At 61.1% G+C, this 113,514-nt stretch carries 102 protein-coding genes, 2 tRNA genes and 1 pseudogene (2 of these 105 cut by a window edge); 53 read left to right on the forward strand and 52 right to left on the reverse strand.

Translation table 11 applies throughout. The annotated features are described in order from the left end of the window. The 7 genes from CAF63_RS08005 to CAF63_RS08035 form a co-directional block, all read right to left on the reverse strand. Positions 1 to 58: transfer RNA gene (locus CAF63_RS08005), tRNA-Thr, on the reverse strand (it extends 18 nt beyond the left edge of the window). A gap of 76 nt (positions 59 to 134) precedes the next feature. Further along, positions 135 to 950, reverse strand: a complete 816-nt coding sequence (locus CAF63_RS08010; protein ID WP_085684094.1) for an FkbM family methyltransferase — start codon at positions 948 to 950, stop codon at positions 135 to 137. A 344-nt stretch (positions 951 to 1,294) separates the two neighbouring features. Further along, on the reverse strand, positions 1,295 to 2,530 hold the full coding sequence (locus CAF63_RS08015) for a methyltransferase (protein ID WP_085684092.1): 1,236 nt from the start codon (positions 2,528 to 2,530) through the stop codon (positions 1,295 to 1,297). Further along, positions 2,511 to 3,200: an ABC transporter permease gene (locus CAF63_RS08020; RefSeq protein WP_007952568.1), complete on the reverse strand. Its 690-nt coding sequence runs from the start codon at positions 3,198 to 3,200 to the stop codon at positions 2,511 to 2,513. Before CAF63_RS08020 ends, CAF63_RS08015 begins: the two co-directional genes overlap by 20 nt. After that, a complete protein-coding gene (locus tag CAF63_RS08025; protein ID WP_085684090.1) occupies positions 3,197 to 3,892 on the reverse strand; it encodes an ABC transporter permease in 696 nt (231 codons plus the stop codon). The genes CAF63_RS08020 and CAF63_RS08025 overlap by 4 nt, the downstream gene beginning before the upstream one ends. Before the next feature lie 78 nt (positions 3,893 to 3,970). Beyond that, positions 3,971 to 4,717: an ABC transporter substrate-binding protein gene (locus CAF63_RS08030; protein ID WP_085684088.1), complete on the reverse strand. Its 747-nt coding sequence runs from the start codon at positions 4,715 to 4,717 to the stop codon at positions 3,971 to 3,973. Between the two features lie 13 nt (positions 4,718 to 4,730). Continuing rightward, positions 4,731 to 5,504: an ABC transporter ATP-binding protein gene (locus tag CAF63_RS08035; RefSeq protein ID WP_007897462.1), complete on the reverse strand. Its 774-nt coding sequence runs from the start codon at positions 5,502 to 5,504 to the stop codon at positions 4,731 to 4,733. 552 nt (positions 5,505 to 6,056) lie between these two features. On the opposite strand from CAF63_RS08035, the gene gabP reads away from it, so the two are divergent. Continuing rightward, on the forward strand, positions 6,057 to 7,448 hold the full coding sequence (gabP, locus tag CAF63_RS08040) for a GABA permease (protein WP_085684086.1): 1,392 nt from the start codon (positions 6,057 to 6,059) through the stop codon (positions 7,446 to 7,448). A gap of 69 nt (positions 7,449 to 7,517) precedes the next feature. Here the strand turns inward: gabP and CAF63_RS08045 are convergent, their stop codons facing one another. The 4 genes from CAF63_RS08045 to CAF63_RS08060 all read right to left on the reverse strand — a co-directional run bounded on the left by CAF63_RS08045 (position 7,518) and on the right by CAF63_RS08060 (position 10,510). Then, a complete protein-coding gene (locus tag CAF63_RS08045; protein ID WP_085684083.1) occupies positions 7,518 to 7,970 on the reverse strand; it encodes a hypothetical protein in 453 nt (150 codons plus the stop codon). Positions 7,971 to 7,976: 6 nt separating this feature from the next. After that, positions 7,977 to 8,390 carry a hypothetical protein gene (locus tag CAF63_RS08050; protein WP_085684081.1) on the reverse strand — a complete coding sequence of 138 codons (414 nt, stop codon included), beginning with the start codon at positions 8,388 to 8,390 and terminating at the stop codon, positions 7,977 to 7,979. A gap of 20 nt (positions 8,391 to 8,410) precedes the next feature. Continuing rightward, positions 8,411 to 9,382, reverse strand: a complete 972-nt coding sequence (locus CAF63_RS08055; protein ID WP_085684079.1) for an alpha/beta fold hydrolase — start codon at positions 9,380 to 9,382, stop codon at positions 8,411 to 8,413. 69 nt (positions 9,383 to 9,451) lie between these two features. Next, entirely contained in the window at positions 9,452 to 10,510 is a 1,059-nt protein-coding gene (locus CAF63_RS08060; RefSeq protein ID WP_085684077.1) for a YhcG family protein, read from the reverse strand. A gap of 260 nt (positions 10,511 to 10,770) precedes the next feature. Between CAF63_RS08060 and CAF63_RS08065 the strand changes: the two genes are divergently transcribed. After that, a complete protein-coding gene (locus CAF63_RS08065; RefSeq protein WP_085684075.1) occupies positions 10,771 to 11,220 on the forward strand; it encodes a hypothetical protein in 450 nt (149 codons plus the stop codon). 5 nt (positions 11,221 to 11,225) lie between these two features. Here the strand turns inward: CAF63_RS08065 and CAF63_RS08070 are convergent, their stop codons facing one another. The 5 genes from CAF63_RS08070 to CAF63_RS08090 form a co-directional block, all read right to left on the reverse strand. Further along, positions 11,226 to 11,555, reverse strand: a complete 330-nt coding sequence (locus CAF63_RS08070; RefSeq protein ID WP_085684073.1) for a hypothetical protein — start codon at positions 11,553 to 11,555, stop codon at positions 11,226 to 11,228. A 136-nt stretch (positions 11,556 to 11,691) separates the two neighbouring features. Further along, positions 11,692 to 11,767 (reverse strand) — tRNA-Phe (locus tag CAF63_RS08075). Positions 11,768 to 11,858: 91 nt separating this feature from the next. Continuing rightward, positions 11,859 to 12,131 (reverse strand): oxidative damage protection protein, encoded by a 273-nt coding sequence (locus CAF63_RS08080; protein WP_007952551.1) that lies wholly within the window; start codon positions 12,129 to 12,131, stop codon positions 11,859 to 11,861. Then, entirely contained in the window at positions 12,128 to 13,195 is a 1,068-nt protein-coding gene (gene mutY / locus CAF63_RS08085) for an A/G-specific adenine glycosylase (protein ID WP_085684071.1), read from the reverse strand. The genes CAF63_RS08080 and mutY overlap by 4 nt, the downstream gene beginning before the upstream one ends. Further along, positions 13,192 to 15,417 carry an AsmA family protein gene (locus CAF63_RS08090; RefSeq protein ID WP_085684069.1) on the reverse strand — a complete coding sequence of 742 codons (2,226 nt, stop codon included), beginning with the start codon at positions 15,415 to 15,417 and terminating at the stop codon, positions 13,192 to 13,194. The genes mutY and CAF63_RS08090 overlap by 4 nt, the downstream gene beginning before the upstream one ends. Before the next feature lie 352 nt (positions 15,418 to 15,769). Here CAF63_RS08090 and CAF63_RS08095 point away from each other — a divergent pair, with 352 nt between their 5' ends. From CAF63_RS08095 to CAF63_RS08125, 7 genes are all read left to right on the forward strand, one after another. Then, entirely contained in the window at positions 15,770 to 17,434 is a 1,665-nt protein-coding gene (locus CAF63_RS08095; RefSeq protein WP_085684067.1) for an OFA family MFS transporter, read from the forward strand. 316 nt (positions 17,435 to 17,750) lie between these two features. Then, the gene (gene hisB / locus CAF63_RS08100; RefSeq protein WP_039764670.1) at positions 17,751 to 18,344 is read left to right on the forward strand and encodes an imidazoleglycerol-phosphate dehydratase HisB; all 594 of its coding nucleotides are present in this window, start codon (positions 17,751 to 17,753) and stop codon (positions 18,342 to 18,344) included. Continuing rightward, positions 18,344 to 18,982 carry an imidazole glycerol phosphate synthase subunit HisH gene (gene hisH / locus CAF63_RS08105; protein ID WP_007952546.1) on the forward strand — a complete coding sequence of 213 codons (639 nt, stop codon included), beginning with the start codon at positions 18,344 to 18,346 and terminating at the stop codon, positions 18,980 to 18,982. Before hisB ends, hisH begins: the two co-directional genes overlap by 1 nt. Next, positions 18,983 to 19,243: a DUF2164 domain-containing protein gene (locus CAF63_RS08110; RefSeq protein ID WP_085684065.1), complete on the forward strand. Its 261-nt coding sequence runs from the start codon at positions 18,983 to 18,985 to the stop codon at positions 19,241 to 19,243. Positions 19,244 to 19,285: 42 nt separating this feature from the next. Continuing rightward, positions 19,286 to 20,023: a 1-(5-phosphoribosyl)-5-[(5-phosphoribosylamino)methylideneamino]imidazole-4-carboxamide isomerase gene (hisA, locus tag CAF63_RS08115; RefSeq protein WP_003220753.1), complete on the forward strand. Its 738-nt coding sequence runs from the start codon at positions 19,286 to 19,288 to the stop codon at positions 20,021 to 20,023. A gap of 9 nt (positions 20,024 to 20,032) precedes the next feature. Further along, the gene (gene hisF / locus CAF63_RS08120; RefSeq protein ID WP_007897430.1) at positions 20,033 to 20,803 is read left to right on the forward strand and encodes an imidazole glycerol phosphate synthase subunit HisF; all 771 of its coding nucleotides are present in this window, start codon (positions 20,033 to 20,035) and stop codon (positions 20,801 to 20,803) included. 76 nt (positions 20,804 to 20,879) lie between these two features. Then, the gene (locus CAF63_RS08125; protein WP_085684064.1) at positions 20,880 to 21,635 is read left to right on the forward strand and encodes an ABC transporter substrate-binding protein; all 756 of its coding nucleotides are present in this window, start codon (positions 20,880 to 20,882) and stop codon (positions 21,633 to 21,635) included. Here the strand turns inward: CAF63_RS08125 and CAF63_RS08130 are convergent. The 5 genes from CAF63_RS08130 to gpmI all read right to left on the reverse strand — a co-directional run bounded on the left by CAF63_RS08130 (position 21,616) and on the right by gpmI (position 28,313). Then, the gene (locus CAF63_RS08130; protein WP_085684062.1) at positions 21,616 to 23,004 is read right to left on the reverse strand and encodes a Vps62-related protein; all 1,389 of its coding nucleotides are present in this window, start codon (positions 23,002 to 23,004) and stop codon (positions 21,616 to 21,618) included. The two genes, CAF63_RS08125 and CAF63_RS08130, sit on opposite strands and share 20 nt — an antisense overlap. A 112-nt stretch (positions 23,005 to 23,116) precedes the next feature. After that, positions 23,117 to 23,893, reverse strand: coding sequence for a divergent polysaccharide deacetylase family protein (locus tag CAF63_RS08135; protein ID WP_085684060.1), 777 nt, complete (start codon positions 23,891 to 23,893; stop codon positions 23,117 to 23,119). A gap of 2 nt (positions 23,894 to 23,895) precedes the next feature. After that, the gene (locus CAF63_RS08140) at positions 23,896 to 25,215 is read right to left on the reverse strand and encodes a S41 family peptidase (RefSeq protein ID WP_085684058.1); all 1,320 of its coding nucleotides are present in this window, start codon (positions 25,213 to 25,215) and stop codon (positions 23,896 to 23,898) included. Positions 25,216 to 25,248: 33 nt separating this feature from the next. Then, a complete protein-coding gene (locus tag CAF63_RS08145) occupies positions 25,249 to 26,535 on the reverse strand; it encodes a murein hydrolase activator EnvC (protein ID WP_085684056.1) in 1,287 nt (428 codons plus the stop codon). 251 nt (positions 26,536 to 26,786) lie between these two features. Further along, the gene (gene gpmI / locus CAF63_RS08150) at positions 26,787 to 28,313 is read right to left on the reverse strand and encodes a 2,3-bisphosphoglycerate-independent phosphoglycerate mutase (protein WP_085684054.1); all 1,527 of its coding nucleotides are present in this window, start codon (positions 28,311 to 28,313) and stop codon (positions 26,787 to 26,789) included. A gap of 152 nt (positions 28,314 to 28,465) precedes the next feature. On the opposite strand from gpmI, the gene CAF63_RS08155 reads away from it, so the two are divergent. The 3 genes from CAF63_RS08155 to secB are packed head-to-tail and all read left to right on the forward strand — an operon-like array spanning position 28,466 to position 29,674. Beyond that, positions 28,466 to 28,879 (forward strand): rhodanese-like domain-containing protein, encoded by a 414-nt coding sequence (locus CAF63_RS08155; RefSeq protein ID WP_007952524.1) that lies wholly within the window; start codon positions 28,466 to 28,468, stop codon positions 28,877 to 28,879. A 1-nt stretch (position 28,880) separates the two neighbouring features. Next, positions 28,881 to 29,135 (forward strand): glutaredoxin 3, encoded by a 255-nt coding sequence (gene grxC, locus CAF63_RS08160; protein WP_085684052.1) that lies wholly within the window; start codon positions 28,881 to 28,883, stop codon positions 29,133 to 29,135. 53 nt (positions 29,136 to 29,188) lie between these two features. After that, positions 29,189 to 29,674, forward strand: a complete 486-nt coding sequence (gene secB / locus CAF63_RS08165; protein WP_007909233.1) for a protein-export chaperone SecB — start codon at positions 29,189 to 29,191, stop codon at positions 29,672 to 29,674. 131 nt (positions 29,675 to 29,805) lie between these two features. On the opposite strand, the gene CAF63_RS08170 is transcribed toward secB, so the two are convergent. After that, positions 29,806 to 30,261, reverse strand: coding sequence for a tRNA (cytidine(34)-2'-O)-methyltransferase (locus CAF63_RS08170; RefSeq protein WP_065257698.1), 456 nt, complete (start codon positions 30,259 to 30,261; stop codon positions 29,806 to 29,808). On the opposite strand from CAF63_RS08170, the gene CAF63_RS08175 reads away from it, so the two are divergent. Next, on the forward strand, positions 30,260 to 30,700 hold the full coding sequence (locus CAF63_RS08175) for a hypothetical protein (protein WP_085684050.1): 441 nt from the start codon (positions 30,260 to 30,262) through the stop codon (positions 30,698 to 30,700). The two genes, CAF63_RS08170 and CAF63_RS08175, sit on opposite strands and share 2 nt — an antisense overlap. Before the next feature lie 410 nt (positions 30,701 to 31,110). Here CAF63_RS08175 and ntrC read toward each other — a convergent pair whose 3' ends face one another. From ntrC to glnA, 5 genes are all read right to left on the reverse strand, one after another. After that, on the reverse strand, positions 31,111 to 32,547 hold the full coding sequence (gene ntrC, locus CAF63_RS08180; RefSeq protein WP_007952518.1) for a nitrogen regulation protein NR(I): 1,437 nt from the start codon (positions 32,545 to 32,547) through the stop codon (positions 31,111 to 31,113). Further along, a complete protein-coding gene (gene glnL, locus CAF63_RS08185) occupies positions 32,544 to 33,629 on the reverse strand; it encodes a nitrogen regulation protein NR(II) (protein WP_085684048.1) in 1,086 nt (361 codons plus the stop codon). Before glnL ends, ntrC begins: the two co-directional genes overlap by 4 nt. A 230-nt stretch (positions 33,630 to 33,859) precedes the next feature. Next, positions 33,860 to 34,483 carry a DUF4124 domain-containing protein gene (locus CAF63_RS08190; protein ID WP_085684046.1) on the reverse strand — a complete coding sequence of 208 codons (624 nt, stop codon included), beginning with the start codon at positions 34,481 to 34,483 and terminating at the stop codon, positions 33,860 to 33,862. Beyond that, a complete protein-coding gene (locus CAF63_RS08195) occupies positions 34,480 to 34,989 on the reverse strand; it encodes a DUF4124 domain-containing protein (protein ID WP_085684044.1) in 510 nt (169 codons plus the stop codon). Before CAF63_RS08195 ends, CAF63_RS08190 begins: the two co-directional genes overlap by 4 nt. A gap of 285 nt (positions 34,990 to 35,274) precedes the next feature. Continuing rightward, positions 35,275 to 36,681, reverse strand: a complete 1,407-nt coding sequence (gene glnA, locus CAF63_RS08200; protein ID WP_085684042.1) for a glutamate--ammonia ligase — start codon at positions 36,679 to 36,681, stop codon at positions 35,275 to 35,277. A gap of 327 nt (positions 36,682 to 37,008) precedes the next feature. On the opposite strand from glnA, the gene thiI reads away from it, so the two are divergent. Together thiI and typA are read left to right on the forward strand one after the other, a co-directional pair. Beyond that, a complete protein-coding gene (gene thiI, locus CAF63_RS08210; protein ID WP_085684040.1) occupies positions 37,009 to 38,463 on the forward strand; it encodes a tRNA uracil 4-sulfurtransferase ThiI in 1,455 nt (484 codons plus the stop codon). Positions 38,464 to 38,602: 139 nt separating this feature from the next. Further along, positions 38,603 to 40,423, forward strand: a complete 1,821-nt coding sequence (gene typA, locus CAF63_RS08215) for a translational GTPase TypA (RefSeq protein ID WP_085684038.1) — start codon at positions 38,603 to 38,605, stop codon at positions 40,421 to 40,423. Positions 40,424 to 40,639: 216 nt separating this feature from the next. On the opposite strand, the gene CAF63_RS08220 is transcribed toward typA, so the two are convergent. After that, positions 40,640 to 41,077, reverse strand: coding sequence for a YkgJ family cysteine cluster protein (locus tag CAF63_RS08220; protein WP_007961740.1), 438 nt, complete (start codon positions 41,075 to 41,077; stop codon positions 40,640 to 40,642). A gap of 258 nt (positions 41,078 to 41,335) precedes the next feature. Here CAF63_RS08220 and CAF63_RS08225 point away from each other — a divergent pair, with 258 nt between their 5' ends. The 5 genes from CAF63_RS08225 to CAF63_RS08245 all read left to right on the forward strand — a co-directional run bounded on the left by CAF63_RS08225 (position 41,336) and on the right by CAF63_RS08245 (position 50,652). Then, a complete protein-coding gene (locus tag CAF63_RS08225) occupies positions 41,336 to 43,786 on the forward strand; it encodes a glycogen/starch/alpha-glucan phosphorylase (RefSeq protein WP_085684036.1) in 2,451 nt (816 codons plus the stop codon). 102 nt (positions 43,787 to 43,888) lie between these two features. Continuing rightward, complete coding sequence (locus tag CAF63_RS08230) at positions 43,889 to 47,479, forward strand: DUF2339 domain-containing protein (protein ID WP_085684034.1); 3,591 nt, start codon at positions 43,889 to 43,891, stop codon at positions 47,477 to 47,479. Then, positions 47,476 to 48,840 (forward strand): DUF3999 domain-containing protein, encoded by a 1,365-nt coding sequence (locus CAF63_RS08235; protein WP_085684032.1) that lies wholly within the window; start codon positions 47,476 to 47,478, stop codon positions 48,838 to 48,840. Before CAF63_RS08230 ends, CAF63_RS08235 begins: the two co-directional genes overlap by 4 nt. 195 nt (positions 48,841 to 49,035) lie before the next feature. Further along, positions 49,036 to 50,046, forward strand: coding sequence for a class 1 fructose-bisphosphatase (locus tag CAF63_RS08240; protein ID WP_065261556.1), 1,011 nt, complete (start codon positions 49,036 to 49,038; stop codon positions 50,044 to 50,046). A 3-nt stretch (positions 50,047 to 50,049) separates the two neighbouring features. After that, positions 50,050 to 50,652: a DUF924 family protein gene (locus CAF63_RS08245; protein WP_085684030.1), complete on the forward strand. Its 603-nt coding sequence runs from the start codon at positions 50,050 to 50,052 to the stop codon at positions 50,650 to 50,652. Between the two features lie 149 nt (positions 50,653 to 50,801). Here CAF63_RS08245 and CAF63_RS08250 read toward each other — a convergent pair whose 3' ends face one another. Continuing rightward, complete coding sequence (locus CAF63_RS08250) at positions 50,802 to 52,694, reverse strand: methyl-accepting chemotaxis protein (protein WP_218191760.1); 1,893 nt, start codon at positions 52,692 to 52,694, stop codon at positions 50,802 to 50,804. A gap of 282 nt (positions 52,695 to 52,976) precedes the next feature. Between CAF63_RS08250 and CAF63_RS08255 the strand changes: the two genes are divergently transcribed. Both CAF63_RS08255 and CAF63_RS08260 read left to right on the forward strand, forming a co-directional pair. Then, the gene (locus CAF63_RS08255; RefSeq protein ID WP_007952486.1) at positions 52,977 to 53,231 is read left to right on the forward strand and encodes a hypothetical protein; all 255 of its coding nucleotides are present in this window, start codon (positions 52,977 to 52,979) and stop codon (positions 53,229 to 53,231) included. A 30-nt stretch (positions 53,232 to 53,261) separates the two neighbouring features. After that, on the forward strand, positions 53,262 to 53,831 hold the full coding sequence (locus CAF63_RS08260) for a lipocalin family protein (RefSeq protein ID WP_085684026.1): 570 nt from the start codon (positions 53,262 to 53,264) through the stop codon (positions 53,829 to 53,831). Positions 53,832 to 54,004: 173 nt separating this feature from the next. Here CAF63_RS08260 and CAF63_RS08265 read toward each other — a convergent pair whose 3' ends face one another. Then, the gene (locus CAF63_RS08265; protein ID WP_085684024.1) at positions 54,005 to 55,369 is read right to left on the reverse strand and encodes a formimidoylglutamate deiminase; all 1,365 of its coding nucleotides are present in this window, start codon (positions 55,367 to 55,369) and stop codon (positions 54,005 to 54,007) included. A gap of 146 nt (positions 55,370 to 55,515) precedes the next feature. On the opposite strand from CAF63_RS08265, the gene hutC reads away from it, so the two are divergent. The 20 genes from hutC (at position 55,516) to CAF63_RS08365 (ending at position 80,122) form a co-directional block, all read left to right on the forward strand. Beyond that, positions 55,516 to 56,226 (forward strand): histidine utilization repressor, encoded by a 711-nt coding sequence (gene hutC / locus CAF63_RS08270; protein WP_170844914.1) that lies wholly within the window; start codon positions 55,516 to 55,518, stop codon positions 56,224 to 56,226. Next, complete coding sequence (locus CAF63_RS08275) at positions 56,223 to 56,792, forward strand: HutD family protein (protein ID WP_085684022.1); 570 nt, start codon at positions 56,223 to 56,225, stop codon at positions 56,790 to 56,792. The genes hutC and CAF63_RS08275 overlap by 4 nt, the downstream gene beginning before the upstream one ends. A 544-nt stretch (positions 56,793 to 57,336) precedes the next feature. After that, on the forward strand, positions 57,337 to 59,019 hold the full coding sequence (gene hutU / locus CAF63_RS08280) for a urocanate hydratase (protein ID WP_085684020.1): 1,683 nt from the start codon (positions 57,337 to 57,339) through the stop codon (positions 59,017 to 59,019). A 144-nt stretch (positions 59,020 to 59,163) separates the two neighbouring features. Next, positions 59,164 to 60,636: a cytosine permease gene (locus CAF63_RS08285; protein ID WP_085684018.1), complete on the forward strand. Its 1,473-nt coding sequence runs from the start codon at positions 59,164 to 59,166 to the stop codon at positions 60,634 to 60,636. 70 nt (positions 60,637 to 60,706) lie between these two features. Beyond that, a complete protein-coding gene (locus CAF63_RS08290) occupies positions 60,707 to 61,675 on the forward strand; it encodes an ABC transporter substrate-binding protein (RefSeq protein ID WP_085684016.1) in 969 nt (322 codons plus the stop codon). An 84-nt stretch (positions 61,676 to 61,759) separates the two neighbouring features. Further along, positions 61,760 to 62,611, forward strand: a complete 852-nt coding sequence (locus CAF63_RS08295) for a proline/glycine betaine ABC transporter permease (RefSeq protein WP_007952475.1) — start codon at positions 61,760 to 61,762, stop codon at positions 62,609 to 62,611. Beyond that, positions 62,608 to 63,438, forward strand: coding sequence for a glycine betaine/L-proline ABC transporter ATP-binding protein (locus CAF63_RS08300; RefSeq protein WP_085684013.1), 831 nt, complete (start codon positions 62,608 to 62,610; stop codon positions 63,436 to 63,438). The genes CAF63_RS08295 and CAF63_RS08300 overlap by 4 nt, the downstream gene beginning before the upstream one ends. Before the next feature lie 176 nt (positions 63,439 to 63,614). Next, on the forward strand, positions 63,615 to 65,138 hold the full coding sequence (hutH, locus tag CAF63_RS08305) for a histidine ammonia-lyase (RefSeq protein WP_085684011.1): 1,524 nt from the start codon (positions 63,615 to 63,617) through the stop codon (positions 65,136 to 65,138). A gap of 116 nt (positions 65,139 to 65,254) precedes the next feature. Then, positions 65,255 to 66,787, forward strand: coding sequence for a histidine ammonia-lyase (gene hutH / locus CAF63_RS08310; protein ID WP_085684009.1), 1,533 nt, complete (start codon positions 65,255 to 65,257; stop codon positions 66,785 to 66,787). A gap of 100 nt (positions 66,788 to 66,887) precedes the next feature. Further along, the gene (hutI, locus tag CAF63_RS08315) at positions 66,888 to 68,093 is read left to right on the forward strand and encodes an imidazolonepropionase (protein WP_085684008.1); all 1,206 of its coding nucleotides are present in this window, start codon (positions 66,888 to 66,890) and stop codon (positions 68,091 to 68,093) included. Between the two features lie 10 nt (positions 68,094 to 68,103). Beyond that, positions 68,104 to 68,907, forward strand: coding sequence for an N-formylglutamate deformylase (gene hutG / locus CAF63_RS08320; protein WP_085684007.1), 804 nt, complete (start codon positions 68,104 to 68,106; stop codon positions 68,905 to 68,907). Positions 68,908 to 69,178: 271 nt separating this feature from the next. Then, positions 69,179 to 70,126, forward strand: a complete 948-nt coding sequence (locus CAF63_RS08325) for a choline ABC transporter substrate-binding protein (RefSeq protein WP_085684006.1) — start codon at positions 69,179 to 69,181, stop codon at positions 70,124 to 70,126. Continuing rightward, positions 70,126 to 71,043, forward strand: a complete 918-nt coding sequence (locus CAF63_RS08330; RefSeq protein WP_085684005.1) for an alpha/beta hydrolase — start codon at positions 70,126 to 70,128, stop codon at positions 71,041 to 71,043. Before CAF63_RS08325 ends, CAF63_RS08330 begins: the two co-directional genes overlap by 1 nt. A gap of 104 nt (positions 71,044 to 71,147) precedes the next feature. Next, a complete protein-coding gene (gene pip, locus CAF63_RS08335) occupies positions 71,148 to 72,119 on the forward strand; it encodes a prolyl aminopeptidase (protein WP_007952436.1) in 972 nt (323 codons plus the stop codon). Beyond that, positions 72,116 to 72,553 carry a D-aminoacyl-tRNA deacylase gene (dtd, locus tag CAF63_RS08340; RefSeq protein WP_064592873.1) on the forward strand — a complete coding sequence of 146 codons (438 nt, stop codon included), beginning with the start codon at positions 72,116 to 72,118 and terminating at the stop codon, positions 72,551 to 72,553. The genes pip and dtd overlap by 4 nt, the downstream gene beginning before the upstream one ends. Positions 72,554 to 72,874: 321 nt before the next feature. Continuing rightward, a complete protein-coding gene (locus tag CAF63_RS08345) occupies positions 72,875 to 74,689 on the forward strand; it encodes a glucan biosynthesis protein G (protein ID WP_085684400.1) in 1,815 nt (604 codons plus the stop codon). After that, entirely contained in the window at positions 74,682 to 77,252 is a 2,571-nt protein-coding gene (gene mdoH, locus CAF63_RS08350) for a glucans biosynthesis glucosyltransferase MdoH (protein WP_085684004.1), read from the forward strand. The genes CAF63_RS08345 and mdoH overlap by 8 nt, the downstream gene beginning before the upstream one ends. 246 nt (positions 77,253 to 77,498) lie before the next feature. Further along, complete coding sequence (locus CAF63_RS08355) at positions 77,499 to 78,296, forward strand: transporter substrate-binding domain-containing protein (RefSeq protein WP_039772466.1); 798 nt, start codon at positions 77,499 to 77,501, stop codon at positions 78,294 to 78,296. A 139-nt stretch (positions 78,297 to 78,435) separates the two neighbouring features. Beyond that, positions 78,436 to 79,395 (forward strand): amino acid ABC transporter permease, encoded by a 960-nt coding sequence (locus CAF63_RS08360; RefSeq protein WP_085684003.1) that lies wholly within the window; start codon positions 78,436 to 78,438, stop codon positions 79,393 to 79,395. Further along, positions 79,388 to 80,122 carry an amino acid ABC transporter ATP-binding protein gene (locus CAF63_RS08365; protein WP_085684002.1) on the forward strand — a complete coding sequence of 245 codons (735 nt, stop codon included), beginning with the start codon at positions 79,388 to 79,390 and terminating at the stop codon, positions 80,120 to 80,122. Before CAF63_RS08360 ends, CAF63_RS08365 begins: the two co-directional genes overlap by 8 nt. A gap of 129 nt (positions 80,123 to 80,251) precedes the next feature. Here the strand turns inward: CAF63_RS08365 and CAF63_RS29190 are convergent, their stop codons facing one another. From CAF63_RS29190 to ubiE, 11 genes and pseudogenes are all read right to left on the reverse strand, one after another. Further along, entirely contained in the window at positions 80,252 to 81,124 is an 873-nt protein-coding gene (locus CAF63_RS29190; RefSeq protein ID WP_371807397.1) for a methyl-accepting chemotaxis protein, read from the reverse strand. Next, positions 81,107 to 82,168: pseudogene (locus CAF63_RS29195) on the reverse strand (methyl-accepting chemotaxis protein); the annotation flags it as partial. The pseudogene CAF63_RS29195 and the gene CAF63_RS29190, both read right to left, overlap by 18 nt. A 106-nt stretch (positions 82,169 to 82,274) precedes the next feature. Continuing rightward, entirely contained in the window at positions 82,275 to 82,982 is a 708-nt protein-coding gene (locus CAF63_RS08375) for a 16S rRNA (uracil(1498)-N(3))-methyltransferase (protein WP_085684000.1), read from the reverse strand. Further along, entirely contained in the window at positions 82,979 to 83,767 is a 789-nt protein-coding gene (gene tatC / locus CAF63_RS08380; RefSeq protein ID WP_007952425.1) for a twin-arginine translocase subunit TatC, read from the reverse strand. Before tatC ends, CAF63_RS08375 begins: the two co-directional genes overlap by 4 nt. After that, on the reverse strand, positions 83,764 to 84,210 hold the full coding sequence (gene tatB / locus CAF63_RS08385; protein ID WP_085683999.1) for a Sec-independent protein translocase protein TatB: 447 nt from the start codon (positions 84,208 to 84,210) through the stop codon (positions 83,764 to 83,766). Before tatB ends, tatC begins: the two co-directional genes overlap by 4 nt. Positions 84,211 to 84,220: 10 nt before the next feature. Continuing rightward, positions 84,221 to 84,499, reverse strand: coding sequence for a twin-arginine translocase TatA/TatE family subunit (locus tag CAF63_RS08390; RefSeq protein ID WP_085683998.1), 279 nt, complete (start codon positions 84,497 to 84,499; stop codon positions 84,221 to 84,223). Between the two features lie 25 nt (positions 84,500 to 84,524). Beyond that, complete coding sequence (locus CAF63_RS08395; protein ID WP_007952422.1) at positions 84,525 to 84,857, reverse strand: phosphoribosyl-ATP diphosphatase; 333 nt, start codon at positions 84,855 to 84,857, stop codon at positions 84,525 to 84,527. Further along, positions 84,850 to 85,251, reverse strand: a complete 402-nt coding sequence (gene hisI / locus CAF63_RS08400; protein WP_007909357.1) for a phosphoribosyl-AMP cyclohydrolase — start codon at positions 85,249 to 85,251, stop codon at positions 84,850 to 84,852. The genes CAF63_RS08395 and hisI overlap by 8 nt, the downstream gene beginning before the upstream one ends. Before the next feature lie 80 nt (positions 85,252 to 85,331). Next, a complete protein-coding gene (ubiB, locus tag CAF63_RS08405; protein WP_085683997.1) occupies positions 85,332 to 86,936 on the reverse strand; it encodes a ubiquinone biosynthesis regulatory protein kinase UbiB in 1,605 nt (534 codons plus the stop codon). Next, positions 86,933 to 87,556 (reverse strand): SCP2 domain-containing protein, encoded by a 624-nt coding sequence (locus tag CAF63_RS08410; RefSeq protein WP_039772453.1) that lies wholly within the window; start codon positions 87,554 to 87,556, stop codon positions 86,933 to 86,935. The genes ubiB and CAF63_RS08410 overlap by 4 nt, the downstream gene beginning before the upstream one ends. Further along, positions 87,556 to 88,326, reverse strand: coding sequence for a bifunctional demethylmenaquinone methyltransferase/2-methoxy-6-polyprenyl-1,4-benzoquinol methylase UbiE (gene ubiE / locus CAF63_RS08415; protein WP_007952418.1), 771 nt, complete (start codon positions 88,324 to 88,326; stop codon positions 87,556 to 87,558). The genes CAF63_RS08410 and ubiE overlap by 1 nt, the downstream gene beginning before the upstream one ends. Positions 88,327 to 88,491: 165 nt before the next feature. Here ubiE and CAF63_RS08420 point away from each other — a divergent pair, with 165 nt between their 5' ends. From CAF63_RS08420 to CAF63_RS08430, 3 genes are all read left to right on the forward strand, one after another. After that, positions 88,492 to 88,767: a polyhydroxyalkanoic acid system family protein gene (locus CAF63_RS08420; RefSeq protein ID WP_007952417.1), complete on the forward strand. Its 276-nt coding sequence runs from the start codon at positions 88,492 to 88,494 to the stop codon at positions 88,765 to 88,767. 248 nt (positions 88,768 to 89,015) lie between these two features. Continuing rightward, positions 89,016 to 89,438, forward strand: a complete 423-nt coding sequence (locus CAF63_RS08425; protein WP_007952416.1) for a phasin family protein — start codon at positions 89,016 to 89,018, stop codon at positions 89,436 to 89,438. 10 nt (positions 89,439 to 89,448) lie between these two features. Beyond that, the gene (locus tag CAF63_RS08430; protein ID WP_085683996.1) at positions 89,449 to 90,324 is read left to right on the forward strand and encodes a phasin family protein; all 876 of its coding nucleotides are present in this window, start codon (positions 89,449 to 89,451) and stop codon (positions 90,322 to 90,324) included. Positions 90,325 to 90,383: 59 nt separating this feature from the next. Here the strand turns inward: CAF63_RS08430 and CAF63_RS08435 are convergent, their stop codons facing one another. From CAF63_RS08435 to CAF63_RS08485, 10 genes are all read right to left on the reverse strand, one after another. Further along, positions 90,384 to 91,004: a TetR/AcrR family transcriptional regulator gene (locus tag CAF63_RS08435; protein WP_085683995.1), complete on the reverse strand. Its 621-nt coding sequence runs from the start codon at positions 91,002 to 91,004 to the stop codon at positions 90,384 to 90,386. 28 nt (positions 91,005 to 91,032) lie between these two features. Then, positions 91,033 to 92,715, reverse strand: coding sequence for a class II poly(R)-hydroxyalkanoic acid synthase (gene phaC, locus CAF63_RS08440; protein WP_085683994.1), 1,683 nt, complete (start codon positions 92,713 to 92,715; stop codon positions 91,033 to 91,035). 151 nt (positions 92,716 to 92,866) lie between these two features. Next, positions 92,867 to 93,721, reverse strand: coding sequence for a poly(3-hydroxyalkanoate) depolymerase (gene phaZ / locus CAF63_RS08445; protein WP_007952412.1), 855 nt, complete (start codon positions 93,719 to 93,721; stop codon positions 92,867 to 92,869). A gap of 154 nt (positions 93,722 to 93,875) precedes the next feature. Further along, on the reverse strand, positions 93,876 to 95,555 hold the full coding sequence (phaC, locus tag CAF63_RS08450; RefSeq protein WP_085683993.1) for a class II poly(R)-hydroxyalkanoic acid synthase: 1,680 nt from the start codon (positions 95,553 to 95,555) through the stop codon (positions 93,876 to 93,878). Between the two features lie 258 nt (positions 95,556 to 95,813). Beyond that, positions 95,814 to 96,191 (reverse strand): gamma-butyrobetaine hydroxylase-like domain-containing protein, encoded by a 378-nt coding sequence (locus CAF63_RS08455; protein WP_085683992.1) that lies wholly within the window; start codon positions 96,189 to 96,191, stop codon positions 95,814 to 95,816. A gap of 153 nt (positions 96,192 to 96,344) precedes the next feature. Continuing rightward, on the reverse strand, positions 96,345 to 97,682 hold the full coding sequence (gene hslU, locus CAF63_RS08460) for an ATP-dependent protease ATPase subunit HslU (RefSeq protein WP_085683991.1): 1,338 nt from the start codon (positions 97,680 to 97,682) through the stop codon (positions 96,345 to 96,347). A gap of 48 nt (positions 97,683 to 97,730) precedes the next feature. Continuing rightward, the gene (gene hslV / locus CAF63_RS08465) at positions 97,731 to 98,267 is read right to left on the reverse strand and encodes an ATP-dependent protease subunit HslV (protein WP_085683990.1); all 537 of its coding nucleotides are present in this window, start codon (positions 98,265 to 98,267) and stop codon (positions 97,731 to 97,733) included. A gap of 258 nt (positions 98,268 to 98,525) precedes the next feature. Then, positions 98,526 to 99,242, reverse strand: a complete 717-nt coding sequence (locus CAF63_RS08475) for an SPOR domain-containing protein (RefSeq protein ID WP_039772438.1) — start codon at positions 99,240 to 99,242, stop codon at positions 98,526 to 98,528. A gap of 1 nt (position 99,243) precedes the next feature. Further along, positions 99,244 to 100,980 carry an arginine--tRNA ligase gene (gene argS, locus CAF63_RS08480; protein ID WP_085683988.1) on the reverse strand — a complete coding sequence of 579 codons (1,737 nt, stop codon included), beginning with the start codon at positions 100,978 to 100,980 and terminating at the stop codon, positions 99,244 to 99,246. A gap of 210 nt (positions 100,981 to 101,190) precedes the next feature. Continuing rightward, positions 101,191 to 103,410, reverse strand: a complete 2,220-nt coding sequence (locus tag CAF63_RS08485; RefSeq protein WP_085683987.1) for a primosomal protein N' — start codon at positions 103,408 to 103,410, stop codon at positions 101,191 to 101,193. Between the two features lie 286 nt (positions 103,411 to 103,696). Here CAF63_RS08485 and rpmE point away from each other — a divergent pair, with 286 nt between their 5' ends. From rpmE to CAF63_RS08500, 3 genes are all read left to right on the forward strand, one after another. Then, on the forward strand, positions 103,697 to 103,915 hold the full coding sequence (rpmE, locus tag CAF63_RS08490) for a 50S ribosomal protein L31 (RefSeq protein ID WP_007952398.1): 219 nt from the start codon (positions 103,697 to 103,699) through the stop codon (positions 103,913 to 103,915). A 41-nt stretch (positions 103,916 to 103,956) separates the two neighbouring features. Further along, on the forward strand, positions 103,957 to 104,739 hold the full coding sequence (locus CAF63_RS08495; protein WP_085683986.1) for a thermonuclease family protein: 783 nt from the start codon (positions 103,957 to 103,959) through the stop codon (positions 104,737 to 104,739). Positions 104,740 to 104,923: 184 nt separating this feature from the next. After that, a complete protein-coding gene (locus CAF63_RS08500) occupies positions 104,924 to 106,192 on the forward strand; it encodes a malic enzyme-like NAD(P)-binding protein (protein WP_007952395.1) in 1,269 nt (422 codons plus the stop codon). Between the two features lie 264 nt (positions 106,193 to 106,456). Here the strand turns inward: CAF63_RS08500 and CAF63_RS08505 are convergent, their stop codons facing one another. Further along, positions 106,457 to 108,901, reverse strand: a complete 2,445-nt coding sequence (locus tag CAF63_RS08505; protein ID WP_371807398.1) for a penicillin-binding protein 1A — start codon at positions 108,899 to 108,901, stop codon at positions 106,457 to 106,459. Positions 108,902 to 109,120: 219 nt separating this feature from the next. On the opposite strand from CAF63_RS08505, the gene CAF63_RS08510 reads away from it, so the two are divergent. The 5 genes in view from CAF63_RS08510 to pilQ are tightly spaced (at most 14 nt apart) and all read left to right on the forward strand, a layout consistent with a single transcriptional unit that may run on beyond the window. After that, positions 109,121 to 110,185, forward strand: a complete 1,065-nt coding sequence (locus CAF63_RS08510; protein ID WP_085683984.1) for a pilus assembly protein PilM — start codon at positions 109,121 to 109,123, stop codon at positions 110,183 to 110,185. Continuing rightward, a complete protein-coding gene (locus CAF63_RS08515; RefSeq protein WP_085683983.1) occupies positions 110,185 to 110,751 on the forward strand; it encodes a PilN domain-containing protein in 567 nt (188 codons plus the stop codon). Before CAF63_RS08510 ends, CAF63_RS08515 begins: the two co-directional genes overlap by 1 nt. Next, positions 110,748 to 111,371: a type 4a pilus biogenesis protein PilO gene (gene pilO, locus CAF63_RS08520; RefSeq protein ID WP_085683982.1), complete on the forward strand. Its 624-nt coding sequence runs from the start codon at positions 110,748 to 110,750 to the stop codon at positions 111,369 to 111,371. The genes CAF63_RS08515 and pilO overlap by 4 nt, the downstream gene beginning before the upstream one ends. Continuing rightward, a complete protein-coding gene (locus tag CAF63_RS08525; RefSeq protein WP_085683981.1) occupies positions 111,368 to 111,892 on the forward strand; it encodes a pilus assembly protein PilP in 525 nt (174 codons plus the stop codon). Before pilO ends, CAF63_RS08525 begins: the two co-directional genes overlap by 4 nt. Positions 111,893 to 111,906: 14 nt before the next feature. Next, on the forward strand, positions 111,907 to 113,514 hold the 5' portion of the coding sequence (pilQ, locus tag CAF63_RS08530) for a type IV pilus secretin PilQ (protein ID WP_085683980.1). It continues 471 nt past the right edge of the window; 1,608 of the gene's 2,079 nt are visible here — the first part of the coding sequence; it begins with the start codon at positions 111,907 to 111,909; the stop codon falls past the right edge of the window.

Consider the following 113,514-nt stretch of genomic DNA (forward strand, 5'->3'; position numbering starts at 1 on the left):
TCGAACCCGGGACCTACTGATTACAAGTCAGTTGCTCTACCATCTGAGCTATACCGGCGTGTGGGCGACGATTATAGCGACTCGGGTGCTTCTGTAAACCCCTGAATTCAGACTATTTTTGCGCCCTCTGTGATTCACGCCCGGCGCAGGACGTTGCGCAGTTTTTGTACAGCGCGCCAGGCGCGGCTGTTTTGCATCGCGCGCAGTTCGGCTTCGGCTTGTTCGGCGCGTTGCAGGGCGGTTTCCAGTGCAGGGTTTACCGGGTGGGCGAGGTTGTGGCCTTTGCACAGCTGGAAATTGTCGAGATTGCACGGTGGCAGGTCGAACGCGGGTTTGAGGTTGATGTGTTCGTTGGCGAGGAAGAAGCTGTTGAGGCCGTCGAACAGGACGTTGGTGTAGCCGGCGTCGGTCACCAGGTGTTCCCAGGTGTGGTCGCGCTCCCATGGGGTTTCGATGAGGATGATCCAAGGGCGGAAGCGGCTGAAGTCCATGCCGCGCAGGACGGTTTCTTCGTGGCCTTCGACGTCGATTTTCAGGAAGTGGATCGGCCGCTCGGCGGCGTGTTCTTCGCAGATCGAGGTCAGTGTGCGTGCGTTGACAGTGAAGCTTTGCACGTCCATGCCGAGGTTTTTGCGTTCTTGCGCAACGACCGGGTCAGCGGTGGACAGGCCGGTGTCGGCAATGCCGTAGAAAGTCAGTTCGCCCGGCTGGTCGCTGGCCACGCATTGCAGCGTGGTGTCGCGGGAGCGATGCTGGCAGAGTGCGTCGTAGTAGTTCTGCATTGGCTCGACGTTGATGCCTTGCCAGCCGCGATCATAAAAGGCCTTGGTGACCGAGTCGTGGATCGGGTCATTGGCGCCGACGTCGATATAAAAACCGTTTTCAAAATACTGCAGGGCGCGCCAGAGGCGTACGTCCTCGAAATTCTGTGCGTAAGAAATGAACGTCACGGTCGCTTCCTGTCGGTCAGATTTTTCTTGTTCGGGCGTGCGCTACCTGCACGGCGTAGGTCTGTATAGCAAGGGCGGATGGCAGGCGCAATTACCCGCTGCCGGCGTCCGCGATTCGGCGGTTATGTCCTTTTGGTCGAGCGCTTATGCACAACAGGCTTTGAAGAGGACGGGCTTAGAGGGGATTTTGTGGACGGGTTCTCATTTGAATCGCAAATCCCTGTTTTGCCGGTTTTTTATTTATGTGAACAAAAAATGACCAGTGCTGTTAGTGGCCTGAAACAGCCGTGGATATTGGATCCACGATAAATCCATCAACAGAGTTATCCACAGGCTGTGAAAGATTAAACGCGTTCGGCCAGCAACAGGAAATTGCGCGGAGTGAGCGGCGCCTCGCAGAAGGTGCCCAGACGTACGATGTATCCCTGTTCGGTGAGGAAAAGTGCCCGATCCAGATTCAGCCAAAGCTCCAGCGGCCGTCGGAACAGTCCACGCAGCAGTTCCAGGTTGCGAACTTCGGCCAATCGCTGCCAACCGGCAGCTTCGAGCGCTACCCAATCTGGCGAGCCGATTGTGGATAACTCTTTCAACGCTGCCAGATCGCGGCAGTAATCAGCGAACGGTTTGTCCAGCCAGGCGCTCGGCAGGGACGGCGTCGGCAGGTATTCGTCGACGCCACGCACTTGCCGTTGCAACAGATCGAAAGCCAGTCGGCGAGCCATGGAGGTGTCACGCTGACGTCGGACACGTGCACCGGCGGTGACGGTTTCGCTCATCGGCAGGGACAGATCTTCCAGCGAGAGCTGTAGGGCGGAGCGTGATCCTGCGGAGGACAACGCCTGATATTCAGTGCGACTGATCCGGTTGTAGCAGCACGGTGCAATCGCCAATTGCCGACAGCCAGCGGCGCTGGCCAGTTGCATCAGCCGCACATGCAGATCACCGCAAGCATGCAGGGCGACAGGCGTGTGTTCTGCATTCAGCGATAAAGCGGTGTTCGCCGCGAGCACATCCTGCTCGACATGCAGCGCATGCAGGTGATGACGCTGACTCAACGCCTGACCGCTGACAACCAGCGCCGGGTCGTATTCCAGACAGGTGAGTTGCTGGCCAGCGCCGAGCAGACGCCGTCCCAAATGGCCTTTGCCGGAACACCAATCCAGCCAGTGCTTCGGTTGCGAGGCAAACGACAAGCGGCTGGCGAAGGCTTCAATCTGCTGCCATTTGCGCCCCGGCACATCGACATTAAGACGATGCCCGGCCGCTTCCAGCGAATGTGCAGGCAGCTCACCGACCGAACTCAACTCAAGCGACAATGCCGCCAATGAAGCGAACGGCTCCGGCGCATCCAGGAGTTCGGCAGGTTGGTTGTGGGCGTTTTCTGCATCTTCCAGCGACCGCCCGCGTAGCCACGAGGCCAGTTCCGGGTAAGACGCTTCCCAGGGCAGGTGCAGATGAGTGAAAGGGCGGGGCTTCCACAGCGCCTGATGCGCTGTGAGAAATGTATCCAGTGCCGTGAAACGGGCGAGCAGATCCTCGCCCGTCAGCACGTAAGAAGATTCAGCGTCCCTGGCACGCATCGACGCGCAGCCAGCGTTCAAGCAGCTTGAAGCCGCGAACCAGCACGTAGGCCATCACCAGATAGAACACACCGGCAGCGAAGAAGATCTCCACCGGCAGGTAAGTGCGGGCAATGATCGTGCGCGCCATGCCGGTCAGTTCCAGCAAGGTCACGGTGCTGGCCAGGGCGCTGGCCTTGAGCATCAGGATCACTTCGTTGCTGTAGGCCGGCAGGCCGATGCGCGCGGCACGCGGCAGGATGATGTAGAACAGCGCTTTGGGCCGGGACATGCCCAGCGCCCGCGCCGCTTCGATCTCGCCCGGTGGAATCGCCTGGATCGCGCCGCGCAGGATCTCGGCGATGTACGCCGCCGTGTGCAGGGTCATGGTCGCAGTGGCGCACCAGAACGGATCGCGCAGGTACGGCCACATCGAGCTGTTACGCACCGCATCGAACTGTGCCAGGCCGTAGTAGACCAGGAACAGTTGAACCAGCAACGGCGTGCCACGGAAAAAGAAGATGTAGGCGTAGGGCAAAGCGCGCACGTACCACAGCTTCGAAGAACGGGCGATACCCAGCGGAATCGCCAGCAGCAAACCGGCGATCACGGCGATGGCCACCAGTTCCAGGGTCAGCGTCGCGCCTTGAGCCAGTTTCGGCAGCCATTTGATGATGACTTCCCAATTCATTGAGCGCTCCTCGCGAAGCCGCGTGCGGCGCGTTTTTCCAGCAGGTGCATGCCGATCATCGCCAGCACGGTCAGGCACAGGTACATGAGCGCCGCCACCATATAGAAGGTGAATGGCTGCTTGGACACGGTCACGCCGATCTGCGCGTGGCGCATGATTTCTTCCAGGCCAATGACCGACACCAGCGCGGTGTCCTTCATCAGGATCATGAACAGGTTGCCCAGGCCGGGCAGGGCGATGCGCCACATCTGCGGCATGATCAGTTTGGTGAAGATCCGCCATTTCGACAGGCCCAGGGCCACGCCTGCCTCACGGTGACCTTTGGGAATGGCGAGGATCGCGCCACGAAACACCTCTGTGGCGTAGGCGCCGAAGCACAGGCCCAGCGCAATGACGCCGGCGGCAAAGGCGCTGAGCTCCAGTTCGGGATTGCCGAGGAGCTCACCGAGCGCGCGCATGGCGTTGACCGTACCGAAGTAGATCAACAGCACCCAGAGCAATTCCGGGACACCGCGCACCAGGGTCGAATAGGTTCCGCCAAGCCATTGCAGCGGCTTGTACGGGGAAGTCTTGGCCAAGGCGCCGAGCAGACCGAGCACCAGCCCCAGGCACAGGGCCGAGAGTGCCAGTTTGACGGTCATCAGCGCGCCGGCGAAGAGCGCCGGGCCGAATCCGTGGAGGTCGATAATCATGGATTTCTTTTCAAATCGCGGCAGGCAAGGCCGGGGATCGGCGCCGCCATGTGGCGGTGCCGATCCGGCAGGTCAGGATCAGTAGATGCTGAACGGGAAGTACTTGTCGTTGATCTTCTTGTAGGTACCGTCGGCGACGATTTCCTTCAGTGCGGCGTTCAGCTTCTCGCGGATCGGGTCGCCTTTACGTACAGCGATACCGATCTTGTCGCTTTCTTCCACCGGGTCGCCTTTGAATTCGTAGGCTTTGCCAGCGTCGCTTTTCAGCCACTCGTAGTTGACGTATTTGTCGGCGAGGATGCCGTCCAGACGACCGGAAGTCAGGTCGAGGTAGGCGTTTTCCTGGGTGTCGTAGAGTTTCACTTCGACGCCCGGCATGTTGTCTTCCATGTACGTACCGGCGAGGGTCGCGCGTTGGGCACCGATCACTTTGCCTTTCAGGGAGTCCTTGTCGGTCTTGAACTCTTTATCCTTCGGCGCGATGAATTGCAGCTTGTTGGAGTAGTACGGGTCGGTGAAGTCCACCGCTTGCTTGCGCTCGTCGGTGATCGACATCGAGGAGATCAGGAAGTCGAACTTCTTGGCGTTCAGGGCCGGGATGATGCCGTCCCAGTCCGAGGTCACTACGGAGCATTCAACTTTCATCTTGGCGCACAGAGCGTCGCCGATGTCCTTGTCGAAGCCGACGACGTTGCCGCTGGCGTCTTTGTTGTTGAACGGCGGGTAGGCCGCTTCGATGCCCATCTTCAGGGTCTCGGCCATGGCACCGGCGCTGAACGCGAGGGTGACGGCGGCGGCCAGGAAGACCTTTTTGTAGTTCTGCATGCGGGTAGCTCCGTTAGCGGTTGCTGGACATGAATTGTTTGCAGCGCGCCGAAAGCGGGTTTTCGAACACCTGCTGTGGCGATCCTTGCTCTTCTACCAGGCCCTGGTGGAGGAACACCACTTCGCTGGAGACCTGACGGGCAAAGCCCATTTCATGAGTCACGAGCAGCATGGTGCGGCCTTCTTCGGCCAATGCGCGGATGACATTAAGTACTTCCTGGACCATTTCCGGGTCAAGGGCGGAGGTGGGCTCGTCGAACAGGATCACCTTGGGCTGCATCGCCAGCGTGCGGGCAATCGCCGCGCGCTGTTGCTGGCCGCCGGACAGTTGCGCCGGGTAGGCGTGGCGCTTGTCGGCGATGCCGACCTTGGCCAGCAGCGCTTCGGCCACTTCGATGGCTTCGGCCTTGCTCTGGCCGAGCACGCGACGCGGGGCTTCGATGATGTTGTCGAGCACGCTCATGTGCGGCCACAGATTAAAGTTTTGAAACACAAAACCAATCTCGGAGCGCAGGCGGTTGATCTGTTTACCGTCGGCGGCAACCAGTTCCCCATTCTTGGCGGCCTTGAGCTTGAGCTCTTCCCCGGCCACCAGGATCTGGCCCTGATGCGGGTTTTCCAACAGGTTGATGCAACGCAGGAACGTGGACTTGCCGGAACCGGAGGAACCCAGGATCGAGATCACATCGCCGTCGCGGGCGGTCAGCGAGATGCCTTTGAGCACCTCAAGCTGTCCGTAGCGTTTGTGCAAGTTGCGGATTTCAAGCGCGGGCGTGGCCTCAGCCATGTGCGTTCCTCATATATGTTGCGCTCCTGCTGTTGGTTGGCCTTCCTGGCGAGGCGGCCAAGCTAGCATAGCGTTTCAATGGCAGCCAACAGCGCTACGGGCGGTAAACGGATGGCCTGTGGCAGGTTGTCGCATCGGCGCAGCAGACTGTCGCCCCATCAACAACCGAACGGGTGTTTGAACGTTGATTCCCGTGGGTGTCGCGTAAAAAAAGGCGCGATGTTGCCACCTTTGGCGGGGTGTTGGAAGCGCTATCCGGCCGATCGTTCCTCATTCGCCCTTTTATTGTGCATCCCGCACTTTTTCAGTGTGTTTCTGGTGCGCTGATTAGTTTGAAAAGTGGGTCGCAGGGTAACGCTTTGGCGAAAGGCCATTATTCTCAAGGACTTGCGATGACTGTCCGGTCGCGCTAGAAACCGCAGGCCAGAAGAGTTTGAAACATTTTGGCGCAATTATTGCGTGCAGAATCTGGAACGCCCCGTTGGATTCTTTTTACGAGAAGGAACGCCAGACGGGCCGGACGCAATCGCTTTCCTCGCAAAGGTAGTTTCAATGAGCAGTACCCAAAGCTCCAATGGCCTCGAACAGGGGCTCAAACCGCGTCATGTGACCATGCTGTCGATCGCCGGGGTGATCGGTGCAGGTCTGTTCGTCGGCTCCGGCCACGCCATCGCCGCTGCCGGCCCTGCTGTTCTGCTGGCTTACGCCGCTGCTGGCGCGCTGGTTGTGCTGGTGATGCGCATGCTCGGCGAAATGGCTGTTGCCTCGCCTGATACCGGCTCGTTCTCGACTTACGCCGACCGTGCCATCGGGCATTGGGCCGGTTTCACCATCGGCTGGTTGTACTGGTGGTTCTGGGTCCTGGTGATTCCGCTGGAAGCCAACGCCGCTGCAACCATCCTGCACGCGTGGTTCCCGGGTGTGGAAATCTGGGTCTTCGCGCTGATCATCACCATGCTGCTGACCGTGACCAACCTGTTCAGCGTGAAAAACTACGGTGAGTTCGAATTCTGGTTCGCCCTGCTCAAAGTCGTGGCGATCATCGGTTTCATCATCCTCGGCGTTGCGGCCATTTTCGGCTTCCTGCCGAACAGCCAGGTCAGCGGCGTTTCGCACATCTTCGACACCCAAGGCTTCCTGCCGAACGGCATGGGCGCGGTACTGGGCGCGATCCTGACCACCATGTTCTCCTTCATGGGCACCGAAATCGTGACCATCGCGGCCGCGGAATCGAAGAACCCTGGCAAACAGATCTCCAAGGCCACCAACTCGGTGATCTGGCGGATCGGCCTGTTCTACCTCGTATCGATCTTCATCGTTGTGGCCCTGGTGCCATGGAACGACCCGGTTCTGGCCAGCCTCGGCTCCTACCAGACCGTGCTTGAGCGCATGGGCATCCCGAATGCCAAGATGATCGTCGACATCGTGGTTCTGGTGGCAGTGACCAGTTGCCTGAACTCGGCGCTGTACACCTCTTCGCGCATGCTGTTCTCCCTCGGCAAGCGTGGCGATGCTCCGGCCATGTCGACCCGCACCAACAAGAGCGGCACGCCTTACTGGGCGGTGATGCTGTCCACCGGCGCAGCGTTCCTGTGCACTTTCGCCAACTACGTGGCCCCGGCTGCGGTGTTCGAGTTCCTGCTGGCCAGCTCCGGCGCGATCGCACTGCTGGTTTACCTGGTGATCGCGATTTCGCAACTGCGCATGCGTAAACAACGCATGGCTCGCGGCGAGAAAATCGTTTTCAGCATGTGGCTGTTCCCGGGTCTGACCTACGCGGTGATCGTATTCATCGTGGCGGCCCTGACCATCATGCTGTTCCAGGACGCCCACCGCGTGGAAATCCTCGCGACCGGCTTGCTCAGCCTGTTGGTGGTCGCTGCCGGTCTGCTGGTGGCCCGCCGCCGCAATCTGGAAAAACGTGGCGCAGCGGTTCTGAACTGATCCGCAACGCATAACAAAAACGGCCGCTGTCAGTGATGACAAGCGGCCGTTTTTGTTACTGCGGGCGGTTTATTCGCTCTTCTCTTCCTGCGCTTCCACCGACTGACCGTAGGTGTCCAGCGCAATCCCGAAATCGCTGATGAACTCCGGCTCGCTCAACCATGCCTGGGCAGTTTCGCGATCCATTCCATCGGCCCACATGCGGTAGTCGATCAGCATGTCGGCGGCCAGGTGAGTGGCGGCCATGCCTTCGTTCTCGGCGTTCTCCATGTCCAGCAGATCAGGATGATCGACGATGATGAACGCCAGCTCGCGGAGCAGCGTCAGCAGCATTTCGTTGCGGCTGACGGCTTCGGCGTCGCGCATCTTGCTGAACATTGCCAGGGTGTATTCCGGGATCGGCTCGCCGATTTCACCCAGGTCATCGTCCAGCGCGACGGGTTTTCTGCCGTGGATATTGATCTGCTTGGCTTTGGCCTTGGCGCGTTTGGCGCGTTTCTGTTGCTTGTTCAGGGATGCCATGGGAACTCAGTTTTTCTGTTGGGTTTGTGCGGCGATTGCTTCGGACGCGGCCACATAGTCTTTCTGGAAGTCCGGCGATTCGATCCACGCCAGAGCGCCGGCCTCGTCGGTCTCGGTGGACCACTGGCGGTACTCGATCAGCGCGGCGAGGATGAAATCCATCGCGCCTTCTTCGCCTTCCTGCTCGTACACCAACTCCAGCAGCGGGTCTTCAAGGAACGCAGTGCACATGGCCTGCTGGCTGATTTTTTCGGCGTCGATCATTTTCTTGAACAGTTCTGTCAGGTCCACCGACTCGAAATCGATGCGGTCGTCGTTCGGGTCCAGCTCGACCGGTGCTTCCGCACGTTTGGTACGGTTCTGCTTGGCCTTGGTCTTGGCCCGGGCGGCGCGTTTTTGCTGCTTGTTGGCGGAAGCCATGGTGTGTGTTCCGTGGTGCGTTAAAGGGCTTGGCTGCGTGGGATTTTGCGCCCCGGTGTGTCGGAGGCCAGTTCGCCGGTCTGCAGCCAGGTCAGAGCGATGGGCCATAGTGTGGCTTGGTATGCGCTGCGAAAAAAGGCGAAATGTCCGACTTGCTGCTCACCGATGTCTTGCGGCTCGATTCGCAGGTGGGTCTTTTGCGCGTTGTGGAAGTAAGCGAGCAAGCGTTCGATGGCGGGAATCGTGCCGTAGGGATCGTCACTGATGCTGATTGCCAGGGCTTTGGCCCGGACATTGGCGAAGGGCAGGTCCGCCATGGTTCTACCGCTCGGGCGCCGCTCATAACGCGCGGCAGGCGTGCTCCAGTCGCGAACCACGCCGGCGGGCGTGTCTTCAAGCCAGCCAAGCCGTTTGCCCGGAAAGTAGCCACACAACAGCGTGACCAGCGGCATCAGCAGGTGCCATTTGCCGAACATCCGCCAGCGGTGCTCGGGCGCGTAATCGCGCCAGTAAGCGAATTGCGCACCGACCGTCACCAGTCGTCGGATTATCTTCCCGGACGCCCCCAGACCTGCTGCGCAGCCGCCGAAGCTGTGCCCGACCACATCGATCGGCTGCCCGGGAAACTCCCGCTGCGCACGTTTGAGCATCGCCTCGAAATCCAGCGCGCCCCAATCCGTCCACGAGGCCTGCAAATGCCTCATCGACTTTGGCCGCGACTCGCCAATACCCCGGTAGTCGTAAATGATCACGTCGAACCCATTGGCGAACAGATACGCCGCGAAGCGAGAGTAGTGGCGGCAGCGTACGGACGTGGCGGCGTTGATGATAACCACCGGGCGCTGTGGATCCGGCGAAGCGTGGCGCCAGGTGAAACCGCCGAGCAGATAGCCGTCGGCGGCAGGCTCGTGGAAGGGTTTGTCCTGAACATCGCTTGCGAGCGCGGTTCTGTTCCGAGCCTCTTCCAGTGCGTGCCTCTCTTGAAAACCCATGGCTCTCGACCTTCGCGGAGTAGCTGCCAACGATAGTCCCCGCCGGCTCGGTGAACAATCCGTCGGCGGTCAATCAGCTGTCTGATCGCTCAAGCGTTCTTCCAGCAGCGTGTGTTCGCGGTTCAACTCCGCTCGCAACTCCTCTTCGCTCGGTAGCACCAGTTTGTAGCTGCTGGCAAACAGTTGTTCATTGCCCTTGAGGATCGTGTAGCGCGCCACCGATTCATTTTGCTGTGCGCAGAGGATGATCCCCACCGTTGGCCCGTCGCCTTCGCTGCGTTTGAGGTCATCGTACATACGGATGTACATATTCATCTGGCCCACGTCCCGGGCGCTGAGTTTGCCGCGCTTCAGATCCAGGATGACGAAGCATTTGAGCAGGTAGTTGTAGAACACCAGGTCAATGTAAAAATCATCGTCGCCAGCGCTGATGCGTTGCTGGCGACCGACAAAAGCGAAGCCCTTGCCCAGTTCTAGGAGAAATCCCTGGAGCTGGTCGATCAAGGCTTGCTCCAGTTCGGATTCCTGAAGCTTGCCCGGTGAGGGTAGACCGAGAAACTCCAGCAGGACGGGGTCTCTGATGAATTCCCGGGGATTGCTTTTCATCGCGGCAATGTTGGTCGCCGCCTCTGCATAGACGTCGGTTTTGTCTCGGCTCATCAACAGGCGTTCGTAGTAGAGCGTGTTGATCTGGCGATCCAGTGCACGGCTTGACCAGTTTTGTGCAGCGGCTTCGTTCATGTACCACTGCCGGGCCGGTTCGCTTTCTATCCCCAAAAGTTTGCGGTAGTGCGTCCAGCTCAATTCGTGACGCAGTGCGTCACGAATTGGAAATGCCTGATAAAACAAGCGCATGTAGCGAAGGTTGGAAGAATCAAAGCCTTTCCCAAAGTCCGCAGTGAGTTCCTTTGCCAACGTAGCCAGAAGCTGTTTTCCGTACCCCGCACGCCGGGCACCCTGTTGCTCGAACTCGACAATGTGTCGCCCGATCTGCCAGCAGGTCTGGACCTGAATCGTGTCGACCGTTCGCAGCACTTTCTGCCGCGCCTCGCGTATCAGTTCGCCCAGGTCGCCCAGTAGCGAATCAATTTTTGGATCTTGCGTGTCAGCAGGTTTTAGTTGGCTCATCAGGTCTTCCGGCTCAGAGGGAACAGAAGCAAGAGCATGCCAATTGCCTTGGCCTGGGGATGCCGGCCGCATCTGATGCCACTGAAGGAAGAGTGGGCGGGTTTTGCGAGATCAGGCTGACGAAGTCCGCGAACGAGCAGTACGGCGTGTAGTCCTTTTCGTATCAACCGCAACTCCCAATCGTTCTAAAACCCACCCCGCAAGACAAAATCTAAAAAGAGGTAACGATTGGGTTCCGCGAGAGCCCGGGAGTCGTCCTCATGAAACGCGTTCTTTCATTTGTGCTGCCCGTTGCCGCTGCGGCAGTGCTGCTGTTTCCGATCATGGCGCAGGCTGCAAGCCTGGATCCGGTCGACAGTTCCGCTGTGCAGGCTCAGCAGCAAGAGCAAAACGGCGTTCGCTATCTGGCCGGCGGGATTGGCGAAGATGAGTCGAAAGCCATTCAGCAATCCGCGGGCTACAACCTGCACATGACGTTCGCGGTCGGCATGCAAAACCAATACACCGCCGACGTCGACGTGATGATTCAGAAAGCCCCCGGCCAGACCGTGCTGACGCTGAATCAGACCGGGCCATTGGTCTACGTGCAGTTGCCGCCCGGCAAATACACGGTCGTCGCGACCCGCAATGGTGAAATACGCCGGGATGCGGCCGAAATAGGCGGCGGTGCTGCGCGCAATCTGGTTTTTCACTGGAATGACAACAGCTAGTAGCGTTACCGGTCGCGCCGGGATGGCGTGACCGTTGCCGTGCGGCCCAGCCAGATCAATACCCATGCTGCGCCCGACAGGAAGAGGGCGAGGAGGCAATGCGTGGCGATGGCAAACCAGAAGTTGGCCGGTTGTGTGGTCAACGAATACACGGCGAAGTGTTTGCCGCGTGCCATGTTGCCGATGCGTCCCTGAATCAGACCGTCCACGGTTTCATAGGCGATCAGGCCGATACACAGGATCAGCACCAGGCCGAGAGCGATCATCAGCCAGTTGGTGCGTTTTACAGGGGGGGCGGGATGGGGCAGGGGGACGCGGGTTCTTTTCTGGTTCATCGCGGGGATGACCCTCTTCCATAAGGGTTGAGCAACGTATCGCGAATTCCGGCCTGCAAGAAGGGCTGAATCGGGTCGTCATCAAATCGCAGGCATAAAAAAACCCTGAATCTTGCGATTCAGGGTTTTCGGTATTTGGTGCCCAGAGACGGAATCGAACCGCCGACACGGGGATTTTCAATCCCCTGCTCTACCGACTGAGCTATCTGGGCAACGGGGCGCATTAAAAGGGTTTTTCGGATTTACGTCAACGACTTTTTTAAAATTTCTTAAATTAATTCCGTCGCTTACGAAATCCGGGGGTTATTCGGCTGGCGGAACGTAGCCTTCGGCCTGAGCGTATTCCTCGCCGGAGAAGTACTTGTCCATTTCGCCCTGGAGAAATTTGCGGTCTTCGGCGTTCATCATGTTCAGGCGTTTTTCGTTGATCAGCAGGGTCTGGTGTTTCTGCCAGTCAGCCCAGGCCTTGGCCGAGACGTGTTCGAAGATGTCCTGGCCCTTGGCGCCCGGGTACGGTGGGCGCTCCAGACCTTCGAGTTGTTCTTTGTACTTGCGGCACATTACGGTGCGGGTCATGTCGACTCTCCTGCATTCAAGACGGCGGCCGCGCGTTCGAGCAAGGTCTTGACCGGGGCGGCGAGGCCCAGGCGCGGCGGGGTGGCGAGGTTATACCAGAGCCAGTCGGCCTCGGCCATGTGACCGCCGGCTTCCTGCACCTGAACCAGCCAGGGTTCGATGGACAGCTGAAAGTGGCTGAAGGTGTGGACAAGGCTCGGCAGCGCCTGCTGCTCGCCCAGTTCCAGCGAGTGCTGCGCGGCGAGGTGTTGCAGGTCCTCGAGGTCATCAAGTTCCGGCAGGCTCCACAAACCACCCCACAATCCGCTGGACGGTCGACGATAAAGTAGAATTGCGCCGTCCTCGTTGGCCAGCAGCGGCATCAGTGTGCGTTTCTGTGGGATGGTCTTGCGCGGCTTGGGGATCGGGTAACGCGTCTCCAGGCCGAGCATGTGCGCTTCGCAGCCCTTTTCCAACGGACACAGCAGGCAGCTCGGTTTGCTGCGGGTGCACAGCGTAGCGCCCAGATCCATCATCGCCTGGGTGTAAGCGTTGACCCGATCCTGCGGCGTGAAGCGCTCGGCGTTGGCCCACAGCTGCTTGGCGACCTTCGGCTCGCCGGGGTAACCCTCTTGCGCGGTAAAACGTGCCAGCACCCGTTTGACGTTGCCGTCGAGGATCGGCGCGCGCAGGCCCATGCTGATGCTGGCGATCGCACCGGCAGTGGACAGACCGATGCCCGGCAGCTCGGTGAGCTTCTCGACATCGCGCGGAAACTCGCCGCCGTACTGGCTGACGACGATCTTCGCGGTCTTCTGCAAGTTGCGCGCGCGGGTGTAGTAACCGAGCCCAGTCCACAGGTGCAGCACTTCGTCCTCCGGCGCTTCGGCCAGGGCTTCGACCGTTGGCAGCGCGGCCATGAAGCGGTCGAAGTAATTGAGCACGGTGCTGACCTGGGTCTGCTGCAACATGATCTCGGACACCCACACCCGATACGGGTTGATGTTCTGTTGCCAAGGCAAATCATGGCGGCCGTGGCGGTCGAACCATTCCAGCACCGCCGTGGAAAACTGCTCCGCTTTCATCGCTTGAACAGCCCCTTCAATGCGTTTTTCAGTTCCGGGCTGACTTTGTCGCCCAGTTTCTCGTCGATTTTTTCGCTGAGCTTGTCGCCGGCCATTTTGGTCGCGACCTGGCCCAGGCGCTCGTTGTCCACGCGGCAGGCCTTGGCGCCCAGTTCCAGCGGGCCACGGCAGCGCAGCGGCCATTCGATGCCGACGAACTTCTCGCCGACCTGGCAGGCCGGATCCGGCATGGCGCTGGTGTCGCCTTCGACGATGATGCCGACGCGGTAATCCATGCCCAGCACCTTGAGGTCGATATCGCCGTCACCGTTGACGCTCATGCCGGGGATGCGCACTTTCAAGTCCGGGTTGCTGGCCACGCCGTTGCGGAAGGTCAGGTTGCCCTTGAGTTCCTGGAACGGCGTGTCCTTGCCGCGCGGCTCACCGCTCAGGGATTTGCGGTTGAGCGTGGCGATGCCCTTGCACAGTTGCTGCTCAAGGTTGGCGTTGAGCAGCACGCCGTTGTTGATCACAAAATTGGCGTTGCCGTTGAGGGTGTCGATCAGCGCCTGCTGGCTGTTGCCGCTGCCGGTAACGGTACTGGTGAGATTGACCAGACCTTTCACCGGCGGATTCTTGCCCTGGCTTTCGAGGATTTTCTCCACCGGCACCCGGTTGATCCGGGTTTGCAGGTTCAGCACTGGCGCCGTCTGGCGCACATCCAGCGTGCCCTTGGCTTCGAAGTCGCCGTTGTACAGCTCGCCGCGCAGATTTTCCAGGGTCAGCAGGCCGCCCTGGCCGGTGGCTTTCAGTGCGGCGTTCTGGATCGGCAGCTTGTCGAGGGTCAACTGGCCGAAGGTCAGGTCGGCGTTTACGTCGAGTTTGCTCAGGCGCTCAACCGGGAACAGGCGCTCGGTGCTCCAGGCGCTTTTGCTCGGTTTTTCCGGCAGCGGTGTGCTGCCGGCACCGGCCATGGCATCGGCCTCGGTGCTGGCGACTTCGGCTTGACGGACCTGAGTGGCGTTGTTGGCTTTTTCCGATCTCGGCGGCAGGTAGCGGTCGACGTTGAAGGTGTCGGCCTTGAGGATCGCCCGCAGCGATTGCTTGGCGAAATCTTCGACGGCGATCCGGCCGCTGAAGCTGCTGTCGTCGAGTTTCAGGTTGATGTTGTCCAGCGACACGCTGGTCGGCGTCGCGGCGACGCGGCTGACCAGTTCAACCTTGCTCAGGCTGCCTTCGGCCATGGCCGGCAAGGTCTGGCCGATGCTGTCGACGAATTTCGCCAGGTCGAACTGGGCGATGGAAATCCCGCCGGTGATCTGTGGCGTCTTGTCCAGGTCGTTGGCTTTCAGCTCGCCCAAGGCGCGCAGTTGGTTGACCGAGAGTTTGATGCCAGTCCATTCGGCGACGTTGGCGGCTTTGTCCAGCAGCAGTTGGCCTTGGGCGGCGAAGGTCACGGTCTTGCCTTGCAGCGGATCGCCGGCAACTTCGCCGGAAAGCTTCAGGTCTTCGAACTTGTAGCGTTGCAGGGCGCGTTCGAAGCGCAGCTCGCCGTTCAGTTCGGTGCGCACTCGCAGCACAGGCTGGTTGGTGCCGAGGAACGCGGTGGCCTTGACCGGGATGTTGGTCGAATCGTGAACCGCGCCGGTGCTCAACTGGATGCTTTCGGCGCTGAATTGCTTGCCGGTCAGCTCGTCGTTGTATTCCACGCGGGCGTTGTTGACGGTCAGGCTGTCGATGTCGAGGCGTATCGGCTGGGCCGGTTTTTCCGGTTGCGGGGTGGCCTCGGGGGCGGTTTCGGCTGTGGTGGTCGGCGCCGGGGTGCTGCCGGCCTTGGGCGGCACCTTGCCGATGTCTTCCCAGTTGCCATGACCATTCTTGTCACGGTTCAGGCGCAGGTTCAGGCCTTCGACGCGCACGTCGCTCATCTGCACTTCACGGCGCAGCAGCGGCAGCACGCGCACGGACAGGCCGAGCATCTGCAGGTCGGCAAACGGTTCAGCAGGCTTGGCCAGGGTCGCGACGCTGGCCTCGTGCAGTTCCAGGCCGAGCCACGGGAACAGACTCCAGCCGATGTCGCCATTGAGCGTCAGCTCGATGTGGGCCTTGTCGCGGGCAATCTGGCGGATCTCGTCTTTGTAGTCGTTGGGATCAAACAGGTGGGTCAGGGCGAAGCCCGCCGCCACAATGATCAGCAACAGCCCGAGAAGTACCAGACCCAGGATTTTGCCGAACGCTTTCATGGGCGAGTCCTTGTAAGTAGTCGAATTCGTAATTTAGCCGGGGAGTATAGCGCTGCATCAACCCTCGCTGTTGCGGTGTCCCGTGCAGCCCGCTGAACCGCGATGTACAGCGCTTCGACAACGATCGGAATCGGGGTTCCCCGGCACCATGAGATCAGATGACTCAAAAAAGGTGATATCAGTTTGGTTTTTCTGCCACGTGCAAGTGGTAACCTTCGCCCGTTCGTCCGCCCATCTGCGACTTAACGTCGCGCACTCAAGGAGCTTCACCCGCAAAAAAAGGTCATGCCTGCGTGCATAAGGCCGGGGTGAGCAGTGGCTGGCGAACCATTCTAATAATTGGGGGATACACATGAGCACGACCATTACGGCAGACGGCTTCAAAGCCGATCAGCCCGGGTTCCTGTCCAAGGAACGCATCATCGCCAAGCCCGGTTTCAACCGTTGGCTGGTCCCGCCGGCCGCTCTGGCCATTCACTTGTGCATCGGCATGGCCTACGGTTTCTCGGTGTTCTGGTTGCCGCTGTCCAAGGCGCTGGGCGTGACCGCTCCGGTGGCTTGCGCTCCGGACATGAGCTTCATCGCACAAGTTTTCTCGTCGCAATGCGACTGGCCGATCTCCATGCTCGGCTGGATCTACACCCTGTTCTTCATCTTCCTCGGCTGCTCGGCAGCGATCTGGGGTGGCTGGCTCGAACACGCAGGCCCGCGCAAGGCTGGCGTTGTATCGGCACTGTGCTGGTGCGGCGGCCTGCTGATTTCCGCGCTGGGTATCTATACCCACCAGATCTGGCTGATGTGGATCGGTTCCGGCGTGATCGGCGGTATCGGTCTGGGCCTTGGCTACATTTCGCCGGTCTCGACCCTGATCAAGTGGTTCCCGGACAAGCGCGGCATGGCGACCGGCATGGCGATCATGGGTTTCGGTGGTGGCGCGATGGTTGGCGCTCCGCTGGCAACCGCTCTGATGAGCCATTTCGCTTCGCCGACTGGCGTGGGCGTGTGGCAGAGCTTTGTGGCCATGGCTGCGATCTACTTCGTGTTCATGATCGGTGGCGCTCTGGCTTACCGCGTTCCGCCAACCGGCTGGAAGCCTGAAGGCTGGACCGCGCCGGCGAAGAAAGCCTCGAATGCGATGATCACCCACCGTCACGTTCACGTGAATGTGGCGTGGAAAACCCCGCAATTCCGTCTGGTGTGGCTGGTGCTGTGCCTGAACGTGTCCGCCGGTATCGGCATCCTCGGCATGGCTTCGCCACTGTTGCAGGAAGTGTTCGGCGGCAAGCTGCTGGGCAACGATCTGCCGTTCGGTCAGCTGGACGCCGGTCAACTGGCTTCCATCGCTGCGATCGCGGCCGGATTCACCGGTCTGCTGAGCCTGTTCAACATCGGCGGCCGTTTCTTCTGGGCGTCGTTCTCGGACTACCTGGGCCGCAAGAACACTTACTTCGTGTTCTTCGCACTGGGTTTTGCGCTGTACGCACTGATCCCGAACCTCGGGCACCTGGGCAACGTTGTACTGTTCGTGGCGGCGTTCTGCATCATCCTGTCGATGTACGGCGGTGGTTTTGCGACCGTTCCGGCATATCTGGCCGACCTGTTCGGTACGCAGATGGTGGGCGCGATCCACGGTCGTCTGCTGACTGCCTGGGCCGCCGCTGGCGTGCTGGGTCCGGTGCTGGTGAACTACCTGCGTGAGTATCAGCTGAGCATCGGCGTTGAACGCGCCGCCGCTTACGACATCACCTTGTACATCCTTGCCGGCCTGCTGGTGCTGGGTTTCCTGTGCAACCTGCTGGTGCGTCCGGTCGCGGACAAGTACTTCATGACCGACGCCGAACTGGCTGCCGAACAGGCGCTGGGCCACGACAAGGGTGCTGACGCCAGCACCGTGCTGGAGTGGAAAGCCGCGCCGGGCAGCAAGCCATTGGCAATCGCTGCATGGCTGGTGGTGGGGATTCCGTTGGCGTGGGGTGTGTGGGTGACCCTGCAGAAGACGGCGGTATTGTTTCACTAAGGTGTAGATCCTGGCTGATCTGAAGCTTTCAGGTCAGCCAGGGAAAACATTAATCCCTGTGGGAGCGGGCTTGCCCGCGAAGGCGCCAGGTCAGACAGCATTGATGTTGTGTGTGCCGGCCTCTTCGCGGGCAAGCCCGCTCCCACAGGGATCTCTTCAAGTTTCCAAATTTCCGCTTTTTTGGCTTGTATGGACATGTCTACCCGCGACAGCCGGGCGTTCTATCCGTCAGCCATCTCACCTCTCGTGTTTCTGTTTCGGCCCCGCGCCCCTATAATGGCTGCCTTTTTCGCCCAATGATTTTGCGGAGCTGGTGATGGCCGAACGTAAGGCGTCTGTCGAGCGCGACACTCTGGAAACCCAGATCAAAGCCTCGATCAACCTTGATGGCACCGGAAAGGCCCGATTCGATATCGGTGTTCCTTTTCTTGAGCACATGCTGGATCAGATCGCCCGTCACGGGTTGATCGACCTGGATATCCAATGCAAGGGCGATCTGCATATCGACGACCACCACACGGTGGAAGACGTCGGTATCACCCTCGGCCAGGCCTTCGCGCAAGCCATTGGCGACAAGAAAGGCATCCGTCGCTACGGCCACGCCTACGTGCCGCTCGATGAAGCGCTGTCGCGCGTGGTGATCGACTTCTCCGGCCGCCCAGGCCTGCAGATGCACGTGCCGTACACCCGCGCCACCGTTGGCGGCTTCGACGTCGACCTGTTCCAGGAATTCTTCCAGGGCTTCGTCAACCACGCACTGGTCAGCCTGCACATCGACAACCTGCGCGGCACCAATACCCACCACCAGATCGAAACCGTGTTCAAGGCTTTCGGCCGCGCACTGCGCATGGCTGTCGAGCTGGACGAGCGCATGGCTGGCCAGATGCCTTCGACCAAAGGCGTCCTGTAATGCAGACGGTTGCAGTTATCGATTACGGCATGGGCAACCTGCACTCGGTGGCGAAGGCCCTCGAGCACGTCGGTGCCGGCAAGGTGCTGATCACCAGCGATGCGGCAGTGATCCGCGAAGCTGACCGTGTGGTTTTCCCCGGCGTCGGCGCGATTCGCGATTGCATGGCGGAGATCCGTCGCCTCGGTTTCGATTCGCTGGTGCGTGAAGTCAGCCAGGATCGTCCGTTCCTCGGCATCTGCGTCGGCATGCAAGCCTTGCTCGACAGCAGCGAAGAGAACGACGGCGTCGACTGCATCGGCCTGTTCCCTGGGGCGGTGAAATTCTTCGGCAAAGACCTGCATGAAGACGGCGAGCACCTGAAAGTCCCGCACATGGGCTGGAACGAAGTGAAGCAGGCGGTGGATCACCCGCTGTGGCACAACATTCCGGACCTGGCGCGTTTCTACTTCGTGCACAGCTACTACATCGCTGCCGGTAACCCGCGGCAGGTGGTCGGCAGCGGTCATTACGGCGTCGATTTCGCCGCAGCGTTGGCCGAAGGTTCGCGTTTCGCCGTGCAGTTCCACCCGGAGAAGAGCCATACCCATGGCCTGCAGTTGTTGCAGAACTTCGCCGCGTGGGACGGTCGCTGGTAAATGGCCGTCAAGAAATCCAGGCCGCCGATCCTGACCCTCACTCCCGAGCAGGAGAACGAGGCCAACCGCAAGATTCAGCGGTTCATGGAGGATCGTTTCGAACTGGACCTGGGTTCGTTCGAGGCGGCGGAAATTCTTGAGCTGTTTACCCGCGAAATTGCTCCGCACTATTACAACAGGGCGATTTTCGATGTGCAGACCCACCTCAAGGAGCGGTTTGAAAGCATCGAAAGCGACCTGTGGGCGCTCGAGAAAAACTGATTTCCGAGCCAAGCTGAACATTCAAATTTGAAGGTTTGCCAGATGCTGATTATTCCTGCTATCGATCTTAAAGACGGTGCCTGCGTACGTCTGCGCCAGGGCCGCATGGAAGATTCCACAGTGTTCTCCGATGACCCGGTGAGCATGGCTGCCAAGTGGGTGGAGGGCGGTTGCCGCCGTCTGCATCTGGTCGACCTGAACGGCGCTTTCGAAGGCCAGCCGGTCAACGGCGAAGTGGTGACCGCGATCGCCAAGCGCTACCCGACCCTGCCGATCCAGATCGGCGGCGGCATCCGTTCGCTGGAAACCATCGAGCACTACGTCAAGGCGGGCGTCAGCTACGTGATCATCGGCACCAAAGCGGTGAAGGATCCGGCGTTTGTCGCTGAAGCCTGCCGCGCGTTCCCGGGCAAGATCATCGTCGGCCTCGATGCCAAAGACGGTTTTGTCGCCACCGATGGCTGGGCTGAAATCAGCACCGTACAGGTCATCGACCTGGCCAAGCAGTTCGAAGCCGACGGCGTGTCCTCGATCGTTTATACCGACATCGCCAAAGACGGCATGATGCAGGGCTGCAACGTACCGTTCACCGCTGCGCTGGCTGCTGCCACCAAGATTCCGGTGATCGCTTCCGGCGGTATTCACAACCTGGGTGACATCAAGTCGCTGCTCGACGCCAAGGCACCGGGCATCATCGGCGCAATCACCGGCCGGGCGATCTACGAAGGCACTCTCGACGTCGCCGAAGCGCAAGCTTTCTGCGATTCGTACCAAGGCTGAGGACTGACCATGGCGCTGGCCAAACGCATCATCCCTTGCCTGGACGTGGACAACGGCCGGGTCGTCAAAGGTGTGAAGTTCGAGAACATCCGTGACGCCGGCGACCCGGTGGAAATCGCACGTCGCTACGACGAGCAGGGTGCCGACGAGATAACCTTTCTCGACATCACCGCCAGCGTCGATGGCCGTGACACCACGCTGCACACCGTCGAGCGCATGGCCAGCCAGGTGTTCATCCCGCTGACCGTTGGCGGTGGCGTGCGGACCGTGCAGGACATTCGCAATCTACTCAACGCCGGTGCGGACAAGGTGTCGATCAACACCGCTGCCGTGTTCAACCCGGAATTTGTCGGCGAAGCGGCGCAGCATTTCGGCTCGCAATGCATTGTTGTTGCCATCGACGCGAAGAAGGTTTCGGGCCCGGGCGAAACCCCGCGCTGGGAGATCTTCACCCACGGCGGGCGCAAACCGACCGGCCTCGACGCGGTCGAGTGGGCGAAGAAAATGGAAGGCCTGGGTGCCGGTGAAATCCTCCTGACCAGCATGGATCAGGACGGCATGAAAAACGGCTTCGACCTCGGCGTGACCCGCGCCATCAGCGATGCGCTGGGCATTCCGGTAATCGCTTCCGGCGGCGTCGGCAACCTGCAACATCTGGCTGACGGCATCCTTGAAGGCCACGCCAGCGCAGTACTGGCAGCGAGTATTTTCCACTTCGGCGAATACACGGTTCAGGAAGCCAAGGCTTACATGGCTCACCGCGGCATCGTAATGCGTTAAACAACCATACAGGCCAGTGGACAGCATGGCGTACCCAAGGCACTCTTGGGCACGCCATGGATTTCGGTAGCCCGACATGATCAAACGCCTGCTTCTTGCCCTCGCCAGTGCCTCCGTGTTGTTGATCAACACCGGTCACGCCGAAGAAAGTCCCGACACCGATCTGGTGCTCCTCACCGAAAACTTCCCGCCGTACAACATGGCGAAGAACGGCAAGAATTTCGCCCAGGATGAAAACATCAACGGCATCGCCACGGACATCGTGCGCGAGATGTTCAAGCGTGCCGGTATCACTTACAGCCTGACCCTGCGCTTCCCTTGGGAACGGGTCTACAAGCTGGCGCTGGAGAATCCCGGTTACGGTGCGTTTGTCATGGCGCGGCTGCCGGATCGCGAAAAGCTCTTCAAGTGGGTCGGCCCGATCGGCCCGGACGACTGGGTCATGCTGGCCAAGGCCGACAGCAAGATCACCCTCGAAACCCTCAATGACGCGCGCAGGTACAAGATCGGCGCCTACAAGGGCGATGCGATTGCCGAGACTTTGACAAAACAGGGGCTGAAGCCGGTGGTGGTGCTGCGCGATCAGGATAACGCCAAGAAACTTGTCAGTGGCCAGATCGACCTCTGGGCCACCGGCGATCCTGCCGGCCGTTATCTGGCGCGACAGGATGGCGTGACCGGATTGAAAACAGTGCTGCGCTTCAACAGTGCAGAGCTCTATCTGGCCTTGAACAAGGACGTGTCCGATGAGGCGGTCGCCAAGTTGCAGGCAGCACTGGATCAGATGCGCAAGGACGGCGTGGTCGACGAGATCATGGGGCGGTATCTGTAGCTGTCTGGATGACTTCCATTGGTTGAGGGGGAAGAGTGACCTCATCATTCTTTTTCAGGAAAACTTCAGCCTTTGTCGAGCCTGACACCGCCGAAGGGCAAAGGATGCTTTGCTCATCTGCCTGGGTCGGATATTCGGTCAGGTAAATACTTGAGTCATCGCTGTAACCGAAAATTGTCGCTACTGGCGTGCCGTCAGCTCGTGTCAGCTCGTAGTAACTGTGCAGCTGGAAAACCGCTACGGATGTTTTTTTCGCCGCGATGGTGAAGACTATCGGTGGGCGTGACTCCTCCCATCCGCTGGCCAATTCCTCAGTGTGAGTGAACTGTTTGTGCAAACGCGCGGAAAACCGCGTGGCACGGACATCGCTGAGTGCTGTGACAGGCCAGGCCTTTTCGATTTCGATGGAAGTCAGGCGGTTGAATATTTGCATTGCCGTCGCGTTTTGCGCTCGAGGTGCCGACCATTTCAACGTCTTGCGTTTGTCGGTGTCGTTGTGGTCGAACCCGATGAGCAGATACTGATCTGTTCGTTTCATTAGGTAAAACGGGGATTTGAGAAATTGTTCTCCGGCGGTTGTGTAATCCCTGACAGCGAACCACGGAAGTCGAACAGTCTGAGTGGTCATTGCTGTTCCTGCGTCCGAAGGTACAGAGTGTTGGTTGAGCACGGGCGCTGCAGGCGCAGAGTCGGTCCGAACAGGGATCTGCATCCGTAAGGCATACGCAGCAATGTGAGTCGACGGTTTAGTGTGGCTCTGGACGCCGATGAAGGTTCCTGCAGCGAAGTAGATCTCACCTGGCTCGGCCGTCGGCGGTTCGATGCTCCAGGCGCTGAAGTTTTGCGTAGCACCGCTCCCCTTGTCATTCCAGATCGAATCGCCAACTCTGGCTGCAATGACCAGATCCTCACGGATGCAACGTACGACGTTGGACGAAGGTTTGCTGTGGTCATTGGAGCAGACCAGACCCAGCGCCACGTAGCCGACGGGAGCTATCGGGCGCCATATCGATGTACGGGTCGAAATAGATGAGCCGGAATGTTTCCAGACAAGCTCAAAGTCATCGGGCCGCATCAGGGCTTTGCCACGAGAGGACTCGATGCCTTCTGAGTCGCTTTCGCAGACAACGGCCGCAACGATCTCGCCGTTGATATCGGCACTGCTATGAATCGCGATATCGCCCAGCGGGAAGTATCCAGGTAATGCATCGGGCGCAGGCGTAGGGCGCCAGAATCCGGCAGGGCTTGAGCGTGAGCCTCTGGTTTCCCAGATTCGATGAAACTCCGTGGTAAAGCTGATCAGCAGGTTGTCGAGTTTGATGGGCTCCATCCGCTCGATTGGCTGGGATGTTTTTTCTTGAGTTTTCATAAGTCAGTCCTGATAGAGAAGTGCTGCCAGTGGGCCGCGTTCTGTCGCAGGGCTGACTATCTAAAACCGGAAAGGAGGCCAGGTGGTAACTATGTACAGTCGTTCTCGGTATTTATCGGTAGACGCCGTCTTTGCCATGGGCGGCCGTAGCGCGATTGCTGCGCACACTGATCATCTGCTTGATGTCGATCCACTCGATGCCTTGAGCTTTCAATTTCGGCAATTCCCGCTCCAGCACGGCCAGGGTCTGTGGATAAGGATGGCCGATCATCACCGCCGAGCCCTGCTTGCGGGCCAGGCTGATTGCGGTCTGTAGCTGAGTGAAAATCGCCGCCTCGGTACGTTCGTCATCGAGAAATACATCCCGCGAAACGCTCGCAAGATCGATTTTCTGCGCCTGTTGCGCAGCGACCGTCTGGGCGCTGGTGCGACTGTCGACGAAGAACTTGTGGCGGCGTTGCAATTCACCCATCAGCCACGCCATCGCCACGGGTTGTGCGGTCATGCGACTGCCCATGTGGTTGTTGATGCCGGCGGTGTAGGGGACCATTTTGAACGCAGCGTTCAGGCGTTTCTCGAGTTCTTCGATGGGCAGTTCGGGATGCCAGGCGAACGGGCCGGTGGCCGGGTCCATCGGCATGTGCAAGATCACGATCTTGCCGGCGCGATGGGCTTCGCGGGCAAATTCGGTGGCGTGCGGGGTGTCGGGCATGATTGCCGTAGTGACTGGCCCGGGCAGGGCGAGCACGCGGCGATCCCGGGGCAAGTTCTGCCCCAGGTCGTCGATGATCAGCGTCAGGTAGGCTTTTTGAGGAGTTGGTCTGGCAGGTTCTGCGTGAGCAGCACCCGCCAGACAGCACAGCAGGACGAAGAGGAAACGCAAAGACATCCTCAACGGCCGGACGTGATGCTCAGGCCTTTGAGCAGGCTCAGGGCCTGGGCCAGCTGGTAATCGTCATCCTGCGGCATCGCCTTGGCCTTGCCGCCAGAACCGGTGGGCTTGTCCGCGCCGCCGTTGCCGTTGCCCAGGTGGCCTTGCAGATCAGCTTCCTTGAAGTAATCGCCGTCCGCCTCATTGGTGATCTTGGCGCGGCGTACTTCGATGTCCGGGACGATGCCCTGGGCCTGGATCGAGCGACCGTTCGGGGTGAAGTACAGTGCAGTGGTGATCTTCAGCGCGCGGTCATTGTTCAGCGGCAGCACGGTCTGCACCGAGCCCTTGCCGAAGCTGGTGGTGCCCATGACCACGGCGCGTTTCTGATCCTGCAGGGCGCCGGCAACGATTTCCGAGGCCGAGGCACTGCCACCGTTGATCAGCACCACCATCGGCACCGCTTCGCTCTCGTCCTTGCCGGTTGCATTGAAGCGCAATTCGGAGTTGGCGATCCGGCCCTTGGTGTAGACGATCAGGCCTTTGGTGATGAAGTGGTCGACCACTTCCACCGCCGCTTGCAGCACGCCACCCGGGTTATTGCGCAGGTCGAGGATGATGCCTTTGAGCTTCTTGCCGTTGTCCTTGCGCAGCTTGGCCAGGGCCTTGGAGACCTCTTCGCCGGTCTTGACCTGGAACTGGGTGATGCGGATCAGACCATAACCTGATTCCAGCAGTTGCGCCTTGACGCTCTTCACCTGGATTACCGCGCGGGCCAGGGTTACGTCGAATGGCGTGCCGCCGTCGCGCACCAGGGTCAGGGTGATTTTCTGGCCGATCTTGCCACGCATCTTGTCCACGGCTTCGGTCATGCTCTGGCCGCGGGTCGGCTGGCCGTTGATCTTGACGATGAAGTCACCGGCCTGAATGCCGGCCTTCGACGCCGGGGTGTCGTCGATTGGCGAAACGACCTTGATGAAGCCGTCTTCCGAGCCGACTTCGATGCCCAGACCGCCGAACTCACCGCTGGTGCTTTCCTGCAGCTCGGTGAAATCTTCCGGGCCGAGGTAGGCAGAGTGCGGATCGAGGTTGCTGAGCATGCCCTTGATCGCGTTTTCCAGCAGGGTCTTGTCGTCCACCGGCTCGACATACGCGGCCTTGATCCGGTCCATGACCTCGGCGAAGGTGCGCAACTCTTCCAGCGGCAACGGGGCTTTGCTGGTCGCGGCAGTACCTGCCGGAGCAACGGCCGGAGCCGGTTGAGCGGCGAACGCCAGAGGCGCACCGATCACCAGGGCGATCGTCAGGGCCAGCGAGCTAAGACGGGACAAATGCAGCATGTCGAACGAACTCCTAATGTAGGTAACTCACGCCTATCCTTGCGCGCGGCACCATTGCGCCGGATCACTCGGGTGACCCTGCTGACGAATTGCGAAATACAGCGCTGGAGTGTCCTGGCCGCCACTGTTGCCGACAGTGGAGATGGACTCACCGGCTTTAACCACGTCACCCGCCGATTTGAGCAGCGTCTGATTGTGGCCGTAAAGACTCAGAAAACCGTTGCCGTGGTCAAGGATCACCAGTAGTCCTGCACCGCGTAGCCAGTCTGCAAACACCACGCGCCCACCGTGTACGGCATGCACCTGGCTGCCGGCAGAGGCGCTGATCATGACGCCGTCCCACTTGGTGCGGGCATCGTCGCCACGGGTTTCGCCGAAGCGTGCCAGTAGTCGACCATCAACCGGCCATGGAAGTTTTCCCCGACTTGACGCAAAAGGGCCACCGAAGGTCTCGCCGCCGCTGGATACCAGGGCGCCGGGCGTCGATCTGACCGGTTTGCGTGGGGCGTCGGAGTTTTCCGCCTCGGCCTCACGCAAGCGCTTTTTTTCGACTTCCTGCTGGGCAATGAGCGCTTTCTGCCGCGCTTCTTCTGCCTCACGAGCCTGGCGGGCCAGGGTTTCTTCAATGGTTTTAAGGACTTTAGACAGGTCTGCCTGATCCTGCTCGCGGGCGGCGAGCTTCTGGTCCCGGGCCTTCACGTCGTCGTTCAGTTTGGCAAGGGCCTGCTGGCGCTCCTTGCGGACCTTGTCGAGCGCTTCGCGCCGAGTGTCGAGATCGCTTTGCTGCACCAGCAATTGCGCCTGCTGCAGGCCGATGTCCTTTTCGACATTGGCCAGTTGGCGCAGGGTTTCGTTGAAGCTCTTCAACTGCTCCAGGCGAGCCTGGCTCAGGTAGTCGTAATAGGTGAGCGTGCGGGCGAATTTCTCGGGATTCTGCTGGTTGAGCAGCAGCTTGAGGTATTCCTGGCGACCATTCTGGTAGGCGGCGCGGGCCTGGATGGCGATCAGTCGCTGCTGTTCAGTGCGCGCGCTCTGGAGTTTTTTTTTCTCCGCATCGAGCCGCTGCAGCTCGGATTCGCTCTTCTTCAGCTCTTTCTGCAGGGCTTCGACCTGTTTCTCGAGCTTGCCCATCTCGGTTTCGGTGCCCTTGAGCTCCTTTTGCACGCCGGATTTTTCTTCCTGGAGCTTGCCCAGCAGTTTTTTCAGCTCGGCGATGTCCTGGCGCGTGGCGTCCAGTTGCTGTTGGGTTTGCGCGCGCTCATCCGCGAAGGCCGGTTGGAGCAGGCATGTCAGAGCGAGGGCGATCAGGACGCGAAGCATAGAGGCGGGCGGCACCAGGGTAAGGGACGGCCTAGTATGCCCGCCCGACGCGGCAAAAAAAACGCCCAATTGGGACTGTGTGATAACTGGGGTGCCGGACAGAGTGAAATCCTCTTTGAAAACCCCACAAACCAATGTGGGAGCGGGCTTGCCCGCGATGGCGTCTGAACATTCAACATAGTTGTTGGCTGTCAGATTGCTATCGCGAGCAAGCTCGCTCCCACAGGGTTTGAGGTGTTTTTGCGGGCGGATTACACCAGAATCGAAGTGCCAGTCATTTCCGCCGGTTTTTCCAGGCCCAGCAGTTTCAGCATGGTCGGCGCCACGTCCGCCAGCACGCCGCCTTCGCGGACTTTCAGGTCGCGCTTGCCGACATAAATGAACGGCACCGGCTCGGTGGTGTGCGCAGTGTGCGCTTGCCCGGTGGACTCGTCGGCCATCTGCTCGACGTTGCCGTGGTCGGCGGTGATCAGCGCTTCGCCGCCGACTTTTTCCAGGGCTTCGACGATGCGACCTACGCAGGTGTCCAGGCATTCCACGGCTTTCACTGCGGCTTCGAACACGCCGCTATGGCCGACCATGTCGCCGTTGGCGTAGTTGACCACAATCACGTCGTAGCGCTGATTCTCGATGGCCTCGACGATGCGGTCGGTGACTTCCGGCGCGCTCATTTCCGGCTGCAAGTCATAGGTGGCGACTTTCGGCGACGGGATCAGGATGCGTTCTTCGCCCGGGAACGGTTCTTCACGACCGCCGGAGAAGAAGAAGGTCACGTGGGCGTATTTCTCTGTTTCGGCGATTCGCAACTGGGTCTTGCCGTTTTTCGCCAAGTAGTCGCCGAGCACGTTTTCCAGGCTGCCCGGGGCAAAGGCTGCGGGGGCCGGGATGCTGGCGGCGTATTGGGTCAGGCCCACGTACTGCACTTTTGGCTGGCGTGCGCGCTCGAATTCCTTGAAACCGTCTTCAACAAACACGCGGCTCAGCTCGCGGGCGCGGTCGGCGCGGAAGTTCATGAACACCACGGCGTCGCCGTCTTCGACTTTTACCGGCTCACCGATGCTGGTGGCTTTGACGAATTCGTCGCTCTCGCCACGGGCGTAAGCGGCTTCCAGACCTTCCTGGGCAGTGGCGGCGTTGAATTCGCCGTTGCCATCAACGATCAGGTTGTAGGCTTGGGACACGCGGTCCCAACGATTGTCGCGATCCATGGCGTAGTAGCGGCCGATCAGGCTGGCGATGCGGCCTTTGCCGAGGGCCTGGAAAGTCGCGTCGAGCAGTTCGATCGACGAAGCGGCGCTTTTTGGCGGGGTGTCACGGCCGTCGAGGAAAGCGTGCAGGTAGATTTTTTCGGCGCCGCGCTTGAAGGCCAGTTCGGCCATGGCGATCAGGTGATCCTGGTGGCTGTGAACGCCGCCATCCGACAGCAGGCCCATGAAATGCACGGCCTTGCCAGCGGCCACGGCTTTGTCCACGGCGGCGCAGATGGTCGGGTTCTCGAAGAACTCGCCGTCGCGGATCGCTTTGGTCACGCGCGTGAAGTCCTGATACACCACGCGGCCGGCGCCGAGGTTCATGTGGCCGACTTCGGAGTTGCCCATCTGGCCGTCCGGCAGACCGACGTCCATGCCGCTGCCCGAGATCAAGCCGTTCGGCACGGTAGCCCACAGGCGATCCAGAACAGGCTTCTTGGCCGCATAAACGGCGTTGGATTCGGGGCTGTCGCTGTGACCGAAGCCGTCGAGAATCATCAGGACCAAAGGTTTAGGCGTGGTAGTCATGGAATCCACTCGTGGCTAATAAGAAGAGGGCGATGGAAAAGGGAGTTGGAGTTTAAAGCGAAGTTCCGGCGGCGTCACCGCCGGACGGGGTTTGGCCGACCATAGTGGCTGTGTATACTGGCCGACATTTTAACGCCCTGGAACCTCCTTCGATGGTTGCTCACCTGATTGAATTTGCCACTAACCACTACATTCTTGTCGGTATCTTCGTCGTACTGCTGGCTTTGCTGCTGGCGCATACGGTGCAGGGCGGCGGTAAAAGCCTGAGCACGGGCGAGCTGACCGCACTGGTCAACAAGGAAGCCGGCGTGGTGGTGGACATCCGTCCGAGCAAGGACTACGCCGCCGGTCACATCGTTGGCGCGGTGAACATTCCCCAGGACAAACTGGCCGCCCGTATCGGCGAGCTGGAAAAACACAAGGCCAAGACCATCATTCTGGTCGACGCCCTGGGCCAGACTGCCGGGACCCACGCCCGCGAGCTGATGAAGGCCGGCTTCACCGCCGCCAAGCTGTCCGGCGGGATTTCCAGCTGGAAAGGCGACAACCTGCCGTTGGTGAAGTGATATGAGCGACGTCATCGTCTACTCCAGCGATTACTGCCCTTACTGCTCGCGCGCCAAGTACCTGCTCGCGAACAAAGGCGTGGCCTTCGAAGAGATCAAGGTCGATGGCAAGCCGCAGGTGCGCGCCGCCATGGCCCAGAAGGCCGGACGTACGTCCGTGCCGCAGATCTGGATCGGCGAAAAGCACATCGGCGGTTGTGATGATTTGTTTGCCCTGGAGCGCGCCGGCAAGCTCGACGCGCTGCTCAAGGCCTGACCTGCTGCACACGTAAAGAACCCTAAAAGACCCAAGATCAGAAAGGATCTGAGATGACTGACCAACAGAACACTGCAGCCAGCGAAGAAGAAACCGCACCGCAATTCTCCTTGCAGCGCATCTACGTACGCGACCTGTCCTTCGAAGCCCCGAAAAGCCCGGCGATCTTCCGTCAGCAGTGGGATCCGGCGGTCGCTCTGGATCTGAACACTCGCCAGAAAGCCCTGGAAGGTGATTTCTACGAAGTCGTGCTGACCCTGTCCGTCACCGTGAAAAACGGTGAAGAAGTGGCCTTCATCGCTGAAGTGCAACAGGCCGGTATCTTCCTGATCAAGAACCTGGACGCGGCTTCGATGAGCCACACCCTGGGTGCGTTCTGCCCGAACATCCTGTTCCCTTACGCTCGCGAAACCCTGGACAGCCTGGTGACCCGCGGTTCGTTCCCGGCCCTGATGCTGGCACCGGTGAACTTCGACGCCCTGTACGCGCAAGAGCTGCAGCGCATGCAGGAATCCGGCGAGACCCCGACCGTTCAGTAAATGATCTGAGCGTTGACGCAAGTCCAATGTGGGAGCGGGCTTGCTCGCGAAAGCGGTGTGTCAGGTGGCATAAATGTCATCTGATGCGGCCCCTTCGCGAGCAAGCCCGCTCCCACATTTGTTATGCGGTGCTATTTGAAGCCGTTCTGCCGCCACGCTTCGTACACGGCCACTGCCACGGTGTTCGACAGGTTCAGGCTGCGGCAGCCTTCTCGCATCGGCAGGCGCAGGCGCTGTTCGCCGGGCAGGGCGTCGAGCACTTCCGGCGGCAGGCCACGGCTTTCCGGGCCGAAGATGAACGCATCGCCCGGGACGAACGCGGCATCGTGAAACGGCCGCGAACCCTTGGTGGTGAAGGCGAACAGCCGTGGGTGGCCGAGGCTTTCCAGGCAGCTGGCGAGGTCGGCGTGGCGCTGCAAAGTGGCATACTCGTGGTAGTCGAGACCGGCGCGGCGCAGGCGCTTGTCGTCCATCTCGAAGCCCAGCGGTTCGATCAAATGCAGGTGGCAGCCGCTGTTGGCGCACAGCCTGATAACGTTGCCGGTGTTCGGCGGAATTTCCGGTTGAAAAAGGATGACGTGAAACATGCACGGCTCCGAAGGTAAAGATGACGCGCATTCTACGCCGCAAGCGGATCCGCGTTCGAAACTATTCCCGCGGGTGATGGCATCGCTGGCGATCGTCGGTGTGATGGTCGGGATGATGATCGGCCGTTTGACCACGCCTGATCCAAGCGTTTTGCAGCAGGTCGAGGTGATCGATGGCGGTCTGGCAGTCTGGTTCAACAACGAGCCGAAGCTGCACGGCGAGATCGTCGATGGCAGCATCGCGTTGTTGTTCGAAGCCGAAGGCAACGCGCAGAAAGGCCAGCTCAAGTTCAACGGCAAGGACGTGAACTGGCGGACGCGGTTGAGTGACGGGGGATTGTTGCTGACGCTGGTGGCGGCGCGGCCGCTGCAGGGCGACTGGGCCGGCCAGGCGGTCGATGACCGCTGGCGGCTGGAGATCCATCTCCGGGAGCAATAAAAGAGGGAATCCCCGGCCTGCCTGTACCAAGGTTCCCGAAACGGGCGGGCTCATCGCATTGCGTTCTGAGCCGGTGTAAAGAAGGAACCCCTGACCTGCCTGTATCAAGGGCCCCAAAAGGGTGGACTCATCGAGTCCGGTGTAAAGAGGGGAATCCCCGGCCTGCCTGTACCAAGGCCCCCGAAAGGGTGGGTGAATCGAATCACCTGTTGGAGTTATTGCAGGGGGCGTGCCAGGTTTTCTCGTTTTGAAACAAAAAAGCCCGGCACAATGACGAAGGCCCCGTAATACGGGGCCTTCGTCTTTTCACAGGGTGGGTTTTTCAGCGGTTTACAGTGCAAACCCGAGTCAATGGCCGTGCCCGATTAAGGGTCACGGTGCCTTGCGGCGGTGCAGGTTTGCGCTGAATTTCAGCCCTCATCGCCCTCGTCGTCATCCCCGCCATCGACCTTCATGCCGAGTTCCTTGATCTTGCGAGTCAAGGTGTTCCGGCCCCATCCCAGCAGTACGGCAGCGTCGCGACGACGTCCGGCGGTGTGCTTCAAGGCGGTCTCGATCATGATCCGCTCGAACGCCGGCACCGCGCTGTCGAGCAGGCTCGACTGACCGCGTGCCAGGGCCTGATCGGCCCACTGGCGCAGCGCCTGTTCCCAGTTGGTCACCGGCGCCGAGTCCTGTGGCAGGCTCAGCAGTTCCGGCGGCAGGTCGCTGATGTGCACCTCGCGCCCGGACGCCATCACGGTGATCCAGCGGCAGGTGTTTTCCAGCTGGCGCACGTTGCCCGGCCATGGCAGGTTTTTCAGGTATTCCTCGGTCTCGCTTTTCAGCAGCTTCGGCTCCACCGCCAGTTCTTGTGCGGCGCGGCTGAGGAAGTGCTTGGCCAGGGTCGGGATGTCTTCGCGACGGTCCGACAAGCGCGGGATATGGATGCGGATCACGTTGAGGCGGTGGAACAAGTCCTCACGGAATTTCCCGGCGTGAACCAGGGTTTCCAGATTCTGGTGGGTCGCCGCGATGATCCGTACATCGACCTTGACCGGCACATGCCCGCCAACGCGATAGAACTCGCCATCGGCCAGCACCCGCAGCAGTCGGGTCTGGGTGTCTGCCGGCATGTCGCCGATTTCATCGAGGAACAGCGTGCCGCCGTCGGCTTGTTCGAAACGCCCGCGACGCAGGTTGGCCGCGCCGGTGAAGGCGCCTTTCTCGTGGCCGAACAGCTCGGATTCCATCAGGTCTTTCGGGATCGCCGCCATGTTCAGCGCGATGAACGGCGAGGCCGCTCTTGGGCTGTGGCGGTGCAGGGCGTGAGCCACCAGTTCTTTACCGGTGCCAGATTCGCCGTTGATCAGCACGGTGATGTTGGAATGGCTCAAGCGCCCGATAGCGCGAAACACTTCCTGCATCGCCGGCGCTTCGCCGATGATTTCCGGAGTGCGGGTCAGGGTCGGTGCGACTTCCAGGCCCTGTTGTTCCTGGGCGTGCTGATTGGCGCGCTTGACCAGCGACACCGCTTCGTCGACGTCGAACGGCTTGGGCAGGTACTCGAACGCGCCGCCCTGATAGGAGGCGACAGCGCTGTCCAGATCGGAGTGAGCGGTCATGATGATCACCGGCAGCCGCGGGTGCTGCTCGCGGATCCGCGCCAGCAGGTCCAGGCCGCTGGCACCGGGCATGCGGATATCGGAGATGATCACGTCCGGCTGCTGGCGCGCGAGGCGGCTCATCACGCCATCGGCACTGTCGAAGCTCTGGGTGGTCATGCCTTCCTGTTGCAGGGCTTTTTCCAGAACCCAACGGATAGAACGGTCGTCATCGACGATCCACACGGTTTCACTACGGCTCATGTCGATGTGGCTCCTTGTTCCAGTGGCAGAAAGATCGAAAACGTGGTGTGGCCGGGGTGGCTGTCACACTCGATCAGGCCCTGGTGCTGGCTGATGATGTTCTGGGTGATGGCCAGGCCCAGTCCGGTACCGTCCGGACGGCCGCTGACCATGGGAAAGAAGATGGTTTCCTGGAGTTCCGCCGGAATGCCGGGGCCGTTGTCGATGATCTCGATTTTGGTCACCAGGCGATGGCGGACGTGGCCAATGGTGAATTGGCGCATGGTGCGAGAGCGCAAAGTGATGCGGCCCAGACGCAGTTCGTTCTGGCTGCTGATGGCCTGCATCGCATTGCGCACAATGTTCAGCACCGCCTGAATCATTTGTTCGCGATCGATCAGGACGTCGGGGATGCTCGGGTCGTAATCGCGCACCAGGGTGATGCAGCCCTGGCTTTCGGCCTCGACCAGTTGGCAGACGCGCTCCAGCACTTCGTGGACGTTGCACAGGGCCAGCGACGGCAGTTTGTTCGAACCGAGCATGCGGTCGACCAGATTACGCAGGCGGTCGGCTTCTTCGATAATCACGTTGGTATAGTCGCGCAGGCTGTCTTCCGGCAGCTCCCGGGCCAGCAACTGCGCGGCACCGCGGATGCCGCCCAGCGGGTTCTTGATCTCGTGGGCCAGGCCGCGCACCAGCATCTTGCTGGTTTCCTGCTTCGACAACTGCGCCTCTTCCTTGGTGATCCGCAGCAAGCGGTCGCGAGGGTGAACCTCCAGCAACAGTAGGGTCGCGCCATTGCTGAGAATTGGCGTCACCGCGTAATCGACGGTCAGGGTCTGGCCGGTAAGGGCGGTGAGCATCGCTTCGCGCTTGGTGAACGGGTGCGCCTGCTCCACCGCCTGGCGCAACGAGTTGAGCGCTTCGGTGGACTCGGTGAACAGTTCGCTGATGAACTGCCCATGGCTACGCTGACCGCTGATGGCCAGCAGCATCTCCGCCGCCGGGTTCATGTACTCGAGGCGCAATTCGCTGTCGAGCAGGATGGTGGCGGTGGTCAGGTTGTCGAGTAGCAAGCGATGCAGTGCGTCACTGATGGTCATGAGGACCTCTTTTGGAGCATGGCGCGCGCAGGGATACAGCGCTGATGCGAGGAAAATGCAAAAACCAAACCAAGGCTCCGAAAAGAAGCGTTCAACCCCTGAAACGGGCGTTTGACGCTCGTTTGCGTGGCAGTCAGACCGCTCTGGCGGGTACTTTCGAACCAAAATGGGTTGGAATGTGAGTACGGTGCAGTGTGTTGCACCAATATAGTGCGCAAAGCTGAACAGCATCAGAAGAAACGTAGGAAAGGATTTTTCGGTTCGGCGGGTTTGTCTTTCAGCGGGCATTCCGGGCGCACGCCATAGTCGGCGCTGACGCAGGGTTTGACCTGGCGTTTCTGTGCCAGGGAAATGCGTTGCATGTGGAACGGCTGGTTGGCGGTTTTCTCCACGGTTCGGCCCTGAGCGTCGAGGATCTCGACCGACAGGTTGTGGCTGCCGCGATCGATATTGTTCAGCGGGAACACCGGACTCAAGCCGGGTTCGCCGACGGCTTTGCCATCCAGCAGCAGGCGATAAAGATGACCTCTTTGCAGGCCCGGCTCGCTGGTGACGCTGACGATCAGCTCGCCGGCGCTGCTGCGAATGGTCGCGTCCGGCTCGGGGATCAGCACGCGCAGCATGTCGTAGTGGAACAGCGGCGGTTCTGCTGATTTCTTCGAAGGTGTAACCGGCGCGGCACCGGTCGGGTTCGAGGCCATGCGATTGCTGGTGGCCAGTGGCACACGCTTGGCGTTGCCCCGCGGTTGATCGGTATAAACGCGATTACCCTGTGCGTCGATGTAAGTGAACACCTCGGCGGACGCGCCGAGCGCGATCAACAACAGGCACAAGGCAATCAATCCTCGCGTCATGGCTTGTGCACCCGCTGCACGGTGACCACCACCGCAGGACTCTGCTGAATGATCGCCTCGCCATTGATCACCTGTACTGCGAGCCGATGTTCGCCCCGGTCAACGTTCACCAGTTGCAGGATCGGCACGTTGCTCAGTTGGCCATAAGGCGCGTCGTCCAGCAGCAGACGCAATTGATGCGGCGGTTGCAGGCGCGGTTTGATCAGCACGCTGACGGTGAAGGTGCCGTTGTTGGCGCGCAGGGCTTCCTCGGTGGGCAGGCCGGTCAGCTCCAGCACTTCATAAGCATTGCGCGCAGGCTCACGAGTGGCCGTATCTGACGACGGCGCATTCGGTGCCTGAGGCTGGACGCTGTTGAGCGGCGGCAGCTCCACCGACTGTGCCTGCACGCCGTCCGGCGCATGATCGCTGTACACCGTGTTGCCGCTGGCGTCGGTGTACTTGTAGATCTGTGCGGCGACGGGCAGGGCGATCAGCAGCAAAATATAGAGAAGGGTGCGACCCATGAAATCGACCGAAAACGAAAACGATGGGTTGCAGCATAGGCCAGTCGCGGCGGTTGGCCCAACTTGCTGCACATCCAGAAATGTATTCAAGCACCACAAGTCCCTGTGGGAGCGGGCTTGCTCGCGAAGGCGTCGTATCAGTCAGCATCATCTCCAATGATCCGCCGCTTTCGCGAGCAAGCCCGTTCCCACAGGGTGGTGCATCGTCAACAAATTCCGGCCAATAAAAAAGGCCTCCCGAAGGAGGCCTCTTTTTGTCACGCCGCGTAGCGCGGCGCTACCGGATCAGCAGCTGTAGTACAGCTCATATTCCAGTGGGTGTACGAAGGTGCGGACCTTGATTTCTTCTTCGGATTTCAGCGCGATGTAAGCGTCGATGAAGTCGTCGGAGAACACCCCGCCCTTGGTCAGGAACGCACGGCCCTTGTCCAGCTCTTCCAGGGCTTCTTTCAGGCTGCCGCAGACTTGCGGGATCTCTTTCGCCTCTTCAGGCGGCAGGTCGTACAGGTTTTTGTCGGCAGCATCGCCTGGGTGGATCTTGTTCTGGATACCGTCCAGACCGGCCATCAGCAGTGCTGCGAAAGCCAGGTACGGGTTGGCAGCCGGATCCGGGAAACGGGCTTCGATACGACGGCCTTTAGGGCTGTTGACGTAAGGAATACGGATCGAGGCGGAACGGTTGCGAGCCGAGTAGGCCAGCATCACCGGAGCTTCGAAACCTGGCACCAGACGCTTGTAGGAGTTGGTGGAAGGGTTGGTGAAGCCGTTCAGGGCCTTACCGTGCTTGATGATGCCGCCGATGAAGTACAGGGCGGTGTCGGACAGGCCGGCATAACCTTCACCTGCGAAGGTGTTCTTGCCATCTTTGGAGATGGACATGTGAACGTGCATGCCCGAACCGTTGTCGCCGTACAGAGGCTTCGGCATGAAGGTCGCGGTGCGGCCGTAAGCGTCGGCAACGTTGTGTACAACGTACTTCAGGGTCTGGGTTTCGTCGGCTTTCTTCACCAGAGTGTTGAACTTGACGCCGATTTCGTTCTGGCCGGCAGTCGCCACTTCGTGGTGGTGAACTTCAACGGTCAGGCCCATTTCTTCCAGTGCGTTGCACATGGAGGTGCGGATTTCGTGGTCGTGGTCGAACGGCGGAACCGGGAAGTAGCCGCCTTTCACGCCTGGACGGTGGCCTTTGTTGCCGCCTTCCACGTCCTGGTCGGACATCCACGAGCCTTGCTCGGAGTAGATCTTGAACATCGAACCGGAGATGTCGGACTTGAACTTCACTTCGTCGAAGATGAAGAATTCAGGCTCTGGACCGGCGAATACGGTGTCACCGATACCGGTGGTCTTCAGGTATTCCTCGGCGCGGCGGGCGATGGCGCGCGGGTCGCGATCGTAACCTTGCATGGTCGAAGGTTCGATGATGTCGCAGACCAGGATCAGGGTCGGCTCTTCGGTGAACGGGTCCAGAACGGCGGTTTCGTCGTCCGGCAGCAGGATCATGTCGGAGGCTTCGATGCCTTTCCAGCCAGCGATGGAGGAACCGTCGAACATCTTGCCAACTTCGAAGAAGTCGTCTTCCAGCGCATCGCGAGCCGGCATGGTCACGTGGTGCTGAGTGCCTTTGGTGTCCGTGAAGCGCAGATCAATCCACTTGACGTCATGATCTTTGATGAGTTGAACCGACTTCGACATAGTGTCCTCCGGGTGAATTAGGGCGGGTAGTGGATGCCCTTAATAGTGGTGATGCCGGCGCGAATACTCTGCCAAGGCAACCTGCCTCACAAGGGAGCAAATTGCATGCCAGTGCCCCAGCATGGGTTTTTTGCCCCAAATTCACGCTTCTGAAGGTCGAAAGCGCCTTAAAGGCGAAAATCTCGCCCTTTAATGTAGCGCTCAAATAGAAAAATGACCCGTTTTGGTGCGAGCAAAACCTTCTGCACATTAACTGGTTAAACCTTGAGCAATTTCCGCTATAATCCGCGCCCCCCTTTTTCGGCTGGCCCTGCGCGCGCTGTTTTCATGAAACTAATCGTAAAAGTCTTCCCCGAGATCACCATCAAAAGCCGACCTGTCCGGACGAAATTTATCCGCCAGCTGGCCAAGAACATCCGCACCGTGCTCCGCGACCTGGACCCGGCCGTGGTGGTGAACGGTGTGTGGGACAATCTCGAGCTGGAAACCCGCGTCACCGATCCCAAGGCCCTGAAGGAGATGGGCGAACGCCTGACCTGCATGCCGGGCATCGCGCACTTTCTGCAGATCGACGAGTACCCGCTGGGCGACTTCGACGACATCACCGAGAAGTGCAAGCAGCACTACGGCGATGCGCTGGCCGGGAAGATCTTTTCGGTGCGCTGCAAGCGTGCGGGCAAGCATGCGTTCAGCTCGATGGACGTCGAAAAATACGTCGGCAGCAAGCTGCGCCGTGAGTGCGGCGCTGCCGGAATCGACTTGAAAGCGCCGGAAATCGAAGTCCGTATCGAAGTTCGCGACAAACGGTTGTTTGTGATCCACAGCCAGCACAATGGCATCGGCGGCTACCCGCTCGGTGCGCTGGAGCAGACGCTGGTGCTGATGTCCGGCGGTTTTGACTCGACGGTTGCCGCCTACCAGATCCTTCGTCGCGGCCTGATGACGCACTTCTGCTTCTTCAATCTGGGCGGTCGTGCCCACGAATTGGGCGTGATGGAAGTCGCGCATTTCATCTGGAAGAAGTACGGCAGCTCGCAACGCGTGCTATTTGTCAGTGTTCCGTTCGAAGAAGTATTGGGCGAAATTCTCGGCAAGGTCGACGACAGTCATATGGGTGTCGTATTGAAGCGTATGATGTTGCGCGCAGCGTCGAGCATTGCCGAACGCCTGCACATCGATGCGCTGGTCACCGGCGAAGCGATTTCCCAGGTGTCGAGCCAGACGTTGCCGAACCTGTCGGTCATCGATTGCGTCACCGACAAGCTGGTGCTGCGGCCGCTGATCGTCGCCCACAAGCAGGACATCATCGACACGGCCGACCAGATCGGCACCGGTGATTTCGCCCGGCACATGCCGGAATACTGCGGCGTCATCTCGGTCAACCCGAAGACCGCCGCCAAGCGTGGCCGGGTCGAGCACGAAGAGCAGGAATTCGACATGGCGGTGCTCGAGCGTGCGCTCGCAAACGCCAGACTGGTGCCGATCGATCGGGTGATCGACGAATTGGGCCAGGATTTGCAGATCGAAGAAGTCAGCGAAGCGCTGGCCGGTCAGATTGTCATCGACATCCGTCACCCGGATGCCGCCGAGGATGACCCGCTGGAGCTCGCCGGCATAGAGGTACAGACGATGCCGTTCTATGCAGTGAACGCTCGTTTCAAGGAACTGGACCCTACTCGCCAGTACCTGCTGTATTGCGACAAAGGCGTGATGAGTCGCCTGCATGCCCACCATTTGCTCAGTGAGGGGCATGCCAATGTGCGCGTTTATCGACCGAGCTAAGTGCCCGGGGCTGTTTGCCTGTGGCCTGCGTCACCGGCCCCCCGACACTGCCGTCAAGCTGTAACGGCCATGCCGGACACTACTGCTAATCGCTGCCAGGACTTGTCAGCAAACCGAATCCTCTGATCGAGATACACAAGTGATCGAAAATCTACGCAACATCGCCATCATTGCCCACGTTGACCATGGTAAGACCACCCTGGTAGACAAACTCCTGCGTCAATCCGGCACCCTGGAGCGCAACGAGCTCAACGACGAGCGCGTGATGGACTCCAACGACCAGGAAAAAGAGCGCGGCATTACCATTCTGGCGAAAAACACCGCCATCAACTGGAACGGCTACCACATCAACATCGTGGACACCCCGGGCCACGCCGACTTCGGCGGCGAAGTTGAGCGCGTTATGTCCATGGTTGACTCCGTGCTGCTGCTGGTCGACGCCCAAGACGGCCCTATGCCACAAACCCGTTTCGTGACCAAGAAGGCTTTCGAAGCCGGTCTGAAGCCAATCGTCGTAATCAACAAGGTTGACCGTCCGGGCGCGCGTCCTGACTGGGTTCTGGACCAGATCTTCGACCTGTTCGACAACCTGGGTGCCACCGACGAACAGCTGGACTTCAAAGTCGTCTACGCCTCGGCCCTGAACGGCATTGCCGGTCTGGACCACACCGAAATGGGCGAAGACATGACCGCGCTGTACCAGGCGGTAGTCGACCACGTTCCGCCTCCGGCTGTTGACCGTGACGGCCCGTTCCAGATGCAGATCTCCGCTCTGGACTACAACAGCTTCCTGGGTGTTATCGGTGTTGGCCGTATTGCTCGTGGTCGCGTCAAGCCGAACACTCCGGTTGTCGCTATCAGCGCCGACGGCAAGCGCCGCAACGGTCGTATCCTGAAGCTGATGGGTCACCACGGTCTGCACCGCGTTGACGTTGAAGAAGCTGCAGCTGGCGACATCGTCTGCATCAGCGGTTTCGACGAGCTGTTCATCTCCGACACCCTGTGCGACGTCAACACCGTCGAGGCGATGAAGCCTCTGACCGTTGACGAGCCAACCGTTTCCATGACCTTCCAGGTAAACGACTCGCCATTCTGCGGTAAAGAAGGCAAGTTCGTGACCTCCCGTAACATCAAGGATCGTCTGGACAAAGAGCTGCTGTACAACGTTGCACTGCGCGTTGAAGAAGGCGACTCGGCTGACAAGTTCAAGGTATCCGGCCGTGGTGAGCTGCACCTCTCGGTACTGATCGAAACCATGCGTCGCGAAGGCTTCGAGCTGGCCCTGGGCCGTCCTGAAGTGATCATCCGTGAAGTTGACGGCGTGAAGCAGGAACCGTTCGAAAACGTAACCATCGACATCCCTGAAGAATCCCAGGGCAAGGTCATGGAAGAAATGGGTCTGCGTAAAGGCGACCTGAGCAACATGGTGCCGGATGGCAAAGGCCGTGTTCGTCTGGAATACAACATCCCTGCTCGCGGTCTGATCGGTTTCCGTAACCAGTTCCTGACCCTGACCAACGGTGCTGGCATCCTGACCTCGATCTTCGACCGTTACGCTCCAGTGAAGTCGGGCCACATGTCCGGCCGTCAGAACGGCGTTCTGGTTTCGGTTGAAACCGGCAAGGCACTGACCTACTCCCTGGAAACCCTGCAGGCTCGTGGCAAGCTGTTCGTAGAACACGGCCAGGAGATCTACAACGGTCAGATCGTTGGTCAGAACTCCCGCGACAACGACCTGGGTGTGAACCCGACCAAAGGCAAGAAGCTCGACAACATGCGTGCTTCGGGTAAAGACGAAACCATCGCTCTGGTCCCACCTGTTCGCTTCACCCTGGAACAGGCTCTGGAATACATCCAGGAAGACGAGCTGTGCGAAGTGACTCCTAAGTCCATCCGTCTTCGCAAGAAGATCCTGGACGAAAGCGAGCGTACCCGCGCTGCCAAGAAAGCCAAGGCGTAAGATTTAGCCAAGGCTAAAAAAAACGCCCCCGGTCGAGAGACCGCGGGCGTTTTTGTTTGTATGGGGTTTATGCAGTGTCTGTTCCGTCGCTATCGCGGGTAAGCCCGCTCCCACAGTGTTTTGAGTCGTACCTAAAGTTTGTGTACAGCAAAAAAACTGTGGGAGCTGGCTTGCCAGCGAAGGCGGCCGATCAGCCGCCGAACATCTCAGGGCAGATCAGAATTTCTCGATCGAACGGGAGTTCTGCACCCGCTCCACTTCCTTCGGCTTGTACGCGCAATAACCCGGGCGCGGACCGATTTTCGGGTGGTTGCGGCAGGTGTCCGGGCGCTTGTCATAAATGGTGCACAGGCGGCTCTTACGATCCAGGTAGTAGCAATCGTTGTTGCTCATACGCTGCAGGGTGAAGATCCCCGACTTCTGATTGAAGCGCTCGACCAGGCCTTCCTTTTGCAGACGCTTGGCGATGTTCTTCGGCGGGTCGCCCAGTTCGAACTCGTCGACCACACCGATGCGCACCAGATCCTTGATCTTGACCTCGACCGGCAGCGTGCAGCAGCTGGAAACGCACGAGCCGCACATCGGGGCCGAATATTTGGCCCAGGTATCGAGACGGTCGATCTCGGCTGCGGCGATCAGGTTGGGCTTCATCATCGGTGTTTACCAGGCGTGTGCATCAGGGCGCGCGATCATACCGGGACTGGTGGATTTTTGAACAACCTTTCGCCAGATTTTTTCTTCATGCGCCAGCATCGTCCGACAATTCGGCACGGCCCCTGCATTCATTACGGCATTCGCCAAGGTATTGCCGGACGAAGTCTCACTCTCAGGAAAAACTGCCGAACCAGAGCCCCTACCGTCGGTCAGACCGTCTAGGCTCTGACAATTCCCCGCTCGCTCGAGGTCCTATCGATGACTCAAGAACCACTAGTTCGCGAAGCAGAGGTGGCCGCATTCCGCGACGCCGTCCTGACCAAACTCACCTACGCGGTGGGCAAAGACCCGGATCACGCCTTCGACCATGACTGGTTCGAAGCCATTGCCCTGGCGGCGCGCGATCACATGGTCGAGCACTGGATGGACCACACCCGGCAGATCTATCGCAAAGGTCAGAAGCGGGTGTATTACCTCTCACTGGAATTCCTCATCGGCCGCCTGCTGTACGACAGCCTGAGCAACCTCGGTCTGCTGGACGTTGCCCGAGAAGCGCTGACCGAACTGGGCGTCGATCTGGAGCGCATCCGCATCCTGGAGCCGGATGCGGCATTGGGCAACGGTGGCCTCGGACGGCTGGCGGCGTGCTTCATGGAAAGCATGTCGACCCTCGGCATCGCCGGACACGGCTACGGCATTCGTTATGAGCACGGGCTGTTTCGCCAGGCCATCGTCGATGGCTGGCAACAGGAGCAAACCGAGCATTGGCTGGATTTCGGCAACCCCTGGGAGTTCGAGCGGCCAGAGGTGGTCTATCCGATCGGCTTTGGCGGCAGCGTCGAGACTGTCACCGATGCCAGCGGCAAGTCCCGGCAAGTCTGGCACCCGGCGGAAACCGTCCGGGCGATTGCCTACGACACCCCGGTGGTCGGCTGGCGCGGGGCGAGCGTCAACACCTTGCGCCTGTGGCGGGCGAGGGCCATGGAAGACTTGCATCTGGAGCGCTTCAACGCCGGCGACCACCTGGGCGCCGTCGCCGAAGTAGCCCGGGCCGAAAGTATCTCCCGCGTGCTTTACCCGGCGGACAGCACCGAGGCCGGGCAGGAACTGCGCCTGCGTCAGGAATACTTCTTCGTCGCCGCGTCGCTTCAGGATTTGCTGCGCCGTCATCGCAACATGCACACCTCGGTGCTGACCCTCGGCGATCACGCGGCAATCCAGCTCAACGACACGCACCCCTCGATCGCTGTCGCCGAGCTGATGCGCCAACTGGTCGACGTCTACGACGTGGCCTGGGACGCGGCGTGGCAAGTCACTGTCGACACGCTGTCGTACACCAACCACACGCTGCTCCCCGAAGCGCTGGAAACCTGGCCGGTGGGCCTGATGGAGCGCATGCTGCCGCGGCACATGCAGATCATCTATCTGATCAACGCCCAGCATATCGATTCGCTGCGGGCCAAGGGCCTCCACGATTTCGACGTGCTGCGCGCGGTCTCGCTGATCGAGGAAGACAACGGCCGCCGGGTGCGCATGGGCAACCTCGCGTTCCTCGGTTCCCACAGCGTCAACGGGGTGTCCGGGCTGCACACGCAGTTGATGCGCAAAACCGTGTTCGCCGAGCTGCACAAGCTGTATCCGGAGCGGATCAACAATAAAACCAACGGCATCACCTTCCGCCGCTGGCTTTATCAGGCCAACCCGGAACTGACGTCGATGCTGGTTGATTCCCTCGGCGCGGATGTTCTGGATAATCCGGAGCAGCGTCTGCTCGATCTGGAGCCATTCGCCGAAAAACCAGCCTTCCGTAAAGCTTTTGCCGAGCAGCGGCTGCACAGCAAAAAGGCCCTTGCGTACCTGATCCATGAACGGCTGGGGATCGCGGTCAACCCGGCGGCCATGTTCGACGTGCAGGTCAAACGGATCCACGAATACAAACGTCAGTTGCTCAACCTGATGCACACGGTCGCGCTGTACCAGGCGATCCGCGCCGAGCCGGAAATCGACTGGGTGCCACGGGTGAAAATCTTTGCCGGCAAGGCAGCGGCGAGTTATCACCAGGCCAAGCTGATCATCAAACTGACCAACGACATCGCCCGGGTGGTGAACAACGACCCGACCGTGCGTGGCCTGCTCAAAGTGGTGTTCCTGCCCAACTACAACGTCAGCCTGGCGGAAAGCATCATTCCGGCGGCGGACCTGTCGGAGCAGATCTCCACCGCCGGTTTCGAAGCCTCGGGCACCAGCAACATGAAGTTCGGCCTGAACGGCGCGCTGACCATCGGCACCCTCGACGGTGCCAACGTGGAAATGTGCGAGAGCATCGGCGCGGAGCACATGTTTATCTTTGGCCTCAGTGCCCAGCAGGTCGAAGCGCGCAAGCAGAACCACGAGTTCAGCGCGGTGCCGGACATTGCCGCGTCCCATCGCCTCAACGATGTGTTGCAGGCGATTCGCAGCGGGGTGTTCTCGCCGGACGACACGTCGCGCTACACCGGGCTGATCGATTCGCTGGTGGATTATGACCGGTTCTTCGTCTGCGCCGATTTCGACTCCTACTGGGAGGCGCAGATGCGCGTCGATGCGCTCTGGCACGACGCCAATAACTGGTGGCGTTCGGCGGTGCTGAATACTTCGCGCATGGGCTGGTTCTCCTCCGACCGGACAATCCGCGAGTACGCCACGGATATCTGGAAGGCACTCGAGTAACTTTTAGCGACAAATGTGCGCCCGGCCCCACGATTGTTGGGCCGGGCCGATATACTGAGCGTTGGTTCCGCCCCGCCACGGGGCTGCTCAGGGATATCGACCATGCAATGGATGTTCATGTTGATCGGGCTGCTGCTCGGCTGGCTGCTCGACGAGTCGTTCAGCGATGCGCTGTTGGGCGCCTTGCTCGGGCTTGCCATCGGCCAGGCGATGCGTATCGCGCGGCTCGGTTCACAGGCTGCCGAGCAACAGCGTCAGCTGGATCACGCGAAGATCGCGTTGCAGGGCGTCGAGCAGCGTCTGTTTCTGCTGGAGGGCGCTCCGGCACATTCGCCGGCACCGGCGAGTGTCGCACCGGCCAGCGAAACGGTCGTTGAGCCTGTCACGGTATTTGAACAACCCTCTGCCGCAGAACCCGAGCTGATCTGGGAGCTGCCACCCGAACTCGAACCTGTCGCCGTCGCCGCCAGCGAAGCTGATCAACCGCTGCCGGTCGATGCCTGGCGCCCGGAGCCCGTTACCCGCGAATCACCACCGCCTGCCAAACCTCGTGGCCCGAACCTTATCGAGCGCGGCATCAGCGCTGCGCGCAACTGGCTGTTCGGTGGCAACACCGTGCTGCGGGTCGGCGTGGTGCTGCTGTTCTTCGGCCTGGCCTTCCTGCTGCGCTACGCCACCGAAGGCATGGTGGTGCCGATCGAAATGCGTTACGCCGGGGTCGCGGCAGCGGCACTGGGATTGCTGGCGCTGGGTTGGTGGTTGCGCCATCGCAACACGAGTTACGCCTTGATGCTGCAAGGCACCGGGATCGCAGTGTTGTACCTGACGGTGTTTGCGGCGATGCGTCTGCACCCGCTGCTTGATCCGTCCGCCGCGCTGGGTTTGCTGGTGGCGGTGACGGTGTTTTCGGCGATTCTGGCCATCACGCAGGATTCACTGGCCCTGGCCTGCGTCGCCGCGTTGGGCGGTTTCGCTGCGCCGATCCTGACTTCCACCGGCGCTGGTAATCATGTCGCGCTGTTCAGCTATTTCGCGCTGCTCAACGCCGGCATTCTGGCCATCGCCTGGTTCAAGGCGTGGCGCCTGCTCAACCTGATCGGCTTCGTTGGGACCTTCGGCATCGGCTTCGCTTGGGGCTTGCGTTCGTATACGCCGGAACTGCTGTGGAGCACCGAGCCGTTCCTGATTCTGTTCTTCCTGATGTACCTCGCTATCGGCCTGCTGTTCGCACGGCGCAAGTTGCTGGACATGCCGGACGCCCCGGCGGACGGTGACCGCGAGGCGCTGCTGCACTGGTCGGCGCGCAAGGGCGACTACGTCGACGGGACGATGCTGTTCGGTCCGCCGTTGGTGGGTTTCGGCCTGCAATTCGCACTGGTCCAGCATCTGGAATTCGCCGCTGCGTTCAGTGCGTTGGCGCTGGGCATGATCTACATGGCCCTCGCCAAAGTGCTGATGGGCGGCCGGGCGTTGTTGCTGGGTGAGACTTGCCTGGCACTCGGGGTGATTTTCGCCAGCCTGGCGATTCCGCTGGGGCTGGATGCGCGTTGGACTTCCGCCGCCTGGGCAGTGGAGGGTGCGGGGATTTTCTGGCTGGGCTTGCGTCAGCAGCGGCCATTGGCCCGGGCCTTTGCGTTGCTGCTGCAACTCGGGTCGGCGCTGGCGTTTCTCAGTCAGTTGCGCATTGGCGAAAGCAGTCTGCTCGACGGTGCGCCGCTGGGTGCATTGATGCTCGGCGCGGCGTTGTTGTTCAGCTTTTATCAATTGCGCAAGGCGTTGCCGGAGCAAACCTCGCCGTGGGAGCGTCAGGGGCTGCCGGTGCTGGCGTGTCTTGGGCTGACTTTCCTTTATTTGCTGGCACCGCTGTTCTTCTTCACTCAGGGCACGGCGATCAGTTGGGCGTTGGCCGGGCTGGTGACGTTGTTCGTCGGCTTGCGCCTGCAATCGCGCACCTTCCTGTTCACCGCGTTTGCCGTGCAACTGCTCGGCGGAGCATTGTTCCTGTTGCGCCTGCAAGGGGCGGGCGAGGATTCGGCGGCCGTGTTCAGCGCTGGCTGGAGCGGTCTGCTCAGCGCCTCGTTGATCGGTCTGGCGCTGATCGCCGGCATGCTGCTGGCGGCGCGCGACGAGATGGTGCGCAGCGATGTTCGTCTGCTGCGCGGTTTGTCGGTGGTGCTGCTGGCGGGTCTGGTGCTGATCAATCTGGCGGTGTTGTTCGTGCTGCCATGGCAGACCGCGAGCGCGGTGTGGGCGGCCAGTGGCTTGCTGATCATCTGGCTCAGTCTGTACCTCAAGCAGCGCGTGAGTTTTGTCTTCGGTCTGCTGTTGCAACTGATCGGCGGCGCAGCGTTTTTGCTGGCCGGCCCCGAGCTGCTCGGGCCATTGTCCAGCGAAGGGCTGCGACCGCTGGCCCATGGCGGATTCTGGACGCCACTGGTGTTGGGCCTGGCAGCGATGATCGGGGCGTGGCGCCTGCAACTGGGTAATCATGCTTCGGCGTTCGATGTGCTGAGTTTGCAGCGACTGTCCGAAGTATTGCTGGTGTGGGGCGCCGGTTGGTGGGCGCTGGCATGGGTCAGCGAAGTGCTGCGTTTTGCGCCGCTGAGTCTGCAGGCGATGTTGTTGCTGCTGGTCGCCGCGCTGAGCGTCGTGTTGTGGACGCTGTTGGCCTTGCGTCTGAAATGGCCGTCGCTCGGGTTGCTCTGCACCGTGCTGATTCCGGCAGCCGGACTGGTGTTGCTCGGCGCGTGGCACTTGCGTTATCACCCGGCGGCGGATTTCGGCTGGCTGGCGTGGGCGGCGGTGTTCGTTGTGCATTTCATCAGCCTGCGGCATCTGGCACCGATGTTGCCGGCGCGGGCCTTGAGCACGGCGCATGTGCTCGGTTGCTGGCTGCTGATCGGCGTGCTGGCGCTGGAGCTGCGCTACGGCCTGCTGCTGTTGTCCGAGCAGTACAACGCCTGGCGCTGGCTGGGCTGGGCGATTCTGCCGAGCGTGTATCTGTTGTTGATGGCCGCACCGCGTCAGTGGCCATGGCCGGTAGCAGCGTTCCCTCGCGAATATCGTCTGTACGCGGCGGCGCCGCTGGCGGTGCTGATGCTGGTCTGGTTCTGGCTGGCGAATGGCATCAGCGATGGCAACGCCGAACCGCTGCCTTATGTACCGCTGCTCAACCCGCTGGAATTGGGTCTGCTGTTTGCGCTGTTCGGTGTCTTCGTCTGGTCGCGCAGCGCCGTTGCCGAGCTGTCGATCCGCCAGGATTACGCGGCTTACGCGACGCAACTGATTGCCGGCGTTTCGCTGTTCGCGTTCTGCACCGCGCTGGTCACCCGCGCCGCGCACCATTGGGCGGGGATTCCGTTCGAGCTGGATCTATTGCTCGAATCGATGCTGGTGCAGGCCGGTCTGTCCATCGTCTGGACGCTGATGGCGCTCGGGCTGATGATCGGCGGTCACCTGCGCCATCGCCGCGAAGTGTGGCTGATCGGCGCGGCGCTGATTGCGCTGGTGGTGGCCAAACTGATTTTTGTCGAATTGAGCAACCGTGGCGGACTGGCCCGGATTGTCTCGTTCATCGGCGTCGGCGTGTTGCTGCTGGTGGTGGGTTACTTTGCGCCGCTGCCGCCCAAACGCGTCGAAGCTGTACCGGCGGCGGACAAACCGGCCCCGGAAACCGAAGGAGTGTCGTCTTGAGTCGCAAGCTTAATCTCGGGTGGCTGTTGCTGGGCGTGGTCATGATGGCCGGCGCCCAGGAAAAACCGGCGGACTTCGCCGCGCAGGTGCCGTTGTCGGTCAGCGGTTCCGGCCCGTGGTATCGCCTCGAACTGCCGCTGAGCGTGCAGTTGCAGGCGCGCCAGACCGATCTCAGCGATTTGCGGGTGTTCAACGCCGCCGGAGAGCCGCAGGCCTATGCGCTGGCCCGGGAGTCAGCGCAGACCCGCGACGACGGCCAGTTACATGAGGTGAAGTGGTTCCCGCTGTACAACTCGGCGGATTCCACCGAACGCGCGCCGAGCGTCCGCGTGCAATCCACCACCACCGGTACGCTGGTGGAAGTGCAGCCGTCCAGTCAGCTCGAAGCCGGCGAAGAAGTGCTGCGCGGCTGGCTGCTCGACGCCAGTGCGATCAAGGCACCGTTGCAGCAACTGATCCTCGACTGGACCAGCGAGCGCGACGGTTTCCAGCGTTTCAGCATCGAGGCCAGCGACGACTTGCAACACTGGCAGGCCTGGGGCGAAGGCCAGGTCGCGCGTCTGACCTTTTCCGATGAGCGCATCGAGCAGCATGAAGTCGCGTTGCCGGGGCAATCGGCGCGGTATCTGCGTCTGCTGTGGGATTCGCCGGCCTCGGCGCCGGTCCTGACGTCGGTGCAATTGAAAAGCAGCGACCCGCGCAACCTGCCGTTGCCACTGGTCTGGTCGCCGGCGCTAGCCGGCAGCAGCGGCAAGGTCGGGGAATACACCTGGCAGTTGCCGATGGGGCTGAACATCGAGCGGGTGCAGGTCGAACTGAAACAGGCCAACAGCCTGGCACCGGTGACCCTGTCGGGGCGTCGCGAAAGCAGTCTGCCTTGGCAGCCGTTGAGCAGCGGCTTGCTCTATCGCCTGACCCAGAATGGCCAGGACGTGGTGCAGAACGAATTGCAGCTTTACGGGCAGACCGTGCAGCAGTTGAAGCTCACGGTCGATGAGCGCGGCGGAGGTCTCGGCGAGCAGGCGCCGAGCGTGAAATATGCGGTGCGCGCCACTCAGGTCATCTTCCTTGCCCGTGGCGATGGGCCGTACAGCCTGGCGCTGGGCAATCCGACCGTGAAGACGGCGAACCTGCCGCTGACCACGCTGATCCCCGATTTCAAACCGGAGAAACTGGCCACGCTGGGCAAGGCCACGGTGCAAGGTGAAGCGCTGGCGACCCAGACATCGACGGCCACTGCGGCAGCGACCACCGATATCAACTGGAAGAAGTTCGGCCTGTGGGCGGTGTTGCTGCTCAGCGTGCTGTTTCTGGCGACAATGGCGTTCAGTCTGCTGCGCAAGCCGCCGGCCAAGTCGTGAATATGACGGGTGTGGCCTCTACACCCGTCGGGTTTCCAACTACGCTGAATCCGGTGCCTGAACTCTCTCGGTTCGATCACGTCTGATAGCAGGAATTGCACCCGACGCACGTTACCGGGCGTCATTGCTCGCTACGGTTTCAGACTCCCTGTAAACTGCGCGGGTTTTTAGCCCCCCATTCCACCGGAGCCGTCCATGTCCCGCGTTACCCTGAGTCGCTATTTGATTGAGCAGACCCGCAGCAACAACACTCCTGCCGATCTGCGCTTCCTGATCGAAGTGGTGGCGCGTGCCTGTAAAGAGATCAGCCACGCCGTGTCCAAAGGCGCCCTGGGCGGTGTTCTGGGCAGTATGGGCACGGAAAACGTGCAAGGCGAAGTGCAGAAGAAACTCGACGTGCTGTCGAACGAAATCCTGCTCGAAGCCAACGAGTGGGGCGGTCACCTGGCCGGCATGGCGTCCGAAGAAATGGACAACGCCTACCAGATCCCGGGCAAATACCCGAAAGGCGCCTACCTGCTGGTATTCGACCCGCTGGACGGTTCGTCGAACATCGACATCAACGCCCCGGTCGGCACCATTTTCTCCGTGCTGCGTTGCCCGAACGAATACCTGAGCCAGAATGAAGCCCTGAATGAAAAGGCCTTCCTGCAGCCAGGTACTCAGCAAGTCGCCGCCGGTTACGCGATCTACGGCCCGCAGACCATGCTGATCCTGACCCTGGGCAACGGCGTGAAGGGTTTCACCCTGGACCGCGAAATGGGCAGCTTCGTCCTGACCCACGAAGACATCACCATTCCTGAAAGCACCCAGGAATTCGCCATCAACATGTCCAACCAGCGTCACTGGGAAGCTCCGGTACAGCGCTACGTTTCGGAACTGCTGGCTGGTGAAGAAGGCCCGCTGAAAAAGAACTACAACATGCGTTGGGTCGCGGCGATGGTTGCCGACGTGCACCGCATCCTGACCCGTGGCGGTCTGTTCATGTATCCGCGCGACAGCCGCGAGCCGTCCAAGCCGGGCAAGCTGCGCCTGATGTACGAAGCCAACCCGATGTCGTTCCTCGTGGAACAGGCGGGTGGCGCTTCCACCGACGGCCACCAGCGCATTCTCGACATCCAGCCTGAAGGCCTGCACCAGCGCGTAGCGGTGTTCCTCGGCTCGAAAGAAGAAGTCGCCCGCGCCACGGCTTACCACAAGGAATAAACCATGACCGCGCCCTGGCAGCCGTTGCTCGATTGGTGGTTCGGTCATGCCGAATCAGCTACTGAAGTGACGGCGCAACAGGGCAAGTTGTGGTTCGGCAAGAAAGACAGCCAGGACCTCGAAGCGCGTGAGCGTTTCGGGGTCTTTGTCGATCAGGCCCTCGCTGGCGAATTGACCGAGTGGGCGCAACATCCCGAAGGTTGGCTGGCGCTGGTGCTGCTGCTCGACCAACTCCCGCGAATGATCTTTCGCGACACACCCAAGGCTTTTTCCGGTGATCTACGGGCACAGAAACTGGTGGCTCAGGGGATTGCCGCAGACTTCGATCGGCAGTTGAAACCGATCCAGCGACTTTTCATCTATCTCGTCTTCGAACACTGCGAAAACCTCGCGGTGCAGAATGAAGCGGTCTCGCGATTCATCGAACTGGTGGCTGAACAGCCGGAGGCGGAGCGCGGGGTGTTTGCCGACAACCTGGATTATGCCGAGCGGCATCAAAAGGTGATTGCCCGGTTTGGACGGTTTCCGCATCGCAATGCGGTGTTGGGGCGGGAGTCTACGGTTGAGGAGTTGGAGTTTCTTTCACAGCCAGGTTCAAGCTTCTAGACCTGCGTTGCAATCACTGACGCCTTCGCGGGCAAGCCCGCTCCCACATTTGATCTGAGTCGGTCACAAAATTTGTATTCGACGAGATTCCCTGTGGGAGCGGCGGTGCGACGCCTCGACTTGCCCGCGAAGAGGCCAGTAAGAGCGCCTCAGATCCGGAAGCTGCCAACCAAGTGCTTCAACCGCGCAGCCTGCTGCTCCAGATCCGCACAAGCCCGCAACGTCGCCTGCAAGTTCTCCACACCTTCCTGGTTCAGCGTGTTGATCTCGTTGATATCAACGTTGATCGACTCGACCACCGCCGTCTGCTCTTCGGTCGCGGTCGCCACCGACTGGTTCATGCCGTCGATTTCGCCGATGCGCTGGGTCACGCTGCCCAGACGTTCGCCGGCCTGGTTGGCGATGCCGACGCTGCTTTCGCTCTCACGCTGGCTCTCGGTCATGATGCCGACCGCCTGACGCGCACCGACTTGCAGCTCTTCGATCATCTTCTGCACTTGCTGCGCCGAATCCTGGGTGCGATGCGCCAGGTTGCGGACTTCATCGGCCACCACGGCGAAACCACGACCGGCTTCACCGGCACGGGCCGCTTCAATGGCCGCGTTGAGCGCCAGCAGGTTGGTCTGCTGGGAGATGCTGGTGATCACTTCCAGAATCTGCCCGATGTTCACGGTGTTGCTGTTCAGGGTTTCGATGTTGCCGCAGGAGTCGCTGATCTTCGCCGACAGCTGCTGCATCGCGTGGATGGTTTTATCCACAACCTGCTGGCCGTCTTCGGCCAAGCTGCGCGCATCGCTGGAGTGTTGCGAGGCGAGGGCGGCGTTCTGGGCAATTTCCTGGGCGGCGGCGCCGAGCTGGTTGATCGCGGCGGCCACGCTGTTGGTGCGCGAGGCCTGCTGGTCGGAGTTGAACATCGACGAGTTCGAGGCGGCGACCACGCGCAGCGCGACTTCGTTGACCTGCCCGGTGGCCGAGGACACTTCGCGGATCGAGGTGTGGATGCGCTCGACGAAACGGTTGAAAGAGGTGCCCAGCGCGCCGAATTCATCGTGGCCGTGAATGGTCAGGCGTTTGGTCAGGTCACCTTCGCCTTCGGCGATGTCGTGCATGGCGCGGCCCATGGTCAGCAGCGGCTGCATCAGCACGCGGATCAGCATGCCGAGCAGGGCGATGATGATTACCACGGCAATGACCATGGCGATCAGCGCCGAGGTGCGAAATTCGCTGAGCATCGAGAACGCGGTGTCCTTGTCCAGCACCAGCGCCACGTACCAGTCGGCCGACGGCACACCGTTGACGTGGGTGAAGGAGATCAATTGGGTCTTGCCGTCGAACTCGACTTCTTTCAGTCCCGGGCTGACTTTCGGTGCGCCGTTGGGATAGGCCTCGGCCAGGGTCTTGAGCACCAGCTTGCTGTCCGGGTGGATCAGGATCTTGCCGTCGGCGCTGACGATGAACGCATGGCCGTGGCCGCCGAAGTTCAGCGAGTTGATGATCGCGCTGACGCTGGACAGATCAATGTCGGCGCCGGCCACACCGATCATCTGGCCCTGGCGCTGCACCGGGGTGGCGACCGTGATGACCAGTTTGCCTGACGAGGCGGCGATGTACGGTTCGGTGACGATGGTCTGTTGCGCAGCGTTGGCGGCCTTGTACCAGCCACGGGCGCGCGGGTCGTAATCCGGTGCGCGGTTGCCGGCCGGGACCGAGAACATCACACCGTCGGCGCCGCCGAAGTAGCTGAGCTGGAAATTGCCGGTATAGGCGGGCAGGTCGATGATGCGTTTCAGGTTGGCCGGGGCGTTGCCGTCGGCGACAACCTGCTGCGCCATCGATTGCAGCAACTGGATGCGGCTTTCCAGCCAGGTCTGGATGTTGCTGGTGGTCAGGCTGCCCAGTTCCTGCATCGACGCTTCGGTGCTGCTTTGCAGGGCTTCGCGCTGGCGATAGTCGTTGAACAATATGAAACAGGCGAATGCAACGGCCACCACGAGGGCGGCAGCCAACAAGATCTTGTGGCTGAATTTCATGTTTCTGGTCATTAAGGAAGCTACCGCGAAGGGGCTGGTCAAGAAAGGGCGGCAATTTGCCACACTCTGGGGCTTTGCGCTGCTCTTATTTCGACCGCCGCGCGCCAAAGATTAGGCGGCTTTTGTGAAAGTCGACGAAATGCTCAATAGCCCCACAAAGTGTCTGATTTACCGACGAATGCCGGACGAGCGGGCGAACAAATAGCCGGTCTGTCAGGGAACCAGACAGGGGTTTTCTCTTCTAAGCTTCTGGTTGGCGCCAGGCCATCCCCCTTCCGCTCCAGGAGTTACACCATGTCGCTGCGATCTATCGCCCTTCTGTCGTTTTGCGTGCTGTTGGCCGCATGCAGCAAGGTCAATCAGGAAAACTATTCGAAGCTCTCGGCCGGCATGGCCAAGGCCGAAGTCGAGACGCTGCTCGGCAAGCCCACCGATTGCTCGGGCGCGCTCGGCATGTCCAGTTGCACCTGGGGCGACAAGAACAGCTTTATCAGCGTGCAGTACGCCGGTGACAAAGTGCTGATGTTTTCCGGCCAAGGCCTGAAGTAAACCGGGGCCACGCGCCCACGGAGAAGAAAAATGAAGCGGTTATTGCTTGTCCTTTTTGCCGGCCTGGTATTGGCTGGCTGCGCCACGTCCGGCGAAGATTCGCTGGCGCCGAAGACGGTCAACAGTGTCAATCTCAAGCGTTACCAGGGCACCTGGTACGAGCTGGCCCGGCTGCCGATGTATTTCCAGCGCAATTGCGCGCAATCCGAAGCCCGTTACTCGCTCAAGCCCGACGGTAATATCGCGGTGTACAACCGCTGTCTGACGGCAGACTGGAAGTGGGAAGAGGTCAAAGGCACGGCTTATCCACAGGTGCCGGGCAAGACCGACAAGCTGTGGGTCGAGTTCGATACCTGGTTCTCGCGCCTGATTCCGGGTGTGGCGAAGGGTCAGTACTGGGTGCTGTACGTCAGCGATGACTACAAGACCGCTCTCGTCGGCGACCCGAGTCGCCGCTATCTGTGGCTGTTGTCGCGCACGCCGACCGTCAACGGTGTAGTGCGTGAGGAACTGTTGAGCAAGGCGCGCCAGCAGGGTTACGACACCACGCGTTTGATCTGGCGCACATCGGATCAGCAGATGGCCAAGACGTCCAACTGACTACCCCTCTTCTGATCGTTCCAACGCTCCACGTGGGAACGCCTAAATGGACGCTTTGCGTCCGCTTTTGGGACGCGGAGCGTCCCGGGCTGCATTCCCACGCAGAGCGTGGGAACGATCAGTAACAGAGGTTCAAAAAACCTGTGGAGGACAACCCCACAGGTTTTTTTGTGTCAGCCCAAAAGGTCTCGCAAGACCTGGGTGAAGGCGCGATTGCTGTCCTCCTCCCCGGCATGTCGCCACTCGCGCACGACCCACTGACCGTTGACCAGCACGTCGCGCACCTGACGATCACCACCGGCAAACAGCCAGCGATTGAGAATCCCGTCACCGCTGGCCGTGGCCAGATACGGATCGCTGCCATCGAGCACGATCCAGTCGGCACGCTTGCCGACTTCCAGCGCACCGATCGGCTGGCCCAGGGCCTGAGCACCACCGTCCAGCGCTGCGTCATACAACGTGCGGCCGACCATCGGTTGATCCGCGCCATACAAGCGGTTGCGCCGCTGATCGCGCAGGCGTTGGCCGTATTCCAGCCAGCGCAATTCTTCCACCACGCTCAACGACACATGGCTGTCGGAACCAATGCCCATGCGCCCGCCCTGAGCGAGGAAATCCACCGCCGGGAAAATCCCGTCGCCGAGGTTGGCCTCGGTGGTCAGGCACAGGCCGGCAATGGCGCGACTCTTGGCCATCAGCGTGACTTCTTCCGGATTGGCGTGGGTCGCGTGGACCAGGCACCAGCGCTGATCGACTTCGGTGTTTTCGTACAGCCATTGCAGCGGACGGCGACCGCTCCAGCTCAGGCAGTCGTCGACCTCTTTCTGCTGCTCGGCGATGTGGATGTGCACCGGGCATTGTTTGTCGCTGACCGCCAGCACTTCGCTGATCTGCTGTGGCGTAACCGCACGCAACGAGTGGAAGCACAGACCCAGCGACTGCGCTTTTTGCTGCGTCAGCAGGGGTTGCAGCCGCGATTGCAGCTTCAGGTAGTTTTCGGTGCTGTTGATGAAACGGCGCTGACCTTCGTTCGGCGTCTGGCCGCCAAAACCGCTGTGGCTGTAGAGCACGGGCAGCAATGTCAGGCCGATGCCGGCGGAACTGGCCGCCTGGCTGATGCGCAATGCCAGCTCGGCCGGGTCGGCGTACGGCTGGCCGTTGTTATCGTGGTGGACGTAATGGAATTCGGCGACCGAGGTGTAACCGGCCTTGAGCATTTCGATGTACAGCTGGCGGGCAATCACCCCGAGCTGGTCGGGGCTGATTTTTCCGACGAGCCGATACATCAGATCGCGCCAGGTCCAGAAACTGTCGTTGGGATTGCCGGCCACTTCCGCCAGTCCCGCCATTGCTCGCTGGAACGCGTGGGAGTGCAGATTCGGCATCCCCGGCAGCAGCGGACCGCTCAACCGTTCGGCGCCGTCTGCGGTGGAATCAGCCTGGATTCGGGTCAACACACCATCGGCGCTGACCTCGAGACGTACATTGTTGGCCCATCCGTTAGGCAGCAGCGCGCGTTCGGCAAAGAAGGCGGACATGGTTCAGCACCCCATCGTGTGTTATTTGTATATACATATACAGACGTTTGCCTGCCCGGTAAACTCCGGCAAGCTAGCAACTTTCATCCAATGAACAGGGATCCACCGTGCCGACTCCGCCTCCAGTCTCCCCGTTGGCCGCGAACATGGGCGACAGTCCGGCGCCCTTGTACGCCCGCGTCAAACAGATGATCACCCAGCAGATCGACAGCGGTAACTGGCCGCCGCATTACCGCGTGCCGTCGGAAAGCGAGCTGGTCAGCCAGTTGGGTTTCAGCCGCATGACCATCAACCGCGCGCTGCGGGAAATGACCGCCGACGGCCTGTTGGTGCGCATGCAAGGCGTCGGTACTTTCGTCGCCGAACCGAAGAGCCAGTCCGCGCTGTTCGAAGTGCACAACATCGCCGACGAAATCGCCTCCCGTGGCCATCGCCATACTTGCCAGGTGATCACCCTGGAAGAAGAGGCCGCCGGTTCCGAGCGCGCGCTGGCACTGGACATGCGTGAAGGACAGAAGGTCTTTCACTCGCTGATCGTGCATTACGAAAACGACATTCCGGTGCAGATCGAAGACCGCTTCGTCAACGCACTGGTCGCCCCGGAATACCTCAAGCAGGACTTCACCCTGCAAACGCCTTACGCCTATCTGAACCAGGTCGCGCCGCTGACCGAAGGCGAGCACGTGGTCGAAGCGATCCTCGCCGAAGCGTCCGAATGCAAATTGCTGCAGATCGAAAAGGGCGAGCCTTGCCTGTTGATCCGCCGTCGTACCTGGTCGGGTCGCCAGCCGGTCACGGCGGCGCGCCTGATTCACCCCGGTTCCCGTCATCGTCTGGAAGGTCGGTTTCATAAATGAAAGAGTTGAAGGTATTACGCGCCGAAGGCTACCCGCGCATGCCGTGGAAAAACGGCGGCGGCAGCACCGAGGAAATCACCCGTGACGCCGGCGCCGGCCTCGACGGTTTTGGCTGGCGCCTGTCGATTGCCGACATTGCCGAATCCGGCGGCTTCTCGACCTTCGCCGGCTACCAGCGGATCATCACGGTATTGCAGGGCGACGGCATGACCCTGTGTGTCGACGGCGACGACACCCGGCCGTTGTTACCCCTCGACCCGTTTGCCTTCAGCGGCGAAAGCCAGGTGTCCTGCACCTTGCTCGGCGGCGCGATCCGCGACTTCAACCTGATCTACTCACCCCAACGTTATAGCGCACGCCTGCAGTGGCTGGACGGCGAGCAGCGGTTTTTCAGTTCGGCTAGCACCGTGCTGGTCTTCAGCGTCAGCGAACGGCTGGAGGTCACGGTCGGTGACAGCGCGTCGCAACTCGGTCGCCATGACTGCCTGCAACTGGACGGTAACACCGGGCTGACCGAGATCGCCGTCAATGCTGGCTGCTGCATGATCGAACTGTCCCCGCGCTGATCCCCCCCCCGAGCCCTTGATCGTTCCCACGTCGAGGCGTCGAACCGTCCGCGTGGGAATGCATACCGTGACGCTCTGCGTCACAAAGCGGACGCGGAGCGTCCATGGCGGCGTTCCCACGCAGAGCGTGGGAACGATCTAATGATCAACGATCAAAAACCGCTGCTTTGAAAGCAGCGGTTTTTTTTCGTCCTGATGTTCCCGAAATGCGCACCAACTTGTTACCGAACGCCCCAGCGTGGCGCAAAACCACGCTTTCGTAACAACCTCTCGTTACTCTCAATCCATCCCGCGAAAAATTTAATGAACGCCAGAGCCCTTGATTCAGAGGCTCTCCAGCCCTGTCCGGGATTTTTGTTGAACGACCCTCCAACAAGTTGGCCGCTTGATTGCATATGCTTGTATGTACAAGTAAAGACGTATGCGTATGAGTCGACAGAGACTCTCCGCAGCGTCCACTGATTCGCTTGTCGCGCACTGATGCGCACAGGCTGCTTGCCCACTGCCAGGGTTGGTTTGAATTGATCGCTGAGGAGTCTTTTTCGTGACTGACAATAAGCCTACTAAGTTTCGTAATGTTGAGATCCGTGCCGCCCGTGGCAACAAGCTGACCGCCAAGAGCTGGCTGACCGAAGCGCCGCTGCGCATGCTGATGAACAACCTCGACCCGGAAGTCGCCGAGAACCCGAAAGAGCTGGTGGTCTACGGTGGCATCGGCCGCGCTGCGCGTAACTGGGAGTGCTACGACAAGATCGTCGAGAGCCTGACCAACCTCAACGAAGACGAAACCCTGCTGGTGCAATCGGGCAAGCCGGTCGGCGTGTTCAAGACCCACAGCAACGCCCCGCGCGTACTGATCGCCAACTCCAACCTGGTGCCGCACTGGGCGACCTGGGAACACTTCAACGAACTCGACGCCAAAGGCCTGGCCATGTACGGCCAGATGACCGCCGGCAGCTGGATCTACATCGGCAGCCAGGGCATCGTCCAGGGCACCTACGAAACCTTCGTTGAAGCCGGTCGCCAGCACTACAACGACAACCTCACCGGCAAGTGGGTACTGACCGCCGGCCTCGGCGGCATGGGCGGTGCCCAGCCACTGGCCGCGACCCTGGCCGGTGCCTGTTCGCTGAACATCGAATGCCAGCAGATCAGCATCGATTTCCGCCTCAAGACCCGCTACGTCGACGAGCAGGCCAAAGACCTCGACGACGCGCTGGCCCGCATCGCCAAATACACTTCCGAAGGCAAGGCTGTTTCCATCGCCCTGTGCGGCAACGCTGCTGAAATCCTCCCGGAATTGGTTCGTCGCGGCGTGCGCCCGGACATGGTCACCGACCAGACCAGCGCCCACGATCCGCTCAACGGTTACCTGCCGGCCGGCTGGACCTGGGACGAATACCGCGCCCGCGCCAAGACCGAGCCAGCCGCTGTGGTCAAGGCCGCCAAGCAATCGATGGCCGTCCACGTCAAAGCCATGCTCGACTTCCAGAAGATGGGCGTGCCGACCTTCGACTACGGCAACAACATCCGTCAGATGGCTCAGGAAGAAGGCGTCGAAAACGCATTCGATTTCCCGGGCTTCGTACCGGCCTACATCCGTCCGCTGTTCTGCCGTGGCATCGGCCCGTTCCGCTGGGCTGCGCTGTCGGGTGATCCGCAGGACATCTACAAGACCGACGCCAAAGTCAAAGAACTGATCCCGGACGACGCCCACCTGCACAACTGGCTGGACATGGCGCGCGAGCGCATCAGCTTCCAGGGTCTGCCGGCGCGTATCTGCTGGGTCGGCCTGGGCCTGCGCGCCAAGCTCGGTCTGGCGTTCAACGAAATGGTGCGCAGCGGCGAGTTGTCGGCGCCGATCGTGATCGGTCGCGACCACCTCGACTCTGGCTCGGTCTCCAGCCCGAACCGTGAAACCGAATCGATGCAGGACGGCTCCGATGCAGTTTCCGACTGGCCGCTGCTCAACGCACTGCTGAACACCGCGAGCGGTGCGACCTGGGTGTCCCTGCACCACGGCGGCGGCGTCGGCATGGGCTTCTCCCAGCACTCGGGCATGGTGATTGTCTGCGACGGTACTGACGAAGCGGCCGAGCGTATCGCTCGCGTGCTGCACAACGACCCGGGTACCGGCGTCATGCGTCACGCCGATGCCGGTTACCAGATCGCCATCGACTGCGCCAAGGAACAAGGGCTGAACCTGCCGATGATCACCGGCAAGTAATGCTTGCCCCGTAGGAGCGAGCCTGCTCGCGATAGCGGTTTGTCAGTCAACGAAAATGTTGCATGAACCGCCCTCATCGCGAGCAGGCTCACTCCCACAGGTACCAAAACAACAAAATCCAGAACAATCCACAGAGGTTGAATCATGGCAGGCAACACCGATCGTGCAGGCAGTAAACCGTTGATCGAAAGGCGTTCGATCGACTACATCCCGGAAGCGGAAAGACACGGTCGTCTGTTCAGTCAGTTCACCCTGTGGATGGGTGCCAACCTGCAAATCACTGCGATTGTCACCGGCGCGTTGGCCGTGGTGCTGGGCGGCGATGTGTTCTGGTCGCTGATCGGTCTGCTGATCGGTCAACTGCTGGGCGGCGGGGTGATGGCGCTGCATGCGGCACAAGGGCCGAAGCTTGGCCTGCCGCAGATGATTTCCAGCCGGGTGCAGTTCGGCGTCTACGGCGCGGCGATTCCGATCGTGCTGGTGTGCTTGATGTACCTCGGTTTCACCGCCACCGGGACCGTGCTGTCCGGCCAGGCGCTGGGCCAGTTGTTCGGGGTCAGCGACACCGTCGGCATCCTGCTGTTCGCCAGCGTCATCGTGGTGGTCACGGTGCTCGGCTATCGGGTGATCCACTGGATCGGCCGGATCGCCAGTGCCATTGGCGTGATTGCTTTCGTGTACCTGTTCAGCCGTCTGATGAGTCAGGTGGACGTCGGTGCACTTCTGGAAATCCGTCACTTCAGCTGGAGCAGTTTCCTGCTGGCGGTGTCACTCGCGGCCTCCTGGCAGATCGCTTTCGGCCCGTACGTGGCGGACTACTCGCGCTACCTGCCGAGCAAGGTGTCTTCGGTGAAAACCTTCTTCGCCGCCGGTGCCGGTTCGGTGATCGGTGCGCAGGTGGCGATGATCCTCGGTGTATTCGCGGCCGCTTCGGCCAACGGGCAATTCGCCGGTCATGAAGTCGCTTACATCGTCGGTCTGGGCGGGACCGGTGCTACCGCCGCGCTGCTGTATTTCAGCATTGCGTTCGGCAAGGTCACCATCTCCACCCTGAACTCCTACGGCAGCTTCATGTGCATCGCGACCATCATCAGCGGCTTCCGTGGCCACCTGACGGTTACCCGGATGCAGCGTCTGGTGTTCGTGCTGGTGATCGTCGGCGCGGCGACCCTGATCGCGCTGCTCGGCCAGCATTCGTTCCTCGGTGCATTCAAGTCTTTCATCCTGTTCCTGCTGGCGTTCTTCACGCCGTGGAGTGCGATCAACCTGGTGGACTACTACTGCATCACCCGCGAGCGCTACGACGTGCCGGCGCTGGCGGATCCGAACGGTCGCTATGGCCGCTGGAACCTCCTCGGTATCAGCGTTTATGTGTTCGGGGTGCTGGTGCAACTGCCGTTCATTTCCACCAAGTTCTATACCGGTCCATTGGTAGCGGCCCTGGGGGATGTGGATATTTCCTGGATCATCGGTCTCGTGCTGCCCGCAGCGCTGTACTACGTCTGCGCGAAAAAATGGCACGGCACCGTACCCGATCGACTGATTCTGCCTGTCGAGCAGGACAGCGTTGTACAACCTAAAACAAGCGGGGCCGGTCGCGCTGCCGCGCAGGCCTGATTTGGACGTGGACAGGGCTGGATGCCTCTTGACTGCCGTAAGCCAATTCATGATTAGGAGCGTCACAACAATGAAATCGAACAAGACCCTGCTGACCACATTGCTTTCCATGGGCCTGCTGGCCAGCGCCGGCGCAACTCAGGCCGCCGGCTGGTGCGAGTCCGGCAAACCGGTGAAATTCGCCGGCCTGAACTGGGAAAGCGGCATGCTGCTGACCGACGTTCTGCAAGTGGTGCTGGAAAAAGGTTACGACTGCAAGACCGACAGCCTGCCAGGCAACTCCATCACCATGGAGAACGCCTTGAGCAGCAACGACATCCAGATCTTCGCCGAAGAATGGGTCGGCCGCAGCGAGGTCTGGAACAAGGCCGAGAAGGCCGGCAAGGTCGTCGGTGTCGGCGCCCCGGTGGTGGGAGCGATCGAAGGCTGGTACGTGCCGCGCTACGTGATCGAAGGCGACGCCAAGCGCAAGCTGGAAGCCAAGGCGCCGGACCTGAAAAACATCGCTGACCTGGGCAAATACGCCGCCGTCTTCAAGGACGCCGAAGAGCCCTCCAAGGGCCGCTTCTACAACTGCCCGGCCGGCTGGACCTGCGAGCTGGACAACAGCGAAATGCTGAAAAGCTACGGCCTGGAAAACAGCTACACCAACTTCCGTCCGGGCACCGGCCCAGCGCTGGATGCGGCCGTGCTGTCGAGCTACAAGCGTGGCGAGCCGATCCTGTTCTACTACTGGTCGCCAACCCCGCTGATGGGCCAGATCGACGCGGTGAAACTGGAAGAAAAACCGGGCGTCGACAAGACCGTGACCATCAAGGTCGGCCTGTCCAAGACCTTCCACGACGAAGCCCCAGAACTGGTGGCCGTGCTGGAAAAGGTCAACCTGCCGATCGACCTGCTGAACCAGAACCTGGGCCGCATGGCGAAGGAACGTATCGAGTCGCCAAAACTGGCGAAAATCTTCCTCAAGGAACATCCTGAGGTCTGGCATGCGTGGGTGAGTGAAGACGCTGCCAAGAAAATCGACGCGGCGCTGTAGGTCGAATTCCTCCCGGCCAACCGAGAGGCTGGCCGGGGTGTTCGCCGCAATCGCTTGATTGAGTTTCCTGATTGAGAGCCGCTTATGTTTCCCGAAAGCTTTACCTTTTCCATCGCCGACTGGGTCAACGGTTGGGTCGATGCGCTGGTCACCAACTATGGCGATGTGTTCCGCCATATCTCCGACACCCTGCTGTGGGCCATCGTCAATCTTGAAGGCCTGCTGCGCGCCGCACCGTGGTGGTTGATGCTGGCCATCGTCGGCGTCGTGGCCTGGCACGCCACGCGCAAAGTCGTGACCACCGCCGTGATCGTCGGTCTGTTGTTCCTGGTCGGCGCCGTCGGTCTGTGGGACAAGTTGATGCAGACCCTCGCGCTGATGATGGTGGCGACGGTCATTTCGGTACTGATCGGCGTACCGCTGGGGATTCTCTCGGCGCGCAGCAATCGCCTGCGTTCGGTGCTGATGCCGCTGCTCGACATCATGCAGACCATGCCGAGCTTCGTGTACCTGATTCCGGTGCTGATGCTGTTCGGCCTGGGCAAAGTGCCGGCGATTTTCGCCACCGTGATCTACGCCGCGCCGCCGCTGATCCGCCTGACCGATCTGGGCATCCGCCAGGTCGACGGCGAAGTGATGGAAGCGATCAACGCCTTCGGCGCCAACCGCTGGCAGCAACTGTTCGGCGTGCAACTGCCGCTGGCCCTGCCGAGCATCATGGCCGGGATCAACCAGACCACCATGATGGCCCTGTCGATGGTGGTGATCGCCTCGATGATCGGCGCCCGTGGCCTGGGTGAAGATGTGCTGGTGGGCATTCAGACCCTCAACGTCGGACGCGGTCTTGAAGCCGGTCTGGCGATCGTGATTCTCGCAGTGGTCATCGACCGCATTACCCAGGCGTATGGTCGGCCACGGCATGAGGTGAGCAAATGAGCAACGCAACCGTGAGCAAGATCGAAGTCAAAAACGTCTTCAAGATTTTCGGCAACCGCGCCTCGGACGCCCTGGCGATGGTCGGCCAGGGCAAGACCAAGGATCAGGTGCTGAACGAAACCGGTTGCGTGGTCGGGGTCAACGACTTGTCCCTGAGCATCGGTACCGGCGAGATCTTCGTGATCATGGGCCTGTCCGGTTCCGGCAAATCGACCCTGGTGCGCCACTTCAACCGCCTGATCGACCCGACCAGTGGCGCGATCCTGGTGGATGGCGTGGACATCCTGCAATACGACATGGAAGCCTTGCGTGAATTTCGCCGGCACAAGATCAGCATGGTGTTCCAGAGCTTCGGCCTGCTGCCCCACAAGACCGTCCTGGACAACGTCGCCTACGGCCTGAAAGTGCGCGGCGAGTCCAAGCAACTGTGCGCCGAACGCGCGCTGCACTGGATCAACACCGTGGGCCTCAAGGGCTACGAAAACAAATACCCGCACCAGCTCTCCGGCGGCATGCGCCAGCGTGTAGGTCTGGCCCGGGCATTGGCGGCGGACACCGACATCATCCTGATGGACGAAGCGTTCAGTGCGCTGGATCCGCTGATCCGCGCCGAGATGCAGGACCAGTTGCTGGAGCTGCAAAAGACCCTGCACAAGACCATCGTCTTCATCACCCACGACCTCGACGAGGCCGTGCGCATCGGCAACCGCATCGCGATCCTCAAGGATGGCCGCCTGATCCAGGTCGGCACGCCGAAAGAGATCCTGCATTCGCCGGCGGACGAATATGTCGACCGCTTCGTGCAGCGGCGGGCGGCGGTGGTTTAAACAGATGAAGCTCGTTCCCACGTCGAGGCGTCGAACCGTCTGCGTGGGAATGCATCCGGTGACGCTCCGCGTCACCATTGCGCAGGACTCGAGTCTTGCGTTGAGAGCGGACGCGGAGCGTCCCAAGCGGCATTCCCACGCAGAGCATGGGAACGATCAAGTCCAAGAGGTTTTAGATGTCCCAGGCTGAAAAAATCGTTATCGCCGACGCTCCGATGTGTTGGCAGGATGTGGTCGCAGTCGCCCGTCACGGCGCGCAGCTCGAGCTGTCGGCGCAGACCTGGGCGCGCATTGAAAACGCACAGGGCATCGTCCAGCGCATCGTTGCCAGCGGCGAGCGCGCCTATGGCGTGAACACCGGGCTCGGTGCGCTGTGCAACGTCTCGCTGAAAGACGAACAGCTCAGCCAGCTGTCGCGCAACACCTTGCTCAGCCATGCCTGCGGCGTCGGCCCGGTACTGACCGATGAGCAGACGCGCGCGATCATGTGCTCGGCGATCCGCAACTACAGCCACGGCAAATCCGGTATTCATCGCCGGGTGGTCGAGGCGTTGCTGGCGCTGCTCAATCGCGGCATCACCCCGCAAGTGCCGTCCCAGGGTTCGGTGGGTTACCTGACCCACATGGCCCACATCGGCATCGCGCTGCTGGGCGTGGGCAATGTCAGCTATCGCGGGCAGATCGTGTCTGCACAGCAGGCGCTCGCCGAAGAGGGCCTGCAACCGGTTCAGCTCGGGGCGAAGGACGGTCTGTGCCTGGTCAACGGTACGCCGTGCATGACCGGCCTCGGTTGCCTGGCGATTGCCGACGCTACGCGTCTGCTGCAATGGGCCGATGTGATCGGCGCCATGAGCTTCGAAGCCCAGCGCGGCCAGATCGCAGCGTTCGATGCCGAGATCATCGCGCTCAAGCCGCATCCGGGCATGCAGCAGGTCGGCGTCAATTTGCGCGCCTTGCTCGATGGCAGTGAAGTGATCGCCGCGAGCAAAGGCATTCGCACTCAGGATGCCTTGAGCATCCGCTCGATCCCGCAGGTGCATGGCGCCGCCCGCGATCAACTGGAACACGCGATCAAACAGATCGAAACCGAACTCAACGGCTGCACCGACAACCCGTTGCTGCTGGGCACGCCGGACGATTTCCATGTGATGTCCCAGGCCAACCCGCACGGGCAATCGGTGGCGCTGGCGGCGGATCTGCTGGCGATTGCGATGGCCGAAATCGGCTCGATTGCCGAGCGGCGTCTGGATCGTCTGATCAACCCGCACGTTAGCGGTCTGCCGGCGTTTCTGGTGGCCAATCCGGGGGTGAACTCCGGGATGATGATTGTGCAATACGTCGCCGCGTCGCTGTGCGCGGAAAACCGCCAGTTGGCGCAACCGGCGGTGCTCGACAACTACGTCACTTCGGGCCTGCAGGAAGATCACTTGAGCATGGGCACCAACGCCGCGCTGAAGCTGCACCGCGCGCTGGAAAACTGCACGCAGATCCTCGCCATCGAATACCTACTGGCGGCCCAGGCGTTTGAATTTCTCAAGGAACAGCGCTTCGGCGCTGGCACCGATACCGCCTGGCGACTGCTGCGCGAAAAGGTTGCGGCCTACGATCAGGACCGCTGGCTGGCGCCGGATATCGCCGCTGCCGCAAGTGTTCTGAAAGACCCGGATCTGCTGCACAACGCATTACCGAATTTGCACTGAAAACTACCCACGCCAGCGTGCCAAGGCGCGGCTCCCCAAAAGGGCAGACGCGACGGACAACGGACATCTCCGGAGCGTCTGGCGAGTTAACAATAAACTCTCAAAAGGAGCACAAAATGACTGCGCTGAACCTGATCCCCGGCCAACTGAGCCTGGCCCAATTGCGTGATGTCTACCAGAACCCGGTCCGGCTGACCCTCGATAACAGCGCCGCCGCACAGATCGAAGCCAGCGTGGCCTGTGTCGAGCAGATCCTCGCGGAAAACCGCACCGCCTACGGCATCAACACCGGTTTCGGCCTGCTGGCCTCGACCCGCATCGCCAGCGAAGACCTGGAAAACCTCCAGCGCTCGCTGGTGCTGTCCCACGCCGCCGGCGTCGGCCAGCCGATCAGCGATGAGCTGGTGCGTCTGATCATGGTGCTCAAGGTCAACAGCCTCAGCCGTGGTTTCTCCGGCATCCGTCGGGTGGTGATCGATGCGCTGATCGCCCTGATCAACGCCGAGGTTTACCCGCACATTCCGTTGAAAGGTTCGGTCGGTGCCTCCGGTGACCTCGCGCCATTGGCGCACATGTCGCTGGTGCTGCTGGGCGAGGGCAAGGCGCGCTACAAGGGCGAGTGGATGGAAGCGACCGAAGCGCTGAAAGTCGCCGGTCTGACGCCGCTGACGCTGGCGGCGAAAGAAGGTCTGGCGCTGCTCAACGGCACTCAGGTTTCCACCGCATTCGCTTTGCGTGGTCTGTTCGAAGGCGAAGACCTGTTCGCCGGCGCGCTGGCGCTGGGCGGTCTGACGGTGGAAGCGGTGCTCGGCTCGCGTTCGCCGTTCGACGCACGCATCCACGCCGCCCGTGGCCAGAAAGGCCAGATCGACGCCGCTGCCGCTTACCGCGATCTGCTGGGCGAGCGCAGCGAAGTCTCCGACTCGCACCAGAACTGCGAGAAGGTTCAGGACCCGTACTCGCTGCGTTGCCAGCCGCAAGTCATGGGCGCGTGCCTGACCCAGTTCCGTCAGGCCGCCGAAGTGCTGGCTGTCGAAGCCAACGCCGTATCCGACAACCCGTTGGTGTTTGCCGCTGAAGGCGACGTGATTTCCGGCGGCAACTTCCACGCCGAACCGGTGGCCATGGCCGCTGACAACATGGCGCTGGCCATCGCCGAAATCGGTTCCCTGAGCGAGCGTCGTATCTCGCTGATGATGGACAAGCACATGTCGCAACTGCCGCCGTTCCTGGTGGCCAACGGTGGCGTGAACTCTGGTTTCATGATCGCTCAGGTGACTGCTGCGGCCCTGGCCAGCGAGAACAAGGCCCTGGCTCATCCGCATTCGGTGGACAGCCTGCCGACCTCCGCCAACCAGGAAGACCACGTCTCCATGGCCCCGGCCGCCGGCAAGCGCCTGTGGGAAATGGCCGAGAACACGCGCGGGATTCTCGCGGTGGAATGGCTGGCGGCGGTGCAGGGTCTGGACCTGCGCAACGGCCTGAAGACCTCGGCCAAACTGGAACGGGCCCGAGGGATTCTGCGTCGCGAAGTACCGTTCTACGAGAAGGACCGCTTCTTCGCGCCGGACATCAATGCGGCGACCGAACTGCTGGCGTCGCGGGTTCTGACTGAACTGGTTCCGGCTAAGCTGCTGCCGAGCCTGTGATGGCCTCTTCGCGAGCAAGCTCGCTCCCACAGAGGTACGAGTTTCAACTGTGGGAGCGAGCTTGCTCGCGAATCGATTTTGAACAAGACGAGGACTTGGGATGAAAACCCTCTGGCAACACTGCCACGTCGCAACCATGGCGCAAGGCGTCTACTCGATCATCGAGGATGCGGCCATCGTGACGTCCGGTGCACTCATCGAGTGGATCGGCCCGCGCAGCCAATTGCCGTCAGGCGAATACCCGGCGGTCAATGACCTGCAAGGCGCGTGGGTCACCCCCGGCCTGATCGACTGCCACACCCACACCGTGTTCGGCGGCAACCGCAGCGGCGAATTCGAGAAGCGCCTGCAAGGCGTCAGCTACGCCGAGATCGCAGCGGCTGGCGGTGGCATCGCCAGCACCGTGCGCGCCACGCGGGAAGCCTCGGAAGACGAGCTGTTCGCCAGCGCCGCCAAACGCCTGAAAAGCCTGATGCGCGACGGCGTGACCACGGTCGAAATGAAATCCGGCTACGGTCTCGATCTGGCCAGCGAGCGCAAGATCCTGCGGGTCATCCGTCGCCTCGCCGCCGAGCTGCCGATCAGCGTGCGCAGCACCTGCCTGGCCGCCCATGCATTGCCACCGGAATACAAGGATCGCGCCGACGATTACATCGATCACATCTGCGCCGAGATGCTTCCCGCGTTGGCCGCCGAAGGCCTGGTGGATGCGGTGGATGCGTTCTGCGAATACCTGGCGTTCTCCCCGGAGCAGGTCGAGCGGGTGTTCATCGCCGCGCAAAAACTCGGTCTGCCGGTGAAGCTGCACGCCGAGCAATTGTCGTCACTACACGGCTCCAGTCTGGCCGCGCGATACAAAGCGTTGTCCGCCGATCACCTGGAGTTCATGGACGAAGCCGACGCCATCGCCATGGCTGAATCCGATACCGTCGCGGTGCTGTTGCCGGGCGCGTTTTACTTCTTGCGCGAAACCCAATTGCCGCCGATGGAAGCCCTGCGCAAACACAAAGTGAAAATCGCCATCGCCAGCGACCTCAACCCCGGCACCTCGCCGGCGCTGTCGTTGCGTCTGATGCTGAACATGGCCTGCACCTGCTTCCGCATGACCCCGGAAGAAGCCTTGGCCGGCGCCACGATTCACGCGGCGCAAGCCCTGGGCATGGCCGATACCCACGGCTCGCTGGAAGCCGGCAAGGTCGCGGATTTTGTCGCCTGGCAGATCGACCGCCCGGCGGACCTGGCGTACTGGCTGGGTGGCGAACTGGACAAACGCGTCGTGCGTCACGGCGTTGAATCAAGTCTGTAGGAGAGCGGTTGTGGATAAGGTTCTGAACTTCAAACAAGGTCGCGTGCCGCTGCTGATCAGCATGCCCCACGCCGGTGTGCGCCTGACCCCGGCGGTCGAGGCCGGGTTGATCCCGGACGCGAAAAGCCTGCCGGACACTGACTGGCACATTCCGCAGCTCTACGATTTCGCCGCCGAACTGGGTGCCAGCACCCTGGCGGCCGAGTACTCACGGTTCGTCATCGACCTGAACCGGCCGTCCGACGACAAGCCGCTGTACGCCGGCGCCACCACCGGTCTGTACCCGGCGACGCTGTTCGATGGCATTCCGTTGTTCAAGGAAGGGCAGGAGCCGTCGAAAGAAGAGCGTGCGACGTACCTGGAGCAGATCTGGACGCCGTACCACCGCACCTTGCAGGAAGAGCTGGCGCGGCTGAAGGCCGAGTTCGGTTACGCATTGCTGTTCGATGCGCATTCGATCCGTTCGATCATCCCGCACCTGTTCGACGGCAAGCTGCCGGATTTCAACCTCGGCACCTTCAATGGCGCCAGTTGCGATCCACAACTGGCCACGCAACTGGAAGCGATCTGTGCATGCCACGACGCTTACAGCCATGTGCTGAACGGGCGCTTCAAGGGCGGCCATATCACCCGTCACTACGGCAACCCGGCCGATGACATCCACGCCGTGCAACTGGAACTGGGCCAGTGCACCTATATGGAAGAGTTCGAACCGTTCCGCTACCGCGCCGATCTGGCGGAGCCGACGCGGGTGGTGCTCAAGGAGTTGCTGCAAGGGCTGCTTGCCTGGGGCGCGACTCGCTACAAATCCTGAATACACACCAGGAACCCTGTGGGAGCGAGCTTGCTCGCGATGGCGTCGTGTCAGTCGACATCAATAGTGACTGAACCACCGCCATCGCGAGCAAGCTCGCTCCCACAGTTTTTGTGGTGACCACAGGTTTGTGCACGGCTTGGGTCGCTACCGTGCAAATCCCGGTCGCCACAGTTCGTTTTTCCGTCTCGTCTGCTGCGTAATGTTTCGGCCACGGTGCAAGAAGACACCGATCCGAACAATAACCCGCTGCCGCACGAGACGATCCCACATGAAAAAACTGTTCACTCGTTGTGCGTTAATCCTCACCAGCAGTGCGCTGCTCAGCGCCGGCGCCATGGCTTCCGACGATGCTTCCTGCAAAACCGTGCGCATGGGCGTGGTCAACTGGACCGACGTGATCGCCACCAGTGGCATGGCCGACGTGCTGCTCAACAGCCTCGGTTATGAAAGCAAGCAGACCAGTGCGGTGCAGCAAATCATCTTCGCCGGCATCCGCGACAAGCGTCTGGATATCTTCCTCGGCTACTGGAAACCGGCGATGGACAAGAACATCGCGCCGTTTCTCGCCGCCAATCAGGTCAAGGTCATGGACAAGCCAAGTCTGGCGGATGCCCAGGCGACGCTGGCAGTGCCGGACTACGTCGCGGCGGCCGGGCTGAAAACCTTCGGCGACATCGCGAAATTCAAGGATCAGCTCGGCGGCAAGATCTACGGCATCGAGCCCGGCAGCGGCGCCAACACCACGATCAAGACCATGATCGAAACCAACCACTTCGGCCTGAAGGATTTCAAGATCATCGAGTCGGGTGAGGCCGGCATGCTCGCCGCCGTGCAGCGGGCAGTGAACCGCAAAGAGTTCGTGGTATTCGTCGGCTGGACCCCGCATCCGATGAACATCAACATGAAAATTACCTACCTGACCGGCAGCGAAGACGTCTACGGCCCGAACGAAGGCGCCGCCACCGTTTCCACCGTCACCGCGCCGGACTACGCCGAGCGCTGCCCGAACGTCCATCGACTGTTGGAAAACCTGACCTTCACCGCCGCCCTGGAAAGCCAGTTGATGGTGCCGATCATGGAGCGCAAAACGCCTCAGGAAGTGGCGAAAACCTGGCTGCGTGAGCATCCCGAAGACCTGCAACGCTGGCTGGCGGGTGTCAGCAGTTTTGACGGAAAGGACGGCGTGGCCACGGTTCAGGCCAGCCTGAAAAACTGATGAGTACCTATCTACTTTCACCGGCGATGGCGGCGTTCGTCGCCAGAACAGAAGGTTTTGCCAGCGATGACAGCAGCCTCGGCGGATTGCGCAAATCCTATGACGACATGTGCCGCGCCTTCACGCCCGAACGGCCGGCGGGTCTGGAGGTGGTGGATTTCCAGTTGAGCGGGGTGGCGGTGCGCTCGTATCGCCCGCCCGTCCAGCCATCGGCCAGTGGCTGGCCGTGCGTGTTGTATCTGCACGGCGGCGGTTGGGTGGTTGGCGGGCTGGACTCCCATGATTTCATCTGCTTCGAGCTGGCCACGGCGCTCGGGGCAATGGTGGTGGCGGTGGATTATCGGCTGGCGCCGGAGCATCCGTTCCCGGCCGGTTTCGAGGATTGCCTGAGCGTCTGGCGCGCGTTGCGCAGCGGGCCGTTCTGGTTCGATCCCGGACGGATGCTGGTGGCGGGCGACAGCGCCGGAGGCAATCTGGCGGCGGCGCTGTGCCTGGCGCTGCGCGATGCCGGCGAGCCGCTGCCGGGCGCGCAGGTCTTGATCTATCCGGGGCTGGGTGGCGACGAGCAGTTGGCATCACGCAGCGAATGCGCCGATGCGCCGTTGCTCGCCAGCAGCGATGTCGATTGCTATCACGCCTTGTACCTGCGCGGCACCGCGAAGCCGAACGCTTATGCGATGCCGTTGCTCGCCGAGGACTTCAGCGGTTTGCCTCCGGCCTGGATCGCGGTGGCGCAGTTCGATCCGCTGCGTGACGACGGCGTGTGCTACGCCGAACGGCTGAATGCGGCGGGCGTCGACGCGACGCTGTACTACGGCGAAGGGCTAGTTCACGGCTGCCTGCGAGCGCGGCATCAGGTCGCCGAGGTTGATCGTCTCTTCGAGAGCCTGCTGGGGTTCATGGCTGACAAATTGTGACAGCGTGCGGGCATGCTCATTGACGTAAATCGGGTTTATGATGCCGGACGGCAGAATAATAGAAGTCCCCCCAGGGATGACCTCGACCCCTTACGGAGCGCGCAATGCAGACTTTGTTTCCGCAGATCAAACCTCACGCACGGCACGATCTGGCCGTCGATGACACCCATACGCTGTACGTCGACGAAAGCGGTTCACCGGAAGGTTTGCCGGTGGTGTTCATCCACGGAGGTCCCGGCGCCGGGTGCGACGCCCAGAGTCGCCGCTACTTCGATCCGAACCTGTATCGCATTGTCACCTTCGACCAGCGCGGCTGCGGTCGCTCCACGCCCCACGCCAGTCTGGAAAACAACACCACCTGGGATCTGGTCGAAGACCTCGAGCGCATTCGCAAACATCTGGGCATTGATAAATGGGTGCTGTTCGGCGGTTCCTGGGGTTCGACCCTGGCGCTGGCCTACGCGCAGACCCACCCGGAGCGCGTGCATGGTCTGATCCTGCGCGGGATCTTTCTCTGCCGTCCGCAGGAAATCGAATGGTTCTACCAGGCCGGTGCCAGCCGTCTGTTCCCCGATTACTGGCAGGACTACCTCGCGCCGATTCCGCTGGACGAGCGCGACGATCTGCTCAGCGCTTTCCACAAACGCCTGACCGGCAACGACCAGATCGCCCAGATGCACGCGGCCAAGGCCTGGTCGACCTGGGAAGGGCGCACCGCGACCCTGCGCCCGAATCCGCTGGTGGTCGACCGCTTCTCCGAACCGCAGCGCGCCTTGTCGATCGCGCGGATCGAATGCCACTACTTCACCAACAATGCGTTCCTTGAGCCAAACCAGCTGATTCGCGACATGGGCAAGATCGCCCATCTGCCGGGCGTGATCATCCACGGTCGCTACGACGTGATCTGCCCGCTCGACAATGCCTGGGAATTGCATCAGGCCTGGCCGAACAGCGAGCTGCAGGTGATCCGCGATGCCGGCCACGCCGCGTCCGAACCGGGCATCACCGATGCACTGGTGCGCGCCGCCAGCAAAATGGCCCGTCGTCTGCTCGACCTGCCGCCCGAAGAAGCATGAAGGGTCTTTTGCAGCGCGTGAAAGGCGCGCGGGTCGAGGTGGCGGGCGAGGTGGTCGGCAGTGTTGATCAGGGCTTGCTGGTGCTGGTGGCGGTCGAACCCGACGACACGCCGGCCAGCGCCGACAAACTTCTGCATAAGCTGCTTAACTATCGAGTGTTCAGTGACGCCGAGGGCAAGATGAATCTGTCCTTGGCGGATGTGGGCGGCGGGTTGCTGCTGGTCTCTCAGTTCACCCTCGCTGCCGACACCAAAAGCGGGTTGCGCCCGAGTTTCTCGACCGCCGCCCCTCCGGCGCTGGGCGAAGAATTATTCGACTATCTATTAAGCAAAGCGAAACAGATGCATGGCACAGTGGCATCAGGTAGATTCGGCGCGGATATGCAGGTGCACCTGGTCAACGATGGCCCGGTAACCTTCCTGTTACAGACATGAAAGCGCTTGAAACATCTTTTTAAGGGCTTTTCGACTGAAAACAGGGAATTTTCGCGATAAATACTTTGTTACCCCTGATGCGTTGTCACGCGGGCTACTAGATAATCGCGCGCTACGGGGATCAGCGTTCGTTGGTCCATTTTGACTTAGGTAGAGACTTGTCCGGATCCGATTGGGGAATCATTTTGACCCAGCGGAGTCGGAACAATGCTCGCCAACTTGGCAAGGGTGCCCTGAAAGGTCGGTTTTTTTGTACCGAATCCCTCACAGGCACTTCATCTGGCCGTTGGTTTATTGATCTGTTTTCGGCGAGGGTTGCTCGTGATTGTTAGTCCCTGTAATGCAGCAAAATTGTCTGCCAAACGCTTGCGCAGCGCTCTGGTAGCGGGCTCGGCAGTACTCTGCCTGCTCAGCGCCGGCCAGCTTTGGGCATTCAATCTTGACGATGTGTCGGCCAAGGCCAAAGAGCTGGCCGGGCAGAAGTTCGAAGCCCCGCGCAGCAACCTGCCGAACGAATTCCGCGAGATGAAATTCGCGGACTATCAAAAGATTCGTTTCCGCACCGAAAAAGCCGAATGGGCCGACCAGAAGACCCCGTTCAAGCTGTCCTTCTATCATCAGGGCATGCACTTCGATACGCCGGTGAAAATCAACGAAATCACCGCGAACACCGTCGAAGAGATCAAATACGATCCAAGCCGTTTCGATTTCGGCGACCTGCAGTTCGATCCGAAGGCCACCGAACAACTGGGCTACGCCGGTTTCCGTGTCCTGTACCCGATCAACAAGGCTGACAAGCAAGACGAAATCATGACCATGCTGGGCGCGAGCTACTTCCGCGTTGTCGGCAAGGGTCACACCTACGGCCTGTCGGCCCGTGGCCTGGCGATCGATACCGCTCTGCCGTCCGGCGAAGAATTCCCGCGTTTTCGCGAGTTCTGGATTCAGCAGCCGAAGCCGGGCGACAAGCACCTGGTGATCTTCGCCCTGCTGGATTCGCCACGTGCGACCGGCGCGTACCGTCTGATCCTGCGTCCGGGCAGCGACACCATCGTCGACGTCAAGGGCCAGATGTACCTGCGTGACAAGGTCGGCAAGCTCGGCATCGCGCCGCTGACCAGCATGTTCCTGTTCGGCGCCAACCAGCCGTCGAAAGTGCTCAACTACCGTCGTGAACTGCACGACTCCAGCGGTCTGTCGATCCATGCCGGCAACGGCGAGTGGATCTGGCGCCCGCTGAACAACCCGAAACACCTGGCCGTGAGCAACTTCAGCGTCGAGAACCCGCGTGGTTTCGGTCTGCTGCAACGTGGCCGTGACTTCAGCCACTATGAAGACCTCGACGACCGTTACGACAAGCGCCCAAGCGCCTGGATCGAGCCGAAGGGCGACTGGGGCAAAGGCACCGTCGATCTGGTCGAGATCCCTACCGCTGACGAAACCAACGACAACATCGTTGCGTTCTGGAGCCCGGAAAAACTGCCGGAGCCTGGCCAGCCGCTGGACTTCGCCTACCGCATGCACTGGACCATCGACGAAGCCGCGCTGCACGCGCCGGACAGTGCCTGGGTCAACCAGACCCTGCGTTCCACCGGTGACGTCAAGCAATCGAACCTGATCCGTCAGCCGGATGGCAGCGTTGCCTACCTGATCGACTTCGAAGGCCCATCCCTGGCCGCTTTGGCCCCGGATGCGGACGTTCGCAGCCAGGTCAGCGTCGGCGACAACGCCGAACTGGTCGAGAACAGCGTGCGCTACAACCCGGAAACCAAGGGCTGGCGCCTGACCCTGCGGATGAAGATCAAGGACCCGAGCAAGTCCACCGAGATGCGCGCAGCGCTGGTGCAGCCAGTGGTTACCGCTGATCTGGCCAAGTCTTCGGTGCCGACGTCCAATTCGTCGGTGGCCAAGGCCGACAAGGTTGCCGCCAAGCAACAAGAGAAAGCCGACAAGGAAGCCAAGGCCGCCGAGGCCAAACAGGCCGACGCCAAGCCGGTTGCAGATGCCAAGGACAAGGCCAACAAAGACGCCAAGCAGCCAGCCGCTGCGGACGCGGCCCCAGCCACACCGGAATCGGCACCGACTGAAGAAGTCCTGACCGAGACCTGGAGCTATCAGTTGCCTGCCGATGAGTAACTCTCAAGTACAGCCAGAGACTCTGTCCGAGTACCTGGCGCATCTGCCGATGACCGACGAGCAGCGCGCGGAACTCGCGGGCTGCCAGTCCTTCAGCGAATTGCATGAACGCCTGTCGTCCAAGACCTTTGACGCACCGACCGAAGCCGCCCAGGCTTCGGTGGGCAAGCGCCTGACCCTGAGCACCGCCGAAGAGCTGCAAGACGCGGAAATGCTGGTGCTCGACGCCAGCGGCCGGGTCAGCATGAAGGCCACGCCGCCGATTCGTCGGACCAAGGTCGTGCCGGAGCCGTGGCGCACCAACGTTCTGGTGCGTGGCTGGCGCCGCCTGACCGGGCGCACCAATCCGCCGAAACCGCCGAAGGATGAAAACGTACTGCCGGCCGCGCGCTGGCGTACCGTTGGATCGATCCGCCGCTACATTCTGCTGTTGTTGATGATCGGTCAGACCATCGTCGCCGGCTGGTACATGAAAGGCATCATGCCGTACCAGGGCTGGTCGTTCGTCGATCTGGAAGAAGTCCTGCATCAACCGCTGCTGCAAACCGCCACGCAAGTGCTGCCGTATGCGCTGCAGACCAGCATCCTGATCATGTTCGGGATTCTGTTCTGCTGGGTATCGGCCGGTTTCTGGACCGCGCTGATGGGCTTCCTAGAATTGCTCACCGGCCACGATAAATACCGGATCTCCGGTAAAAGTGCCGGCAACGAGCCGATTCCGAAGGACGCGCGGACTGCGCTGGTGATGCCGATCTGCAACGAAGACGTGCCTCGGGTGTTCGCCGGTCTGCGCGCGACGTTCGAGTCGGTTGCCGCTACCGGTGACCTGGACCGTTTCGACTTCTTCGTCCTCAGCGACAGTAACGACACCGACATCTGCGTTGCCGAGCAGCAGGCCTGGCTGGACGTCTGCCGCGAAGCCAAGGGTTTCGGCAAGATCTTCTATCGCCGCCGTCGCCGCCGCGTCAAACGCAAGAGCGGCAACCTTGACGACTTCTGCCGTCGCTGGGGCGGTGACTACAAGTACATGGTCGTACTCGACGCCGACTCGGTCATGAGCGGCGAGTGCCTGACCAGTCTGGTGCGCCTGATGGAGGCCACTCCGGACGCCGGCATCATCCAGACCGCGCCGCGCGCTTCGGGCATGGATACGCTGTATGCCCGTATGCAGCAGTTCGCCACCCGTGTGTACGGTCCGCTGTTCACTGCCGGTCTGCACTTCTGGCAGCTGGGTGAGTCCCACTACTGGGGTCACAACGCGATCATCCGCATGAAGCCGTTCATCGACCACTGCGCCCTGGCGCCGTTGCCGGGCAAGGGTGCGTTCTCCGGTGCGATCCTCTCTCACGACTTCGTTGAAGCGGCGCTGATGCGCCGTGCCGGCTGGGGCGTGTGGATTGCCTACGATCTGCCGGGCAGCTACGAAGAACTGCCGCCGAATCTGCTCGACGAGCTCAAGCGTGACCGTCGCTGGTGCCACGGTAACCTGATGAACTTCCGTCTGTTCCTGGTAAAAGGCATGCACCCGGTGCACCGTGCGGTGTTCCTGACCGGCGTGATGTCTTACCTGTCGGCGCCGCTGTGGTTCTTCTTCCTCGTGCTGTCGACCGCGCTGCTTGCGGTGAACACGCTGATGGAGCCGCAGTACTTCCTCGAACCGCGTCAGCTCTATCCGCTATGGCCGCAATGGCACCCGGACAAGGCGATCGCGCTGTTCTCGACGACCATCGTGCTGTTGTTCCTGCCGAAGCTGTTGAGCATCATCCTGATCTGGGCCAAGGGCGCGAAAGAGTTCGGCGGCAAGTTCAAGGTGACCCTGTCGATGCTGCTGGAGATGCTGTTCTCCATGCTGCTGGCGCCGGTGCGGATGATTTTCCACACCCGTTTCGTTCTGGCCGCGTTCCTTGGCTGGGCCGCGACCTGGAACTCGCCGCAGCGTGACGACGACTCGACGCCATGGAGCGAAGCGGTCAAGCGTCACGGTCCGCAGACCCTGCTGGGTTTCTTCTGGGCACTGCTGGTGATCTGGCTGAACCCGAGCTTCTTGTGGTGGCTGGTGCCGATCGTCGGTTCGCTGATGCTGTCGATTCCGGTGTCGGTGATTTCCAGTCGTGTGGGCCTGGGTCTGAAGTCCCGTGACGAGAGCCTGTTCCTCATCCCCGAGGAATACAATCCGCCACAGGCGCTGCTGGCCACCGATCAGTACACCCACGAAAACCGCTGGCACGCACTGAATGACGGCTTCATCCGCGCGGTGGTCGATCCACAGCAGAACGCTCTGGCGTGCTCGCTGGCGACCTCGCGTCACGGTGAGGCCGAGCCGATCGAATGGCTGCGGCAGGAACGCGTGCGTCACGCGATCAAGGTCGGCCCGGCCGGGCTGAACAACCATGATCGTCTGCAACTGCTGAGCGATCCGGTGGCCCTGGCCCGTCTGCACGAGCAAGTGTGGTCCGAAGGCCACGCCGAATGGCTGGATGCCTGGCGGGCCTCGGTGAAAGCCGATCCCCATGCGCCGCTGTTGCCGCTCAAGCCGGTGAGCTTGCAGGCGCAACCGGCCTGATGAAGAACCCCGCGAAAGCGGGGTTTTTTTTGCCTGCCGATTACCGTCGCGGATCACGCGTTCCCATGCTCTGCGTGGGAATGCAGCCCGGGACGCTCTGCGTCCCATCCGGCACTAGCCGATCAAAAAACCTTGTGCAAACGGACGAGTGCGTTAGCATCCGTCCCCGAATTGGCGCACCCGGACAATCTTGTCCATTTCTGTCGGTTTTCGCGCCGCAAACGCAATGGTTTTGGGGACTTGAAGATGAAGAAGTATCTGTCGATGCTGCTGGTCGGCGTCACGGCACTGGTTGCAGTCAATGCGGCGCAGGCCGGCGCAATCGATGACGCGGTCAAGCGCGGCTCGCTGAAAGTCGGTATGGATCCGACCTACATGCCGTTCGAAATGACCAACAAGCGCGGCGAAATCATCGGTTTCGAAGTCGACATCCTCAAAGCCATGACCAAGGCCATGGGCGTCAAGCTGGAGCTGGTTTCCACCGGCTACGACGGGATCATCCCGGCGTTGATGACCGACAAGTTCGACATGATCGGCAGCGGCATGACCCTGACCCAGGAACGCAACCTGCGCCTGAACTTCAGCGAACCGTTCATCGTGGTCGGCCAGACCTTGCTGATCCGTAAAGAGCTGGAAGGCACCATCAAGTCGTATAAAGACTTGAACACCGCCGACTACCGCATCACCTCCAAGCTCGGCACCACCGGCGAGATGGTCGCCAAGAAGTTGATCTCCAAAGCCAAGTACCACGGCTACGACAATGAGCAGGAAGCCGTGCTCGACGTGGTCAACGGCAAGGCTGACGCCTTCATCTACGACGCGCCGTACAACGTGGTCGCGGTGAACAAGGTCGGCGCCGGCAAACTGGTGTTCCTCGACAAGCCGTTCACCTACGAGCCGCTGGCGTTCGGTCTGAAGAAGGGTGACTACGACAGCATCAACTTCATCAACAACTTCCTGCACCAGATCCACGAAGACGGCACCTACGATCGCATCCATGACAAGTGGTTCAAGAGCACCGAGTGGCTCAAGGACATGGAATAACTCGGTCATATAGACCGAGTCGCCCCTTTCGCGAGCAAGCTCGCTCCCACAGTGACCGGTGTGTCTGACCCGGTCCTTTGTGGGAGCGGGCTTGCTCGCGAAGAGGGCCTCCAGAGCAACACAAAATCCGGAATCTGCAATGAAACAGAAAAAAGCCCAATGGCCCTGGCACGTCCTGACCGTGCTGGTGCTGGTCGGCCTGGCCGGCGCGCTGTATTACGCCACGTCGCTGATGTCCTACGAATGGCGCTGGAACCGCGTGCCGCAGTACTTCGCCTATCAGGCCGAGGAAACCCAGCGCGCGACCGACATTTCCACCGTCAGCGAACTGGTGCGCAAGGGCGGCCGCGCGCAGGTCACCCTGCGCAACGATGCCGGTGACGAGCAGCACCTGACCGTCGACGAAAACAGCCTGCAATTCGCTCAGGGCGACGATGTGGCCGAAGGCGACGTCGTGGGCGTGACGCGGCATTGGGCGGCGGGTCCGCTGTTGTGGGGCCTGTGGACCACGCTTTGGCTGTCGTTGGTCTCCGGCGTGCTGGGCCTGCTGATCGGTCTGGCGACCGGGCTGTGCCGGCTGTCGAGCAACCCGACCCTGCGCGACCTGTCGACGATCTATGTCGAACTGGTGCGCGGCACGCCGCTGCTGGTGCAGATCTTCATTTTCTATTTCTTCATCGGCACGGTGATGAACCTGTCCCGGGAGTTCGCCGGGATCGCCGCGCTGTCACTGTTCACTGGCGCCTACGTGGCGGAAATCATCCGTTCCGGCGTGCAGTCGATTGCCCGTGGCCAGAACGAGGCGGCGCGTTCGCTGGGTCTGAGTGCTGGCCAGTCGATGCGCCATGTGGTGCTGCCGCAAGCGTTCAAACGCGTGCTGCCGCCATTGGCCGGGCAGTTCATCAGTCTGGTCAAAGACACTTCACTGGTGTCGGTGATCGCCATCACCGAGCTGCTGAAAAGCGGCCGTGAAGTCATCACCACGTCGTTCTCGCCGTTCGAGATCCTGTTCTGCGTCGCCGGCCTGTACCTGTTGATCAACCTGCCGCTGTCGAAAATCGCCAGCCGGCTTGAGCGGAGGCTCGCGCAAAGTGATTGAAGTCCGCGATCTGGTAAAAGTCTTCGACACCCGTGGGCAAGTGGTCCGGGCTGTGGATAACGTCAGCACGTTTGTCGCCAAGGGTGAAGTGCTGGTGGTGATCGGCCCGTCCGGTTCCGGCAAGTCGACCTTCCTGCGTTGCCTGAATGGTCTTGAGGCATTCGATTCCGGCTCGGTGAGCATCGACGGCCTGCAACTGGCCGACCCGAAAACCGACGTCAACGCCTATCGCCGCGAAGTCGGCATGGTGTTCCAGCATTTCAATCTGTTCCCGCACATGACCGTGCTGGAAAACCTGTGCCTGGCGCAGAAAGTCGTGCGCAAGCGCGGCCAGAAGGAAAGCGAGGCCAAGGCTTTGGCATTGCTGGAGAAGGTCGGGATTGCCCAGAAGGCCCGCGAATACCCGTCGCGCCTGTCCGGCGGTCAGCAGCAGCGCGTGGCGATTGCCCGGGCGCTGGCGATGGATCCCAAGGTCATGCTGTTCGACGAGCCGACCTCGGCCCTCGACCCGGAAATGGTCGGCGAAGTGCTGGACGTGATGAAGAACCTGGCCGTGGAAGGCATGACCATGGTCTGCGTGACCCACGAAATGGGTTTTGCCCGGGAAGTGGCGGATCGGGTGCTGTTCTTCGATCACGGCAAACTGCTGGAAGATGCTTCGCCGACGGAATTCTTCGACGCGCCGAAGGATCCGCGAGCCCAGGCGTTCCTGCGGCAAGTTCTCTAGTCTTCAGCGTCTGATCAAGCGCTTTCGCGAGCAAGCTCGCTCCCACATTGGAATGCATTCTCTGTGGGAGCGAGCTTGCTCGCGAAGGCATCACCTCGGTCCCAAGCGAACCGAGGCAGATGAATCACCTCAAACCTTGAACCGGCCCACCAGCGTTTGCAGGTGAGTGCCCAAACGCGCCAGCTCGACGCTGGAGGCCGCCGTCTCTTCACTGGCCGCCGAGGTCTGGTCCGAGACATCCCGCACGTTCAGCACGCTGCGGTTGATTTCTTCAGCCACAGCGCTCTGCTGCTCGGCCGCCGCAGCTATCTGCTGGTTCATCGCCTGAATCGCCGAAACGGTGCGGGTGATGCTTTCCAGCGAACCACCGGCACGCCGGGTCAGCTCGACGCTGCTGTCGGTCAGGGTGCGGCTGTTGTCCATGATCGTCGCCACTTGCTGGGTGCCGTTCTGCAGACCGACGATCAGCTCTTCGATCTCTTCCGTGGACTTCTGGGTACGCTGGGCGAGGCTGCGGACTTCGTCGGCGACCACCGCAAAACCACGTCCGGCTTCACCGGCGCGGGCGGCCTCGATGGCGGCGTTGAGGGCCAGCAGGTTGGTTTGCTGAGCCACGGACTTGATCACGTCGAGCACGCTGCCGATCTTGTCGCTTTCGCGTTTGAGCTCACCCATGGCCTCGGTGGAGTGGCCGACTTCGGCGGCCAGGCGTTCGATCTGGGCGATGGCCTCGCCAACCACCTTGTCACCTTCACGGGCCTGCTGGTCGGCGGCGACCGCTGCTTCCGAAGCTTCCTCGGCGTTACGCGCGACTTCCTGCACGGTGGCGGCCATTTCGTTCATGGCGGTGGCGACCTGGTCGGTCTCGACTTTCTGATTGTTCACCCCGGCGCTGGTCTGCTCGGTCACGGCGGACAACTCTTCGGCGGCGCTGGCGATCTGGGTCACGCCGTCGCTGATGCCGCCGATCAATTCGCGCAGGCCTTGGGTCATGCTCTGCATCGAGCGCTGCAATTGACCGAGTTCGTCACGGCGCAGGGACACCAGATTGTGGGTCAGGTCACCGGCGGCCACGCGTTCGGCGACTTTCAGGGTCTGCTCCAGCGGAATGATGATCTGCCGGGTGATCGCCCAGGCCGCGAGCAGACCGAAGGCCAAGGCCAGCAGAGTGGCGATCATCAGCATGTTTTTGGCGTGCGCGGCGTCGGTGTCGCGGACGATGGTCTGGGATACCGTGAGCTTCTTGCTGACGTCGAGCAGGATGTCACCCTGGGCCGACATGCGAGCCAAGGCCTTGGCGTTGTTTACCTGAGAGTCGCGGAACTGGCTGACGGCGGCGCGGTAAGCCTTCAGCGATTCGGTGGCCTGCTGCAGGTTGGCGATGTGTTGCTCGGGCAGTTTGCTCGGCAGGTTTTCAAGATTGTTCAAGGCGGCGGCGATGGCATCCAGCGCCGGTTGTTCGGCCTCGGCCTTGCCGCTGTAGGTGTAGCCGCGCACCTGATAGCGCGCCTGCTGCAGCAATTTGCTCAACTCGATTACGCTGTTGAATTGCGCAACGCTGTCGCCTTGCAACAGGGATTTCTCGACTTCGCTGACTTTGGCCACGGCGTTGTCGGCGCTGGCGCCGAGTTTGCTGCGGGCATCTTCACGCTGCACGGTGGCCTGGGTCATGTCGCCAAAGGCGCGTTTGTACTCGGCGACCGCCGCCAGTTGCTGATCGATCATGGCCACGTCGGACGGTTGCTCGATCATGCCGCGGGCGCTTTGCAGGCCGCTGTCGAGTTTGCCGAGCAGGTCGTTGACCGCGCCGGGGCCCTGTTCGCCACGGCGGGCTTCATAATCCAGGCGCGCCAGGCGCAAGTCTTTGGTCAGTTCGTTGAGGCTGGAGATGAACCCGAGTTTGTCGCCCCGGCTGATGATGCCGCTCATGCCGGTCCAGCCGGTGAAGGTGATCAACAGGGTCAGCAGCAGCACCAGGCCGAAACCGATTCCAAGCTTACGTTTAACGCTGACGTTTCCAAGACTCTCGGCTAACCAACGGTACATGCGACGACTCCCTCGGACCACTAATTGGACTTATGGAGAGGGTATCGGCCGGATGATGGCAATCTGTAACGCCTTTTGTCCGGCGAAGTGCTTAGAACAGAAGCGCTCAGAACAACCGGGCCAGCAGCGCGGTGACGGCAGTTTCGACCCGCAGGATACGCTCACCGAGTTGCACCGGTTGCAGCCCGGCCTTGGTCAGCAGATCGATTTCGTAAGGAATCCAGCCACCCTCGGGGCCGATGGCCAGGGTCACTGGCTCGCTCAGGGCGCGGGGGCAGGGCGGGAAGTTGCCCGGATGACCGACCAGACCGAGGGTGCCGTCGGTGATGGCTGGCAGGCGGTCTTCGACGAATGGCTTGAAGCGCTTCTCGATGAGGATTTCCGGCAGCACGGTATCGCGCGCCTGTTCGAGGCCGAGGACCAGTTGTTCGCGGATCGCTTCCGGTTCGAGGAACGGCGTCTGCCAGAAGCTTTTCTCGACCCGGTAGCTGTTGACCAGAATCACCTTCGACACGCCCATGGTCGCCACGGTCTGGAACACCCGGCGCAGCATCTTCGGACGGGGCAGGGCGAGTACCAGGGTCAGCGGCAGTTTGGCCGGCGGCGGTTGATCGAGGGTGACTCGCAGTTCGGCTTCGCCCGCGTCCAGACGCAGCAGCTCGGCCGAGCCCATCAACCCGTTGATGCGCCCGACCCGCAGGCTGTCGCCGACTTCCGAGCGGTGGACTTCCTGCATGTGGGTCAGGCGCCGATCACGCAGCACGACGCGGTCGGCCGCGATGAAGTCGGCCTCTTCGAGCAGCAGCAGGTTCATGGCTGAGTCGCTGGTGGCTGGTCGTTGTGATCGTCGGCGGTTTCTTCCGGGCGCTCGCGCTTGCTGACCAGGCTGCCGAACAGGATGCCGACTTCGAACAGCATCCACATCGGCACGGCCAGCAGGGTCTGGGAGAAGATGTCCGGCGGGGTCAGGATCATGCCGACCACGAAGCAGCCGATGATCACGTACGGACGGATCTTCTTCAGGTATTTGACGTCGACCACGCCGATCCACACCAGCAGCACCACGGCCACCGGGATTTCGAACGCCACGCCGAAGGCGAAGAACAGCGTCATGACGAAATCGAGGTAACTGGTGATGTCAGTCATCATTTCCACGCCGGCCGGGGTGGCCGAGGCGAAGAATTTGAAGATCAGCGGGAACACGAAGAAGTAGGCGAACGCCATGCCGGTGTAGAACAGCAGGATGCTGGAGATCAGCAACGGCACCGCAACGCGCTTCTCGTGCTTGTACAGGCCCGGTGCGATGAAACCCCAGATCTGATGCAGGATCACCGGGATCGCCAGGAACAGCGAGACCATCATCGTCAGTTTCAGCGGCGTCAGGAACGGCGACGACACGTCGGTGGCGATCATCGTCGCACCGGCCGGCAGGTATTCGCGCAGCGGCGTCGAGACGAAGGTGTAGATTTGCTGGGTGAAGGCAAACAGCCCGGCGAAGATGATGAAGATCGCCGCGACACAACGCAGCAGGCGGGTGCGCAACTCGGTGAGGTGCGAAACCAGCGGCATGTGCTGGTCGTTTTCGGGGAGATCGCTCATGGGGCTCGCGGCGGCAGAGTGGTGTCGTTTGGCGCTGGTGGAGTCGGCGCGGCGGTTGGGGCTACGTGTTCAACCGAGTTTTCTGCAACAGCGGGCACTGGCTGGGTTGGCGCTACGACAGGTGCTGGTGGCGTCGCGGCGGCAGGCGCATGAATCGTCTGCTCACCCACATGCTCGACCGGCGTCGGCTCCTGCTGAACCGGCGTGAAAATCTTCCGCGCCTCCTGTTCAAGCGACAGGATGTGCTCGTTGTGCAGTTGCCGACGGATTTCGTCGGCACCGATTTCACGCTCAACTTCCTGTTTGATCGCGTTGAAGCTGCGCTTCAGCCGCCCGACCCACAGGCCGGCGGTGCGTGCAGCGCCCGGCAGACGCTCGGGGCCCAGCACCAGCAGGGCGACGAGGCCGACGAGCAGCAGTTCAGAGAAGCTGATACCAAACATTAGTCAGTGCTCACACGTCTTTGCGGATCGGCTCTTCGACTTTCTGCGCCTGCACGTCGATGGTGTGCGGCGGGTTGGCCTGAGCGGTGGTTTGCGGCTGTACCGGTGGAACCGGTTGCGCAGGCGTGACGGTCGGATCGGCCGGTTTTTCGTCGTCGTTCATGGCTTTACGGAAGCCCTTGATCGACTCGCCAACGTCGGTGCCGAGGTTCTTCAGTTTCTTGGTACCGAATACCAGTACCACGACCACCAGGATGACGATCCAGTGTTTCCAGTCAAAAATGCCCATGTTGCTGTTCCTCTCTTGAAGTTGTTCAGGCGGACGGGCGCGAGGCTTTCTCGACGTGTCCGGACAGGCCGAAACGGCGATCCAGTTCATCCAGCACCGCCTGCGGATGCTGCCCCAGCTGGGCAAGCATGACCATGCTGTGGAACCACAGGTCGGCGGTCTCGTAGATCACGTCGCTGCAGTCGCCGCTGACGGCGGCGTCCTTGGCGGCAATGATCGTTTCGACCGATTCTTCGCCGACTTTCTCCAGAATCTTGTTCAGACCCTTGTGATACAGGCTGGCGACATACGAGCTGTCGGCGGCTGCGCCTTTGCGCTCTTCCAGCACCTGAGCGAGGCGGGTCAGGGTGTCACTCATGTTTGTGTCCTGCGGAGTAAATAGCGTGCGGGTCTTTCAGGACCGGGTCGACCGTTTTCCAGTCGCCGTTTTCGAAGACGCGGTAGAAGCAGCTTTGACGGCCAGTATGGCAAGCGATGTCGCCGATCTGTTCGACCATCAGGATGATGACGTCGGCGTCGCAGTCCAGACGCATTTCATGCAGCGTCTGTACGTGGCCGGACTCTTCACCCTTGCGCCACAGCTTGCCACGGGAACGTGACCAATAGATGGCACGGTTTTCCGCCGCGGTCAGCTCCAGGGCTTCGCGGTTCATCCAGGCCATCATTAATACGCGTCCGGTCTTGTGATCCTGGGCAATCGCCGGCACCAGGCCATCGGCGTCCCACTTGATCTCGTCCAGCCAGTTTTTCATCTTCGACTCCGACAGCGAACCCACACTTCAATAGTCGGGTTCAGGCGTTGAAACAGTGTGCCAGCCGATCACGGAACTGGCTATCGGCGAACGACCAGATACAAGCCGACTGCCACCATGATCCCGGCGGGCCAATGCCCCAGTTCGTTCAGCGGACCACCGGCAGCGAGGATCGTACCACCCGCCAGATGGGCGCTGCCGAGCAGGCGCAGGAACCAGTCGTCCTTGCGTTTTTTCCACGGTGGCGGCGGGTCGTTGGCGTGGGGCTGGGACATGCGTTCGAGCAGATCGCGGGCCATGTTGGCCAGATGCGGCAGCTGTTCGAACTGGCTCTGGACGTTGCCGATCAAGGCTTTCGGGCTGACGCGCTCGCGCATCCAGCGTTCGAGGAACGGCTGCGCGGTGTTCCACAGATCGAGGTCCGGGTACAGCTGACGGCCCAGACCTTCGATGTTCAGCAGGGTCTTTTGCAGCAATACGAGTTGCGGCTGCACTTCCATGTTGAAGCGGCGCGCGGTCTGGAACAGGCGCATCAGCACCTGGCCAAATGAAATATCTTTTAATGGTTTTTCGAAGATCGGCTCGCACACGGTGCGGATCGCCGCTTCGAATTCGTTGAGCTTGGTTTCCGCCGGCACCCAGCCCGAATCGATGTGCAATTGCGCCACGCGGCGGTAGTCGCGCTTGAAGAAGGCGAACAGGTTGCGCGCCAGATAATCCTGGTCTTCCGGGGTCAGGCTGCCGACGATGCCGCAGTCGATCGCAATGTACTGCGGGCTCCACGGATTGACGGTGCTGACGAAGATGTTGCCCGGGTGCATGTCGGCGTGGAAGAAGCTGTCGCGGAACACCTGGGTGAAGAAGATCTCCACGCCGCGTTCGGCGAGCATCTTCATGTCGGTGCGCTGGTCGGCGAGGGTCGCCAGATCCGTCACCTGAATCCCGTAGATGCGCTCCATCACCAGCACTTTCGGCCGGCACCAGTCCCAATAGACTTGCGGCACGTAGAGCAGCGGCGAGCCTTCAAAATTGCGCTTCAACTGACTGGCGTTGGCCGCCTCGCGCAACAGGTCGAGTTCGTCGTAGATGGTTTTTTCGTAGTCGCTGACCACGTCCACCGGGTGCAGCAGACGGGCGTCGGCGGAGACCTTTTCGGCGGCGCGGGCGAGGATGAACAGCCACGCCAGATCCTGGGCGATCACCGGTTTCAGGCCCGGGCGGATCACCTTGACCACCACTTCTTCGCCGGTCTTCAGTTGCGCGGCGTGTACCTGCGCCACCGAGGCCGAGGCCAGCGGTTCGACGTCGAAGCGGCTGAACACTTCGCTGATCTTCTTGCCCAGTTGCTCTTCGATCAGCTTGACCGACAGCTGCGAATCGAACGGCGGCACGCGGTCCTGCAACAGCATCAGCTCATCGGCGATGTCTTCTGGCAGCAGGTCGCGGCGGGTCGAGAGGATCTGCCCGAACTTGATGAAGATCGGCCCCAGGTCCTGCAAGGCCAGGCGCAGGCGTGCGCCACGGCTGAGGTCCAGTGGCTTGCGCGGGAACCAGCGCCACGGCAAGACGTAGCGCAGCGCGAGCAGGAACCACGGCAAAGGCAGATCGAACAGCAGGTCATCGAGGCGGTAGCGGATCACGACGCGCTGGATGCGCAACAGACGGCGGACGGCGAGCAGCTTCATGCGTTATCGCTTGGGTCGAGGGATCGGGAAAGGCGCTCGAAGCGCGCCTCGAGGCGTTCCAGATCAAGTTTGATCCGGTCCAGTTCGCTGAAGCGGGCTTCGGCTTCGCGCTGACCGACGAGGGTGCGTGATTCTTCGGCCAGGTATTCGGCGAGGTTCTGGTTGAGGCTGGCAAATCCTTGTTGATACCAGCGGGCGCGGCTGCGCAGGTGACCGCCGACCAGTTGCGTGGCGACAGGTCCCAGCCAGCGCGAGAGTTCGTACTCCCAGTCCAGCTCGAGGTCCTGCAGCACGCCCGCCAGCTCCAGCAGCACGCCGCTGTCGCCGTCGAGTTCGACTTCTGGCGCATGCAGCACCGCCGTCTTGTCCTTGCTCAGGGCCAGTTTCACCAGGCTCGAAGCCGGGGCGCGCAGGGTGCAGTCGACGCCGGTTTCCCAACGGGACGCCAGCATCAGGCCTTCGTCGCTCGGCAGGATGAACAGTTGCAGCGCCGGGCTGCGGCAATCCACGGCAATCACTTTGCCGGTCAGATGCGCCAGTCGCGGCAGCGCCGTGCTGTCGAGACGCAGCACGCGGTTCAGGCCGAGTTCGACGCTGGCGAGCAGCCCGGTCAGCAGCATCAGGGTTTGATGCCGCGGTGCAGGGCGACGATGCCTGCGGTCATGTTGTGATAGGTCACGCGGTCGAAACCGGCGTCGACCATCATCGACTTCAGGGTTTCCTGATTCGGGTGCATGCGGATCGATTCGGCCAGGTAGCGATAGCTTTCCGAGTCGTTGGTGATCAGCTTGCCCATCAGCGGCATGAAGGCGAACGAGTAGGCGTCGTAGGCCTTGGACATCAGCGCGTTGGTCGGCTTGGAGAACTCCAGCACCAGCAGACGGCCGCCCGGCTTGAGCACGCGCAGCATCGAGCGCAGGGCGTCTTCCTTGTGCGTCACGTTGCGCAGGCCGAAGGCGATGGTCACGCAGTCGAAGTGGTTGTCCGGAAACGGCAGCTTTTCAGCGTCGGCCTGGACGAACTCGACGTTGCCCGAAACACCGACATCCAGCAGGCGGTCACGACCGACCTTGAGCATGGATTCGTTGATATCGGCCAGCACCACCTGACCGGTCGGGCCGACCAGGTGCGAGAATTTCTTGGTCAGGTCGCCGGTGCCACCGGCGATGTCCAGAACGCGATTGCCGGCGCGCACGCCCGACAGTTCGATCGCGAAACGCTTCCACAGACGGTGCATGCCGCCCGACAGAAGGTCGTTCATCAGGTCGTACTTGGCGGCCACGGAGTGAAACACCTCAGCGACTTTTTCCGCTTTCTGGCTTTCCGGAACGTTTTTGAAGCCGAAGTGAGTGGTGGGTTCGGCATCGCTGCCTTTGCGCTGATCAGTCATATCGCTGTCACCAAAAGAGAATGCGCGACATTCTAATCCCCAAGCCATACTTTGTCTTGGAATGGCTAAAGGTAAGATGGGTAACCTTCGGGACGATTTGCCGCAGTGGCGGTCAAGATTCGTTGCAGGCATTCATAGCCCCATTCAAAAAGCAGGAGTCATTCAATGGCCCATATCAGTGTTGAGCGTGCCCACAGCCTGGGCAAGGAAGCGGCCCGCGAGAAAGCCGACAAACTGGCGCAGAAACTCTCCGATCAATATGGCCTGGAGCCGCAGTGGTCGGGCGATGTCCTGAACCTCAAGCGTTCGGGCGTGAAGGGCGCGGTGCATGTGGCCGAGGATTCGATCCGGGTCGACGTGGAACTGGGTCTGATGATGTCGGCCATGAGTGGCATGATCAAAGCCGAGATCGAAAAGGCGCTGGATAAAGCGCTGGTCTGACGCATTTTTTGTAGAGCCCCGAATCCCTGTGGGAGCGGGCTTGCCCGCGATGGCGGTAGGTCAGGCAACTAAAATGCCGGATGTGCCACCCTCATCGCGGCAAGCCCGCTCCCACAGGAATAGTGTTTGCCCTGCCGAGCTTTTATGTCAGTTGTTAGGGTGCCGTTTCTAATTTTTCTCCCTACTTTGTGCCTGAGCCCGACACTCGTCAGGGCAGTTCCTCAAACCTTCTGCGCGTGAGGTGCACCATGGCCAAAGTCATTTTGAAGAAAAAAATCGACGCTTCGACTTCCGCTCTGAGCGACGTCAAATCCTATGCCCGCAAGATCTGGCTGGCAGGCCTGGGTGCCTACACCAAGGTCGGTCAGGAGGGCAGCGAGTACTTTCAGGAGTTGATCAAGGCTGGTCAAACTGTTGAAAAGAAAGGCAAAAAAGCCGTAACCGAAAAACTCGAAGCGGCCAACGCCGAGATCGATGAAGCCAAGAGCGAAGTCAGCTCTTTCAAAGGCCGGGTCGAAGTTCAGCTCGACAAGGTCGAGAAGGCGTTCGACACGCGTGTCGCCAGTGCCTTGAATCGTATCGGCATTCCGTCTAAACATGACGTTGAGGCACTCTCTGCTAAGCTCGATGAGCTGACGGCATTGCTCGAACGCGTCGCGCGTAAATCTTAAGGAGAACGGGATGGCTGGTAAAAAGAACACCGATAAAGAAGGCAGCTCGTGGATCGGAAAAGTCGAAGACTATTCCCGCAAGATCTGGCTGGCTGGTTTAGGCGTGTACTCGAAGATCGACACTGACGGCAGCAAACTCTTCGATACATTGGTCAAAGACGGCGAGAAAGCCGAGAAGCTCACCAAGGCTGCAGTCGGCAAGAAAGTCGATGCTGCCAAGGATTCTGCAAGCTCGGCAAAATCGCGCATCAGCGGCGTGAAAGATCGCGCGCTGGGCACCTGGGATCAACTGGAAGGGGCTTTCGACAAGCGCCTGAACAGTGCGATCTCGCGCCTGGGCGTACCGAGCCGCAACGAGGTGAAGGATCTGCACAAGAAGGTCGATACCCTGACCAAGCAGATCGAAAAACTCACCGGCCTGAAAGCTCAGCCTGTCGCGGCCAAAACCGCAGCAGCCAAGCCTGCAGCCAAAACCGCTGCCAAGCCACTGGCTAAAGCCGCCAAACCGGCCGCAAAACCAGCAGCCAAAACCGCTGCCGCCAAGCCTGCTGCGAAAGCCGCGGCCAAATCGGTTGCTGCCAAGGCCGCCGCCAAGCCGGCTGCAAAACCAGCTGCCAAACCAACCGCCAAACCTGCGGCCAAGCCAGCAGCGAAAACCGCTGCCGCCAAACCTGCTGCCAAGCCTGCCGCCAAACCGGCTGCGACGAAAAAACCGGCAGTGAAAAAGCCGGCCGCGCCGAAAGCCGCTGCGCCGAAAACTGCAGCACCAAAACCGGTGACCACACCGCAAGCACTGGCAAGCACGTCGAACTCCGCCTCGGCTCCAACCCCGGCGCCAGCTCCGACTGCTGCATCGACTCCGTCGACGCCAACCAGTCAGTCCTGATTTTTCAGGGCTCAAGAAAACGCCCGGCCTGTGAAGGTCGGGCGTTTTTGTTTGTGCGGTCACTCGTGATTTTCGAGATATTGCAAAGCCATCCTCTCCGTCGCCACCTTCACCGGCGGCAACAGATGCGGCGCCACCAGCATCATGATCTGGTACACCACCAGCCGCACTTCCCCTTCGCGATCGAGAATTCGCTGATAGTCCAGCGAAAACAGCAACGTCATGGTGATCTGCTCCACCAGTTGCCCCAGCGCCTGAGTGTCGCTGACCAACTGCCCCGACGCTTTCAACCGTGCGAGCAATGACGCCAGCGTGCGCTTGAGCACGTTGAGAAACTGGCGAATGCCCTTGGCCAGTTTCGGCAGGCGTCCGGCCAGGTTCGACAGGTCCTGGAACAGAAAGCGGTACTGCGCCAGCCGTTCGACGATCAGGTGCAGGAACAGCCAGTAATCCTCCGGCGCCAGTTCGACATCGGCGGGTGGGTCGAGCAGCGGGGCGAGGTCGTTCTGGAAGCGCTCGAACAGTCCGAGAATCAGCGGTTCCTTGCCGTGGAAGTGGTAGTAGAGGTTGCCGGGGCTGATCCCCATTTCATTGGCAACCTCCATGGTGGAGACGTTCGGCTCGCCCTTTTCATTGAACAACTGCAGGGCACATTCGAGGATCCGTTCGCTTGTTTTCATCCAGTCTTCTTAAAAGGGCTTGAGTCAGTCAGCGCACACGCACATAGGTGCCGGGTGCCGCTTCCATCGGTGGATAATTGGCGTTGCCGAGGGTCATCTGGGTTTCGCGCAGGGTGCCGGAGCGCTGCTGCACCCACTCCAGCCATTGCGGCCACCAGCTGCCGTCGACTTTCTTGGCGTCGTAGTACCAGGCACGCGGATCGCTGCTGAGCTTTCCGTTCTCGACGTAATTGGCTTTCGGGTTGCCCGGCGGGTTGAGGATGCTCTGCACGTGTCCGCTGTTGGACAGCACGAAGCGCCGCTCCCCACCCAGCAACAGCGTCGAGCGATACACCGCGTCCCACGGCGTGATGTGGTCGTTCATGCCGGCCACGCTGAAGGTGTCGACCGTGACTTTTTGCAGATCGATCGGCGTGCCGCACACTTCCAGGCCACCCGGATGGGTCAACGGGTTGTGTTTGAAGAAGTCCAGAATGTCGCCGTGAAATGCGGCGGGCAGGCGAGTGCTGTCGTTGTTCCAGTAGAGGATGTCGAACGCCGGCGGCTCCTTGCCCAGCAGGTAGTTGTTGACGAAGTAACTCCAGATCAAATCGTTGGGGCGCATCCAGGCGAACACCTTGGCCATGTCGCGACCGTCCAGCACACCTTTCTGATAGGAGCGCCGCTTGGCCGCTTCGAGCGTTTGCTCATCGGCGAACAGGGTGGCCGGGGTGTTCATTTCACTGTCGAGCAGGCTTACCAGATAGGTGGCGCTGGAGACCCGCCGCAACTGCCGCTTGGCCTGCAGATGCCCTTGCAGCGCGGCGATGGTCAGCCCGCCGGCGCAGGCGCCCACCAGGTTGACCTCGCGAGCGCCGGTGATCGCCCGGCAGATGTTCATGGCTTCTTCCACGGCTTCGACATAGGTCGACAGGCCCCATTCGCGATGCCGCACATCCGGGTTGCGCCAGCTGATCATGAAGGTCTGCAAGCCGTTCTTCAGGGCGAACTGGACGAAGCTGTTGCTCGGGCTGAGGTCGAAAATGTAGTACTTGTTGATTTGCGGCGGCACCACCAGCAGCGGTTTCGAATACTGTTTTTCGCTCATCGGCCGGTACTGGATCAGCTCGAGCATTTCGTTGCGAAACACCACCGAACCGGTGGTGGTGGCGACGGTCTTGCCGACTTCGAAAGCCTGTTTGGTCACCTGGCGTGGCAGGCCGTCGTTGTGCAGCAGATCATCAATCAGATGGCTGAGACCGCGCACCAGACTGTGGCCGCCGGAGTTGAACAGTTCTTTCACAGCCAGCGGATTGAGCAGGGTGTTGGAGGGCGCCACAGCGTCGTTGAGCAGGGTGAAGGCGAAGTGCGCGCGGGCGCGGTCGTCGTCGCTCATGCTGCTCTCGTCGATCCAGCTCTTGACCTGTTTCTGCCAGGCCAGATAAGCCTGAAGGCTGCGCCGATAGAACGGGTTCAGGCTCCACGCCGGATCGGCGAAGCGACTGTCCTGCGGGTTGGTCGGGTGCAGGGTTTCGCCGAGCAGCACGCGTCCGAGCGCGCCTCCCAGCTTCAAGGCATGTTTTGCACTGTGGATCGGATTGCGCAGACCGTGGGCAGCAACGCTGCGCAAGGTCGAGATCAGGTCCCGGCCGCGCAGACCGGTCATGGCACTCTGTGCATTGATGAACACGGCGGGGCTGGGCACGACGCCCGTCGCTGGTTTGTCACGCATGACTCAACACTCCTTCGTCTTCAGGCCAAAAACAAACACACCGAACCAGAACACCATAGACGCTGTTGCGGGTTGTTGCCTGCGCGGCTCCCTGCCACGCACCTGCCCGGAAGCGCTGCAAAACGCTGTCCAGAAATCCGTGCCGGGACGGTTATCCGCCCAGCGGTGTCGGGTGCGGATGCATCACCGCACGCTGACGTTCCTCCTGGAGGAATTTCATGATGATCGGCGCCACCGCCTCGGCCCGGGTAATCAGGAACAGATGCCCGTCGTCGATGATGTGCAGCTGCGCGTTGGGGATTCGCCAGGCGAGCATGCGCATGTTGATCAGCGGGATCAGCGGGTCGTCATCACCGGCCAGCACCAGCGTCGGCTGGTGGATCTTGTGCAGCCAGTGAATGCTGGTCCAGCCCAGGCCCGCGAACAGTTGCCAGTAGTAGCCGAGCTTGCCCGCCGAACGCACCTTGGCCGCATGGCTGGCGGCGAGTGTCGGGTCGCGGCGGAACGAGCCGCCGTAGATCATCGGGGCGATGCGGATCACATGGGACGGCTGGATGTAGCGCCGTGGGCTGGCCATCATCCACAGCACTTTCGGCTTGCCCGGCACCATCACCGCACCGGCGGCAGTCGCCGCCAGCACCAGCTTCTTGCAGCGCTCGGGATAGTCGTAGGCGAACTGCTGCGCCAGCGCGCCACCCCAGGACACGCCGATCACGTTGACCTGTCCGTAGTCGAGATAATCGAGCATCCGTGCGGTGAGTTTCGCCAGTCCCGGAAAGCGATACGGTCGGCTCGGCGTCGAGGAACCACCGACACCGGGTACGTCGAAGGCGATCACTTCCAGGTCCGGATCCAGCGCCGCGACAAAAGGAAACACCAGCTCCAGGTTGGCGCCGATGCCGTTGAAAATCAGCAAGGGCGTCAAGTGAGGCTTGCCGGGGCGGACCGCCGTGCGGATGGTCTGGCCATCCAGCTCGACGGTTCGAAAGATGAACGGATGCGGCATGCTTCAGGGCCCTGTGGGTGAAATCTCTATCTCATCTTTAACTGTGGGAGCGAGCTTGCTCGCGAAAGCGGCGGATCAGTCGACTTCAATGTTGAATGTCAGTCCGCCTTCGTCGGAACGCCGCCCGGAGCAAGCTCGCTCCCACAGATGTCGGTTACCGCTCGTGTACGTAAGTGCCCGGTGAAGCTTCGCCTGCCGGATACGCCTTGTTGCCCAGCTTGGTCGGCGCCTTTTTCAGCTCGCCCGAACGCGCGGCCTGCCACGCTTGCCAGTACAGCCACCAGGAGTCGGCGTGTTTGGTCGAGTTTTCCTGCCAGTCATCGGCATTGGCGGTCATTTCATCGCTGGTCATGTAGCGCGATTTCGGGTTGCCCGGCGGGTTCAGAATGCTCTGGATATGCCCGCTGCTGGACAGCACGAATTCCACCTTGCCGCCAAACAGCTGCGCCGACTTGTAGCAGGACTTCCACGGGGTGATGTGGTCGTTGGTGCCGGCCAGCGAGAAGATGTCGGCGGTCACCTGCTTGAGGTCGATCGGCGTGCCGCACACTTCCAGTGCATTGGGGCGGATCAGTGGGTTGTTTTTGAACATCTCGATCAGGTCGCCGTGGAACGCGGCCGGCAACCGGGTGGTGTCGTTGTTCCAGAACAGGATGTCGAACACCGGCGGCTCGTTGCCGAGCAGGTAGTTGTTGACCCAGTAGTTCCAGATCAGATCATTCGGGCGCATCCAGGCGAAGACCTTGGCCATGTCTTTGCCTTCGAGCACGCCGGCCTGATAGGAATGACGCTTGGCCATTTCCAGCGTCTGCTCGTCGACAAACAGGGCAACGTCGCTGTCCAGAGTCGTGTCGAGCACGCTGACCAGCAGGGTCAGGGCGTTGACCTTGTTCTCGCCGATTGCCGCATAGTGACCGAGCAGGGCGGTGCAGGTGATGCCGCCGGAGCAGGCGCCGAGCATGTTGACGTCCTTGCTGCCGGTGATCGCGGTAACCACGTCGACCGCTTCCTTCAGGGCTTCGATGTAGGTCGAGAGGCCCCACTCGCGCTGTTCCTTGGTCGGGTTGCGCCAGCTGACGATGAAGGTCTGCACATTGTTGCGCAGGCAGAAGCGCGCCAGGCTCTTGTCCGGGCTCAGGTCGAATACATAGAACTTGTTGATCTGCGGCGGTACCACCAGCAGCGGGCGCTCGTGTACTTGCTCGGTGATCGGCTTGTACTGGATCAGCTCCAGCACGTCGTTGCGAAATACCACCGAGCCTTCGGTCACGCCCAGGCTCTTGCCGACCTCGAACGCGCCCATGTTGACCTGGCTCGGCATGCCGCCGTTGTGCACCAGATCCTTGGCCAGATGTGAGAGGCCATCAAGCAGGCTCTTGCCGCCGGTCTCGAAGAAGCGCTTGACCGCCGCCGGGTTGGCCATGCTGTTGGTCGGCGCCATGGCTTCGGTCATCAGGTTGATCACGAAGTGGCCGCGCGCGATGTCCTTGGGCGAGAGGCTGCTGTCGTCGATCCAGGCATGGAGTTCCTTGCGCCATGCCAGATAAGTTTGCATATAACGTTTGTACAGCGGGTTCTGACTCCACGCCGGGTCGACAAAGCGACGGTCATCGCCAGCCGGTTGCAGTTCTGATTTGCCGAACAGCACGTTCTTCAGTTCGAGGCCGAACCGGGTGACGTGCGTGACGCTATGGATCGGTTGTTTGATGGCCTGGGTCAGCACCATTCGAGCAGAGGCCAGCAGATCCTTTCCGCGAAGCCCAACGACAGGATTCAGCCCCAGGGTGTTCTCCGAGGCCTGGTACTTCAAATCATCGTTATTCTTGTTACTCATCTACGACGCTCCATTGTCCTGAGACGAGTACCCGGTTTTCTGCTGTGCAGTTCCACAGCCAATGCCAGGTACTACTGCTCGGGTGACCGTTGATTCTGCATAGCTGCTTTACAGTCGTAGAGCACTGCAGGGAACTTGCCAGTTCCATTGGTTACCCGAGATTGATTTTTTTCGCAAGCAGCCGATCCCGGGCCGCTTTAGCGGAGCATTCAAACAGATGAATCTAGAAAATGCCCTCTAAACAGTCCGAGGCGCGGACTAGAGCATCAGCTTGACGACGGACTCGTCCGGGTCTCGGGTTTTGCCGGCGGCTTTGAGCTCGGCCAGATAATCCGCCCAGAGTGCGTCATGACGTCGCCCCAGCTCGTACAGATAATCCCAGGTGAACAGACCGCTGTCGTGACCGTCGTCGAAGGTCAGTTTCAGTGCGTACTGACCGGCCGGTTCTACCTTGGTCAGGCCGACGTTCAGCTTGCCGAATTGCAGGATCGGTTTGCCGTGGCCCTGGACCTCGGCGGAGGGGGAATGCACGCGCAGGAACTCGGCGGGCAGGGTGTATTCCTCGCCGGACGCGTATTTGAGCGACAGGGTTTTCGAGGCTTTGTGCAGTTTGATGTCGGTGGGGAGTTGGGTCATGGGCTGGCGTCCGAAGTGTGGGCGACCCTTGAGCAAGTGTGGGAGCGAGCTTGCTCGCGAAAGCGGTGTGTCAGACAACATTGATATCGACTGACACGGCCTCTTCGCGAGCAAGCCCGCTCCCACAGGGTCCGCTACCGCTGTAAGTATGGCTTACAGGATATAACGGGACAGGTCTTCGTTCTGCGCCAATTCACCCAGGTGGCTGTTGACGTACTCGGCGTCGATCTGGATCGCCTTGTCGTCGTGGGCGCTGGCCAGATCGCCGGCGCTGAAGGACACCTCTTCCAGCAGACGCTCGAGCAGCGTGTGTAGGCGACGGGCACCGATGTTCTCGGTTTTCTCGTTGACCTGCCAGGCGATCTCCGCAAGACGCTTGATGCCTTCCGGCTGGAACTGGATGTTCAGGCCTTCGGTTTTCAGCAGCGCGCAGTATTGCTCGGTGAGGGAGGCGTGCGGTTCGCTGAGAATGCGTTCGAAGTCTTCCGGGCTCAGGGCCTTGAGCTCGACGCGGATCGGCAGACGACCTTGCAACTCCGGCACCAGATCGCTCGGCTTGCTCAGGTGGAACGCACCGGAGGCGATGAACAGGATGTGGTCGGTCTTGACCATGCCCAGCTTGGTGTTGACGGTGCAGCCTTCGATCAGCGGCAGCAGGTCGCGCTGCACGCCTTCGCGGGACACATCGGCGCCGCCGACATTGCCGCGCTTGGCGACCTTGTCGATCTCGTCGATGAACACGATGCCGTGCTGCTCGACGGCTTCCAGGGCCTTGGCCTTCAACTCTTCTTCGTTGACCAGGCGGCCGGCTTCTTCATCGCGTACCAGCTTCAGCGCTTCCTTGACCTTGAGCTTGCGGGCCTTCTTCTTGCCCTTGCCCATGTTGGCGAACAGGTTCTGCAACTGGTTGGTCATTTCTTCCATGCCCGGAGGCGTGGCGATTTCGATGCCGGCCATTTCGGCGACTTCGATCTCGATTTCCTTGTCGTCCAGCTGACCTTCGCGCAGGCGCTTGCGGAACAGTTGGCGAGTATTGGAATCCTGGGTCGGCGCTTCTTCGTTGCCGAAGCCCATGCGTGCCGGTGGCAGCAGGGCGTCGAGGATGCGGTCCTCGGCGGCGTCTTCGGCACGGTGGCGAACGCGGGTCATTTCCTGCTCGCGCAGCATCTTGATCGCGGCATCGGCCAGGTCTCGGATGATCGATTCGACGTCACGGCCGACGTAGCCGACTTCGGTGAACTTGGTCGCTTCGACCTTGATGAACGGCGCGTTGGCCAGTTTGGCCAGGCGACGGGCGATCTCGGTTTTACCGACACCGGTCGGGCCGATCATCAGGATGTTCTTCGGGGTCACTTCAACGCGCAGCTCTTCTGGGAGCTGCATGCGGCGCCAGCGGTTGCGCAGGGCAATCGCGACGGCGCGCTTGGCATCGTCCTGGCCGATGATGTGGCGGTTGAGTTCGTGGACGATTTCGCGGGGAGTCATGGACATAATAATTGACGGTCCTCAAGCAAAAACAAGCCGTGGCACAGGGCCGCGTCAGGCTTGGTCAGCGAGATCCTGCTCCTCAATGGTCTGGGTGTGGTTGGTGAATACACAGATGTCGCCGGCGATGCCGAGAGCGGTCTCGACGATTTCGCGGGCCGACAGGTCGGTCTTCTTCAGCAGGGCGCTGGCGGCGGCTTGCGCATAGGCGCCACCGGAACCCATGGCGATCAGGCCGTCTTCGGGTTCGACCACGTCACCGTTGCCGGTGATGATCAGGGAGGCGTCCTTGTTGGCGACCGCGAGCATCGCTTCGAGGCGGCTCAGGGAACGGTCGGTGCGCCACTCTTTGGCGAGTTCGACGGCGGCGCGGATCAGGTGGCCCTGATGTTTCTCGAGCTGGCCTTCGAAACGTTCGAACAGGGTAAAGGCGTCGGCGGTGGCACCGGCGAAACCGGCGATGACCTGGCCGTGGTACAGGCGACGAACTTTCTTCGCGTTGCCTTTCATCACGGTGTTGCCGAGAGAAACCTGGCCGTCGCCGCCCATGACGACTTTGCCGTGGCGGCGGACTGAAACGATGGTGGTCAAGGGAAGAGTCTCCACACTGCGGGGCGAAAATGCCTTATGCCCATTCATATGGGGGTGGTGGAGAGGATTTCAACTGCGGGGTGGGAGAGGGGACGAGCGGTGGTTTGCAAGTGATCGCTCCCACGCAGAGCTACATGATCGTTCCCACGCTCCGCGTGGGAATGCCTCAATGGACGCTCCGCGTCCCCGCGGCAAGGGACGCGGAGCGTCCCGGGATGCATTCCCACGCGGAGCGCGGGAACGATCGGTGGGGAGGTATCAGCGGCTCTGGCGTTGTTGTAACAACAGGTTGCTGAAGCCCGCGCCCGCCAGTTGTTTCTGTGCGGTGGTCAACTGTTCGCGGTTGCTGAACGGGCCGACCAGTACGCGATACCAGGTTTCATCCTTGACCGTCCCGGACTCAACCGCCACCGCTTGGCCGAGCAGAATGATCTGCGCGCGCACCTTGTCGGCATCCGTCTCCTTGCGGAACGAGCCGGCCTGCAGGAAGAACTTGGTCACTGGTGCAGCCTTGGTCACCGGTGGCGCTGGCGGGGGGGTGATCCCGGCCAGTGCAGCCTGTGCCCGTGCGGTGTCGATCTTCGCCGCTTCCGCCGGGGTCACCGGCGTGGTCGGGATCGCCGGCACCTGTGGCGTCGGCAGGGTTTTCTCCGGCACGGCATCAGGCGGCACGATCACTTCCGATTCCGGCAGCAGGGTGTAGAAGTCGTACTTCGGCTTCACCGGTTGCGTCGGGCTCGGCGGGGTCTTGTTAGCCTCGGCGATCTTGGAGGCTTTCTGTTGCTGCTGTTGCTCGACCTTCTCGCGCTTGACCGTGTCGCTGCCCTTGCCCGGCTCCAGTTTCATCAGAAACACGATGAACGCGCCGACCGTCAGGCCGATGGCCATCCACAGCCAGCCCGGAATCGGCTGCTTCGCTGGAGCTTGGTAACGGCTGGCGCCACGCTTGGGTGCAGGTTTTTTCTTGGCAGCCAACTTACATGCGCTCCAGGGTTTCCAGGCCGAGCAGTTCCAGGCCTTGCTTGAGGGTACGGCCGGTCAGCGCGGCAAGGCGCAGACGGCTTTGCATTTGTGCCGGGGTGTCGGCGGCGAGGATCGGGCAGTTCTCGTAGAAGCTGGAGAACAGACCGGCAACGTCGTACAGGTAGGTGCAGAGGGTGTGTGGCGTGCCCTTTTCCGCAACGTTGTTCAGTACTTCACCGAACTGCGCCAGTTTGGCCGCCAGTTCCTGTTCGTGCGCCGCTTCGAGAACGATCTGGCCGTCGACTTCGCTGAAGTCCTTGCCCAGTTTGCGGAACACACCGGCCACGCGAGTGTAGGCGTACAGCAGATATGGCGCGGTGTTGCCTTCGAAATTGAGCATCAGGTCGAAGTTGAAGCTGTAGTCGCTGGTGCGGTGCTTCGACAGGTCGGCGTATTTCACCGCGCCGATGCCGACCACTTTGGCGATGGCGCGCAGTTCGTCTTCGGCCAGTGTCGGGTTCTTTTCCTTCACCAGGCTGTAGGCACGTTCCTGCGCTTCGGTCAGCAGGTCGATCAGCTTTACGGTGCCGCCATCACGGGTCTTGAACGGACGGCCGTCGGCGCCGTTCATGGTGCCGAAGCCCATGTGCTCCATTTCCATCGGATGGGTCACGAAACCGGCCTTGCGCGCCACGGCGAACACTTGCTGGAAGTGCAGGGCCTGACGCTGGTCGACGAAGTACAGCGCACGGTCGGCCTTCAGCTTGCCGCTGCGGTAGCGCACGGCCGCCAGGTCGGTGGTGGCGTACAGGTAACCGCCGTCGGCCTTGACGATGATCACCGGCAGCGGCTCGCCTTCGGCGTTCTTGAATTCGTCGAGGAACACGCACTGGGCGCCGTTGCTTTCAACCAGCATGCCGGCGGCTTTCAGGTCGTTGACCACATTGATCAGGTCGTCGTTGTAAGCGCTTTCGCCCATCACGTCGGCCATGGTCAGTTTGACGTTGAGCAGTTCGTAGATCTTCTGGCAGTGCGACAGCGAGATGTCCTTGAACTTGGTCCACAGCGCCAGGCATTCGGCATCGCCGGCCTGCAGCTTGACCACCAGGCCACGGGCGCGGTCGGCGAATTCCGGGGATTCGTCGAAGCGCTGCTTGGCGGCGCGGTAGAAGTTTTCCAGGTCCGACAGCTCGTCGCTGGTGATCGGGTTTTCCTGCAGGTACGCCATCAGCATGCCGAACTGGGTGCCCCAGTCGCCGACGTGGTTCTGACGGATCACGGTGTCGCCGAGGAATTCGAGTACTCGCGCCACGCCGTCGCCGATGATGGTCGAGCGCAGGTGGCCGACGTGCATCTCTTTGGCCAGGTTCGGTGCCGACAGGTCGACCACGGTGCGTTGCGCCGGGCCGGCCTTGCGCACGCCAACGTGATCGTCAGCCAGTGCAGCGTCAAGGCGCGAGGCCAGTGCTTGGGTGTTCTGGAAGAAGTTGATGAAGCCTGGGCCGGCGATTTCGGCTTTGGTGACGTTTTCGTCAGCCGGCAGCGCGGCGATGATTTTCTCCGCCAGATCGCGTGGCTTCATGCCCGCAGGCTTGGCCAGCATCATCGCGATGTTGCTGGCGAAGTCGCCGTGGGTCTTGTCCCGGGCGTTTTCCACCTGGATCGCCGGCGTCAGGCCTTCAGGCAACACACCTTCGTTGACGAGTTGGGTGAGGGCTTGTTGGATCAGCTGGCGAATGGTGTCTTTCATGGTCTTCTCTTTCGACCGCAAGCGCGGCGGCGCATCGATGCGCGGGTGGAAAAACTGGGCATTATCCGTTGCGAAGACGGGCTTGCCAACCTTAGCAGGCAGGATGTGGATGTGTGGTGACAAATAGACTGCTTTCGCGAGCAGGCTCGCCCCCACCCTGGAATACATTTCCCTGTGGGAGCGAGCTTGCTCGCGAAGGTGAGCGTCAGATCAATACAAATCGACGGGATCGACATCCAGCGACCAGCGCACCGCCCGGCCGCTTGGCATCTGCTCCAGCACCAGCAACCAGCTCGCCAGCAATCGGTGCAGGGGCGCCCGGGCCGTGGCCTGCAACAGTAGCTGCGCGCGGAAGCGCCCGGCGCGGCGTTCCATCGGTGCCGGCACGGGCCCCAGCAACTCGATTCCGCTCAGGTTCTGTTCGGCCAGCAAACGCTCGGCCTCGCTGCACGCTTCATCAAGAAAACCTTCGGCCTGCCCCGGCTTGTGCGCTTCGGCGCGCAACAGTGCCAGATGTGCAAATGGCGGCAGGCCGGCGGCGCGGCGTTCGCTCAGGGCCTGCTCGGCGAAGGCGAAGTAACCCTGCTCGGTCAGTTGCACCAATAAAGGATGGTCGGCCAGATGCGTCTGGATGATCACCTTGCCCGGTTCTTCCGCCCGCCCGGCGCGACCGGCAACCTGCACGATCAGTTGCGCCATGCGCTCGCTGGCGCGGAAGTCGCCGGAGAACAGCCCGCCGTCGGCATCGAGGATCGACACCAGCGTCACTCGAGGGAAGTGGTGCCCCTTGGCCAACATCTGGGTGCCGACCAGAATGCACGGCTGGCCTTTTTGGATCGTGGCGAACAACTGATTCATCGCGTCTTTGCGCGACGTGCTGTCTCGGTCGACGCGCAGCACAGGATAGTCCGGGAACAGAATTGCCAGCCGTTCTTCGGCCCGCTCGGTGCCGGCGCCCACGGGCCGCAGATCGACCTTGTTGCACTTCGGGCATTGGCGCGGCACGCGTTCCACATAACCGCAGTGGTGGCAGCGCAATTCGCCGTAGCGCTGGTGCACGGTCATTCGCGCATCGCAGCGCTGGCATTCGGACATCCAGCCGCAGTCGTGGCACAGCAGGGTAGGGGCAAAACCCCGGCGGTTGAGGAACACCAATACCTGCTGGCCGGCGGCGAGGGTCTGGCCGATGGCTTGCTGCATCGGCCCGGAAATGCCGCTGTCCAGTGGACGACTTTTCACATCCAGGCGCAGGAAACGCGGCTGCTTGGCACCACCCGCCCGCTCGTTCAGGCGTAGGAGTCCGTAGCGACCGGTGTAGGCGTTGTGCAGACTTTCCAGGGATGGCGTCGCGGAGCCGAGCACGATCGGGATGTTTTCCTGCCGCGCGCGCACCAGCGCCAGATCCCGCGCGTGGTAGCGCAGGCCTTCCTGCTGTTTATAGGAGCCGTCGTGTTCTTCGTCGATGATGATCAGCCCCGGATTCTTCATTGGGGTGAACAGCGCCGAGCGGGTGCCGATAATAATGTCGGCCTCGCCGTCACGGGCGGCGAGCCACGCGTCCAGACGATCACGGTCGTTGACCGCCGAGTGCAGCAGGGCGATCCGGGCGTTGAAGCGTTTTTCGAAACGGGCGAGGGTCTGCGGGCCGAGGTTGATCTCCGGGATCAGCACCAGCGCCTGCTTGCCGGCCTCGAGGGTTTCGCGGATCAACTGCAAATAGACTTCGGTTTTGCCACTGCCGGTGACCCCGGCCAGCAGGAACGCGTGATAACTGTCGAACCCGGCGCGGATCGCCTCGTAGGCAGCGCGCTGTTCGCTGTTGAGCGGCAGCTCGGGCTGGGCCAGCCAGTGTTCATGGCGCGCGCCGGGGGCGTGGCGGCGCACTTCGACTTGCACCAGGTCCTTGGCCAGCAGCAGATCGAGGCTGTCCTTGCTCAGCATCAGTTTGCTCAACAACTGATGGGCGACGCCGTGGGGATGCTGGGCCAGCGTCGCCAGGGCTTCGCGCTGGCGTGGGGCGCGGGCGATGCGCGGGTCATCGAGGCTGGCGCCGGGGGCTGCGGACCAGAAGCGTTCCTGCCGGGCCTCGGCCAGTTCGCCCTGGCGCAACAGCACCGGCAACGCCCAGCTCAGGGTGTCGCCGAGGCTGTGCTGATAATACTGGGCCGTCCACAGGCACAGTTTGAACAGCGCCGGCGGCAGCGGTGCGGTGGCATCGAGCAGCGCCAGCGCCGGTTTGAGCTTCTCCACCGGCACTTCACTGGTGTCAGTGACTTCCACCAGAATCCCGATCATCTCCCGTCGGCCGAACGGCACCCGCAGGCGCATGCCCGGTTGCAACTGCGAACGCAGCACGCCGGCCGGGGCCCGATAGTCGAACAGGCGGCGCAGGGGCGAAGGCAGGGCGAGGCGCAGAATGGCGTCGGGCACGCGGGGGATTCTCGATAGCAACGATAAAAAAGGGATTGGTATTCAATCTGTGGGAGCGAGCTTGCTCGCGAAAACGGTGCGTCAGGCGGCTGATATGTTGCTGATAGATCGCCTTCGCGAGCAAGCTCGCTCCCACAGGGATCGCACAATGGGCCGGGAGCCTAGCAGACGGTCGGTCTCAGTGACAGCTTGCGTGATCGGGATTGTCTGGTAGAATCCGCGGCCTAATTACGTGCGGTATTCAACAATCGTGTTGGATGGCGGCACGCCAGCTGAGGAAAACACCATGAAAGCCGATATCCACCCGAATTACCCAGAAGTTGCAGTAACTTGCAGCTGCGGCAACAAGTTCGAAACCCGTTCGACCTTCGGCAAAGCCCTGGCGATCGACGTTTGCAACGAGTGCCACCCGTTCTACACCGGTAAGCAGAAGACTCTGGACACCGGTGGTCGCGTTCAGAAGTTCGCCGACCGTTTCGGTGCTTTCGGCGCGAAAAAGGCCTAAGGCCCTTCATTCTGGAAAACCTCAGCGGCTTTTCCGGTCTGATGAAAAAGGCGTCCCTTGCGGGCGCCTTTTTTGTGTCCGCGATTTGGCTCTCCGCCGCCCAGGCCTTCTGCCCGGCGCCGTCCGGGCTGGACAGCGCGACGGTGCAGCGGGTGGTTGACGGCGACACCCTGCGCCTGAGCGACGGTCGCAATGTGCGGATGATCGGCCTCAATACGCCCGAGCTCGGCAAGCAGGGCCGCAGCGACGAGCCGTTTGCGGTGGCTGCGCGCAAGCGCCTTGAAGCTCTGGTCGCCGAGAGCGACGGACGGGTTGGCCTGCAACTCGGCGCCCAGTCCAAAGACCATTACGGCCGCACCCTTGCTCACGTTTTCAGTGCCAAGGGTGGGAATCTGGAAGCGCAGATGCTCGCTGATGGCCTCGGTTTCCAGGTCGCAGTGGCGCCAAATGTCGATCTGGTCGATTGTCAGCAAGCCGCCGAACGCCGCGCGCGACAGGCCGGGCTTGGCCTGTGGAAGCGCTCGCCTGTATTGAAAGCGGAGCAGATCGAGCGCTCGGGTTTCGCGCTGGTCAGCGGTCGTGTGAGCAAGGTTCAACGCAATCGCGGCGGAATCTGGATCGAGTTGCAGGACAAGCTTGTACTGCGCGTTGCACCCAATCTGCTGGATCGCTTCGACGGCGCCTCTCTACAGGCGTTGAAAGGCAAGCAGATCGAGGCCCGTGGCTGGGTGGTCGACCGTTCCCGGCGCGGCGGACTGAAATCAGGTCAGGCACGCTGGCTGTTGCCGCTTACCGATCCTTCGATGCTCCAGCCGTCCCGTTGAATAAAAAGTTGTAGACATTTTTTCTGTCGATTGTGAACAGTCTAGCCCTTGTGCGCCGTGGCTCTTGGCCCAAAGTCGTAGGGCAGGGCGCTTGACAGGGGTGACCGGGCAGTCTTGTGGGGACTTTGCGAGGCGCGTATCCTCGCTGACCAGTCTGTCCAACAGTAAAAAGCGGAATGCCAAAATGTCTGATCTGAAAACTGCCGCTCTCGAATATCATGCCAATCCTCGTCCAGGAAAGCTGAGTGTCGAGCTCACCAAGGCCACTGCTACCGCCCGCGACCTGTCGCTGGCCTACAGCCCCGGCGTAGCTGAACCAGTGCGCGAGATCGCCCGCGATCCTGAACTGGCCTACAAGTACACCGGCAAGGGCAACCTGGTTGCAGTCATTTCCGATGGCACCGCGATTCTGGGTCTGGGTAACCTCGGCCCACTGGCTTCCAAGCCAGTCATGGAAGGTAAAGGCGTGCTGTTCAAGCGCTTCGCCGGCATCGACGTCTTCGACATCGAAGTCGACTCCGAAAGCCCGCAAGCCTTCATCGACACCGTAAAACGCATTTCCATCACCTTCGGTGGCATCAACCTGGAAGACATCAAGGCGCCTGAGTGCTTTGAGATCGAACGCGCTCTGATCGAGCAGTGCGACATTCCGGTCTTCCACGATGACCAGCACGGCACCGCGATCGTGACCGCTGCGGGCATGATCAACGCCCTGGAAATCGCTGGCAAAACCCTGGCCGACGCCAAGATCGTCTGCCTGGGCGCTGGCGCAGCCGCCATCTCCTGCATGAAATTGCTGGTGAGCATGGGCGCCAAGGTCGAGAACATCTTCATGGTTGACCGTACTGGCGTGATCCACGCTGGCCGTGACGACCTGAACCAGTACAAGGCTGTGTTCGCTCACCCTACCGAGAAGCGCACCCTGGACGACGCCATCGAAGGCGCTGACGTATTCGTCGGCCTGTCGGGCCCGAACCTGCTGAGCGCCGAGCAACTCAAGCGCATGGCGGCCAACCCGATCGTCTTCGCCTGCTCCAACCCGGATCCGGAAATCTCCCCGGAACTGGCTCACGCCACCCGTAACGACGTGATCATGGCCACCGGCCGTTCGGACTACCCGAACCAGGTCAACAACGTACTGGGCTTCCCGTTCATCTTCCGTGGTGCCCTGGACGTTCGTGCCAAGCGCATCAACGAAGAAATGAAGATCGCTGCCGCCAACGCCCTGCGCGAACTGGCCAAGCTGCCTGTTCCGCAGGAAGTTTGCGACGCCTACGGCGGTATCTCCCTGGAATTCGGTCGCGAGTACATCATTCCGAAGCCAATGGACAAGCGCCTGATCACCGTGATCTCCGACGCCGTGGCCAAGGCCGCGATCGAGACCGGTGTGGCGACCCTGCCGTATCCGAAGAACTACCCGCTGAAAAGCGTGGATGACGTGTTCAACGGCTAAGTCGTTGTAACGCTTCAACCGAAGGCCCCGGCTCGTGAGAGTCGGGGCTTTTTATTGCCTGTTGATTTTGGGGTGATCTCAAGGGCCTCTTCGCGGGCAAGCCCGCTCCCACAGTAACCGGGTGTACGCTCCATTTGTGAACGCCAAAAAAAACTGTGGGAGCGGGCTTGCCCGCGAAGAGGCCGGCCCAGACAACACAAAATGAACAGGCAATAATAAAGCCCCGCACTTCTCACGAAGTCGGGGCTTTTTGGCGGATCAGGGTCAGAACAAATCGATCGGCGCCTGTTCATCCGCCGGCAGCGGACTGCCCGGCACGGTGCCATTGCCGATCTCGTTGACCGACGGTGGCGTGTCCTCAGCCTTGAACAGTTCGAAGTAGGCGCCCGGTGTGCTCGGCGATGCGGCACGACCGCTGACCGGGTCCACCCGCAGGCTGAGGATGCCTTCCGGCTCTGGCTGGACATGCGGCGGCTTGTCCTTGAGCGCTGCGCTCATGTAGTTCATCCAGATCGGCAGTGCAACGGTACCGCCGAACTCTCGGCGACCGAGGCTTTCCGGCTGGTCGAAACCGGTCCACACGGTGGTCACGTAATCGGCGTTGTAACCGGAGAACCACGCATCCTTGGATTCGTTGGTCGTGCCGGTCTTGCCGGCAATGTCGCTACGGCCCATAGCCAGTGCGCGACGGCCGGTGCCGAGCTTGATCACGTCCTGCAGCATGCTGTTGAGGATGTAGGTGGTACGGCCATCGACGATGCGCTCGGCGACTGCCGGTGCTTGCGGCACAGCGGCGCTGCCCGTCGCTTCACCCGGAACCGGCGCTGCATTGACAGTGAACGATTCAGTGGCCGGAGCTGCGATGCCATCGGTGGCTGCGCCGCCCTGCGGTACGGTCGGCGGGTTGGCGACGAACAGCGTGTCGCCATTGCGGCTTTCGATCTTGTCGATGATGTACGGGGTGATCTTGTAGCCGCCGTTGGCGAAGGTGCTCCAGCCGGTGGCGATTTCCATTGGCGTCAGGGTCGCGGTGCCCAGTGCCAGAGACAGGTTTGGCGGCAGGTCCTGTTTGTTGAAGCCGAAGCGGGTGATGTAGTCGATGGTCTTGCCTACGCCCATCGCTTGCAGCAGGCGGATCGAAACCAGGTTGCGCGACTTGTAGAGTGCTTCGCGCAGACGGATCGGGCCGAGGAAGGTGTTGGTGTCGTTCTTCGGACGCCAGACCTTGTCCAGGTACTCGTCGACAAAGACGATCGGCGCGTCGTTGACCAGACTGGCGGCGGTGTAGCCGTTATCCAGCGCGGCGCTGTAGACGAACGGCTTGAAGCTCGAGCCCGGCTGACGCTTGGCCTGCATCGCGCGGTTGTAGTTGCTCTGCTCGAAGGCGAAACCACCGACCAGCGAACGGATCGCGCCGTTCTGCGGATCCAGTGACACCAGCGCGCCTTGCGCCTGCGGAATCTGGCTGAACTTCAGCGAATTGTTCGGCTGGCGCTGCACGCGAATCAGGTCGCCGATCTGTGCCACATCCGACGGCTGACGCGGCGCGGCACCCATGCTGTTGGTATTGAGGAATGGGCGGGCCCATTTCATGGTGTCCCACGCCACATGCTCTTCGCCGGTGCGGGTCAGCACTTGCAGGCCGTTCTTGTCGACCTGAGTGACGATGGCCGGCTCGAGGCTGCTGATGGTGCGTTGCTTGGTCAGCTCGGTGGCCCAGGCTTCACGGGTCTTGCCCGGCAGGCGCGATTCGGGGCCACGGTAGCCGTGACGCTGGTCGTAGGTCATCAGGCCTTCGTGCAGCGCGGTGTTGGCCATTTCCTGGAGGTTGCTCGGCACCGTGGTGGTGACGCGGAAACCTTCGGTGTACGCGTCGCTACCATAGCGACCGACCATTTCCGCGCGGGCCATTTCGGCGATGTACGGCGCGTTCACTTCCGGGGTCGGCACGTGGTAGCTGGCGTTCAGCGGCTCGTTGATCGCGGCGGTGTAGTCGGCCTCGGTGATCTTGCCGAGCTTGTACATGCGGCCGAGGATCCAGTCGCGACGCTCCTTGCTGCGCGCCGGGTTGGCCAGCGGGTTGAAGCGCGACGGGGCTTTCGGCAGGCCGGCGATCATCGCCATCTGCGCCAGGCTGACTTCGCGGATCGACTTGCCGTAATACACCTGCGCCGCCGCCTCGATGCCGTAGGCGCGGTTGCCCAGATAGATCTTGTTCACGTACAGCTCAAGGATCTCGTCCTTGGTCAGCTGCCGCTCGATCTGCAGGGCCAGAAGGATTTCAGTGGTCTTGCGCGAGAAGCTGCGTTCGCTGGTCAGGAAGAAGTTCTTCGCCACCTGCATGGTGATGGTGCTGCCGCCGGACTGGATGTGCCCGCTCTTGACCAGTTGGGTCGCGGCGCGCATCAGGCTGCTCGGGTCGACGCCATAGTGATTGGCGAAGTTGTCGTCTTCAGCACTTAGTAACGCATTGATGAAATTGGGGGGAATGTCGGCGAAACGGATCGGTGTGCGGCGCATTTCGCCAAATTCTGCGATCAACTTGTTGTCGCTGCTGTACACCCGGAGCGGAATCTGCAACTGAATGCTTCTCAGCGCCTCCACAGATGGCAAACCCGGACTAAGGTAAAGAAACGCGCCGCTGAGACCTAAAAGCAGTCCGCAGAAAACGGCGACGATGGACCAACCGAAAAATTTCAGCAGACGAATCAAGGCTTTTGGACATCCAGGGCAAAGAATGAATTTGGCGACAGGGTTCCGGAAACACACAGAACGGACCGCGCTGGCAGTAAAAAGCGGAAAAAATCGCTGGGCATTATAAGCACTTTTCCGCCGAGGGCGTCATTTGCGCTTCTGTCAAGACGGGGCGAGGGAACGCAATGCGCATTACAGAGTCCGTAACTCACGGATAGTCATAGGGAATTGGTAGTGCTAGGACTCTTCAATAAAAAGGCCAATACGTTACTGGGGATCGACATCAGTTCCACTTCGGTGAAACTGCTGGAGCTGAGCCGTCAGGGGGAGCGCTACCGGGTCGAGGCGTATGCAGTCGAGCCGTTGCCGACGAATGCGGTGGTCGAAAAAAACATCGCCGAACTCGAGGGCGTTGGCCAGGCGTTGTCCCGGGTGCTGGTCAAGGCGCGCACCGGGTTGAAAACCGTTGCGGTGGCGGTGGCCGGGTCGGCGGTGATCACCAAGGTCATCGAAATGGACGCCGGGCTGTCCGATGATGAGCTGGAAAACCAGCTCAAGATCGAGGCCGATCAATACATTCCCTATCCGCTGGACGAGGTCGCCATCGACTTCGAAGTCCAGGGCGTTTCGCCGCGCAACCCCGAGCGGGTCAACGTGCTGCTCGCCGCTTGTCGCAAAGAAAACGTCGAAGTCCGGGAGGCCGCGCTCGCCCTTGCCGGGCTCACGGCGCGGGTTGTCGATGTCGAAGCTTATGCGCTGGAGCGTTCGTTCGGGCTGCTGGCTACTCATCTGGCGGCTTCACAGGAGCGCCTGACTGTCGCCGTGGTCGACATCGGCGCAACCATGACCACGCTCAGCGTTTTGCACAATGGCCGAATCATCTACACCCGTGAACAGCTCTTTGGCGGTCGTCAACTGACCGAGGAAATCCAGCGCCGCTATGGCCTGACCCTTGAGCAGGCGGGGCTCGCCAAGAAGCAGGGCGGCCTCCCGGACGATTACGTCAGCGAGGTGCTGCAACCGTTTCGCGAGGCGCTGGTGCAGCAGGTGTCGCGCTCCTTGCAGTTCTTTTTCGCCTCCGGCCAGTACAACGCCGTCGACCACATTCTGTTGGCCGGTGGTACGGCGTCGGTGCCCGGGCTCGACCGGCTGATCGAAGAACGCCTGAACACCCCGACTCAGGTGGCCAACCCGTTTTCCGACATGGCCTTGAGCAGCACGGTCAACGCCGGGGCCCTGGCGAGCGATGCGCCGGCCCTGATGATTGCCTGCGGGCTCGCGCTCAGGAGTTTCGACTGATGGCGCGGATCAACCTTTTACCCTGGCGCGAGGAGCGCCGCGAAGAGCGACGCAAACGCTTCCTGCTGGCCTTGACCGGCGTGGTGGTCGGTTCGGTGGGGGCGGTACTGATCGCGGACCAGATCATCAGCGGCGCCATTGCTCGGCAGGTTGCGCGCAATGACTACATCGGCAAGCAGATCGCCGTGGTCGACGAGAGGATCAAGCAGATCAGCGACCTCAAGGCCCATCGCCAGCAACTGGTAGAGCGCATGCGCATCATCCAGGACTTGCAGGGCAACCGGCAGATCAGCGGGCGGATCTTCGATCAGCTGGCGCGCACCTTGCCTGACGGGGTGTATTTCACCGACGTGAAAATGGTCGGCAAGACCCTGTCGATCAGCGGCGCGGCGGAGTCGAACAATCGGGTGTCCGACCTGATGCGCAACCTTGATGCCTCCGACTGGTTCGATGCGCCCAACCTCAATGAAGTGAAAGCCACCACCGCTGGCCAGGTGGATCAGGCCAACGTTTTCCAGCTGACCGTTCGCCAGACTCGACCCCGGATCGAGGAGGACGACCAATGAAGCCGTCCGAGTGGCTGGACAGCCTGCGCAATGTCGATTTCAACGACCTCGACACCAGCAACATCGGTTCCTGGCCGCCAGTGGTCAAAACCCTGGCCGGCGGGCTGTTGATGGTGCTGGTCCTGGCGCTTGGCTATAACTTTTTCATCAGTGACCTGGAGAACCAGCTCGAACTCAAACGTGAGGAGGAAATCACCCTCAAGGAGCAGTTCGCGAGCAAGGCGCGCATGGCGGCCAATCTGGAGCCGTACACCCAGCAGATGAAAGAGATGGAAAACTCGTTCGGTGTGTTGTTGCGGCAATTGCCCAGTGATACCGAAGTGCCGGGGTTGCTGGAAGACATCACGCGCACCGGGCTGGGCAGCGGTCTTGAATTCGAAGAGATCAAACTGCTGCCGGAGGTCACCCAGCAGTTTTACATCGAGCTGCCCATCCAGATCACCGTGACCGGTGCCTATCACGACCTTGCGACTTTCGTCAGTGGCGTAGCCGGGTTGCCTCGGATCGTCACTCTGCACGATTTCGAGTTGGCGCCAGCCAATCCCGAAGGCGGGCCGAAGCTGCGCATGAGTATTCTCGCCAAGACCTACCGCTACAACGACAAGGGGCTGCAAAAATGAGCCCTATCCGTTTTATCGCCTTGTCGGCATTGTTATTGATGCTCGGTGGCTGTGGTGACGGTGACTTCAGTGACCTCGACGCCTACATGAATGAAGTGCGCCTGCGTCCACCGGGCAAGATCGAGCCGACCCCAACCTTCCGCTCCTACCCGACGTTCACCTACAGCGCCGCCAACCTGCGCAGTCCGTTTTCGCGTCAGCTGCGGGTCGATCTGGCCGGACAGAAACATGGCTCGCGCGACGTGAAACCCGATCCCAACCGGGTCAAGCAATACCTCGAAGGTTTCAACATCGAGCAGTTCGAAATGGTCGGCACGATTGCCAACGCCTCCGGTTCCTTCGCTCTGCTGCGAGGCGCGGGCGGGGTCCATCGGCTCAAGGTCGGCGACTATCTGGGGCGCAACGACGGGCGCATCGTCGCCATCAGCGCTTCACAGGTCGAAGTGGTGGAGATCGTTCCCGATGGCCAGGGCGCCTGGCTTGAGCGGCCGCGCACCATTCCTTTGAAAGAGCATTCATAAGTGGAAGTCGAACAATGAACAGGATTTTCTCCACCCTCGGTTTCTCGCTATGGATAGCGCTGCTTTCGCCGATGGTACAGGCAGCCAATCTGAAGGCGCTGGACGTCGCGGCACTGCCGGGCGACCGGGTCGAGTTGAAGCTGTCGTTCGACGGCCCGCCTCCGCAGCCCAAGGGCTACACCACCGACTCGCCGGCACGGATCGCCCTCGATCTGCCGGGTGTTGCCAATCAGCTGGCGAGCAAGACTCGCGATCTGGGCAGTGGCAATGCCCGCACGGCCACGGTGGTCGAGGCCAATAACCGGACGCGGCTGATCATCAGCCTGACGCAACTGGCGCCGTACGACACCCGGGTCGAAGGCAATACGGTGTTTGTGGTGGTCGGGCAGGGCAGCAAAGCCGCTGCCCCGCGTACGGCCGCGCGTGCACCGCGCGCAGCACCTGTGGCCGCGCCAGTCCGCACGTTTACGCCGACTGCCAGAGCCATTCGTGGCGTGGATTTCGAGCGTGGTACGGCAGGTGAGGGCAATGTGGTCATCGACTTGTCCGACCCGGCTATCGCCCCGGACATTCAGGAGCACGACGGCAAGATCATCCTCAATTTCGCCCGTACCCAATTGCCAGAACCGCTGCGGGTGCGCCTCGACGTCAAGGATTTCGCAACCCCGGTGCAGTTCGTCAATGCCGGTGTCAGCGGTGATCGGGCGACGATCACCGTCGAACCCAGCGGTACGTTCGAGTATTCCACTTACCAGACCGACAACAAGCTGACCGTCAGCATCCGCCCATTGACCATCGATGACCTGCAAAAGCGCAACGCCGACCGCAACAGTTACAACGGCGAAAAGCTCTCGCTCAACTTTCAGGACATCGATGTGCGTTCGGTGCTGCAATTGATCGCCGATTTCACCAACCTCAATCTGGTGGCCAGCGATACGGTGCAGGGCGGCATTACCTTACGCCTGCAGAACGTGCCGTGGGATCAGGCGCTGGATCTGGTGCTCAAGACCAAAGGCCTGGACAAGCGCAAGGTCGGCAACGTGTTACTGGTGGCGCCGGCAGATGAGATTGCAGCGCGGGAACGGCAGGAACTGGAGTCGCAGAAACAGATCGCCGAACTGGCGCCGTTGCGCCGCGAGCTGCTGCAAGTCAATTACGCCAAGGCTGCGGACATCGCCAAGCTGTTCCAATCGGTCACCAGTGCCGAGGCCAAGGTCGACGAACGGGGTTCGATCACCGTCGATGAGCGGACCAACAACATCATTGCCTACCAGACCCAGGATCGCCTCGACGAGTTGCGTCGGATCGTGGCGCAGCTGGATATCCCGGTGCGTCAGGTGATGATCGAGGCGCGGATCGTCGAGGCCAACGTCGATTACGACAAGAGCCTGGGCGTGCGCTGGGGCGGTTCGATTCAGAACAAGGGCAACTGGAACACTTCCGGGGTCAGCAACGGTTCGTCGACCACCATTGGCACGCCGGGCAGCACCAGCACCAACTCGCCGTTCGTCGACATGGGCACGGTCAACAACACCTCCGGGATCGGCATCGCGTTCATCACCGACAACGTCTTGCTCGACCTTGAGCTGACCGCGATGGAGAAGACCGGCAACGGCGAAATC

The organism is Pseudomonas sp. B20(2017) (assembly GCF_002113125.1).
In the GTDB taxonomy this organism is placed as follows: domain Bacteria; phylum Pseudomonadota; class Gammaproteobacteria; order Pseudomonadales; family Pseudomonadaceae; genus Aquipseudomonas.

What these genes read in the sequence shown, in the direction of transcription:
- CAF63_RS08015 (WP_085684092.1), bottom strand. Translation starts at nt 2,530, where the DNA reads ATGCGTGCCAGGGACGCTGAATCTTCTTACGTGCTGACGGGCGAGGAT.
- CAF63_RS08020 (WP_007952568.1), bottom strand. Translation starts at nt 3,200, where the DNA reads ATGAATTGGGAAGTCATCATCAAATGGCTGCCGAAACTGGCTCAAGGC.
- CAF63_RS08025 (WP_085684090.1), bottom strand. Translation starts at nt 3,892, where the DNA reads ATGATTATCGACCTCCACGGATTCGGCCCGGCGCTCTTCGCCGGCGCG.
- CAF63_RS08030 (WP_085684088.1), bottom strand. Translation starts at nt 4,717, where the DNA reads ATGCAGAACTACAAAAAGGTCTTCCTGGCCGCCGCCGTCACCCTCGCG.
- CAF63_RS08035 (WP_007897462.1), bottom strand. Translation starts at nt 5,504, where the DNA reads ATGGCTGAGGCCACGCCCGCGCTTGAAATCCGCAACTTGCACAAACGC.
- gabP (WP_085684086.1), top strand. Translation starts at nt 6,057, where the DNA reads ATGAGCAGTACCCAAAGCTCCAATGGCCTCGAACAGGGGCTCAAACCG.
- CAF63_RS08045 (WP_085684083.1), bottom strand. Translation starts at nt 7,970, where the DNA reads ATGGCATCCCTGAACAAGCAACAGAAACGCGCCAAACGCGCCAAGGCC.
- CAF63_RS08050 (WP_085684081.1), bottom strand. Translation starts at nt 8,390, where the DNA reads ATGGCTTCCGCCAACAAGCAGCAAAAACGCGCCGCCCGGGCCAAGACC.
- CAF63_RS08055 (WP_085684079.1), bottom strand. Translation starts at nt 9,382, where the DNA reads ATGGGTTTTCAAGAGAGGCACGCACTGGAAGAGGCTCGGAACAGAACC.
- CAF63_RS08060 (WP_085684077.1), bottom strand. Translation starts at nt 10,510, where the DNA reads ATGAGCCAACTAAAACCTGCTGACACGCAAGATCCAAAAATTGATTCG.
- CAF63_RS08065 (WP_085684075.1), top strand. Translation starts at nt 10,771, where the DNA reads ATGAAACGCGTTCTTTCATTTGTGCTGCCCGTTGCCGCTGCGGCAGTG.
- CAF63_RS08070 (WP_085684073.1), bottom strand. Translation starts at nt 11,555, where the DNA reads ATGAACCAGAAAAGAACCCGCGTCCCCCTGCCCCATCCCGCCCCCCCT.
- CAF63_RS08080 (WP_007952551.1), bottom strand. Translation starts at nt 12,131, where the DNA reads ATGACCCGCACCGTAATGTGCCGCAAGTACAAAGAACAACTCGAAGGT.
- mutY (WP_085684071.1), bottom strand. Translation starts at nt 13,195, where the DNA reads ATGAAAGCGGAGCAGTTTTCCACGGCGGTGCTGGAATGGTTCGACCGC.
- CAF63_RS08090 (WP_085684069.1), bottom strand. Translation starts at nt 15,417, where the DNA reads ATGAAAGCGTTCGGCAAAATCCTGGGTCTGGTACTTCTCGGGCTGTTG.
- CAF63_RS08095 (WP_085684067.1), top strand. Translation starts at nt 15,770, where the DNA reads ATGAGCACGACCATTACGGCAGACGGCTTCAAAGCCGATCAGCCCGGG.
- hisB (WP_039764670.1), top strand. Translation starts at nt 17,751, where the DNA reads ATGGCCGAACGTAAGGCGTCTGTCGAGCGCGACACTCTGGAAACCCAG.
- hisH (WP_007952546.1), top strand. Translation starts at nt 18,344, where the DNA reads ATGCAGACGGTTGCAGTTATCGATTACGGCATGGGCAACCTGCACTCG.
- CAF63_RS08110 (WP_085684065.1), top strand. Translation starts at nt 18,983, where the DNA reads ATGGCCGTCAAGAAATCCAGGCCGCCGATCCTGACCCTCACTCCCGAG.
- hisA (WP_003220753.1), top strand. Translation starts at nt 19,286, where the DNA reads ATGCTGATTATTCCTGCTATCGATCTTAAAGACGGTGCCTGCGTACGT.
- hisF (WP_007897430.1), top strand. Translation starts at nt 20,033, where the DNA reads ATGGCGCTGGCCAAACGCATCATCCCTTGCCTGGACGTGGACAACGGC.
- CAF63_RS08125 (WP_085684064.1), top strand. Translation starts at nt 20,880, where the DNA reads ATGATCAAACGCCTGCTTCTTGCCCTCGCCAGTGCCTCCGTGTTGTTG.
- CAF63_RS08130 (WP_085684062.1), bottom strand. Translation starts at nt 23,004, where the DNA reads ATGAAAACTCAAGAAAAAACATCCCAGCCAATCGAGCGGATGGAGCCC.
- CAF63_RS08135 (WP_085684060.1), bottom strand. Translation starts at nt 23,893, where the DNA reads ATGTCTTTGCGTTTCCTCTTCGTCCTGCTGTGCTGTCTGGCGGGTGCT.
- CAF63_RS08140 (WP_085684058.1), bottom strand. Translation starts at nt 25,215, where the DNA reads ATGCTGCATTTGTCCCGTCTTAGCTCGCTGGCCCTGACGATCGCCCTG.
- CAF63_RS08145 (WP_085684056.1), bottom strand. Translation starts at nt 26,535, where the DNA reads ATGCTTCGCGTCCTGATCGCCCTCGCTCTGACATGCCTGCTCCAACCG.
- gpmI (WP_085684054.1), bottom strand. Translation starts at nt 28,313, where the DNA reads ATGACTACCACGCCTAAACCTTTGGTCCTGATGATTCTCGACGGCTTC.
- CAF63_RS08155 (WP_007952524.1), top strand. Translation starts at nt 28,466, where the DNA reads ATGGTTGCTCACCTGATTGAATTTGCCACTAACCACTACATTCTTGTC.
- grxC (WP_085684052.1), top strand. Translation starts at nt 28,881, where the DNA reads ATGAGCGACGTCATCGTCTACTCCAGCGATTACTGCCCTTACTGCTCG.
- secB (WP_007909233.1), top strand. Translation starts at nt 29,189, where the DNA reads ATGACTGACCAACAGAACACTGCAGCCAGCGAAGAAGAAACCGCACCG.
- CAF63_RS08175 (WP_085684050.1), top strand. Translation starts at nt 30,260, where the DNA reads ATGCACGGCTCCGAAGGTAAAGATGACGCGCATTCTACGCCGCAAGCG.
- CAF63_RS08170 (WP_065257698.1), bottom strand. Translation starts at nt 30,261, where the DNA reads ATGTTTCACGTCATCCTTTTTCAACCGGAAATTCCGCCGAACACCGGC.
- ntrC (WP_007952518.1), bottom strand. Translation starts at nt 32,547, where the DNA reads ATGAGCCGTAGTGAAACCGTGTGGATCGTCGATGACGACCGTTCTATC.
- glnL (WP_085684048.1), bottom strand. Translation starts at nt 33,629, where the DNA reads ATGACCATCAGTGACGCACTGCATCGCTTGCTACTCGACAACCTGACC.
- CAF63_RS08190 (WP_085684046.1), bottom strand. Translation starts at nt 34,483, where the DNA reads ATGACGCGAGGATTGATTGCCTTGTGCCTGTTGTTGATCGCGCTCGGC.
- CAF63_RS08195 (WP_085684044.1), bottom strand. Translation starts at nt 34,989, where the DNA reads ATGGGTCGCACCCTTCTCTATATTTTGCTGCTGATCGCCCTGCCCGTC.
- glnA (WP_085684042.1), bottom strand. Translation starts at nt 36,681, where the DNA reads ATGTCGAAGTCGGTTCAACTCATCAAAGATCATGACGTCAAGTGGATT.
- thiI (WP_085684040.1), top strand. Translation starts at nt 37,009, where the DNA reads ATGAAACTAATCGTAAAAGTCTTCCCCGAGATCACCATCAAAAGCCGA.
- CAF63_RS08220 (WP_007961740.1), bottom strand. Translation starts at nt 41,077, where the DNA reads ATGATGAAGCCCAACCTGATCGCCGCAGCCGAGATCGACCGTCTCGAT.
- CAF63_RS08225 (WP_085684036.1), top strand. Translation starts at nt 41,336, where the DNA reads ATGACTCAAGAACCACTAGTTCGCGAAGCAGAGGTGGCCGCATTCCGC.
- CAF63_RS08230 (WP_085684034.1), top strand. Translation starts at nt 43,889, where the DNA reads ATGCAATGGATGTTCATGTTGATCGGGCTGCTGCTCGGCTGGCTGCTC.
- CAF63_RS08240 (WP_065261556.1), top strand. Translation starts at nt 49,036, where the DNA reads ATGTCCCGCGTTACCCTGAGTCGCTATTTGATTGAGCAGACCCGCAGC.
- CAF63_RS08245 (WP_085684030.1), top strand. Translation starts at nt 50,050, where the DNA reads ATGACCGCGCCCTGGCAGCCGTTGCTCGATTGGTGGTTCGGTCATGCC.
- CAF63_RS08250 (WP_218191760.1), bottom strand. Translation starts at nt 52,694, where the DNA reads ATGACCAGAAACATGAAATTCAGCCACAAGATCTTGTTGGCTGCCGCC.
- CAF63_RS08255 (WP_007952486.1), top strand. Translation starts at nt 52,977, where the DNA reads ATGTCGCTGCGATCTATCGCCCTTCTGTCGTTTTGCGTGCTGTTGGCC.
- CAF63_RS08260 (WP_085684026.1), top strand. Translation starts at nt 53,262, where the DNA reads ATGAAGCGGTTATTGCTTGTCCTTTTTGCCGGCCTGGTATTGGCTGGC.
- CAF63_RS08265 (WP_085684024.1), bottom strand. Translation starts at nt 55,369, where the DNA reads ATGTCCGCCTTCTTTGCCGAACGCGCGCTGCTGCCTAACGGATGGGCC.
- hutC (WP_170844914.1), top strand. Translation starts at nt 55,516, where the DNA reads ATGGGCGACAGTCCGGCGCCCTTGTACGCCCGCGTCAAACAGATGATC.
- CAF63_RS08275 (WP_085684022.1), top strand. Translation starts at nt 56,223, where the DNA reads ATGAAAGAGTTGAAGGTATTACGCGCCGAAGGCTACCCGCGCATGCCG.
- CAF63_RS08285 (WP_085684018.1), top strand. Translation starts at nt 59,164, where the DNA reads ATGGCAGGCAACACCGATCGTGCAGGCAGTAAACCGTTGATCGAAAGG.
- CAF63_RS08290 (WP_085684016.1), top strand. Translation starts at nt 60,707, where the DNA reads ATGAAATCGAACAAGACCCTGCTGACCACATTGCTTTCCATGGGCCTG.
- CAF63_RS08295 (WP_007952475.1), top strand. Translation starts at nt 61,760, where the DNA reads ATGTTTCCCGAAAGCTTTACCTTTTCCATCGCCGACTGGGTCAACGGT.
- CAF63_RS08300 (WP_085684013.1), top strand. Translation starts at nt 62,608, where the DNA reads ATGAGCAACGCAACCGTGAGCAAGATCGAAGTCAAAAACGTCTTCAAG.
- hutH (WP_085684011.1), top strand. Translation starts at nt 63,615, where the DNA reads ATGTCCCAGGCTGAAAAAATCGTTATCGCCGACGCTCCGATGTGTTGG.
- hutH (WP_085684009.1), top strand. Translation starts at nt 65,255, where the DNA reads ATGACTGCGCTGAACCTGATCCCCGGCCAACTGAGCCTGGCCCAATTG.
- hutI (WP_085684008.1), top strand. Translation starts at nt 66,888, where the DNA reads ATGAAAACCCTCTGGCAACACTGCCACGTCGCAACCATGGCGCAAGGC.
- CAF63_RS08325 (WP_085684006.1), top strand. Translation starts at nt 69,179, where the DNA reads ATGAAAAAACTGTTCACTCGTTGTGCGTTAATCCTCACCAGCAGTGCG.
- CAF63_RS08330 (WP_085684005.1), top strand. Translation starts at nt 70,126, where the DNA reads ATGAGTACCTATCTACTTTCACCGGCGATGGCGGCGTTCGTCGCCAGA.
- pip (WP_007952436.1), top strand. Translation starts at nt 71,148, where the DNA reads ATGCAGACTTTGTTTCCGCAGATCAAACCTCACGCACGGCACGATCTG.
- dtd (WP_064592873.1), top strand. Translation starts at nt 72,116, where the DNA reads ATGAAGGGTCTTTTGCAGCGCGTGAAAGGCGCGCGGGTCGAGGTGGCG.
- mdoH (WP_085684004.1), top strand. Translation starts at nt 74,682, where the DNA reads ATGAGTAACTCTCAAGTACAGCCAGAGACTCTGTCCGAGTACCTGGCG.
- CAF63_RS08355 (WP_039772466.1), top strand. Translation starts at nt 77,499, where the DNA reads ATGAAGAAGTATCTGTCGATGCTGCTGGTCGGCGTCACGGCACTGGTT.
- CAF63_RS08360 (WP_085684003.1), top strand. Translation starts at nt 78,436, where the DNA reads ATGAAACAGAAAAAAGCCCAATGGCCCTGGCACGTCCTGACCGTGCTG.
- CAF63_RS29190 (WP_371807397.1), bottom strand. Translation starts at nt 81,124, where the DNA reads ATGCAGAGCATGACCCAAGGCCTGCGCGAATTGATCGGCGGCATCAGC.
- CAF63_RS08375 (WP_085684000.1), bottom strand. Translation starts at nt 82,982, where the DNA reads ATGAACCTGCTGCTGCTCGAAGAGGCCGACTTCATCGCGGCCGACCGC.
- tatC (WP_007952425.1), bottom strand. Translation starts at nt 83,767, where the DNA reads ATGAGCGATCTCCCCGAAAACGACCAGCACATGCCGCTGGTTTCGCAC.
- tatB (WP_085683999.1), bottom strand. Translation starts at nt 84,210, where the DNA reads ATGTTTGGTATCAGCTTCTCTGAACTGCTGCTCGTCGGCCTCGTCGCC.
- CAF63_RS08390 (WP_085683998.1), bottom strand. Translation starts at nt 84,499, where the DNA reads ATGGGCATTTTTGACTGGAAACACTGGATCGTCATCCTGGTGGTCGTG.
- CAF63_RS08395 (WP_007952422.1), bottom strand. Translation starts at nt 84,857, where the DNA reads ATGAGTGACACCCTGACCCGCCTCGCTCAGGTGCTGGAAGAGCGCAAA.
- hisI (WP_007909357.1), bottom strand. Translation starts at nt 85,251, where the DNA reads ATGAAAAACTGGCTGGACGAGATCAAGTGGGACGCCGATGGCCTGGTG.
- ubiB (WP_085683997.1), bottom strand. Translation starts at nt 86,936, where the DNA reads ATGAAGCTGCTCGCCGTCCGCCGTCTGTTGCGCATCCAGCGCGTCGTG.
- CAF63_RS08410 (WP_039772453.1), bottom strand. Translation starts at nt 87,556, where the DNA reads ATGCTGCTGACCGGGCTGCTCGCCAGCGTCGAACTCGGCCTGAACCGC.
- ubiE (WP_007952418.1), bottom strand. Translation starts at nt 88,326, where the DNA reads ATGACTGATCAGCGCAAAGGCAGCGATGCCGAACCCACCACTCACTTC.
- CAF63_RS08420 (WP_007952417.1), top strand. Translation starts at nt 88,492, where the DNA reads ATGGCCCATATCAGTGTTGAGCGTGCCCACAGCCTGGGCAAGGAAGCG.
- CAF63_RS08425 (WP_007952416.1), top strand. Translation starts at nt 89,016, where the DNA reads ATGGCCAAAGTCATTTTGAAGAAAAAAATCGACGCTTCGACTTCCGCT.
- CAF63_RS08430 (WP_085683996.1), top strand. Translation starts at nt 89,449, where the DNA reads ATGGCTGGTAAAAAGAACACCGATAAAGAAGGCAGCTCGTGGATCGGA.
- CAF63_RS08435 (WP_085683995.1), bottom strand. Translation starts at nt 91,004, where the DNA reads ATGAAAACAAGCGAACGGATCCTCGAATGTGCCCTGCAGTTGTTCAAT.
- phaC (WP_085683994.1), bottom strand. Translation starts at nt 92,715, where the DNA reads ATGCGTGACAAACCAGCGACGGGCGTCGTGCCCAGCCCCGCCGTGTTC.
- phaZ (WP_007952412.1), bottom strand. Translation starts at nt 93,721, where the DNA reads ATGCCGCATCCGTTCATCTTTCGAACCGTCGAGCTGGATGGCCAGACC.
- phaC (WP_085683993.1), bottom strand. Translation starts at nt 95,555, where the DNA reads ATGAGTAACAAGAATAACGATGATTTGAAGTACCAGGCCTCGGAGAAC.
- CAF63_RS08455 (WP_085683992.1), bottom strand. Translation starts at nt 96,191, where the DNA reads ATGACCCAACTCCCCACCGACATCAAACTGCACAAAGCCTCGAAAACC.
- hslU (WP_085683991.1), bottom strand. Translation starts at nt 97,682, where the DNA reads ATGTCCATGACTCCCCGCGAAATCGTCCACGAACTCAACCGCCACATC.
- argS (WP_085683988.1), bottom strand. Translation starts at nt 100,980, where the DNA reads ATGAAAGACACCATTCGCCAGCTGATCCAACAAGCCCTCACCCAACTC.
- rpmE (WP_007952398.1), top strand. Translation starts at nt 103,697, where the DNA reads ATGAAAGCCGATATCCACCCGAATTACCCAGAAGTTGCAGTAACTTGC.
- CAF63_RS08495 (WP_085683986.1), top strand. Translation starts at nt 103,957, where the DNA reads ATGAAAAAGGCGTCCCTTGCGGGCGCCTTTTTTGTGTCCGCGATTTGG.
- CAF63_RS08500 (WP_007952395.1), top strand. Translation starts at nt 104,924, where the DNA reads ATGTCTGATCTGAAAACTGCCGCTCTCGAATATCATGCCAATCCTCGT.
- CAF63_RS08515 (WP_085683983.1), top strand. Translation starts at nt 110,185, where the DNA reads ATGGCGCGGATCAACCTTTTACCCTGGCGCGAGGAGCGCCGCGAAGAG.
- pilO (WP_085683982.1), top strand. Translation starts at nt 110,748, where the DNA reads ATGAAGCCGTCCGAGTGGCTGGACAGCCTGCGCAATGTCGATTTCAAC.
- CAF63_RS08525 (WP_085683981.1), top strand. Translation starts at nt 111,368, where the DNA reads ATGAGCCCTATCCGTTTTATCGCCTTGTCGGCATTGTTATTGATGCTC.